We start from the raw sequence: 115,343 nt of genomic DNA on the forward strand, positions 1-115,343 counted from the left end.
TGCCCGTCGCCGCCCTCTCCCCCCGCGCGGTCTGGGCCACCGGCCTGGCCGGCGCCCTCGTCCTCGCGGGCTTCGTCTCCTTCTACGCCTCCGCCAGCCCCGACGGCCTGGAGAAGGTCGCCGCCGACAAGGGCATCGACAAGCACGTCGAGGAGCACGCGGCCAAGGACTCCCCGCTCTCCGACTACGGCGTGAGGGACATCGCTGACGCCCGGCTCTCCGGCGGCCTGGCGGGCGTGATCGGCGTCGGCGTCACCGTCGTCGCGGGCACCGGCATCTTCTGGTCGCTGCGCCGCCGCCGTACGCCGGACGCCGAGCCCACCCGCGTACCGGAAGCCGTCTGACATGGGCGCGGGCCACACCCACAAGCTCTACCGGCACGGCCACTCACCGGTCCACGCGCTGCCCCCGCACTGCAAGCTCGCCGCCGTCTTCGGCTTCGTCCTGGTCGTGGTCTCCACGCCGCGCGAGGCGGTCTGGGCCTTCGCCCTGTACGCGGTGCTGCTCGCGGCGGTCGCGGCCCTGGCTCGTATCCCCGCCGGATTTCTGCTGCGGCGCCTGCTGATCGAGATCCCGTTCGTGGCCTTCGCGGTCCTCATGCCCTTCGTCGTCCCGGGCGAGCAGGTGCGGGTGCTCGGCCTGTCGGTGAGTGTCCCCGGCCTCTGGGGCGCCTGGAACGTCCTGGCCAAGGGCACGCTCGGCGTCGCCGCCTCCGTGATCCTCGCCTCGACGACCGAGCTGCGCTCCCTGCTGCTCGGTCTGCAACGGCTCAAACTGCCGCCGATGCTCGTCCAGATCGCCTCCTTCATGATCCGTTACGGGGATGTCATCACCGACGAGATGCGCCGTATGTCGATCGCCCGCAGGTCGCGCGGCTTCGAGGCGCGGGGCATCCGTCACTGGGGCGTCCTCGGCAAGTCCGCCGGTGCCCTGTTCATCCGCTCCTACGAGCGCGGCGAGCGCGTGCATCTGGCGATGGTGAGCCGGGGATACACCGGCACGATGCCGGTCATCGACGAGGTGACCGCGAGCCGCGCGCAGTGGACCTACGCCGCCGCACTCCCGCTCACCGCCCTCGCGGTCTGTCTGCTTGGCTGGACCCTATGACCACCGCATCGCTTGAGGTCAGCGGCCTCGCCTACGCCTACCCCGACGGCCACCAGGCCCTGTTCGGGGTGGACCTGACCGTGGACCGCGGCGAGCGGGTCGCCCTGCTCGGGCCCAACGGCGCGGGCAAGACCACGCTCGTCCTGCACCTCAACGGCATCCTGACCGGCGGCGTCGGCTCGGTGACGGTCGCGGGCCTGCCGGTCGCCCGGGCGAACCTCGCGGAGATCCGCCGCCGGGTCGGCATCGTCTTCCAGGACCCGGACGACCAGCTGTTCATGCCGACGGTCCGCGAGGACGTGGCCTTCGGCCCCGCGGCGGCGGGCATGCGCGGACCGGAGCTGGAGGCGCGCGTCGTCTCGGCGCTCAGCCAGGTCGGCATGGCGGAGTTCGCGGACCGGCCCCCGCACCATCTCTCCTTCGGGCAGCGGCGCCGGGTCGCGGTCGCCACGGTGCTCGCGATGGAGCCGGAGATCCTCGTACTGGACGAGCCCTCATCCAATCTCGACCCGGCGTCCCGGCGCGAACTGGCCGACATCCTGCGGTCGTTGGACGTCACGGTACTGATGGTCACGCACGACCTTCCGTACGCGCTGGAGCTGTGCCCGCGCGCGGTGATCCTCAGCGAGGGCGTGATCGCGGCGGACGGGCCCACGCAGGAGCTGCTGAGCGACGAGGAGCTGATGCGCGCGCACCGCCTGGAGCTGCCGTTCGGCTTCAACCCGCAGTCCGTGTCCCTCTGACGCCACCCCGGCACTGCTCGGCGCGGTCTCGTTCCGTTGAGCTGACCCGCCAGTCACCTCGTGGGGACCGCGTTGCACCATGGGGGACATGAGCGGGAGCGGCAGAACAGGTGCGGTGGACGTCCGGGGCACGGTGGCGGAAGGCTTCGAGCCGGTCAGGGACGCCTTCGTGCGCAACTTCGAGCAGCGCGGCGAGCGCGGCGCGGCCGTCGCCGTCTACCGGGACGGGCGCAAGGTCGTCGACCTGTGGGCGGGAACCAGGAACGTCGACGATGCAGCCGGGCACGAACCCTGGGCCCTGGACACCGCCCAGATCGTCCGCTCCGTGACCAAGGGCGTCGCCGCGGCCGTCGTACTCCTGCTCCACCAGCGCGGGCAGATCGACCTGGACGCCCCGGTCGGCACGTACTGGCCCGAGTTCAAGGCGGCGGGCAAGGAACGCGTCGTCGTACGCCAGCTGCTCTCGCACCGTGCCGGGCTGCCCGTCCTCGACCGCCCGCTCACCCCGGACCAGGCGGCCGACGGGGTGAGCGGACCGGCCGCGCTCACCGCGCAGCGCCCCGCCTGGGAGCCCGGCACCGACCACGGCTACCACGCCCAGACCTACAGCTGGCTGCTCGGCGAACTGGTCCGCCGCGTCACCGGCCGCACCATCGGCCGCTGGGTCGCCGAGGAGATCGCCCGCCCGCTCGGCCTGGACTTCTGGATCGGCCTGCCGCAGGACGAGGCACACCGGGTGGGCCGGATCGGCCCCGTCGACGAGCCGGCGGCGGCGGACGGAGGCGGGCTCAAACTGCGCGCCAAGCCGGCCGTCTCCGAGGCCTACCGCAACCCCGAATCCCTCACCCGGCGCGCCTTCGGGGCGATCGACCCGCTGCCCGACGAGAACGACCCCGCCTACCGCGCCGCCGAACTCCCCGCCTCCAACGGCATATCCACCGCACGCGCCCTCGCCCGCTTCTACGCCGCCACGATCGGCGAGGTCGAAGGCGGCGTTCCCCGGCTCTTCGCCCCCGCCACCCTCACCCTCGCCCGCACCGAGGAGTCGGCCGGCCCCGACCGCGTCCTGATCGTCCCCACCCGCCTCGGCCTCGGCTTCATGCTCCACGGCCCCGCCTGTCCGCTGCTCGGCCCCGGCTCCTTCGGCCACCCCGGCCGCGGCGGCTCGCTCGGCTTCGCCGACCCCGAGTCGGGCGTCTCGCTCGGCTACGTAACCAACGGGCTGCGCAAGGGGGTTACGGCCGATCCGCGCTCCCAGGCACTGATCAGGGCGGTACGTTCGGCGCTATGAGCAGCGCGATGAGGCGTTTCGAGGGGTACGGGGTACTGATCACGGGCGCGGCGCGCGGCATCGGAGAGGCGACCGCGCGACGGCTCGCCGCCGAAGGAGCCCGTGTCCTGGTCACCGACGTCGACGCGGAACGCGCCGCGACGACCGCGGACGGCATCGCGGGGGCCGAGTCCTGCGGCTGCGACGTCGGGGACCGTACGGCGGTCGAGGCGGCAGTCGCGTACGCCGTCGAACGCTTCGGCACGCTCGACGTGCTCGTCAACAACGCGTTCTCCTGCGGGGCGGACGCCCCGCTCTTCGAGGACGAGCCGGACGACGTCTGGCTTCGGGACCTGGACATCACCCTGACCGGCGCCTTCCGGTGCGCCCGGGCCGCGCTGCCGCATCTGGCGGCGTCCGGCCGCGGCGCGATCGTCAACATCGGCTCGGTCAATGCCGAGCAGGACTTCGGCAACCACGCCTACAGCGCTGCCAAGGCGGGCCTCGCCTCCCTGACCCGCACCCTGGCGGGTGACGCGGCACCCCGCGGCGTCCGGGTCAACCAGGTCAATCCCGGCACGATCCGTACGCCTGCCTGGTCCGGTCGCGAGGCCCAGCTCGACGCCCTGAGCCGCGTCTACCCGCTGGGCCGGGTGGGCGAGCCGGACGACATCGCGGCGGCGGTGGTGTTTCTCGCTTCGCGGGACGCGGGCTGGATCACCGGGACGACACTGCGGGTCGACGGGGGGCTGCTGGCCGTGAACACGGGGTTCGGCGGGGTGGTGGAGGGCGCGTGAGCGGGCGCGCGGGTTACGCCGAACCGGCCGCGACGCAGAACTCGTTGCCCTCCGGATCGGCCATCACGATGTGATGCTCGTCGGCCTCCTCCAGAACAGTCCCGCCCGCCTTCACCAGCCGCTCGGACTCCGCCCGGATTCTGGCCCACTTCTCCTCCGGGCTGCCATGACCCGGCACCCTGATGTCGATATGGAGCCGGTTCTTCGCGGACTTCGGCTCGGGGACCTTGAGGATGGAGAGCCGGGGGCCCACGCCGTCGGGATCGCACAGCCACGCCCCGTCGTCCTCGGAGTCGTCCTCGGGCAGGTCGAACTGCGCGAGCCACTCCTCACGGGTCTTGAAGGGAGCGGGCGGGGGCTCGTCGATGTACCCCAGCGCCTGCTTCCAGAACTCCGCGAGCAGCTGGGCGTCCGTGCAGTCGAGCGTCAAATCGATTCTGGCTGCCATGGTTCGACCGTACGCCCCGCCTCTGACAGTCGGCCTACGCCCGTTGAGGCGTCCGGCGGCGCTGCCCGGCCGCCAGAACGAAGGTGACGCTGATCAGCAGCGCCCACGCGCCGAACTTGGCCACCGACACCGGCTGCCAGCCGCCGAGCTGGTCCGGATAGCTCCATGCGCCCGCGTACGTCGAGATGTTCTCCGCGACCCAGAGGAAGAACCCGATGAGCACGAACGACAGGGCGAGAGGCATGCGGTAGCCGTGTGCCCCCACGCGGTAGCGCACCCATGTCCCGGCGGTGGCGCAGAGCAGCAGCGCGGCCAGCGCCCAGCGGAGATCGGGCAGCCAGTGGTGGCTGAAGAAGTTCAGATAGACCGCACCGGCGAGGGCGGCCATGATCCGCGGCCGGTAGCCGTCCAGGCGCAGGTCGAACAGGTGCCAGGCACGGCAGACGTAACTGCCCACGGCCGCGTACAGAAACCCGCCGTACAGCGGCACGCCCGCGACCTTCGTCAGGGCCTCCTCCGGGTAACTCCAGGAGCCCATCCGTACCTTGACCAGCTCGAAGAGCAGCCCGATCAGATGGCAACCGGCGATGACCGCGGTGTCGCGGGCGCTGTCCCAGCCGAGCTTCCTGGCCAGCACCGCGAGCAGGACCCCGTACACCAGCACCAGGTCGTAGCGGGCGACCGGCAGGTCGCCTGGCAGCAGGCCCGAGAGCGCTATGCCGCCGACGAGCGCGACCGCGAAGGCGCAACTGCGGGCATTGAGCCAGCCGAAGCGGAGCAGCTGATGTGCCCGGTGCGAGATCCCCATGCCGAAAGGGACGCCTCGAACGCCCCGCGCGGTTCAGTGATCGTCAGCTCGCCCGCAGCATCAGCCCGATGCCCACCACCATCAGCCCGGCCGCCGCGATCCTCGGCCCGCCGAAGCGTTCCTTGAAGAACAGCGCCCCGATCGCCGCGCCCACGATGATCGACGACTCGCGCAGCGCCGCGATCGGCGCCAGCGGCGCCTTGGTCTGGGCCCACAGGACCAGCCCGTACGCCGCGATCGACAGGGCCGCGCCGAGCAGCCCGCGGGCCGCGTACGGGCGCAGCTGGGCGAGCAGCGCGCCCCGGTGGACGTAGAACGTGTAGGCGGGGATCAGCGTCCCCTCCAGGATCATCAGCCAGGCGATATAGCCGAGCGGCGTCCCCGAGGCGCGTACGCCGACACCGTCCACAACGGTGTACGCGGCGATGGACAGACCGGTCGCCAGCGCGGCCAGCAGCGCCGGCCAGTGCGGATGGGCGCCGGAGCCCTTGATGCCCCACAGGGCGACGCCCACCAGACCCGCCGACGCGATGACGACGCCCGCCAGCTGCCAGGCGTTCAGGCTCTCGCCGACGAACAGCGCCGCCAGCACGGTCACCACCAGCGGCGCCGTACCGCGTGCGATCGGATACATCTGGCCGAAGTCGCCGAGGCTGAACGAGCGCATCAGCAGCGCCTGATAGCCGATGTGGAGCAGCGCGGAGGCGACGAGATACGGCCAGGCGGCAGCCTCGGGCAGCGGCGTGAAGCAGGCGAGCGCGGCCCCGATCACCGTGCCGCCGCCGGCGATCAGCGTGAACGCGACCATCTGGTCCTTGATGGTGTGTGCGATGGCGTTCCAACTGGCGTGCGTGACGGCGGCGATGAGGACCGCGACGGCAACGAGAAGAGTCACGCTGTACGCTCGCGGACGTCCACCGGCGTGCCGCCCGCGTGCGCGATCAGTGTCCTGGGGTCGAGCGGGAAGACCGTGTGCGGGGTCCCGGCGGCCGCCCACACCACGTCGTGGTCCAGCAGTCCCCGGTCGGCCAGCACGCGGGTCCTGGTGGCATGCCCGAAGGGCGGGACGCCACCGATCGCGTAACCGGTCGTCTCCCGGACCAGATCGGCGTTCGCGCGCTTGACGGACTCGGCGCCCAGCTCGTGGCGTACGCGCTCGACGTCGACCCGCGACGAGCCGTCCATCAGCACCAGCACCGGCACCCCGTCCGCCTCGAAGATCAGCGACTTGACGATCTCGCTGACATCGCAGCCGATCGCGGCGGCGGCCTCGGCGGCGGTGCGGGTGGCGTCGGGGAAACGGCGGACCGGGACATCGAGCCCCAGTTCGCGCAGCGCCTCGGCGAAGCGGGGATGGGCGTCGGTGTCGTGTGTGCTCATGGCCCGCACGCTAGCGGTCGTTGTACGGGCCATGCGAGCCGCTTTCCGCCGGGGCCCTGCCACAGGCCCGGCACCGCGCCGCGCCTCAGCGGGCCCGCAGCACCTGCGCGACCACCGGGCCCGCCGCATCGCCGCCGTGCCCGCCCGACTGCACGACTGCCGCGGCCGCGAGATCGTCGGCGTACCCGGTGAACCAGCTGTTGGACTTGCCCTGTCCGTCGACCTCCGCCGAGCCGGTCTTCGCGCCCTTGTCGCCGCCGACGCCGGACATGGCGGGCGCGCCCGTGCCGTACTGCGCGGTGGCCCGCATCATCTCGCGCAGCGCCTGCGCTATGGAGCCCGGAAGCGGCTGGGCCGTGGCCAGTTCGCGGTCGTCGAGGGACTGCGGGACGATCACGGGCTGGCGGAACGCGCCGCTCTTGGCGGTGGCGGTGATGGAGGCCATGTTGAGCGCGTTCATCGCGACCTTGCCCTGCCCGATGTACGAGGCGGCGGTCTCCGCGCCGGAGGACTCCGGCACGCTGCCGTCGACGGAGACGACGCCCGTCTGCCAGTCGAGGCCGATACCGAAGTACTTGCGGGCGGTCTCGCCCAGTGCGCGGCCGGCGATGCCGCTCTTGTTCAGCGGCTTGACGGCTTTGATGAAGGCGGTGTTGCAGGACCGGCGGAAGCTGTCCTTGAACGTGCCGCCCGGAATCTTGAAGTCGTCGAGGTTGTGGAAGGTGACGCCCTCCCACGTGACGGTCGGGGGACACTCCACCTTCGTACCCGGTCCGTCGACGACACCGTTGTCCATCATCATCGTCGCGGACACGATCTTCATCGTGGAGCCGGGCGCCTGGGCACCCATCATCGCGGTGTTGTAGCCGTCGGCGGGGCTGTTGGCGACGGCCCGGATCTCGCCCGTACTGGGCTTGACCGCCACGACCGACGCATGCCCGTACTGCTTGACGGCCTTCTCCGCGGCGGCCTGCACATCCGCGTCCAGAGTGGTCGTCAGTGTGCCCTCCTTGCCCTTGGTGAGGGTCAGCAGGGTCTGGTCGGGCGCGGAGTCGTTGCCGGACGCGATGACCAGCTCGACACCGGCCGTCCCGCCCGCGGTCTCGCCGTACTTCTTGCGAAGCGAGTCCAGGACGGTCCCGAGCGAGGGGTACTTCTCCTTCGTGAGCTCCCGCCCCTTGTGGTCCACGGCCTTGATCGGCGGGGCCGCGGCCTTGTCCGTCTTGAGCGCGGTGTCCTTGGTCAGCTTGGGGTGCACGACGGCAGGCACCCAGTCGACCAGCGCCCGCCCGGTGGTCAGCCCGCGCACGACGGTCAGTTCGGAGGCGTACGACCAGGGCTTGCTCTGCCCCTCGTACGTCACCGTCGCCCTGACCGTGAACGGCACCTTCGCGCCGACGGCCGCGCCCGGCGTGATCACTGCCGCGGAGACATGCGCCTGTTCGCGATACCCGGCGATCAACGGCTCTGCCTCGGCGGCGTTGTTGGTCAGTTGCGCGGCCTCGGGCGCTTTCCCGCCGGCCCAGGCCGCGAGGAAGTCCTTCGCGGCCGTCTCGATCTCTTCGGCACTGAGCGGCCCGCTCTTCTTGGTTGTGGCCGCGGACTTGGTGTCGGTCCCGCCACCGTCGTGGCCGGTCAGCCCGTTGTACAGGTTGTAGCCGCCGTAGCCCACGCCACTGGCGACCACCAGGAATACGCCGCCGACGACGGCGAGTTTCGCTCCACTGCGCATTGCTGCAGTCCCCTCCCCAGGAGTCCACGCACTCTACGGGACAGGTGTGACAGAGGGGTTGGCCGTTATCGGACCGCGACGCTCAGGTCCGGGCGGCCGGCCGCCGACCGCGATTCAGCGTCGTCCGGGACGCCAAGGACGAGCACGATGCCCGGCAGCGCGCGGCACGGCTGGCCGATTCCCTCCCCGAGCGTGAAGCGCGCGAGCACGCGCCGCTCGACGAGACCTGGAGCGAGGTTCTCTTCCTCCACCGCGACGCCCTGGGGAACTGGCGCCCGTCCGCCCACCGCCCCAGGGCCGGGAGCAACGGCTCGATCCGCGCCCACCGGGCGTCGGTCAACGGCACACCCGGACCAGCCGCCGGCTGATCCGGACGAAGCCGCACAGCCGTGGTCAGATGTCTTCGGGATCCAGCTCGAAGGTGAAATAGATGCTCAGGCAGTAGGGCTCGTCCTCGTCGTGGAAGAAATCCCACGACACGTCCGACAGGCGGATTCTTTGTTCCCGCACCCACTCATGGGCCTTCTTGAAGGCTTCCGCGGCAGTTGTGGCGGGGAACAGCTTCCTGGCAATGGGATGCACCCCGGTCTCGGCGTCCGAGTCGTCGAAACCCTCCGGAACGTCCAGACAGAAGGTGGGATCGAGCTCCATGGAGTGCGCCCTTTCCAGTCGGCTTCACGACGCCTGGTAGGACGGCCGCACATCCGGAAGGGTTGCTTCGGCCGACCTCAACCTGTCAGGCGTCGAACTGTCAGGCGTCGAAGCGGTGGCGGGAGGCCTCGATGTGGCCGAGGTACTGGTGGGTCCAGTCGCACAGCCCGTTGATCGTCACCCGCAGGGCCTGACCCGGCTCGGTGAGGGTGTACTCGACCCGCGGCGGTACGACGGGGTGCACCGTCCGCTCGATCAGACCGTTGCGCTCCAGCATGCGCAGGTTCTGGGTGAGCATCTTGTGGCTGACGCCCTCGATCTCGTTCCGCAACTCGCTGAAGCGCAGGGTGTGTTCACCGAGAGTCTCGATGATCAGGAGCGCCCATTTGTTGGCGACGTCCGAGAAGATCTCCCGCCCCAGAGAGTCCGCACGCCGCACGTCCGCTTCGTCGGGCGAGCCGCTGAACTGCTTGGTCACCATCAGGTTCCCCAGTCACCGAAAAGTGCGTTCTTCCATGTCAGCGGCCACTCTCCTACGGTTCCCGAGTAACCGCAAGAGAGCGGTGCTTATGGCAATGGAGGCAGGCACCATGGCCATCACCCTGGTAAACCCCAACGGACTGCCGGAAATCGACGCCTACCGGCAGGTGTCGATCGCGACCGGGTCGAAGCTGGTCTTCATCGCCGGGCAGGTCGCCTGGGATGCCGATGGGGTCAACGTCGGCGAAGGCGACCTCGCCGCTCAGGTCGAGCAGTGCTACGTCAACATCGGCACCGCGCTCGCCGCGGCAGGCGCCTCATTCGACGACGTGGCGAAACTGACCCTCTATGTCGTCGACTGGACCCCCGACAAGATGCCCCTGCTCATGGAGGGGCTCGGTCGGGCGGCCGCGAAGCTGGGGGTCACCGCGACACCCCCTGCCTCGCTGCTCGGCGTTGCGGCACTGGACGTACCCGACCACCTGGTCGAGATCGAAGCCACCGCCGTCATCGACTGAACAGGCACTCTTCGCCCCGGGGCCGCCTGAGCCCCGCGTCCGCCGCGGCGCGGGGGGCCGGGCACGACGGGCAGCGAGGCCCGGGAACTGAGGTCGGCGGCAGGGCTGTTGATACCGGCTGGGAGACTCCCCCCATGGACAGCACACCCGAGCAGATGAGCTCCCGGACAGCGGCCGGATGGACCGTCGCGCTCGCGGCCCTCGGAGCGATCACCGGCTTCGTCTGGGACGGGCCCTTCCTCGCCGTCGCCTGCGCCCTTTCCCTGGGAGGTGGCGCAGCCATGGGTTCGGTCCTGTCGCGCCGCCGAATGATCGCAACCATTCGGGAAGGACAGGGGAAGGCCGCCGCGCTCGGCTACGCCGACGGAATCGCGGACATGGTGGTGCTGGAGATATCCGCCTACCGGATCGCCGTCTTTCCGCTGTCCGGCCCCCTCGCAGTCGACCCCGCCGAGCGCATGGCGCGCCGTAAGGCCGCTTACCGCCTCACGGCCGCCGAGGGGCTTCCCCACCCCATTCGTGAGGCTGCTGCCGCCGCTCTCGAAGCGATCGATGACGCGCGTGAGCGCGACACCCAGTCCGCCGTCGAGGACCTCATGAAAGCCGTCCAGGAGCAGCGCCGCGGCGCGTGAGCGCGGCCACCGCCCGTCGGCCGGGGCGCCGGTGGCCCGGCGGGCGCATGCTGGGGACATGGCCAGGCGAGCCGCCCGGAGCTGTGCTCGGTGTCGTCGAGCTGCCGCAGGGATGGTGAGCCCCGATGTCAGTGTGCGGGAATAAGGTCCCCTCTCAAGGTCCGCACATCAAGATCCTCAAGGGGGAGATCTGTCATGAGCGGCACGGGAAGCGGTAAGCACGAGGGATTCACGGCCGAGGAGCGGGCCGCGATGAAGGACCACGCCCAGGAGCTGAAGAAGGAAGCGCGCCGCAGCTCGCGCGCGGACAAGGCGGCGGAGGCGGAGCGGGACGTGCTCGCGAAGATCGCCGAGATGCAGGACTCGGACCGGATCATGGCCGAGCGCGTCCATGCCGTCGTCACAGCCGGCGCTCCTGTCCTCGCGCCGAAGCTCTGGTACGGGATGCCCGCCTACGCGCTGGACGGCAAGGTCGTCTGCTTCTTCCAGAGCGCGGAGAAGTTCAAGTCGCGCTACGCGACGCTCGGGTTCAGCGACCAGGCGAAGCTGGACGAGGGCACGATGTGGGCGGTCGCTTTCGCCCTGACCGAGCTGACGGCCGAGGTGGAGGCGCGGATCGGTGCGCTCGTGAAGCAGGCGGTGAGCTGAGGCGCGTGCCCGGGGGACGGGCTTGGCCTGCGGCATGTGCTCCGGTCCGTGGAGCCCTCCGCCTGAGGCGGGCAGCAGCGGGGCGCCCCGGAGCTCCAGCCTCATCGGCCGCCGGGCCTCCGGCTACGTCTGCGCGTGCTGATGCTTCTGAGGCGTCTTAGGCTGGGGTTCCGGTTCTGGAGGAGGTCGCTCATGCCGAGGCCCGTATGGAGCGGCGCCATCTCGTTTGGCCTGGTCACGATCCCCATCAAGGTGCTGCCCGCCACCGAGAACCGCTCCATCAGCTTCCACCAGTTCCACCTGGAGGACGGCGGCCGGATCCGTACCCGCAAGGTGTGCGAGATCGACGGCAAGCGGCTGCGCGGCGACGAGATCGGCAGGGGGTACGAGGTCGCGAAGGACACCATCGTCGAGATCACCGATGAGGACCTGGACAGCATGCCGCTGCCGACGGCCAAGGCGATCGAGATCGTGGCGTTCGTGCCCGCCGAGAGCATCGACCCGGTGCGCATCGGCGACTCGTACTACCTGGCCGCGGACGGGGCTGTCGCCGCCAAGCCCTACGTGCTGCTGCGCCGGGCCCTGGAACGCAGTGCGAAGGTCGCCATCGCCAAGTTCGCCTGGCACAACCGGGAGCGCCTCGGCCTGCTGCGGGTCAAGGAGAACGCGCTCGTCCTGCACGCGATGCGCTGGCCCGACGAGATCCGCGACCCCGCAGAGCTGACGCCGAAGACGGTCGACCTGGACGACTCCGAGATCGACGCCGCGATCCAGCTGATGGAGACGATGGCGACCGACGACATCTCCGGGTACACCGACCGCTACCGCGAAGCCCTCGAAGAGGTCATCGCCGCGAAGGCCGCCGGGAAGCAGCCGCCCAAGCCGGAAGGCGAGCCGGAGCCGGCAGGCCAGGTCGTGGACCTGATGGCCGCGCTGAACGCCTCCGTACAGGCGGCGAAACAATCGCGGGGCGAGAGCGACGAGCACGCCACCGTGCACGACATGCCGAAGAAACGAGCGGCGAAGAAGACGGCCGCGGCCAAGAAGACCACGGCGGCAGCCAAGAAGACCACGACCAAGAAGGCGGCCGCGAAGAAGGCCACCGGCCGGAAGCCGAAGAGCGCGTAGGTCTGTCCGGCGGATCTTGTGACGGCCCGAGTGGCATCACGTGGTGCCACTCGAGGTGCCAGATAGGCCCAGACTCCACGTGGCGCCGCATTGACGCAACTTGATGTCAGAACATTTTCGCAGGTCAGAGCGGTTGGATTGGCGCTTGCTCACGGCTTCTCCCCTTGAAGGCTTGCGCATGGTGCCATGGTGGTGCCACTATGGCGTCATGGACCTCACGCCGTATGTCGACAACCTCCGCCGCGAACTCGCGGTGGCCGCCGAAGCCGGCGGCGAAGAAGCCCGCGAGCTCGCCGAGCGGCTCACCGCTCCCCTGGAGTCGGCGACCCGCCTGACGATGCTCAATGTGCTCTCCGCCGCGATGGACGAGATCACCCGTGAACTCGCACCCGGATCGGTCGACGTACGGCTGCGCGGGCTCGACCCCGACTTCGTGGTGACACGGCCGGCGGGCGACGAGGCGTACGAGGACAACAGCGGGCCCGCCGAGCCGCTCAAGGCACCTGCCCCGGCACTCGCCGAAGGCGACGACGGCGGCACCGCCCGCGTCAATCTGCGCCTGCCCGCCCACCTCAAGGCGCGCGCCGAGGAGGCCGCGAGCCGCGAGGGCCTGTCGGTCAACGCGTGGCTGGTACGCGCCGTGTCGGCCGCGGTCGACGGCGGAACTCAGTCACGTACGACGGAGAAGACCCGCACCACCCGCACCGTCGGACAGAGCTTCACGGGCTGGGTGCGCTAGCCGCGCCCCGCCCACCCCACTTCACCCACACCACGTCCCACCAGCAGGGACGCCACCAAGACCCACGAGGACGGGACAGCCATGCCTTCTTTCGACACTCCCGCAACCATCTCGGCCACCGCTCACGTGGAAGCCGGATCCATCTGGTTCATCGCCGCCGACCGGCTCGACACCCTCGTCGAGGTGCAGCCCCGCGACCCGAAGAAGGACCAGGACGTGCGGGCGGCCGAGCAGACCGAGGTCACGTACGCGAGCGGCCAGTTGACCATCAGGACGCCCAAGCAGCGCCATCTCATCGGGCGCACCGGCACCGTCGACGTGACGGTCGAACTGCCCACGGGCTCGCAGGTGGAGATGACCGGCGCCTGGGCCCAGGTGCACGGCGAGGGCCGGCTCGGCGAGGTCCGTGTGAAGACCTCGTCGGGCGACGTCCGCCTCGACACCACCGGTCCGCTGTACCTGACCGCGTCCCACGGGAGCATCACCGTGGACCGCGTCGAGGGTCCCGCCGAGATCACCACCAGCTCCGGCAGCCTGCGCGTCGGTGCCGTCGACGGCGCCGCCGTCCTGAAGAACTCGCACGGCACCACGACCGTCGGCGACGCCCTGGGCGATCTGCGGGTGAGTGGCGCCAACGGCGACATCTTCATCGAACGCGCCGAGGGCTCGGTCGCCGCCACCACCGCGCACGGCACCCTGCGCGTCGCCGACGTCGCCCGCGGCACCGTCCAGCTGGAGACCTCGTACGGCGCCATCGAGGTCGGCATCCGCGAGGGCGCGGCCGCCTGGCTGGACGTCAGCTCGGGCTCCGGCCAGGTGCACAACGCGCTCACCGCGTCCGAGGGTCCCGAGAAGACCGAGGACACGGTCGAGGTCAGGGCCCGTACCCGCTTCGGCAACATCGACATCCGCCGCGCCCGGGCCTGACCCGCCCCATCTCCTTACAGCCAAGGCCACTTCACCGCTCACCACACCTTCGAATGGGAGGGCCCCGTGCCTTCTTCTGTCATGCCCATGCCTAGGCAGCCCGACGGCCAGCAGCCGCCCGCCGCCGTCTCCACAGCCGATCTGCGCAAGTCGTACGGCGACAAGACCGTCCTCGACGGCATCGATCTGCGGATCCCGTCCGGCACCGTGTTCGCGCTGCTGGGGCCGAACGGCGCCGGCAAGACCACCACCGTGCAGATCCTGTCCACGCTCATCTCCGCCGACAGCGGGCATGCCCAGGTCGCGGGCCACGACGTCGCCACAGCGCCGGACGGCGTGCGCGCCGCGATCGGCGTCACCGGGCAGTTCGCAGCGCTCGACGACCTGCTCACCGCCGAGGAGAACCTGCTCCTCATGGCCGACCTGCTGCGCCTCGGCAAGCGTGAAGGACGCAAGCGAGCCAAGGAGTTGCTGGAGCGGTTCGAGATCGCGGACGTCGCGCACAAGCGCGCCGCGTTCTTCTCCGGAGGTATGCGGCGCCGGCTCGACCTCGCCATGACGCTGGTCGGCGACCCGCAGGTGATCTTCCTCGACGAGCCGACGACCGGGCTGGACCCGCGCAGCCGCCGCACCATGTGGGAGACCGTGCGTTCCCTGGTCGCCGGCGGCGTCACCGTCTTCCTCACCACGCAATACCTGGAGGAGGCCGACCAGTTGGCGGACCGGATCGCCGTGCTCGACGGCGGGCGGATCGTCGCGGAGGGCACCGCCGACGAGCTCAAGGCGCAGATCCCCGGCAGCCATGTACGCCTGCGGTTCACCGACCCCGACGAGTACGAGCGCGCCGCCGCCGCCTTCCCCGGCGCGGCCCGCGACGACGAGGAACTCGCCCTGCGCGTGGCGGGCGACGGCGGGCTCGACGCACTGCGCGCCCTGCTCGACCGGCTCGACGCCGGCGGTATCCGCGCCGCCGACTTCTCCGTGCACACCCCCGACCTCGACGACGTGTTCCTCGCCCTGACCGGCGAAGGCACCGCCGCCACCCCCCTCCGCGTGAAGGAGACCCTGCGATGAGCGCCCTCACCTACGCCGTGCACGACTCGATGACGATGCTGCGGCGGAATCTGAAGCACGCGATCCGCTATCCGTCCGTGGGATTCGGCAGCGCCATGACGCCGATCCTGATGCTGCTGCTGTTCGTGTACGCCTTCGGCGACTCGATCGGCGCCGGGATGGGCGGCGGCCGGGACGCGTATCTGAACTATCTGACGCCCGGCATCATCATCATGGGGGTGGCCGCGGGCTCGATGTCGACCTCGATCGCGGTCTGCTCCGACATGACCGAGGGCATCATCAACCGCTTCCGCACCATGAACATCACGCGCTCGTCGTTCATGACGGGGCATGTCATCGGCAGCGTCATCCAGACGATGGTGAGCGCCGTGCTGGTCGTCGGCGTCGCGCTCGCCGTCGGCTTCCGGTCCGGGGCGACCCCGCTGGAGTGGCTGGCCGCGGCCGGCCTCCTCGTCGCCATCGCCTTCGCGGTGACTTGGCTGTCCACGGCGCTCGGCCTGATCTCCAAGACCGTCGAGTCGGCGAGCAACAAGCCACTGCTCGTCCAGTTCCTGCCGTTCCTCGGCTCGGCGTTCGTGCCGGCCGAGTCGATGTCGCCGGGCCTGCGGTGGTTCGCCGAGTACCAGCCGTTCACGCCGATGACCGAGACACTGCGCGGCCTGCTCTCCGGGTCGGAGATCGGCAACGCCGGCTGGATCTCGCTCGCTTGGTGTGCCGGTATCGCCCTGGTCGGCTACGTCTGGTCGCGGTCGCTCTTCAACGGCGGCACCACGCGCTGAGCAGCGGAACACACAAGGGCGGGGTGCTCACTCACCGGCAGGGAGTGAGCACCCCGCCCTTGCGATACCGGGCTCTGCCTGGTGGTGGGACGGCGGAGCGGTCACAACAGGTACAGGAAGGTCCCGGGCGCCGCGTCGCTGCCACCGGTGGTGGTGACGGTGATAGTGACTGTCCCTGACGCATGGGCCGGCGCCGTGGCCGCGATCTGGGTGTCGGAGAGCACGGCGAAGGTGGCCGGGACGGCGCCGAAGGTCACCTCGGTGGTGGTCAGCAGGTTCGTTCCTGTTATGCCGACCAGGGTGCCGCCGGCCGGCAGCCCGGTCAGCGGGCTGAACCCGGTCGCGGTCGGCGGGTCGACGAAGCTGAACGCGGTGCTTGCCGTACCCCCTAGCGTGACCACGGCCAACGCCACCTCGCCGGCCGCACCGGCCGGCGAGACGACCGTCAGTTCCTGGTCGGACACCACCGTCGGGGAGACTGTCGACCCACCGAACTGCACGGAAGTCGCCGAGGCCAAGCTCCGCCCGGAGATGGTGATGGTGCTGCCGCCTGCCACCGGCCCCGAGCCCGGCGACACGGAAAGGATCACCGGCGGCGGGAGATAGAAGAAGGGCTCCGGACCGCCGACGCCGCCGGGGGTGACGACCGTGACCCCCGTCATGCCGGCTCCCGCCGGCGTGATGACGGAGACCGAGCCGGCCGTGTTGCCGGTGATGGTGGCCGGCTGCGTTCCGAAGTTCACCGCCGTGGCACCGCCGAGGTCGGTGCCGGTCACGGTCACTGCCTCGCCCCCCGCAGTGGAACCCTGGTTCTGAGTGATCGGCATGTTCTTCCTCCGTGTCTGTCCTGCATACGGCCGGTACGCCGCTGGAACACGCGTACTCGGGACGGTGATGCAGCACTTCCCGTGGATATGAACGTCAGATCAGCACTTTTCACCCTTATGGGGGATCAGTTGGCCCTGGGTCGACCCACGACGGGCGCCGCACCAACCTGTGCCGCGCCCGCCGTTGCCCCTGCTAGACCCAGCTGTCCAGCCACATCCTGTTCCGCCAGTCCTCCACCGGGATCGGCGTCCCCGTGTACAGCGGATAGAAGTAGATGAAGTCTCGCCTCTTGGTGTGGCCGTAGCCCTGACCAGTGGCTTCTCGGTCGGTCGCGGCCGTCAAGTTGCTACTGGGCCGTCTCGGGGCCGTGATCATGCCTTGGGGACGCCGACAGGCTTCCCTATCTATGGATCGCGGTCTCGCCTGTTGGCATGATCACCTGGTTGGATCAACGGCATGCTTCTTGCCGCAGGTCCCTTCTACACGTCGGGCACCTTCTGGGCCGCCACGGCCGTCATCGTTGCAATGTGCGCAGGAGCCGGTGCGATGTGGGCCACGCTGCGTGCCAGCAACCCGAAGCGCCAGCTGACTTATGCATGGAGCGACACTGCTCTGCTGCGATCCCGTCAGCGCTTGAACGGTGAGCTGGAGATTCGACTCAACGGCGCGCCGCTGATGGACCCACGTGTGGTGCGGGTGAGCCTGGCGAACACTAGCCGCCGCGATATCGGCAGCACTCACTTCGACAGAGCCGAACCCATCCGGTTTAGATTCGGCACGCCGATTCTTAAGCTCCTTGGTACGGAGGTCTACCCCTCCACCTCCGCCCCGCCGCCAGCAACAGCCGACGGCGCCGAGCTCTTGATCGGCCCAGGCCGACTCGGCCGGGGCGAGACGGTCATCTACCACTCGCTCATCGATGGAGTGCCCGACTACGAATTTCAGCAGCAGCTGATTGACGTCACAGTGTTGGAGAACCCAGGTGCCAATTCGAACTTTCTAAGGCTGTACTTGAGGGCCCTACGTCAGACCTGGTGGGTTCCGGCGATTATGCTCCCGATTGCCGCGCTCCTAGCTTGGCTTGAAGTCATTTAGAGTCGTATAGATTTTCCACGGCCTTCCGAGTTCGACCCTCACTACTGGGCATCAGGTGCGTGTACGTCCGCAGGGTGAACCCCGGATCGGCGTGACCGAGGTACTGACTGAGGGCTCGGATGTTCTCGCCTGCGTCCAGCAGCACCGACGCGTAGAAGTGCCGCAGCGCGTGCATTCCGTGCTCCCGCGCTGCCGTGTACCGTGCGCCCTGCTCGGGCTCGGGGATGATGCCTGCCGCCGCAAGGGCGGGCTTCCACATAAAGTCATCGAAGTAGCTCACCCGCACGAAGTCCTCAGTACGGCCGCTGAAGAGAAGCGACTTGGTGACCGGTGGACCGTCCGGCGTGCGCCAGGGAAGCGTGACCTTGATCGGAGGGTGCGCCTTCGAGTGCGCGCTGAGAGCGTCTGCCACGGCCTGCGGGAGTGGAACATCCCGTACCTTGCCGCCCTTCGGCGGTGCGAAGACGAACGTTCCCCGAATCCGCTTTAGCTGGTGCCGCACTGCGACCCATCCGCCGGCATAGTCCAGCTCGTCATCGGAAAGGCCGAACACCTCGCCTTGGCGGAGCCCGCATCCTCCGGCGGCATCGACGGTGGCGCGCAGATGCTGGGGCAGAGCAGCACGTACGGCGAACACCTGCTTTGACGTCCAGGGAACGACTCGGGGCGGGGTCGCCTTCGGGGTCTGCACCGACCGCGCAAGACACGGATTCTTGGCCAGCAGAGCGTCATCAACCGCCGCACTGAGCGCGGCGGAGACAGTTCCGAAGATGATGCGCCGATGCGAGGACGCCGGGACTTTGGTCTCCAGCTCTCCGAGCCACGTGCGGATGTGCCCCGGCTGGAACGACGCGAGCGGACGCGTCCCGATGTAGGGGTAGGCGTGCAGCCTCAATCGACGCTCAGCCGCTTCACGGCTGTTGATCTCGGTCGTGTGCGTCGCCACCCACTTCTCGGCGAACTGCTGGAACGTGATGCGTGCAGCGCGAGGATCGATGTACTGCCCGCGCGACATGTCGGCAGCAGTCTCCGTGAGCCATTGCTCTGCGAGCCGCTTCTGACGGTCTGGGAATGACTTGCTCTTCTCGGTGCCGTCCGGGCCGACGTAGCGGGCGCGGTAGCGCATTCCGGTGCCGTGGCGATCGGACTTTACCCTGCGGGCTTTGCCGTCTGGGCCGGGCTCGCTCTTGTACCAGCGGTCTTGGATGTGGCCTGCCACTGTGGGCTCCTTGGGCATGACGGTGCAGGGGCACGGCCCGTTCGGGCCGTGCCCCTGCGGCTGGGAAGTTGGGTTAGGCGGCGTTCTTCTTTGCTTCGACCCATGCGCGAACTGCGGCAGGGTCGTAGCGCAGGTGCTTGCCGACACGGAATCCGGGCGGGCCGATCCGCTTCTTGCGCCAGGCGTAGACGGTTTCCACGCTCGGCAAGCGGAACATGTCCGCGAGATCTTCAGGGGTGAGGTACCGGTCAGGCAGTCCGGCGCGCAGCGTTGCGCGAGGGTCGGACGCAGTGGCTCGGTTGGTGGTCACCGTGACTCCTCGGCTCGGTACTGCTTCGAGGGCGGGGCTGTGGCCCCTTCTCTCAGGTCCGCTACATCCGCTTCGCCGCTACGTCGCAGGTCAGCAGCGGGTTTTGTGTAGCGGGATGTTCGGGTGTAGCGGCTACGGCGCGTTCCGGTCCGGCTCGCGCAGGGCGTGCCGGACCCGGGTCGGGCGCGTGTGTAGCCGCTACATCGGTGATTTCCGCTACGCGGCCGTGCCCTCTGAGCTGGGCAGTAGCGGCTGGAGCGCATGTAGCGGACTTCCAGGCAAGCCCTCCGGAGGGGGTGCGCAGTAGCGCTGCCAGGCGTCGTAGAGGTCGGTGCTGTAGTAGCCCTTGAGGACTCCACCGGCCGTACGGATGTTGCGGGAGGCGATGGGCTCCCCGTCGGCGGTGACGTACTCCCCGAGCATCCGCGACAGACGGCGGGAGTCGAGCGGCTTGCCGTGCAGGTCCGCCCATGGCGCGTCGTCCAGGGCGTTGAGGCGGTCCAGAACGGCGACGGTCGGCAGGCGGTCGATGCCCACCATGACGTGATCGCGCAGGTCGGCCAGCAGCCGCACACCCAAGCTGCCCTTGTCGTTGGCCTGAGCCGCTTTCACCAGGATTACGCAGGCTTCACGCGCCCGCCGGGGCCACTCCCCACCGACCGCGTCCGCGACAGCGAGGAGAGGTTCCCACACGTCGGCGGGCCGGTCGGTGACGCCATCGGGCATCTCCGGCCACGCCCCCATGACCCGCTCTCGGATCTGTTCGGCCCATGCGGCGAGCCGGTCGCGCAAGGCGTTGCCCTGCTGTTCGTGCAGGCGCGCACGGAAGGGTTCGACCTTCTCGTTCCTGGCCCGCCGTCGCATGCGGATGATGACGGAGCGGGTCAGGATCGTGTCGGGCAGCGAGCCGAGTCCGGCGACGGCCACGGCGGTGTAGGAGGGGAATTCCTGCACGGTCTGGTTGCCGCCGTCGCCGATGCACCGGTAGGTGACCCCGGAGCGGCGGTGTCCGGCGTTGAGAAAGCCGCGCAGTTCCTCGTTGTCTCCGGCCTTGGGGCCGAACACGGTGTCGATCTCGTCGAAGAGGATCGTGGGGCGTCCGGCAGGGTCGGAGACGGACCGGAACAGGGCGGCTGCCCGGGCGTTCACCGCGAGCATGGGGCGCGGCACGAGCGTTTCGACCACTTCCAGCGCGCGGGACTTCCCGGACCCCGGCTCGGGGGACAGGAACGCGACACGGGGGGTGGAGTCGAAGCAGTCGAGCAGATGCGCGTGCGCGTCCCACAGCGCGACGGCGACGTAGGCGGCCTCGGTGGGGAAGACGTTGAACCGGCGGTGGAAGCCTTCGACTTCATCGAGCAGGGCGGCCCCGTCGATGGTGGCTGGGGCGCTTGTCTGTGCGGTCATGCTGCGGCCCTCCCTTCCTGGTGGGTGCGGATCTGCGGGTCAGGACGAACAGCACTTCGGACGCCTTTGGCGACGCCCTTCGGGGCGCCCAACGCCAGCTCGGCGCGGGCCTGTTGGGCGGTGTGCGGCCCGTTCGCGCGGGTGTGGCCTTCCAAGGGGGGATGGGGTTGGGTGCTCATGCCGCATCCCGGGGGCGGGCTTTGCGGATGGAGCCGTCCAGGGCGCTGCGGATCGTGGCGCGGCACTCGGCAGCGGTGAGTCCCTGCGCCTCCCCAGCCGCTTGGAAAGCCTCCTCCACCACGTGCCGGGGGATGTCGCCCCATGCGACGAAGCGACCCACCTTGAAGGCGCACCGGTTGAGGGTGATGTTGCGCTGCTTGTCCGGGGCCGCAGAGAGCACAGCGCATTCCTGCTCCAGCGCGGCCAGTGCCGCACGGTCGCCGCTGACCGCCGGGAGCCTGAGCGGTACGGCAGGCCGTGCGGGCGCCGGTAGGAGCAGCCGCAGCAGCCACGCGGGCAGCGGGGCAGCTACAGAGCCGTCGGCGGCCTCATACGCCCCGGCGGGGGTGATACTGCCCGCCGCGACGACGTAGCCGCCCCACGCGCGGGTGTCGACCAACGGTGCGATCGTGCCTGCCGTGTTGGCCAGCTGCACACCTGACGGTGCGGTGAAGTAGAGGTGCTGTCCGCCGCTCGCAGTCCGCGTCCGGCAGGTGTCGGGGACGGCGTTGCCGGTGCGCTCGCAGAGCGCCTTAAAGGTCGCCACGCCGCAAGGCGTGTCCGCACTGCTGTTGGGCTTGGGCATGTCGAGGTCGACGACCAGCAGCCCGGACGGGCCGGTGGCAATGCCGACGTTGAACGGGCCGCGCGACCAGGTGGCGCGGATGCGGTCCGGGTCGGTCGTGGCCCGTTGCTCCCACTTTCGGTGTCCTGCCTCGCACGCTCCGGTGCCCGGGCAGGATGCCTCCCCGTGCAGAGCTGGGCGCTTGGTGCCGGGGCGGAGGGGGAAGACATGCCAGCCTCGCTCTCCGGCCCTCAGGGCAGCGTCCAGTAACGACGCTCGCGTCTTGTCGATGGGTTGGGTCATGCTGGATATCTCCAGTTCCTGAGTTGGGCACTGGCTGGCAAGGGCGGCCCCGGTTCATTGGCGTGAGAGGGGGTCGCCCTTGGCGTAGTTAGTGGTGGAAGTGGTTGCGCTTGATCACGGCCTTGCGGATGTTGACCGTGGTCCCGCCGCTGTGGCCGCTAGCGTTGAGGACCTGCACGGCGATCCAGCCGCCGAAGATGACGGCTGCCAGGATGATGAGTTGCTGGATGAGCGCCGCGAGTGCGGCGATGAATGTGGTGAGCAGGAGAAGCCCGCCGCAGATGGCGCCGAACCCGATCCCGCCGAGGGCGATGTTGACCGCCGTGCGGGAGGCGAGCGGTTTGGCGGCGACGGGTTCGGGCTTGCCGGGCTCGATGGCGTAGCCGGTGACGACTCGTCCGTCGGGCAGGACGATGCTTGCCACGGCCGGGATGGTGCCCGGCTGCACTGGCACGAGCGGCGCCGTCGGGATGGGCGTCATGGGAGTGGGCTGGTGGACGGTCACGGCCTGCTCGGCGGGCAGGTGGCCGAGGTTCTCGGGATACATCCGGAATCCCTTCTCGGGGCGGGTCAGGGAGGCTGAGACACCCCCTTGGGTGAGCGCGTGGAGCGGCCCTCAGGGGGTGCTGAGCTGGGCGCTTCCCTGCATCCCTGAGAGATCATTGGTGCAGGTCAGGGTGAGGGAGGCGAGCCAGGGAGGGGTTCAGGGAGTTCTCCCTGTCTCCCTGGCCCGCCGGGATGCGGTTCCCTCTCAGTGAGCGGCAGAAGTGGAATCCGCCTCGGGCCGGTTGGCGAGAGCGCGCGCCACGCGGTCACGGCCGACGACCATGCGCCCGTCCGACTTGTACGGCTCGGCACCAGTGCCGTCCAGGACCCGCTTCAGGTCAGCGAACGTCCACCCGCCGTAGGCGTCCTCGTTCAGGGCGCGCAGGCGCTGAAGTACGTCTTGCGTGACCAGTCGCGGGGCGTCGCCGATGACGGTGGCGATGTCCGCGAGCGGGTCCCGCTCCTCCCCGCGCTCGATGAACTGGAGGGTGGTCACGCCGTCGCGCAGGGCCCGCGCCCGCGCGGTGATCTGCGCGGCCGTCTCGGTGTCGATGTAGTGAGTGCGCACCGTGATGGACGCCTGTCCGGCCGGGATGTCGATACCGTCGCTGGCCACGACGACCGTTCCCTTGTCGAGTCCGGGGCGCAGCAGGTTCGGGGCGGCACCGCCGTCGACGGCCTTGTCCCCGAGCGCCATGCGGGCCTGGGACTCGGTGCCGAGTGCGAGGGATGCACGGGTGTGGGCGCCCTCGCGCACGAGCTTGGGAAGGTTCTGGTCGGTCGGGTCCTGGGTGCCCTGCCACAGCGTCACGTTGACCGCGCGGCCCTGGTTGTGGATCTTCCGGGCGGCCATGAAGTACCGAGAGGTGGCCTTGGACCCGCCATACAGCCGCTTGTCCTCGTCCTTGAGCGGGCACATGAACGCCACCTGCGCTTCGTCCACGATGCCGACCAGCGGCGGGAACACGGTGCCGGGCGGTGCCTGGAGACGGCGCTCCATCTCGGCAACGAGACCTTCCAGCATCTCGGTTGCCTGGATGACGTGGTCATCGGTCGGGCCCTGGATGAGCACGGTGGCCAGACCGAGGAACATGGCCCAGTCCCCTGCGCCCTTGAGGTCAGCGATGCGGAACTGGACCGTGCGGTCCAGCGCCAGCCACAGCGCCAGGGCCCGCAGTGCTGCGGTCTTGCCCTGGTTGGACAGACCCGTGATGAGCAGGTGGCGCTGATACAGGCTGATCGCGGCGGCGTCGCCGCGCAGGTCCTGGCCCCACGGGGCGCGTCCGGTCTTGTAGTTGGCGCGCAGTGTCTCGTCTGTGGTCAGCGGGGACGGGCCGATCGGCTCGTCCAGAGCGCCGCTGTCGGCGACCCACAGGCGGACTGTGCGGGCTGCCTCGGGGATCGTGATGAACACCTCGTGTTCGTGCCGGGCAAGGTTCTCGGCGAGCTTGCGCCGGCGCTTTTGCACCTCGTCCGTCGAGACGCCCGAGGGCAGGGTGACGTCGACTTCGACACCGCATCCGGCGATCCGGATCGGGCCGAGCATGCTCGCGCCAGCGTCGCCCATGTCCTTGATGGCGTTGCGGAGTGGGGCGATGCCGAGGTTGCGCAGCGCGAGCACGACGATCGAGGGGGTGATGGGTTCGCCGTCGGTGTCGCGGTCGCGAACCGGGAGCGCCCACTGGGGTGCTGCCTGCTGGTGCCTGCCCACTGCCCACAGCCCGATCAGTGCAGCCCACGGGCCGATGGTGACCAGCGGTCCCCAGGTCACGGAGATGATGAACACGATCCACGTAATGAGCTGGATCACGGCCATCGTCGGGGCGGCGACGTCGGCGAAGTTCTTGTTGGCGACGGCCAGGGCGATGCCGAGCAGGAGCAGGACACCGGCGCCCATCCCGGCACCGGCCGCAACGCCCTTGGCGGCGTCCAAGGGTGCGGTGAGCAGGTCCATGCGGCGCTGGTGACGCTGCTGCCGGAAGCGCTGCCCGCGCTCCTCCCATTCCGCGGCGACCTCGTAGTTGCCTGCTGCTTCGGCGGCGCGGAGCATGCGTTCGTAGCGGGAGGCGGTGCGGCCCTCCCAGGTGCGGCGGGCCACGATCCGCGTTCCGCCGACGATGTAGAGGCCGTGGCGGGCTACTGCGCGGCACGCGGTGGTGGTGTTCTCGTGGGTGGCCATCGTGCGGATGGCCCGTGCGGAGCGCGCCCAGAGGGGCACGGGCGGCGTTTCGGCGGCGGGCGCTGCTACAGCAGCCGCCGGGGGCGCAACGGGCGTCTCGGGGGTGCTGGGCGGGTCCTTGAAGAGGCGAACGACGTTGTCGCTCATGATGGGGAGTCTCCTGACTGCCCCCTGAGCCAGGGGGCGGGAATGGGGAGTTGCCGGGGTGGCCTGCTTCCTTGGCCGGTGCGGCCACCCCGGCGATCACGCTTGTGGGTGCCGCTCAGGCAGCGGCGGCGGGAACGAGCTGGTTGGCGAGGTACTCGACGCCGTACGCCTCGCGCTCCTCCTGCTCCAGCAGGCGCAGGTGTTCGCGGGCCTGTCGGCGGGATTGCTTCTCGACCCCGAGGGCGTCGCGCAGGTCGGTCACGATCCGCTCGCGCACGCCCTTGCGGCTGAACTGCATGGCGTGGACCAGCTCATGCACGAGGGTGACGGCGAACTCGGCGGGGTTGGCATGGTGGTTGACGTTGACCAGGACCAGCACGTCGCCGCCTGCGAGCGGGATGGCGCGGGCGGCGGCGTCGCGGGCGTGCCGGTTGGCCTCCCGCAGTGCGCGGGCCTGTATCCGCTTGTCGACCTCACCGCCGGTCAACTCGACCTCGGCGGCGGTGGCCAGCTCAGCCATGCCCCGGGGTGCGGTGAGGGTGATCTGAACGTCCGGCATGCGGCCGGGTACGGATCGGTCCACGACCGTGACGGCCTGCTCTGCGAGGCGCTTGGCCGTGCGCAGGGTCCCGCCGTAGCCGAACAGCTTGTGTGTGCTGACGGTGAGTTTCACTACGTCTCCTTCATCGCCGCAGGTCAGATGGTCGGGCGGGGCAGGGCGCGGCAGGTCTCGCAGTGGGTCTGCGCCCATTCCATGAGGTCGTGGCTCACGCCGATGGCGTTGGTGTGCCGGGCGTCGCAGCCTCGGCAGACGGCCGCGTGGCGGTCCGGCGCGGCCGTGATCGGCAGCGGTACGACATCGACGGTGGCCCCCACGATGGTCAGGAACCGGTACAGCACGTCGGCGGGCCACGTGGTGGCGGTCTGGCTGGTCACAGCGGATCTCCTTGATCGGATGGGGTGTTCAGGCGGCGCGCTGGTCAGAGGGGTAGGCGCAGGTCACGCACATGCCGAGCGAGGTCGGGATGCAGTACCCAGCGTCGGTGCGGCACTTGGGGCAGGTGCGGCGGGCGAGCATCGCCAGGGCGAGTGCGCCCCACTTCCGCGAGGTCATCGGCCGCACAGGCTTGGCGCGGTCGACGCGGTAGAGGTAGGCGACCAGGGCCCCGGACTTGCGGCCCCGGCAGTGGCGCATGACCTGCGCGGCGACGGGCTGCCCGCCGGGCCGTAACCCTCGGGCCCGAAGCTGACGGCGGGTGGCGTAGCCCTCCGGGGCGTATCGCCATGGGTACGTCGGGATCCCGTAGCGGGCGCCGCTCGGATCGAAGCACTTGCCGAACGTCGGCGACATCAGGCCGCCACCTCATCCGGCTGCTCCGACTCGCGCCTGACGCGCTCGGTCTTGAGCGCATCGCGGAGCGTGCGGCCGTTGGCGGACGACGTACGGACCGCCTTACGGATCGCCTCAGCCGTCAGCGCCTCAACCGGCCAGTCGGCCGTGACCGTGCGGGCCTCATCGAGCAGTTGGCCCGCCGTGCGGTTCGGCCGCGGGGTGCGGGCCGACTGCGGCACGGGGCCAGTCGACCGACGGGGCGCATGCCCGACCGGATCGGTCGGATCGGTCGGCAGGCCAGGCTGTTCGAGCAGTCGCTCACGGGCGGCTGTCTCGGGGGCGGCTGCCCCGACGGCGGGCAGTTCGGTGACCGGCGCGAGCGGTGTCGGAGTCGACTTCCCCAGGTCAGAGGTAGACCGTTCTGCCTCGATCTGAGTCGATTTCTCCGCGTCTGTGGCGGTGTCGGGTCGGTGGTGCAGCACCTTCGCCACCAGGTCCGAGCCGAAGTAGATCGACCCGACCGGAAGCGACGTCGCCAGCAGCACGAGCGCCCAGTTCGCCGGGTCCCAGTCGGCCAGTCGGCCCCACTCGACCGTGCTGCCGTGCAGCTCCGGTACTAAGCCGTGGACGTAGTTGAGGACCAGCGAGGCGAGCGTGTAGGTGCCCAGCACCCGCAGGGCGAACGTCCGATCCCGTCCGGCCAGCACGAGGGTGGCGACCAGGGCCAGGGCCATCAGGCCGTCGACCACGATTGGGTAAAGCGTGGCAGCGGTGCGGTCCGCGCCGACTGCGTTGGCGATGTCGCGCAGAGCGTTCCAGGAGACCCGGAAGGCCATACCGACGACGGCGACCAGCGCCAGCACCAGCAGCGCCTTACCGCGCCGGTTCACGCCGCACCCCCCGCCGTGGCCGTGTCGGCGGACCGGTTCGCAAGCTCCCGCCGCGCGGCCAGCACCCGACGGCGGGCCCGGCGGATACGGCGCTCGTCCACCTCGGTCGGAATGCGGTCGAGGGTGATGATCTGCGCGTCCAGCAGCTCGATGTCCGCCGTGATGACGGGCATCTCGCGGTCGATCGCGTCCAGCTCCGAGGTCGTCGGCTCGCGGTCGCTCTCAAAGGCGGTAACAACCGCCTGAACAGTGCCGATGTACCTCATGGGTCGTGCTCCTCTCAGACAGGAACGGCCCAAAACGGCGCCCCCGGAGTAGCCGCTCCGGGGGCGCCTGCCGTTAGAACCAGGGGATTCCGGCTCCCCTCAGCCCCGCCCGTACGAGACGGGCGGAGGAGGCAACCGGCCGCAGCACTCAGAGCGCAGCGAATGGGTTGAGCAGTGCGATGTCTCCTTCGGGAACACGAGCTCCCGTCTTAGGCAGAGACGTGACCTTTCGGTCTGTGCCCTCCGGTTGACCAGGGATCCGGGTCCCTCGGCCCCCTCTGTCCGGGGCCCCTTTGTTGTGCGTTTCGGAGCAGCACAAAAAAGGCCCTCCGAGCGAGTCCGCTCCGCTGTCCTAGGACTGCGAGCGGCCTATGGAGACCATGCACCCGCAGTCCCAGGACTGTCAACAGTCCTGGGACTGTGTTTCACTGGTCGGGTTGAGAGGAGTCGTGCATGGCACCGAAGTGGCGAGAGCTGGCGGACAAGCTGGCCGCACGCATCAGGGACGGCGAGTACGCGCCAGGCCAGCAACTGCCGCATATCCGCGATCTCGTCGAGGCTGGAGAGGGCTCAAAGTCCACGGTCCACGCGGCCTACAAGGCGCTGGAGGGAGAAGGGTTGGTCACCTCGTCCCGCGGGCACGGCACGGTCGTACGACAGCAGTCCCCGCTCAAGCGGCTGGGGATCGCGCGGTACGACAAGGCGAAATGGCGTGACGGTGACGAGGTGGCGTTCATCGCGGACCGCGTGGCGTCGGGCCGGGCCTATCGCCGCGGAGAGCAGACGCAGACGATCTCTCGCGTCGAAGCCCCGCCGGTTGTCGCTGAGGCGCATGGCCTGCCAGCCGGTGCCGAGGTGTACGCACGCGCCCGCCTGGTGAAGGAGGGCGACCAGCCGACGCATACCCTGACCAGCTACTACCGTCCCGAACACGTCGAGGGGACGCGCATCGTCGACCCAAGCCCCGGTCCGGCCGGCCGCGGTGGAGGCTTCCGTGTTCTGTACGACGCGGGATACGAGATCGACCACATGAAGGAACAGCTCTTCGCCCGAGTCCCCACGGCAGAGGAGGCGAAGCTCCTTCAACTGACGCCCGGCGAATGGGTCGTCGAGCTGCACCGCACGACGTTCACCGCCGACGGCACGGTGGTTGAGTTCGCCATCGGACTCCACGCGGCCTCGCGCTTCGCGTGGGAGTACGACTTCAAGGTGCCCGACTCGGTGCAGGATCAGGAGGCGGGGCAGTGATCTCGGAGCAGTCGTGGGCGGATGCGCAGCTCCTCTGGGACTACCACCAGATGCACCACCAGCTGCGGCCGTGCTCGGTCGCGATCGGCCTCGGTAGCCACGACCTCGGCGTCGCCGACACAACGGTGGACCTCTACAAGCGAGGCTTGGCGCCGCTCATCGTCTTCACGGGAGCCACGAGCCGCACGACGCAGGACCGCATGCCACGCGGCGAGGCAGTCCACTACCGCGAGCGCGCGCTGGAGTTGGGCGTTCCCGGCGACGCGGTGCTGGTCGAGCCGCGCGCCCGCAACACCGGCGAGAACATCCGCTTCTCTCGGGAGATCCTGGAGACGGCTGGCCTCGAGGTCTCGTCTGTACTGCTGATCAGCAAGCCGTACGAGGAACGGCGCGCATACGCCACGGCGCGCAAGCTATGGGCCGAGGTCGAGATCGTTAGCGCCTCAACTCCGATGACCCTTGAGGAGTATGTGGACTCCATCCAGGATGCGCGCCTGGTGATCGACATGCTTGTCGGTGCTCTACAGCGTCTACTGATCTATCCCGCCCAGGGATTCATGATCAGTCAGACAGTGCCCGATGACGTGACGGCGGCCTACGACAGGCTGTGCCGAGGCGGCTTCACGAGTCGACTCATGCTGCACGGCACAGACGCGAGTCGCTGAGCCAAGGGGGTGCGTAGCTCCGCGGCTTGAGTAGAAACCCTACGCCCGAATTAGCTTCATCGCCTGGAACGACTTTCCACGCCTGCCTTAACAAAGGGTTCCAACCCACTACGCTGGCGCAAATAGACGTACCTATTCGCCGCGAGAACCTGCACGGCATTGAGCTGGTCCACTAGGGCCTTGGGAACCTGAACAGACCGGTTCTGCGGACCTAGGGCCAGCAGATGACGCGGACCCAGGGGCAACACAACCGTGTGCGCATCCCCGAAGGCCATACCGTATTTCACGTCCGTCTCGCCCCAGTGGAGAGTGATCGCGGGATTGTCGCCGATGAGGAATTGCCCCTCCTGAGGCGTGAGGACCTCTAGCTGCCAGCTGGCCGCCTTATCCTGGACCTTCTGAAACATCTCCTCGATGCTGACCCGAAACATCTTTCCGCTGTCGTGGTCCTGAGCGGGATCGGAGCTCTCGATCATCCGATCAGCGAAAACGCCTAGAGCCTGCACCCCTTCCAAGTGGAGTCCGGTCTCACGGAGAGCCACTGTGCGCAGCTGTTCCCCGTAATTCTGCAACAGCCCCCGGCGCACGTTTTCGCGGGCCTTTACGAAGGCATCACGGTACACGTCACGGTAACGGTGAGAACGCACGAGGTGCAGCGATACGAGGTCCCGCAGAATTTGAGCGTGTTCAGGGTCGTCAAAGGGCGTTCCCGCGTCTACGGCAGCGAACGCCTCCGGCGCCCGCTGCTCCACCTGTCGCCACAGATCCTCAGCGGAGGCCGAATCGTACGGCACGAAATCTTCGATCCAGCCACACTCGCGTGGACCCTTCAGCTTGTGGTGGCGCTCCGGGTGTTCAAGATCAAACTGAACGAGCTGCCAACCGCTGCCCTTAGCTCCGGGCAGGGTGAACCGCTTGAGTAGCACCTGAGAAATCAAGTGCTGTCGCGACACACGCTGAACTTCACTCATGAGCTAATAGTGCCAACGGTCACCGTGCCAAGCACAGCATTTATCGGCCTGCAAGAATATGAACGAATAGGACTGAGCTGGACCACCGTCTCCTCGTCGGGGGCGCGCCCCCCAACACTGGTCGGAGGGCGTGACTGGCCGAACGTAGCCACACCCAGCGGACACGCATGGCATGTGCGGAAGCTCGCCGCCGGTAGTCGGGCGGTCCGCGCCGGCAGACCTGGGCCGTCTGTGGGCCGTCTGACGGCCACTCGGGACGACCGTCGCCGACCACCAACAACTAAGGCGGAGCCGACACCCACAGGCGCCGACCCCGCCGTCGTTCCTGCTAGACCCAGCTGTCCAGCCACATCCTGTTGCGCCAGTCCTCCACCGGGATCGGCGTCCCCGTGTACAGCGGATAGAAGTAGATGAAGTTCCAGATGATCAGCAGCACCAGCACCCCCGCGCCGATCGCCCCGATCGCCCGTCTGCGTTCGTCCGAGCCCGGTGGGCCCAGCATCGCGCCGATCATCATCGCCACCGCCAGGCACAGGAACGGCACGAACACGACCGCGTAGAACAGGAAGATCGTGCGCTCCTGGTAGAAGAACCAGGGCACCCAGCCCGCCGCGATCCCGCAGGCGATGGCGCCCGCGCGCCAGTCGCGGCGGAAGAACCAGCGCCACAGGATGTAGCAGATCGCGAAGCAGGCTGCCCACCACAACAGCGGTGTGCCCAGCGCCAGGACCTCAGCTGCGCACTTGTCCGCCGCGTCCGCCGGGCAGCCCTGCGCGCCCGCCTTCGGGTCCTCGTAGTAGTACGAGACCGGGCGGCCCAGCACGATCCAGCTCCAGGGGTTGGACTGGTAGGTGTGGCCGGAGGTCAGATTGACGTGGAACTCGTAGACCTCGGTCTCGTAATGCCACAGGCTGCGCAGCCAGTCGGGCAGCCACGTCCAGTTGCCGCCCCTCCCGTCCTTCTGGGCCCAGTCCCTGAAGTAGCCCTTGTCGGTGACGATCCAGCCGGTCCAGGTCGCGATGTACGTGACGATCGCGACCGGCACCGTCGAGACGAAGGCCGGTACGACGTCCTTCTTGAGCACCGCCTTGTACGGCTGCACCGCGCCCGCCGTCCGGCGTGCGCCCACGTCCCACAGGACGGTCATCAGGCAGAACGCGACCATCACGTACAGGCCGTTCCACTTGGTGCCCGCGGCCAGGCCGAGCATCAGGCCCGCCGCCAGGCGCCAGGGGCGCCAGCCCAGGCGCAGGGTCTCCGCGACCGTGGCGTCCGGCCGCAGGATCCCCTCCTCGTCCGTCGGCAGCGCCGCCGCCAGCTTTCTGCGCGCCCAGTCCCGGTCGATGACAAGACACCCGAAGGCCGCCAGCACGAAGAACATCAGCACCAGGTCGAGCAGCGCCGTGCGGCTCATCACGAAGTGCAGCCCGTCCACGGCGAGCAGCGTGCCGGCCAGGCAACCCAGGAACGTCGAGCGGAACAGGCGCCTGCCGATCCGGCAGAGCATCAGCACCGACAGCGTGCCGAGCACGGCGACCATGAACCGCCAGCCGAAGGGCGTGAAGTCGATGATCTTCTCGCCGAGGCCGATGACCCACTTGCCGACCGGCGGATGCACCACATAGCCGGGGTTCGCCGGGATCGTCACCGCGTCCGGGTCGGCCAGGATCGCCTTGTCGATGTCCTTGGGCCAACTGCCCTCGTATCCCTGGTTGATCAGGGCCCAGGCGTCCTTGGCGTAGTACGTCTCGTCGAATATCACGGCATCGGGCTTGCCCAGGTTCCAGAACCGCAGCACGCCCGCGAAGAGGGCCACCATCAGGGGGCCGAGCCAGGCGGTGATCTGCAGCAGCCGCGTCACGTCTCCCGGGCGGACGGCGAACACCTGCCACAGCCGCTCGGAGGGGCGGGTGTACGGCGGCACCAGGCGCTCGCGCAGCCCGATCACCGGCCTGGGCGCGTAGCCGAATCTGCGCAGCCGCTGCTGCCAGCCGGGGGGCTGCTGATCGGCGTCCTTGCCCTGAAGGGTCTGTGGCGCGGTACTGGTCACCGCGCCATCGTAGGGAACGCGACTGTGCGAGTCGTGCGTACGGTCCTGCGAGGATGGCCTATGTGACAGGAACGCTGGTACTCGCAGGGACCCCCATCGGTGATGTAGCGGACGCGCCGCCCCGGCTCGCCGCCGAGCTGGAGGGCGCCGACATCGTCGCCGCCGAGGACACCAGGCGGCTGCGCAGGCTGACCCAGGCGCTCGGTGTGCACACCAAGGGGCGGGTCGTTTCGTACTTCGAGGGCAACGAGTCCGCCCGTACGCCGGAGCTCGTCGAAGCGCTCGCGGGCGGCGCCCGGGTGCTGCTGGTCACCGACGCCGGGATGCCGTCCGTCTCGGACCCCGGCTACCGGCTGGTGGCCGCCGCGGTCGAGAAGGACATCAAGGTGACGGCCGTACCGGGACCGTCCGCCGTGCTGACCGCGCTCGCCCTGTCGGGGCTGCCCGTGGACCGTTTCTGCTTCGAGGGCTTTCTGCCGCGCAAGGCCGGCGAACGGCTCGGCAGGCTGCGCGAGGTCGCGGACGAGCGGCGCACCCTGGTCTATTTCGAGGCCCCGCACAGGCTCGACGACACCCTCGCCGCGATGGCCGACGTATTCGGCGCCGAGCGCCGGGCAGCCGTGTGCCGCGAGCTGACCAAGACGTACGAGGAGGTCAAGCGCGGCGGCCTCGGGGAGCTCGCGGCCTGGGCGGCCGAGGGCGTACGCGGCGAGATCACCGTCGTCGTCGAGGGAGCGCCACCGGCGGGTCCGGGCGAGCTCGACCCCGCTGAGCTGGTGCGCAGGGTGCAGGTGCGCGAGGAGGCGGGGGAGCGGCGCAAGGAGGCCATCGCAGCGGTCGCGACCGAAGCGGGACTGCCCAAACGGGAGGTGTTCGATGCCGTGGTGGCGGCAAAGAACGCGGATCGAACGGTCCCCGCGGACGGTAAAGGACTATCGTAAAAGGCAAAGCGCAGACCGCGTCCTGACCTTTACTGCATGGGAATACCAAAGACCACACCATTAATCGACAGGCGTTGATGCGCTCCCGCCGTAATAGGCGTCCACTGGATCGGTGGAGAGGAGCTGGCATGAGTGAGATCACGGGCACCCCCAGGGTCCACGAGGCATACGCCTTCGCCTGTATGCGCTGCGGGCACGGCTGGGAGCAGGAATACGAGATAGAGCATCACATGGACGGCGCGGGCCAGGAATACGTCGTCTACAAGGCCAACGGTCTGCGGGTGCCGTCTCCGCTCTCGAGTCCGACCTGCATGAACTGCGGCGGGCATGTCGTACGGATCATGCGGGCGGGACAGGTCTCGTCGATGCACAACTTGATCGGGTCGTCCGTCTCGATCTCCGGGCCTCTGCCGAGTGCGCCGCACGGAGAGCCCGAGAAGGCCAAGAAGCCCAGGAAGCCGGAGAAGGCCGAGCCGGCCGGGACCGCGCAGTCCGGCGCCGAGCCGTCCGGGGCGGGGCAGTCCGGGCCGGGCGAGCCCCATCACTGGCATCTCTCCGATCTCCTGCACCCCTTCCACCGCAAGTGAGGTCCCGGGCGCGAGCCTCGTAGGATCGCGCCCATGAGTTCGAAGTCAAGCCCGCCGCCGCTGCCCGAACCTCTCGGGATTCCGGTCGCCGATTCGCACACCCACCTGGACATGCAGGAGGGCACGGTCGAAGAGGCCCTGGCCAGGGCCGCGGCAGTCGGTGTGAGCACCGTCGTGCAGGTGGGCTGCGACATTAAGGGCTCGCGCTGGGCGGCTCAGACCGCCGCGACGCACGACAGCGTGCATGCCGCGGTCGCGCTGCACCCCAACGAGGCCCCGCGGATCGTGCTCGGGGACCCCGATGGCTGGTCCCGCCAGGGCGCCCGCGAGGGCGGCGGCGACAGCGCCCTCGACGACGCACTCGCCGAGATCGACCGGCTCGCCTCCCTGGACGAGGTGAAGGCCGTCGGTGAGACCGGCCTGGACTACTTCCGTACGGGAGCCGACGGAATCGCCGCCCAGGAGCGCTCGTTCCGGGCTCATATCGAGATCGCGAAGCGGCACGGCAAAGCCCTCGTCATCCACGATCGCGACGCGCACGCCGATGTGCTACGGATCCTCGCCGAGGAGGGCGCCCCCGAGCGGACCGTTTTCCACTGCTATTCCGGTGACGCGGAAATGGCCGAACTGTGCGCGGCCGCAGGCTATTTCATGTCCTTCGCGGGCAATGTGACCTTCAAGAACGCCCAGCCGCTGCGTGACGCGCTCGCCGTCGCCCCGCTCGAACTCGTGCTCGTCGAGACGGACGCGCCCTTCCTCACGCCCGCGCCGTACCGCGGACGGCCTAACGCGCCGTATCTCATTCCGGTCACGCTGCGTGCGATGGCGGCCGTCAGGGGGCTCGACGAGGACACGCTGGCCGCGGCGATCGCGGCCAACACGGCCCGCGCCTTTGATTACTGAGGGATAACGACGCGCAGGGTAGCGTCGCGACACTGCGTAGTCGAATCGCTTGGGAGAGTGACCGGACTCCGCTATCGTCCCGGCCCGCAACGCCATCGGGCGGACCGGACCGGACCTTACGGAGCGTCGTGAACAATTCGCAGGGCAGTCATCGTGCCGCGCGTGGCGCCCGCCACGCTCTCTCGTCGTACGAGAGCGACATCGACACCTACGCGGAGGGCTACACGCCGACCTACGTCTCGCTTCCGGCGCCGCCGTCCCCGACACTGCCGCGTCAGAGCCCCGCCCCGGGCGCCGAGGGAGCGGGCGGACGCGCCGAGGCCCGGCGGGCCGCACGCCGCCGCAGGGCGGAAGACAAGCCCGACACCCTGCGCCGCCTAGTCCCGCAGGCCCTCGTCGTCGCCTTCCTGGCGGGCGGCACCTCCGCCTTCGTCGCCAACGACAAGGCCGTGCGGCTCACCGTCGACGGCGTGCCGCGCACCATGCACACCTTCGCCGACGACGTGGATGAACTCCTGGAGGACGAGGGGGTCCAGGTGGGCGCGCACGACATCGTCGCCCCCGCCCCCGGCTCGGCTCTCGCCAGCGGCGACGACATCGTCGTCCGCTACGGCCGGCCCGTCATGCTCACCCTGGACGGGCAGCCCCGCCGCGTGTGGACCACCGCCCGCACCGTCGACGGCGCGCTGCGCCAGCTCGGGGTGCGGGCCGAGGGCGCGTATCTGTCCGCGTCCCGCTCCCAGGTGATCTCCCGCACCGGCCTCGTCCTGGACGTACGGACCGAGCGGACCGTGACCTTCATGGCCGACGGGCGCGAGCGGACCATCCGTACGAACGCGGCGACCGTGCGCGAGGCACTGGGCGAGGCCGGGATCGCGCTGCACGGCCTGGACACCACCTCCGTGCCGCCCGGAAGCTTCCCGCGCGACGGCCAGACCGTCACCGTCATGCGGATCACCTCCACCCGGGAGGTGCGCGAGGAGCCGATCGCGTACGACACCGAGAAGACCTGGGACTCCTCGCTGTTCACGGGCACGGAGGTCGTCGTGCAGCAGGGCAGCCCGGGCGCCCGGCGCGTCACCTACGCGCTGCGCACGGTCAACGGGGTGCGGCAGAGGCCGAGGAAGGTCGCCGAGGAGGTCGTACGGGAGCCGGTCACCCAGCTGGTGATGGTGGGCACCAGGCCGCTGCCCAGCTCCGTGCGGGGCGCGGACGGCCTGGACTGGGGCTCGCTCGCGCTCTGCGAGTCGGGCGGGCGGGCCGCAGCGGTCGATCCGTCGGGGAACTACGGCGGGCTGTACCAGTTCGACATCGAGACCTGGCACGCGCTCGGCGGCACCGGGCGGCCGCAGGACGCGTCCGCGGCGGAACAGACCTACCGGGCGAAGAAGCTCTTCGTGCAACGGGGGGCGAGTCCGTGGCCGCACTGCGGCCGTAGGCTGTATCGGTGAGCACCACTGAGCCCGACGCACTCCTCGGCCCCGCCGACATCCGTGAACTGGCCGCAGCGCTGGGCGTACGCCCCACCAAGCAGCGCGGCCAGAACTTCGTCATCGACGCCAATACGGTCCGCAGGATCGTCCGCACCGCCGAGGTGCGCGAGGACGACGTGGTCGTCGAGGTCGGCCCGGGGCTCGGGTCGCTGACCCTCGCGCTGCTGGAGGCGGCGGACCGGGTCGTCGCCGTCGAGATCGACGATGTGCTCGCGGGCGCGCTGCCCTCGACGATCCTGGCCCGTATGCCGGAGCGCGCGACGCGCTTCTCGCTCGTCCACTCCGACGCGATGCTCGTCGACGAGCTGCCGGGGCTCGAGCCGACGGCGCTGGTCGCCAACCTCCCGTACAACGTCGCCGTGCCCGTCCTCCTGCACATGCTGGACCGCTTCCCGACGATCGAGCGGACGCTGGTGATGGTCCAGGCGGAGGTCGCGGACCGGCTCGCGGCATCGCCCGGCAACAAGGTCTACGGCGTCCCCTCGGTGAAGGCGAACTGGTACGCGCAGGTGAAGCGGGCGGGGTCGATCGGCCGGAACGTCTTCTGGCCGGCGCCGAACGTGGACAGCGGCCTGGTGTCCCTGGTGCGCCGCTCCGAGCCGGTGGACACCACCGCCACCAAGGCGGAGGTCTTCGCGGTGGTCGACGCGGCCTTCGCACAGCGGCGCAAGACGCTGCGCGCGGCGCTCGCGGGCTGGGCCGGATCGCCCGCGGCGGCGGAGAAGGCCCTGGTGGCCGCCGGTGTCTCCCCGCAGGCCCGGGGCGAGTCCCTGACGGTCGAGGAGTTCGCACGGATCGCGGAGGCGAAGGCGTGAGCGTCACGGTACGAGTCCCTGCCAAGGTCAACGTCCAGCTGGCGGTGGGGAGCGCGCGGCCCGACGGATTCCACGACCTCGCCAATGTCTTCCTCGCCGTCTCGCTGTACGACGAGGTGACGGTGAGCCCGGCGTCGTCCCTGACGATCACCTGCGCGGGTCCCGACGCGGGCCAGGTCCCCCTGGACCGTACGAACCTGGCGGCGCGGGCGGCCGAACTGCTCGCCGCGCGGCACGGACTGTCCCCCGACGTCCACATCCACATCGCGAAGGACATCCCGGTCGCGGGAGGCATGGCGGGCGGCAGCGCGGACGGCGCGGCGGCCCTGCTGGCCTGCGACACCCTGTGGGGCCTTCGCTCCACCCGCGCCGAACTGCTCTCCATCTGCGCCGAGTTGGGCAGCGACGTCCCCTTCAGCCTGGTGGGCGGGGCGGCACTGGGCACGGGCCGCGGCGAGCGGCTGACCGAGCTGGAGGTCGGGGGAGAGTTCCACTGGGTGTTCGCGGTCGCGGACGGCGGCCTGTCGACACCGGCGGTCTACGGCGAGTTCGACCGCCTGACCGAGGGCCTCGCGGTCCCGGCCCCGGCGGCGTCCCCGGCCCTGCTCGACGCTCTGCGCACGGGCGACGCGCCGTCCCTGGCGGGCGCCCTCGCCAACGACCTGCAGCCCGCGGCACTCTCCCTGCGGCCGTCCCTGGCGGACACGCTGCAGACGGGCACATCGGCGGGCGCACTGGCGGCACTGGTGTCCGGCTCGGGCCCGACGACGGCGTTCCTGACGAAGGACGAGGAGTCGGCGGGGTCGGTGGCGGCGGCGCTGCTCGCGTCGGGGACGTGCCGCGAGGCGAGGGTGGCGTCGTCGCCGACGGCCGGCGCGAGGGTGGTCGGGGCCTGAGGTACTCAGATCCCGTCTGAGTACGTGAGCCCTCACGTCGCCCCCTACTCCCGCGGCACCGTACCCCCATGGGATCAAGCGTTCGTGAGCTCGCCGCCGCCACACCCTCGGCGCGGGACCGGTATGTGGACCTGTTGCGGGTCGCCTCGCTCGGGACGGTCGTGCTCGGGCACTGGCTGATGGCCGTCGTCACCGGGGACGAGGTCGGCAATCTCCTCGCCGTCGTGCCCGGGCTGCAGATCCTGACCTGGGTGCTGCAGGTCATGCCGGTGTTCTTCTTCGTCGGCGGCTTCTCGCACGCGCTCTCCTACCGCTCCCTGCGCCGCAAGCAGCCCGACGGATCCGTCTACTCCGTCTTTCTGCGGGCCCGCCTGCAGAGGCTCCTGAGGCCCACGATCGTGTTCATCCTCGTCTGGGGCACGGCCGCCCTGCTGCTGCAACTGCTCGGCGGTGACGGCGGGTTGACCGGGGTGGCCCTGCGGCTCGTCGCGCAGCCCCTGTGGTTCATCGGGATCTATCTCGCCATGGTCGCCTTCACCCCGCCGCTGCTGAAGCTGCACGAGCGCTACGGATGGGGGGCCTTCGGCGCCCTCGTCGCGGGCGCGGTCGCCGTCGACGTGGCGCGGTTCGCCGGGCACGTGCCCTTCGTGGAGTTCCTGAACTTCGCCTTCGTCTGGCTCGCCGTCCACCAGCTCGGCTTCCTCCGCGCCGACGGCCGCATACGGATGCCTGCGGCTCTCGCCGCGGCCGGGCTGACCGGGGCCGCCGCGCTCGTCGCGGTCGGGCCGTACCCGCTGTCCATGGTCGGGATGCCCGGCGAGAAGGTCTCCAACATGGCCCCGCCCACCCTCGCGCTCCTGTGCCACGGGCTGTGGCTCGTCGGCGCGGTGGAGCTGCTGCGTACGCCCGGCGCACGGCTGGTCGCCCGCCCGCGGATCTGGCGCGGCGTCGTCACCGCCAACGGGATCGCGATGACCGCGTTCCTGTGGCACCTCACGGCCATGCTCGGGGTGTACGGCGCGCTGCTCGCCCTCGACGTCACGCTGCCCGCGCCCGCCTCCGCGGCCTGGTGGACGCAGGTGCCGCTGCGCATCGTGGCCGCACTCGTCCTCACGGCAGTCCTCGTCGCCGCCTTCCGCTCCTTCGAACGCCCCGCATCCGCGAGGCCCGGCTCAGGCTCCGGCGGACCTGTCGCCGCGCTCGGCATCACGCTCTGCCTCTTCGGCGTCCTCGGCCTGTCGATGGTCGGCTTCGGCGGGCTGCTGGAGGGCAGGACCGCGATGCTCGTCGCCGTACGCGTCACCGCGCCTGCCGCCGTCGCCACGGCCCTCGTCGGCTGGCTGCTCGTCGAGCGCGCGGGCCGGCGCCGGGTGGACGCCGCGGTGTGATTCTGCGTGCCCCCGCTCCCGACAGACCTCGGCACGTCGGCGCACCCCCGCGGCGACTAGGCTGGGACGTCGACCCATCCCCCGGTACAGGAGTGAAATGGCCGTTAACTTGGTCAATGTCGAGGCAGTCAGCAAGGTGTACGGAACCCGTGCCCTGCTCGACGGAGTCTCCCTCGGCGTCTCCGAAGGGGACCGCATCGGTGTCGTCGGCCGTAACGGCGACGGCAAGACGACCCTCATCCGCATGCTCGCCAAGCTGGAGGAACCCGACACCGGGCGGGTCACGCAGAGCGGCGGTCTGCGGCTCGGCGTGCTCACGCAGCACGATTCCCTCGATCCCGAGGCGACCGTCCGGCACGAGGTCATCGGCGACATGGCCGACCACGAGTGGGCCGGCAACGCACGGATCCGCGACATCATCACCGGGCTGTTCGGCGATCTGCATCTGCCGGGCTTCGAGCAGGGCCTGGACACCGTCATCGGCCCGCTCTCCGGCGGTGAGCGCCGCCGGATCGCGCTCGCCAAGCTGCTCATCGCCGACCAGGACCTGATCGTTCTCGACGAGCCCACCAACCACCTCGACGTGGAAGGCATCGCCTGGCTGGCGAAGCATCTGCAGGCCCGCCGCTCGGCGCTCGTCTGCGTCACCCACGACCGCTGGTTCCTCGACCAGGTCTGCACCCGGATGTGGGACGTCCAGCGCGGCTCGGTCTTCGAGTACGAGGGCGGCTACAGCGACTACGTCTTCGCGCGCGCCGAGCGCGAGCGCATCGCGGCCACCGAAGAGGCCAAGCGGCAGAACCTGATGCGCAAGGAGCTGGCCTGGCTGCGGCGCGGCGCCCCCGCCCGTACGTCCAAGCCGCGCTACCGCATCGAGGCCGCCAACGAACTGATCGCCGATGTGCCGCCGCCGCGGGACACCAGCGAGCTCATGAAGTTCGCCAACGCCCGCCTCGGCAAGACCGTCTTCGACCTGGAGGACGTGACCGTCACCGCCGGACCGAAGGTGCTGCTGAAGCATCTGACCTGGCAGCTCGGCCCCGGCGACCGACTCGGCCTGGTCGGCGTGAACGGCGCGGGCAAGACCTCGCTGCTGCGCGCGCTCACCGAGGCCGCGCGTACACAGGGCGAGCAGCAGCCCGCGGCCGGGAAGATCACCGTCGGCAGGACCGTGAAGCTGGCGTATCTCTCGCAGGAGGTCGCCGAGCTCGACCCGAACCTGCGGGTGCTGGAGGCCGTGCAGCGGGTGCGCGACCGGGTCGACCTCGGCAAGGGCCGGGAGATGACAGCGGGTCAGCTGTGCGAGCAGTTCGGCTTCACCAAGGAGAAGCAGTGGACTCCGGTCGGCGATCTGTCCGGCGGTGAGCGCCGCCGGCTCCAGATCCTGCGCCTGCTGATGGACGAGCCGAACGTCCTCTTCCTCGACGAGCCCACCAACGACCTCGACATCGAGACGCTGACCCAGCTGGAGGACCTGCTCGACGGCTGGCCGGGCTCGATGGTCGTCATCTCCCACGACCGCTTCTTCATCGAGCGGACGACGGACAAGACGTACGCGCTGCTGGGCGACGCGGCCCTGCGGATGCTGCCGCGCGGCATCGACGAGTACCTGGAGCGCAGGCAGCGGATGATCGAGACCGCGGCTCCGGCGGTGGCCGCGGCGCCCTCCGCCCCGACGACCGAGAAGTCGGCGGCGGACGTGCGGGCGGCGAAGAAGGAACTGCAGAAGATCGAGCGGCAGCTGAACAAGATCTCCGACCGGGAGACCAACCTGCACGCCCAAATCGCCGATAACGCCACGGACTTCGAGAAGGTGGCGAAGCTGGACACGGAGTTGCGTGAACTGATCGGCGAGCGGGACGAGTTGGAGATGCGCTGGCTCGAGCTGGCCGAGGAGGCGTAGCCAACCCGGCGTGACGGCCGCGGCGTAGAGAAGCCGTGGAGAGCACGTAACAACCCCATCACGGGCCGGTTCTCCCTTGGGAACAGGGGAGACCGGCCCCTCGTTCGCGGGTCCCCGGGTGATAGAAAGAAGCCCCGCTCGACTGACGTGAAACAGCGGGAGCCGTGTCCGAATCGCTCCCTTCCGGAGCGAAGGCTCGGCGGATCAGCGGGGGAGACCGGCTCGGACAGCGGGCCGCACCAGGGGGAGGTGCCGATGACTCAGCCGCCCGGCCAACAGCAGCCGCCGCGGGGTGTGTTCGGCGTTTCTCAGGGTTCGCAGCAGGGGTTTTTTCCGCCGCCCGCCCAGCCGCCCGGACCGTACGGCGGCGACGGCCTTCGGCAAGTGACCGTGCAGCGAGGCACTCGGACGTCCCGACTCCTTCTCCCATCTCCCCATTTCCAGAGGTAATCACCCCATGACACAGCCGCCGAACCAGCCCCCGCAGCCGCCGAACCAGCCCCCGCAGGGAGGTTTCGGCGCTCCTCAGCCGCCAGCGCAGCCGCCGCAGATGCCGCCCGCCCCGCCGCAGGGGGCGCCGCCCGGCGCGCCCGGTTACGGCTATCCGCAGCAGCCCGCCCATCCCGGTTACGGCTACCCGCCCCAGGCTCCCGGCCAGCCGGGTCCGTACAACCAGCAGCCCGGACCGTACAACCAGCAGCCCGGTCCCTACGGCGGCTACCCCACGCAGCCGCAGTACCCGGGAGCGCCCACTCCCCCCGGCAGCGGCGGCGGCTTCTTCAAGGGCAAGCCCGGCGTCATCATCGGCGCGGCCGTGGCCGGTCTGCTGGTGATCGGCGGCGGAACCTACCTCGCCCTCAGCGGTGGTGACGACAAGAAGGACGGGAAGAACGTCAGCAAGAGCGACGACCCCAAGCCCACCGGCTCGGAGTCCGTCGACCAGGGCGACGGCAGCGGCGACGGCCGCGGTGGCAACGACGACCTCAACGCCGGGCGCAAGCCGGGCGAGGCGAAGGTTCTCTTCCTGTCGAAGAACGATGTCGACCTGCCGCGCAACGGCGCCGAGGTCTTCGGCCCCTGGGTGGCCGGCGACACCGTCGCCAAGGCCATGTACAAGGAGGTCGTCGGCTACTCGGTGACCGACGGCAAGAAGAAGTGGAGCGTCCCGCTCAGCGCCGAGGTGTGCTCCGCAGCCGTGCAGACCACCACCGACGGCAAGATCGTCGTGGGCGTCAAGAACGGCCTCACCGAGAAGGCCAAGTGCCTCGATCTGCAGATGATCGACCTGAAGACGGGCAAGGCAGGCTGGAAGAAGTCGATTCCGAAGAACACCGGCCTCTTCTCCCTCTCCGACTTCACCCTGTCGATCAGCGGCAACACCCTCGCCGCGGGCGGCAGCGGCAACTCGTACGGCTTCTCGATGACCGACGGAAAGCAGATCTTCAAGGGCCCGAGCGAGGGCTGCAAGCCCGAGGCTTTCGCGGGCGGCCCCAAGCTGCTCGCCGTCGCGGCCTGCCCCACCTCGGACTACAACAAGCCCAAACAGCAGCTGTCGGAGGTCGATCCGGCAACCGGCAAGGCCAAGTGGACGTACAACGCACCCGAAGGCTGGGAGATCGACAAGGTCTACTCGGCCAGCCCGGTCGTCATCTCGCTGACCCAGCGTGAGCCGAAGAAGTGGTCGATCGTCGCGCTGACCGACAACGGCAGGCCGCGCTCGCAGATCCAGGGCGGCAAGGACAAGTTCGCGCCGCGCTGCGGCGGGGCGTTCGTGGTCTTCGGTCACAACCTGGAGGGCTGCACCGGCGTGGCCGCCGATGCCTCCACCTTCTACATGGCGACGGAGACCGCCTACGGCACCGCCAACGACGTCGTCGCGTTCAGCCTCGACACCGGCAAGGAGAAGTGGCGTTCGCCCGCCGGCGGCAAGCACAAGATGACGCCGCTGCGCATGGAGAACGGAAGCGTCCTCGTCTACATGGACGCGTCGTACGACGCGGGCGGCGCGGTCGCCACGATCGCGCCGACGGGTGGCGCGCCGAAGGTGCTGCTGCAGCACCCGGCATCGACCGCCGAGATCGAGAGCTCCTTCTTCTCCTCGAAGATGGCGTACGCGGACGGCCGGTTCTTCCTCGCCAGCGGCCGCGTCAGCGCCAGTAACGACGCGGAGGAGAAGGAGACGAAGACCATGATCGCCTTCGGCAAGTGACCGCGTCCTGAGCCCTTTTGACCCACGTCCCCTCTCCAGCATCCTTCCGAGGTAGTACGCCATGACGCAGCCGCCCCCGCCGCCCAACCAGCCACCGGGCCAGCCACCACAGGGTGGCTTCGGCGCGCCCCAGGACCCTGTCCCGGGAGGCTTCGGAGCGCCGACGCCGCCCCCGCAGGATCCTTCGTACGGCTATCCGCAGACCCCGCCGCCCGCCCAGCCGCCGCAGGGGCAGCCCGGTTACGCCTACCCGCAGGCGCCGGGGCAGGTGCCGGGCTACGGATATCCGCAGGGCCAGCCCCAGCCCCAGCCCCAGGGCCAGCCCGGCTACGGGTACCCGACGCAGCCCATGCAGCCGCAGTACATGCCGCCCCAGCCGGGCGGCGGCAGCGGCGGCAAGAAGCTGAGCACCCAGATGCAGATCATCATCGCGGCGTCCGTCGCCGTCGTGCTGATCGTCGCCGGCGGTATCTGGTTCGCCTCCAAGGACGACGGGGGTGAGGGCAAGAAGGACGAGGCCAAGAACAGCGCCGGCGGCTCAACCAGCGGCTCCGACGGCGGCGGCAGCGGTGGCGGCAAGGCCGCCGACGGCCCCGGCAAGGAGAAGGCACCCGCGAACATCCACTCCAAGGTGGCCTTCCAGCTGCCGGAGCCCGCGATTACCGACATCACCAGCGTCAAGGGCTCCTGGGTCACCGACAAGGCCTACGTCAAGCCGGGCGTCAACTCCCTTGTCGCTTACGACGCGGCCAAGGGCAGCCCGGTGTGGACCCTTCCGCTCCCCGGCCAGATCTGCGCGGCTTCCCGCCACCTCTCCGAGGACAACAAGGCCGCGATCGTCTTCGAGGCCGCCAAGCGGAAGCCCCCGAAGAACTACCAGTCCTGCACCGAGGTCGGCGTCGTCGACCTGGGCACCGGCAAGCTGCTGTGGAGCAAGTCCGTCACCGGCACCTCCAGCGGTGACGGCAAGATCAAGTTCAGCGAGGTCACCCAGAGCGGCACCACGGTCGCCGCGGGCGGCACCGACGGCGGCGCGGCCTTCGACCTCAACAGCGGCGCCGTCCGCTGGAAGCCCAAGACCGACGCCGAGGGCTGCTACGACATGGGCTACGGCGGCGGCCCGGCGCTCGTCGCCGTCCGCAAGTGCGGTACGTACGACAGCCCGCAGGTCGTCATCCAGAGCCTGAACCCGGACAACGGCACCCCCGCCTTCTCCTACAAGCTGCCGCCCGGCGTCGAATACGCGAGCATCGTCTCGACCAAGCCGCTGGTCGTCGCCGCCGATGTCGGCGACACCGGCTCGCGCGGCATCTCGGACTTCTTCTCGATCGACGACAAGGGCGCCCTGCGCAGCAAGATCTCGGCGACGGGCGACAAGTTCACGGCCAGGTGCGGCTCCACCGAGGTGGAGACCTGCCAGAAGGTCCTCGTCGGCAACGGCAGGCTGTATCTGCCGACGGCCGAGCACGAGGGCACCGGGGAGTACGGCCAGACCAACGAGATCGTCTCCTACGACCTCGCCACCGGAAAGCCCACCAGCGACCGCGCGGACGCGGGCGACCGGTTCACGATGTTCCCGATCCGGATGGACGGCGGCAACGTCATCGCGTACAAGTGGCCCCCCTACGACAAGGGCGGCCAGATCGTCAGCATCGACGGTGCCACCTTCAAGCAGACGGTGCTGATGGACAATCCGGCCGACAAGGCGGTACGGGAGGCGGAGACCAGCTATTCCACCGACGGCGCCGAGTACCGGTATACGAACGGGCGGCTGTATATCGGAGCCACCCTGATGAGCAAGCGGACTTCGTCCTCGTTCGGGAAGAAGTACCTGACGGTCGCCTTCAGCACGGCGGACTGACACCCCACAGGCGGCGCGATTCGGCCCCCGGCCCGGCACATTGGATCACCGATGTGCCGGGCCTCGGTCATAAGTAGCCCTGTTTGGCGAAGAATTCGGCACTCTGTGGGGCTTCTGCCGAGTTAGGGGCGCGCGATCTCGAACAAGCGTGTAGCTTGCCGGGTCAGAGGGCCGGGGGGCCAGCTCGCGGGGATGGGGGTTGCTCGATGGGCGTGCGGCTCATGGTGCTCGATGATCACCGACTGCTCGCCGAGGCGCTCGCCTCGGCCCTGAAGCTGCGCGGGCACCGGGTGCTCGCGGCGGCGGCCCCCGCGGCCGGCGCGGCCGACCTGGTGGTCAGCAGGGCGCCGGAGGTGTGCCTGCTGGGCACAGCGACGCCCGCGGAACCGGGCGCCTTCGACCCCATCGTCAAGATCAAGCGGGAACGCCCGCAGGTGGCCGTTGTGGTGCTCGGCCCAGTGCCCAGCCCGCGCGGGATCGCCGCGGCCTTCGCGGCCGGCGCCTCCGGTTATGTACGCCACGACGAGCGCATCGAGGGTGTCGAACGCGCCATGGTCAAGGCGCGGGCGGGCGAGGCGGTGGTGGCTCCGCAGCTGCTGCAGGGCGCGTTCGCCGAACTGCTCAACCCGGCCGCCCAGCCGGACGACGAGGGGCAGCGGCTGCTCCAGCTGCTCACCCCGCGCGAGGTCGAGGTGCTGGTGCGGGTCACGGAGGGCGAGGACACCCGGCTGATCGCGGCGGGCATGGGGATCGCGCCGAGCACGGCCCGTACGCATGTACAGCGGGTACTGATGAAGCTGGGGGTCGGCTCCCGCCTGGAGGCGGCGGCCCTGGCCGCCCGCACCGGGCTCCTCGACCGGGCGTCGATCGTCTCGCCGCCGTTGCCCGGACCGGGCGTGGATCTCAGCTGACCCTGCCTGCTACGGCTGGCGCAGCCGCGCCCGGTGACGTTCCCCCGCTTTCCGTGCGGCTGCCCCGGGCCAACACGTAGCTGAGCTGTCATCCGAAACGTATGCACATACCTGCGTGCAAGCGCTCTCTGCTGCCTGCACCACCCATTGACGTGGCCTGTTGGCTTGTGATTTGTTATGTTCGTTTCTGTGTGTTGGGAGGCTGAGGGAGCCCAGGTGAAGAAGACGTCGACCCGGCTCGCCGACGGTCGTGAGCTGCTCTACTACGACTCCCGCGACGACGCCGTACGCGATGCCGTCGACCGGCGGCCGCTCGATCCCATCTCCACCACCTCCGAGATCCGCCACGACCCGCTGCTCGGCGACTGTGTCGCCATCGCCTCGCACCGCCAGGCCCGCACCTACCACCCGCCGGCCGACGAATGCCCCCTCTGTCCGTCCCGGGACGGCCGCCTCAGCGAGATCCCCGCCGCCGACTACGACGTCGCCGTCTTCGAGAACCGCTTTCCGTCCCTGGCCGGCGACTCGGGCCGCTGCGAGGTCGTCTGCTTCACCTCCGACCATGACGCCTCCTTCGCCGACCTCAGCGAAGCGCAGGCCGCCCTCGTCCTCGACGCCTGGACCGACCGCACCGCCGACCTGGCCGAACTCCCGCAGGTGGAGCAGGTCTTCTGCTTCGAGAACCGGGGCGCGGAGATCGGCGTCACGCTGGGGCATCCGCACGGGCAGATCTACGCGTACCCCTTTGTGACGCCCCGGACCGCGCTCATGCTGCACTCTGCCGCCGAGCACCGGGCCAGAACCGGGCGCAATCTCTTCGACGAGGTCGTGGAGCGGGAGCGCGCGCACGGCGTACGGGTGGTGCTGGAGGGCGGGCACTGGGTCGCCTTCGTGCCGTACGCGGCGCACTGGCCCTACGAGGTGCATCTCTACCCGCGCCGGCGGGTCCCGGACCTGCGGGCGCTGGACGAGGCGGCGCGCACAGAGTTCCCACAGGTCTATCTGGAACTGTTGAGGCGCTTCGACCGGATCTTCGGGGATGCCGAGCCGCCGACGCCGTACATCGCGGCCTGGCACCAGGCGCCCTTCCGTGACGTCAACCGGAGTGACTTCGGGCTGCATCTCGAGCTTTTCACCATCCGCCGCACTTCCGGCAAGCTGAAGTTCCTCGCGGGTTCCGAGTCCGGTATGAGCGTGTTCATCAACGATGTGCCGCCGGAGACCGCGGCCGAGCGACTGCGAGAGGTAGCGAGCGAGTGAGCAAGACTGTATCCACCCGGGGGGCGACCCCCGGACCCCCGAAATACCTGGTCACAGGCGGTGCGGGATATGTCGGCAGCGTGGTGGCGCAGCACCTGCTGGAGGCCGGGCACGAGGTCACCGTCCTCGACAACCTCTCGACCGGCTTCCGCGAGGGCGTCCCCGCGGGCGCGGACTTCGTCGAGGGCGACATCCGCGATGCGGCCAGGTGGCTGAACTCTTCGTACGACGCGGTGCTGCACTTCGCGGCCTGCTCGCAGGTCGGCGAGTCCGTGATCAAGCCCGAGAAGTACTGGGCGAACAACGTCGGCGGGACGATGGAACTGCTCGCGGCCATGCGGTCCGCGGGAGTGCGCAAGCTGGTCTTCTCCTCCACCGCGGCGACGTACGGCGAACCCGTCTCCACGCCCATCACGGAGACCGACCCGACGGCCCCCACCAGCCCGTACGGCGCGTCCAAGCTGGCCGTCGACCACATGATCACGGGGGAGGCGGTGGCGCACGGCCTCGCGGCGGTGTCGCTGAGGTACTTCAACGTGGCAGGCGCGTACGGCACGCCTTCACATGTCATGGTCGGCGAGCGCCACGACCCCGAGTCGCACCTCATCCCGCTCGTGCTGCAGGTCGCGCTCGGAAAGCGGCAGTCGATCTCCGTCTTCGGGGACGACTACCCGACGCCGGACGGCACGTGCGTACGCGACTACATCCATGTCGCGGACCTCGCCGACGCCCATCTGCTCGCGCTGGACGCGGCGAAGCCCGGCGAGCACCTGATCTGCAACCTCGGCAACGGCAACGGCTTCTCGGTCCGCGAGGTCATCGAGACCGTACGGAAGGTCACCGGGCACCCCGTCCCGGAGGTCGTTGCGGCACGCCGCGGCGGCGACCCGGCGGTGCTCGTCGCCTCCGCGGCCACCGCGCAGGAACGCCTGGGCTGGCAGCCGAGCCGTTCGGATCTGGCGGGAATCGTGTCGGACGCCTGGGACTTCGCCCAAGGGAGGAACAACGGGGCATGAGCGACGGTGTGTGGGCGGCGCCAGGACGGGTGAATCTGATCGGTGAACACACCGATTACAACGACGGTTTCGTGATGCCTTTCGCGCTGCCCCACACCACCGTCGCGACTCTTTCGCGACGCGACGACGGGGTGCTGCGGCTGCACTCGGCGGACGTCGGGGGCGGGGCGGTGGAACTGCGCGTCGACGACCTGGAGCCCGGGCGCGGCCCCGGCGGCTGGACCGACTACCCGGCGGGCGTGGTCTGGGCGCTGCGGGACGCGGGCCACGCGGTGGGCGGTGCGGACATCCACTACGAGTCGACGGTCCCGACCGGCGCGGGCCTGTCCTCGTCGGCGGCGCTCGAGGTCGTCACGGCGCTGGCCCTGAACGACCTGTACGAACTGGGCCTGGAGCGGCGGCGCATGGCCCGGCTGTGCCGGCGCGCCGAGAACGTCTACGTCGGCGCGCCCACCGGAATCATGGACCAGACGGCCTCGGCCTGCTGCACCGCGGGCCACGCCCTGCACCTGGACACCCGGGACCTCTCCCAGCGCCAGATCCCCCTCGACCTGGCGGCGCTCGGCCTCGAACTCCTGGTGGTCGACACCCGCGTGAAGCACGCCCACAGCGAGGGCGAGTACGGCAATCGCCGCGCGGGCTGCGAATCGGCCGCGGCGGCGCTCGGCGTCCCCGCGCTGCGGGACGTCCCGTACACCGGTCTGGAGGCGGCACTGGCCCGGCTGGAGGACCCCGAAGTACGCCCGCTGGTGCGGCACATCGTGACGGAGAACCACCGGGTCGAGCGGGTGATCGCGCTCCTGGAGTCCGGCGATGTCCGCGCGATCGGCCCTGTCCTGACCGAGGGCCATGCCTCGCTGCGGGACGACTTCCGCGTCTCCTGCCCGGAGCTGGACCTGGTGGTCGACACGGCCCTCGCGTCGGGCGCGCTGGGCGCGCGGATGACGGGGGGCGGCTTCGGGGGGTCGGCGATCGTCCTCACGGAGACGTCGATGGCGGCGACCGTGCGCACGTCGCTCCTGAAGTCCTTCGCGGCGCAGGGCCGCACGGAGCCGCGGATCTTCACGGCGATCCCGTCCGCGGGCGCGACGCGCGTGTCCTGAGCGGGACGTGCCGCGCCGGACGGGCCGGATGTGCGGCTCTGCCGTATGTGTCACAGCCGGGAAGGGGCGGGGGAACGACCCCGTCTGCGCCGATCTTTGTCGACTTCTGTCTCAATACGAAACAGGAGGCACACCCTGAACAGCCTGGCCAATCAGTTCTGCAAATAGCCTTCCGCTCCGGCCACCCAGCCGTACGCTGATGCTCAGCACCGGTGGGGGCCGGTGTTGATCAGGGGGCGAGACAGTCGGGTACGACGCCCGGGGCGGGGTATCAGTCACAGCACGGCGGCGGCCGAGCGACCGCTGCAGTACCCCATTTCTCCGGGCGCCGTACCCGCGCCGGTCCGTCCTCCGACACTGGGGGTGTCTGTGGTTCGTATCCGGGTCCTGGTGGTGGACGACCACCGCATCTTCGCCGAGTCGCTCGCTGCCGCGCTCGCCGCCGAGCCCGACGTCGACGTCGCCGCGGCCGGCAGCGGTCCGGCCGCGCTGCGGTGTCTGGAGCGTGCGGCCGTCGAGGGGCGCAGATTCGATGTCATGCTCGTCGACGCCGACCTCGGCACCCAGCCGGTGCCCGGCGCCCGCGCCGTGGTCGCCCGCGCCGTGCCGGACAACGGCGAGGAGAGCCTCGTCGACGGAATCTCCCTGGTCGCCGGGGTGCGTTCCGGCCAGCCAGCGGTCCGTACCGTCGTGCTCGCCGAGAAGGACGACCCGCGCCGCGCCGCCCTCGCGCTCCAGGCCGGTGCCTCCGGCTGGGTCGCCAAGGACTGCTCGTTGCAGCGGCTGCTCGCGGTGATACGGGGCGTGCTGCGGGACGAGACGCATCTGCCGCCCGCCCTGCTCACGGGCGTACTAAGGGAGTTGACCGCGGCCCGCAAGCACCGCACCGAGAGCGAACGGCTCGTGGAGTCGCTGACCCCGCGCGAGCGTGAGGTACTGCGCTGTATGGTCGCGGGCCTGGGGCGCAAGGCCGTCGCCGAGCGCCTGTTTCTGTCTCCGCACACCGTCCGCACGCATATGCAGAACGTTTTGGGGAAGCTCGGCGTCCATTCCACCCTCGCCGCGGTCGCTCTCGCGCGCCGCGCAGGCGTCGGTCCGGTCGACCTAGCCGGGGACGTTGTCGAACGGGGCGGTCAACTGGCGTAGCAAGGCGGCCAGTTCGGCCCGCTGCGCCCGCGACAGTTCGGAGAGGATCGCGCGCTCCTGCGCGAGCAGCCCGGCCAGAGCCTGGTCCGCGCGGTCCCGCCCCTCGGGGGTGAGGCGCACCAGCACCCCCCGCCGGTCACTGGGGTCGGGCAGTCGCTCCACCAGGTCCTTCTTGGCGAGCCGGTCGATACGATTGGTCATCGTGCCGGAGGTGACCAGGGTCTGGGTCAGCAGCTGGCCGGGCGAGAGCTGATACGGAGCCCCCGCGCGCCGCAGCGAGGTGAGCACGTCGAACTCCCACGGCTCCAGATTGTGCTCGGAGAAGGCGAGCCTGCGGGCCCGGTCGAGATGGCGGGCGAGCCGGGAGACGCGGCTGAGCACCTCGAGCGGTTCCACGTCGAGGTCGGGGCGCTCACGGCGCCATGCTGCGACCAGTCGATCGACCTCGTCCTCCATGTCGATCAGTGTAGAGGGTCTGTCGACGTGAAGTCTCTTGACATCAAGATATACTAGGGCTCAACCTTGGGCATGGTCGGGCCGGAACCTCGTTCCGCTTCGGCACACCGTTCCACTCAAGGGGGCTCGAACATGCATTCCGGCCAACCAACCTGGGATCCACATCAGTACCTGCGCCATGCAGGGCACCGGACCCGGCCGTTCCTGGACCTGCTCAACCGAATACCGCAGCTGCCGGACCACGGCAGGCCCGCCCGTATCGCGGACATCGGCTGCGGCCCCGGCAATGTCACCGCACTGCTCGCCGACCGCTGGCCCCAGGCCCACATCACCGGCTTCGACCTCTCTCCCGAGATGCTCGCGATCGCGGAGAAGGAACACGCGGGCACCACGGCCGGCGGCGGCTGGCTCGACTTCAGGCTCGCCGACGCCGCGCACTGGACCCCCGAGGCACCGTACGACCTGATCGTCTCCAACGCCGCACTGCAATGGGTGCCCAACCATCCCGAGTCCTTTCCCCTCTGGGTCGACGGCCTCAACCCCGGCGGCACCCTCGCCTTCCAGGTACCCGGCAACTTCACCTCCCCCAGCCACGCCCTGCTCGCCGAACTCTGCGGCACCCCGCAGTGGCGCGAGCGCCTGGGCGACCACGGCCGCCACTACGTGCACATCCTGGAACCGGCCGACTACCTCGGCCGCCTGGTGAATCTCGGCTGCGAGAGCGACACCTGGGAAACCACCTATCTCCAACTCCTCACCGGTGAGGACCCGGTGCTCGACTGGGTCAAGGGCACGGCCCTGCGCCCGGTCCTGACCGAACTCGCGGACGATCCCGACGCGGAGCACGAATTCCTCGGCCAGTACCGCGACCTGCTCCGCAAGGCCTACCCGCCGGGCCCGCACGGCACGGTGTTCCCGTTCCGCCGCGTTTTCGCCGTCGCACGAAAGGGGTCGTGATGCTGGCCGCTGTTGACCATGTCCAACTCGCCGCGCCCGCAGGGGCGGAGGACGCCCTGCGCGCGTACTACACCGATGTGCTCGGCATGACGGAGATCCCCAAGCCCCCGGTCCTCGCCGCCCGCGGCGGCGTCTGGTTCCTGGGGGCACCTCCCACGCCGAAGGCTGTGGGGGAAGGAGCCGTCCAGCTCCATCTGGGCATCGAGACTGACTTCCGGCCGGCGAAGAAGGCGCACCCGGGCCTGCGGGTCACCCGGATCGAGGCGTATGCCGCGCGGCTTCAGGAGCACGGCGCGAAGGTGATCTGGGACGACAGCCGCCCCGGCCACCGTCGCTTCTACTCCGAGGACCCGGTCGGCAACCGGCTGGAGTTCCTGGAGCCGACGGGGACGGGGGCCCTCTGAGCACGCGGGAGCGCCCCGCCCACCGGCGATCCGGCGTGACGGGGCGCTGCGCGAACGGGATCCGGGAACATCGGATACACCGCGAGCCCGGTCAGCTCTTGCGGTGCCCGATCAGCCGCGGCTTCTGCTCCAGACCGTCCAGGCCGTGCCACGCCAGATTCACCAGATGCGCCGCGACCTCGGCCTTCTTGGGGCGGCGGGCGTCCACCCACCACTGGCCCGTCAGCGCGACCATGCCGACCAGCGCCTGGGCGTACAGCGGAGCCAGCTTCGGATCGAAGCCCCGGGCCTTGAACTCCAGGCCGAGGATGTCCTCGACCTGGGTCGCGATATCACTGATCAGCGAGGCGAACGTGCCCGTCGACTGGGCGACGGGCGAGTCACGGACGAGGATGCGGAAACCGTCCGTGTACATCTCGATGTAGTCGAGCAGCGCGAACGCCGCCTGTTCGAGCAGCTCCCGCGGGTGCCCCGCGGTCAGCGCGCCGGTCACCATGTCGAGCAACTGGCGCATCTCGCGGTCGACCACGACGGCGTACAGCCCCTCCTTGCCGCCGAAGTGCTCGTACACCACCGGCTTGGAGACACCCGCCTTCGCGGCGATCTCCTCGACCGACGTGCCCTCGAAGCCCTTCTCGGCGAACAGGGTGCGGCCGATGTCCAGCAGCTGCTCCCGGCGCTCCGCCCCGGTCATCCGGACACGACGGGCCCGCCGGCTTCCGGAGGGCCGCTTCTTGTCCGTACCGCTGCTACTGCCGTCGATCGCCACGTCCTCAATCATGCCGGGTCGGCTGCCTCGCCCTGGCGCCGGGCTTCGATACGGGACGCGCTCGGCCAGCGCACGTCGTACGCCCAGCCCAGCTTTTCGAACCAGCGGATCAGCCGGGCACTGGAGTCGACCTGGCCGCGCAGCACGCCGTGGCGCGCGCTCGTCGGCTCGGCGTGGTGGAGGTTGTGCCAGGACTCGCCGCAGGACAGCACCGCCAGCCACCAGACATTGCCCGAACGGTCGCGGGACTTGAAGGGGCGCTTGCCGACCGCGTGGCAGATCGAATTGATCGACCAGGTGACGTGGTGCAGCAGCGCGACCCGCACGAGCGAGCCCCAGAAGAAGGCGGTGAAGGCGCCCCACCACGACATCGTCACCAGGCCGCCGACCAGTGGCGGGATCGCGAGCGAGAGGATCGTCCAGTAGATGAAGTCACGGGAGATCCGGACCAGCGCCGGGTCCTTGATCAGGTCCGGTGCGTACTTGTGCTGCGGCGTGCGCTCCTCGTCGAACATCCAGGCGATGTGCGCCCACCACAGGCCCTTCATCAGCGCGGGGACACTCTCGCCGAAACGCCAGGGCGAGTGCGGGTCGCCCTCGGCGTCGGAGAACTTGTGGTGCTTGCGGTGGTCGGCCACCCAGCGCACCAACGGGCCCTCGACGGCCAGCGAGCCCATGACCGCGAGCGCGATCCGCAGCGGGCGCTTCGCCTTGAAGGAGCCGTGGGTGAAATAGCGGTGGAAACCGATCGTGATGCCGTGGCAGCCGATGTAGTACATGGCCACGAGCAGGCCAAGATCCAGCCAGCTCACCCCCCATCCCCAGGCCAGCGGCACGGCCGCGAGCAGGGCGACGAAGGGCACCGTGATGAAGAGCAGCAGGGCGATCTGCTCGATCGACCGCTTGCTGTCCCCGCTGAGCGTGGCATACGGGAGGTCGGCCGACGGGGTCTCGGGGGCGTCGTTCAGCAGATCGGGGCTTGTCGTCATGGGGGTTCCCCTGTGGGGTGAGAGATCACAACAGATACCGCGTTACGGATGCGTAACCTACGGCAACGTAAGTATGGCAGTGCCCAGCCTCGCGGCAAGAGACCTGTGGAGAACGGCGGCGAACGGCAAAGAAAAGGCCACCTATCCTGGGTGTCGTCGGACAGCGCGGTCCGCAGCCTCCAGACCCCTCCAGACGTGCTCAAACACTGCAAGGAGCCGCACCTGTGAGCAGTGCCGACCAGACCCCCACCGCCAGTGCCGAGCTGCGCGCCGACATCCGCCGACTGGGCGACCTCCTGGGCGAGACCCTCGTCCGCCAGGAGGGCCCCGAGCTCCTGGAGCTCGTCGAGCGGGTCCGGGCCCTGACGCGCAGCGACGGCGAGGCCGCCGCCGAGCTGCTGGGCGACACCGACCTGGAGACCGCAGCGAAGCTGGTGCGGGCCTTCTCCACGTACTTCCACCTGGCCAATGTCACCGAGCAGGTGCACCGCGGCCACGAGATGCGCGAGCGGCGCGCGGCCGAGGGCGGACTGCTGTCCCGCACCGCGGACCGGCTCAAGGACGCCGACCCCGAGCATCTGCGCGAGACGGTCAGAAACCTGAACGTCCGGCCCGTGTTCACCGCCCACCCGACCGAGGCCGCCCGGCGCTCCGTACTGAACAAGCTGCGCCGGATCGCCGAACTGCTGGAGACCCCCGTCAGCCCCGCCGACCGGCGCCGGCACGATCTGCGGCTCGCCGAGAGCATCGATCTCATCTGGCAGACCGACGAGCTGCGGGTGGTACGGCCCGAGCCGGCCGACGAGGCGCGCAACGCGATCTACTACCTGGACGAGCTGCACGCCGGTGCCGTCGGCGACGTCCTGGAGGACCTCGCCGCCGAGCTGGAGCGGGTCGGCGTCGAACTGCCCCCGGGCACCCGGCCGCTGACCTTCGGCACCTGGATCGGCGGCGACCGCGACGGCAACCCCAATGTCACCCCCGCGGTGACCTGGGAGGTGCTGATCCTCCAGCACGAGCACGGCATCACCGACGCGCTCGACGCCATCGACGGCCTGCGCGCACTGCTCTCCAACTCCATCCGCTACACCGGCGCGACCGAAGAACTGCTGGGCTCGCTCCAGCGGGACCTGGAGCTGCTGCCGGAGATCAGCCCCCGCTACAAGCGCCTCAACGCCGAGGAGCCGTACCGCCTCAAGGCCACCTGCATCCGGCAGAAGCTCGTCAACACCCGCGAGCGCCTCGCCAAGGGCACACCCCACGCCGAGGGCCGCGACTACCTCGGCACGGCCGAGCTGCTGCACGATCTCACCCTGATTCAGACCTCGCTGCGCGCCCACCGCGGCGGACTCTTCGCCGACGGCCGCCTGGACCGCACGATCCGCACGCTCGCGGCCTTCGGACTGCAGCTGGCGACCATGGACGTACGTGAACACGCGGACGCCCACCACCACGCGCTCGGGCAGCTCTTCGACCGCCTCGGCGAGGAATCCTGGCGCTACGCCGACATGCCGCGCGACTACCGGCAGAAGCTGCTCGCCAAGGAACTGCGCTCGCGGCGGCCGCTGGCGCCCACACCCGCGCCGCTGGACGCGGCGGGAGACAAGACCCTGGGGGTCTTCCACACCGTCAAGGAAGCCTTCGAGCGCTTCGGGCCCGAGGTCATCGAGTCGTACATCATCTCGATGTGCCAGGGCGCGGACGACGTCTTCGCGGCGGCCGTCCTGGCGCGCGAGGCCGGACTGATCGATCTGCACGCGGGCTGGGCGAAGATCGGCATCGTGCCGCTCCTGGAGACGACGGACGAGCTGAAGGCCGCCGACGTCATCCTCGACGGCATGCTGGCGGACCCCTCCTACCGGCGTCTGGTGTCCCTGCGCGGAGACGTCCAGGAAGTCATGCTCGGGTACTCCGACTCGTCGAAGTTCGGCGGCATCACCACCTCGCAGTGGGAGATCCACCGTGCGCAGCGCAGGCTGCGCGACGTCGCGCACCGCCACGGCGTACGGCTGCGGCTCTTCCACGGCCGCGGCGGCACCGTCGGCCGCGGCGGCGGCCCCTCGCACGACGCGATCCTCGCGCAGCCGTGGGGCACGCTCGAGGGCGAGATCAAGGTGACCGAGCAGGGCGAGGTCATCTCCGACAAGTACCTGATCCCGTCGCTGGCCAGGGAGAACCTGGAGCTGACGGTCGCGGCGACGCTGCAGGCCTCGGCGCTGCACACCTCGCCGCGCCAGTCCGACGAGGCACTGGCGCGCTGGGACGCGGCGATGGACACCGTCTCGGACGCCGCGCACGACGCCTACCGGAAGCTGGTCGAGGACCCGGATCTGCCCGCGTACTTCTTCGCGGCAACCCCCGTGGACCAGCTCGCGGACCTCCACCTCGGCTCGCGCCCCTCACGCCGCCCGGACAGCGGGGCCGGGCTCGACGGTCTGCGGGCCATCCCCTGGGTCTTCGGCTGGACACAGTCGCGGCAGATCGTGCCCGGCTGGTTCGGCGTCGGCTCGGGCCTCAAGGCGCTGCGCGAGGCGGGCCTTGACACGGTCCTGGACGAGATGCGCGAACAGTGGCACTTCTTCCGGAACTTCATCGCGAACGTCGAGATGACGCTGGCCAAGACGGACCTGCGGATCGCCCGCCACTACGTCGACACGCTCGTCCCCGAGCACCTGCAGCATGTCTTCGGCGCGATCGAGGCGGAGCACGAGCTGACGGTGCGTGAGGTACTGCGGATCTCGGGCGGTGAGCGGCTGCTCGACTCCAACCCGGCGCTGCAGCAGACCTTCGCCATCCGGGACGCCTATCTGGACCCGATCTCCTACCTCCAGGTCTCACTGCTGGCGCGCCAGCGCCAGGCGGCGGAGAAGGGCGAGGAGCCGGACCCGCTGCTGGCGCGTGCGCTGCTGCTGACGGTCAACGGTGTGGCGGCGGGCCTGCGCAACACCGGCTGACGGCACGGCTCACAGCACCGCTCACGGCACGGCTCACGGCACGAGAATCGGCCCCTCCCCGCACGGGGAGGGGCCGATTCTCATACGGACGCGTCAGTGCTGCTGAGCCTTGCGGCGTCGCGCGAGAAGGTAGCCGCCGGCGCCGACCAGCGCCGCGGCGACCGCCGAGATGGCCCCGACCGGGGCGCTCGAACCGGTCTCCGCCAGGTCACCGCCGCCGTTGGCGGACGGGGACGGGGCGGCCGTCGGGGCCGCGGAGTCGGACGAGGTGGGCTCGGTCGTCGGCTCCTCGGAGGGCTTCCCCGAAGGCTCCTCGGAAGGGCTGCCGGAAGGCTGCTCGCTCGGCTCGCTGTCGTCCTCGCAGTCGGTCCAGAAGACCTTGTGCTTGGCCTTGCCGTGCTCGCCGTCGAAGTTCCAGATGAGCTTGTAGTGCCCGTCGGGCAGGGTCTTGTCGTCCGTACGGCCGTGACCCTCGCCGTCGAGCGTCAGCGAACCGCTGTCCGCGAGCTTGCCCTTGGTGCCCGTGGGCGGCATCTCGACGATCTTCCAGTCGACTTCCTGGGCGCCGTCGAAGCCAAAGGCGTCGAGATAGAACGAGCAGACGTGCGGCTCGTTCTTACGGAGTTCTTCGCCGGTCTTGGCGTCGTGGATTTTCACGGTGCCGTTGTCGCCGGGAGGGGTGGCGTGCGCGGCGGGAGCGGCCAGCAGCGAGAGCGCCGCTGCAGCCACCAGGGCGCCGGTTGACCTGAGGGTGCGCATGGGCAATCCAACGGGAGAAGGGACGGGTGCCGTGGGGGTGGCGGCTCAGCGTCCTGTGAACCCGCGCGTCCGTCAAGACACTTGGTGTCGCATCCGCACCATGAGTTGCTGATTGCCCCAATAGTCCTGGATAACGATCAGGTGAATGCGGCGTTCCGGTAAGGCGGTTCGGGCTTGCGGGCCGCGCGTCCGGTACGGACTCAGAGCGCGAGGAAGGCCCCCACCAGCAGCGCACCGCCCGTCGCAGCGGTCGCCCAGGCGATCCGGGTCAGCCGCAGCCCGCCCCCGATGACCAGACCCGCGAGCAACAGGGCACCCCCCATCGGGTGCCAGGCATAAAGCGCACCCGCCGTCCCCGTGCGGACCAACTCCTCACTGTCCGGCTTGAGAACCACCGGGAGCTCCGCGCCCTTCTTCACCGCGACCGACTTCTCGATCGTCATGCCCTCGCGGGGAGCGGCCGAGCCCTCCGGGTCGTACGGACCGGTACAGGTCTTCTCACCGCAGTCGGCCACCGTCAGCGTGCCGTGCTCGCGGCCCTTGGCGAGCAGTACGTGCTGTGCGTCGCCCCACGACGCCCAGAAGCCCGCGACAAGGAGCAGCAAGGCAACACCGGCCATCGCGGCACGACGACCGTAGAGGAGCATGTGAGTCCGGTTCGAGCTCATGGGGCGCGATCCTTGGCCATGGGCGCACGCCCGGTCAACCTGGGACCCCGGCTTATCAGGAGTTGTACGTACTTTGCGCCCGCTCCAGGCCGTCGATCACCAGACACTCCACCGCATCCGCCGCACGGTCCACGAAGTAGCCCAGCTCCTTGCGCTCCGCCGAGGAGAAATCCTTCAGCACAAAGTCCGCGACCTGCATCCGGCCCGGCGGACGGCCGATCCCGAACCGCACCCGGTGATAGTCCGGTCCCATCGCCTTCGTCATGGATTTGAGGCCGTTGTGCCCGTTGTCGCCGCCACCCAGCTTCAGCCGCAACATGCCGTAGTCGATGTCCAGTTCGTCATGGACAGCCACAATGTTGGCGAGCGGCACCTTGTAGAAATCGCGCAGCGAGGTGACCGGACCGCCGGAAAGATTCATGTACGACATCGGCTTGGCGAGAATCACCCGGCGGCTGCCGAGCCCGGCAGGACCGATCCGGCCCTCCAGGACCTGCGCCTGCGCCTTCTGCGCACGCTTGAACGTGCCGCCGATGCGCTCCGCGAGGAGGTCGGCGACCATGAACCCGACATTGTGCCGGTTCGCGGCATAGTCGGGCCCGGGATTGCCGAGGCCCACGACGAGCCAAGGGGCATTCGCGTCGGACATCTGCGCTGCGTCTCCTCGCGTGCGGTTGCGTACGTACAGACAGGGAAACGGGGTGGCGGGCCGCAGCCCGCCACCCCGTCAAGCCAAGCTCAGGCAGAGCCTACGGCTCAGGCCTCGGCGCCCGCTTCGCCCTCGGCCTCGGCCTCGGCGGACGGCTCCTCGGCCTGCGCGGCCAGGACCTGCAGGACGACGGTGTCGTCCTCGACGGCCAGGGTCGTGCCGGACGGCAGCGGCACGTCCTTGGCGAGGATGGAGTCGCCGGCCGCAAGGCCCGCGATGGAGACCGTGACGGACTCCGGGATGTGCGTGGCCTCGGCCTCGACCGGCAGGGCGTTCAGCACGTGCTCGACCAGGTACGCACCCGGGGCCAGCTCGCCCTCGGTGTGGACGGGGATCTCCACGTTGACCTTCTCGCCGCGCTTCACGATGAGCAGGTCGACGTGCTCCAGGTAGCCCCTGATCGCGTCACGCTGAACGGCCTTCGGGATGGCCAGCTCGGTCTTGCCCTCGACGTCCACGGCAAGCAGCACGTTGGAGGTACGCAGGGCGAGCAGCAGCGCGTGGCCCGGCAGCGTGATGTGGACCGGGTCGGAACCGTGACCGTACAGAACACCGGGAACCTTGTTCTCACGGCGGACGCGACGGGCCGCACCCTTGCCGAACTCGGTACGGATCTCGGCGGCGAGCTTCACCTCGGACATGTGCACTCCTCGTATGGCAGAAAAATCTGGTGGCGGTCACCCGGCCACGACAGGCCTGCTACGAAGAGCGCGTCGATAACGGACCGCCGTACCAGTGGGTACGGCCTCCCTCGCCGAGCAACTGCGCCAGTCTACCCGCAGCCCCCCGAGCCACCCAATCGATCAACGAGGAGGGGCCGCACCCACCGGGTGCGGCCCCTCCTCATACGTGACCGAGGCGCTTACGCCTGCTCCTCGAAGAGGCTCGTCACCGAACCGTCCTCGAACACCTCACGCACCGCGCGCGCGATCGTCGGCGCGATCGACAGCACCGTGATCTTGTCGAGCTCCAGATCGCCTGGGTCGGGCAGCGTGTTCGTGAAGACGAACTCGCTCACCTTCGAGTTCTTCAGACGGTCCGCCGCCGGGCCGGACAGGATGCCGTGCGTCGCTGTCACGATCACATCCTCCGCACCGTGCGCGAACAACGCGTCCGCCGCCGCGCAGATGGTGCCACCCGTGTCGATCATGTCGTCGACCAGGACACACACGCGGCCCTCGACCTCACCCACGACCTCGTGCACCGTCACCTGGTTGGCGACATCCTTGTCCCGGCGCTTGTGGACGATCGCCAGCGGAGCGTCCAGACGGTCGCACCAGCGGTCGGCCACGCGCACACGGCCCGCGTCGGGAGAGACGACAGTGAGCTTGTTGCGGTCGACCTTCGCGCCCACGTAGTCCGCAAGGACCGGCAGCGCCGACAGATGATCGACCGGGCCGTCGAAGAAGCCCTGGATCTGGTCGGTGTGCAGATCGACCGTAAGAATGCGGTCCGCACCCGCCGTCTTCAGCAGATCGGCGATCAGCCGGGCCGAGATCGGCTCGCGGCCGCGGTGCTTCTTGTCCTGCCGCGCATAGCCGTACGACGGGATGATCACGGTCGTGCTCCGGGCGGAGGCCCGCTTGAGAGCATCGATCATGATCAACTGCTCCATGATCCACTTATTGATCGGAGCCGTGTGGCTCTGGATCAGGAAGCAGTCCGCACCACGAGCCGACTCCTGGAAGCGGACATAGATCTCGCCGTTCGCGAAGTCGAAAGCCTTCGTCGGCACCAGGCCCACACCCAACTGGTGCGCGACCTCCTCGGCCAGCTCGGGGTGGGCGCGGCCGGAGAAGAGCATCAGCTTCTTCTCGCCGGTCGTCTTGATCCCGGTCACAGCACAGTCTCCTCAGACGTGTTCTCTGGCCGCGGGCGTACTGAGCGCGAGCCAGCCGAAATTGCGTGCACGTATCACGGTACGCCGAGATCGGCGCACCCGTTTCCGGTCAGTTCTCCTCGGCGACCGCTTCCGTTGCCGCCTGAGCCGCCTGCGCGGCCGCGCTGCCCGGGCGCTTACGAGCCACCCAGCCCTCGATATTCCGCTGCTGGCCCCGCGCGACAGCCAGCGAACCCGCGGGCACATCCTTCGTGATGACCGAGCCGGCCGCCGTGTAGGCACCGTCCCCGACCGTGACAGGCGCCACAAACATGTTGTCCGAGCCCGTCTTGCAGTGTGAGCCGATCGTCGTGTGGTGCTTCGCCTCGCCGTCGTAATTCACGAACACACTCGCCGCGCCGATGTTCGAGTACTCGCCGATCGTCGCGTCACCGACATAGGAAAGATGCGGCACCTTGGTGCCCTCGCCGATCGTGGCGTTCTTCATCTCCACATACGTACCGGCCTTGGCCTTGAAACCGAGGTTCGTACCCGGGCGCAGATACGCGTACGGACCGACCGAAGCCGACTCGCCGACCACCGCGGAGACCGCCACCGTGTTGTCCACACGGGCCCCCGCGCCCACCTGCGTGTCCTTGAGACGCGAGTTGGGGCCCACCTCAGCGCCCTCAGCCAGATGCGTCGCACCCAGCAGCTGAGTGCCCGGGTGCACGATCGAGTCCCGCTCGAACGTCACCGTCACATCGAGGAACACCGACGCCGGGTCGACAACCGTCACTCCGGCCATCATCGCCCGCTCCAGCAGACGCTCGTTGAGCAGCCTGCGCGCCTCGGCGAGCTGCACACGGTTGTTGATGCCGAGGATCTCGCGGTGGTCACCCGCGACCGAAGCGCCGACCCGGTGACCGGCCTCGCGCAGGATGCCGAGAACGTCGGTCAGGTACTCCTCGCCCTGGCTGTTGTCCGTACGCACCTTGCCGAGCGCGTCCGCGAGCAGCTGCCCGTCGAAGGCGAAGACACCGGAGTTGATCTCCCGGATGGCCCGCTGCTCGTCGGTGGCGTCCTTGTGCTCGACGATCGCGGTGACGGCACCCGTGACGCCGTCCCGCACGATCCGGCCGTAGCCGGTCGAGTCGGGCACCTCGGCGGTCAGCACGGTCACGGCGTTGCCGTCGGCCGAGTGCGTCGCGGCGAGCGCGGTCAGCGTCTCGCCGGACAGCAGGGGAGTGTCACCGCACACGACGACGACGGTCCCCTCGGGGGTCCGGCCGAGCTCTTCGAGCGCCATCCGCACGGCGTGGCCGGTGCCGTTCTGCTCGGCCTGGTAAGCGGTGCGGGTACCGGCGTAGTGCTCGGCGAGATGCTCCTTGACCTGCTCACTCGCGTGGCCGACAACGACGACGAGGTGCTCGGGGTCCAGCTCGCGTGCCGCGGAGACGACATGTCCGACGAGCGAGCGCCCGCAGATTTCGTGCAGGACCTTGGGGGTCTTCGACTTCATGCGGGTGCCCTCACCCGCTGCGAGGACGACGACGGCTGCCGGGCGGTTGGCGCTCACGAGAATGCCCTTCGGCTTCGGGTGGTGGACATCCGAAGGATACCGGGGGGTTTCGGGGGGCAAATAAGGGCGGGTCCTGACCGTGGAGGTCAGGACCCGAACTGAGAAGCTCCCCCGCCAGGACTTGAACCCGGACAGATGGCACCAAAAGCCACAGTGCTGCCAATTACACCACGGGGGATGAAATGCGACGAAACCGGACATTAGGTCAGGCCGCCGGATCGGCACCCAACACTATGCCGTACCAAGCGCCTTCCATGCGACGGTAGAGATCGGCGCTCTTCGTGACGTAGATGACCAGGCAGCCTCTGTAGGCGTCGGTGGTGTTCTTCCGTGTGGTCCTCGGGTTGTGCTTCTTGAGCGTTGCCCTCTGGAAGGCGGAAGTGTCGACGCCCGCCAGGTTCGCCCAGAATCGTTCGGCCTCGGGGACATCCGCCGACTCGTGGATGCTGACCCGGAAGTGCATGCGCTCGCGCGCGACTGCGAGGAGTTCGAGCCAGCGCAAGAACAGCTTGATCACATTGGGGTCGCTGTTGATGAACTGGAGAACCTCGCACCTGCGGTACGGCTTGTCCTTGGCGCCCTCGGCCCAGTAGAGCCCGACGCCGATCAGGAACAGTTCCCTGTCGGACAGGCTGCCGATCTCCTGATGGGCTGCGAGCTTGGCGGCCTTGCGTTCCTCGTCCTGCGCGTCTCTGAGTTTCTTGAGTCCTGCGTTCATGAGCGCCCGGTGCTCTTCGGGCGTGTAACGCGGCTGCGGCTTCGGCAGGTCCCGTACCCACAGCGAGATCGAACTCTTCGAGCAGCCCAGCTCCGCCTGTATCTGGTCGTAGGTCATGCCCTGGAGCCGCAGCTCGCGGGCTTTCTCCCGAAGGTCGTCCTTCGCGTTCGGGCGCTTCGTCCACTCCGGTGGGGGCTCGCCCTTCACCAGGCGGTTCAGGATGTCGTTGTTGTGGACGTTCAGGCGGTCGCGGATCTGGCGCAGGCTGAGCCCCTCCCGTCGCAGCGCGATCGCCTGCTCGCGGAGCCCCTCGAAGTCGGCGTACTTGCCGTGGATCGCTGTCATACGGCGAGCGTCGTCCGGAATACGGACGTCCGGGTCGAAAGTCCGCTCGATTCACCGGATCGTGCGATCTACGTCTGTTTCGTTCCTGTTCGAACTCGTTCCGTGCTGTCCCACTCCCCGGAAATTGACTCGCGCCCGCCCGTAGGCTGGATGCATGACCACAACGGGGGCACAGCAGGACGCCACGGGCAGGCCCGCCCGTACCTGGCTGTGGTGGGGACGACGGCGCAGTGTCGCACTGGATGTGGGGCTCGGGCTCGTCTCCGCCTTCGAGTGCGCTCTGGAGGGTGTGGGCTTCGCGGACAAGGCCGCGATTCCCGTGCCCGTCGGGGTGCTCTTCGGGCTGATCGTCGGATCCGTGCTGGTGCTGCGGCGGCGATGGCCGATCGCCGTGGTGCTGGTGTCGATCGCGACCACGCCGGCCGAGATGGGCTATCTCATGGCCGTCGTCGGGCTGTACACACTCGCGGCTTCCGATGTGCCGCGCAGGATCACGGCGACGCTCGCGGGGATGTCGCTGGCCGCGACGCTGATCGTGACATTTGTACGGGTGCACCAGGACGTGGCGTCGGCGGATTTCGATCCCGGCGCCTGGTACGTGCCGACGATGGCCGGCTTCATGGCGCTCGGCCTGACCGCGCCGCCGGTGCTGTTCGGTCTCTACATAGGGGCGAGACGCCGGCTCATGGAGAGCTTGCGGGAGCGCGCGGACTCGCTGGAGCAGGAGTTGTCGCTGCTGGCGGACCGGGCCGAGCAGCGGGCTGAGTGGGCGCGGACGGAGGAGCGGACCCGGATCGCGCGGGAGATGCACGACGTCGTGGCGCACCGGGTGTCTTTGATGGTGGTGCATGCGGCGGCGCTGCAGGCGGTCGCGTTGAAGGATCCGCAGAAGGCTGTGAAGAATGCCGCGCTGGTGGGGGACATGGGCCGGCAGGCGTTGACCGAGTTGCGGGAGATGCTCGGGGTGCTGCGCGCGGGGGAGAAGGAGCGCGCGGTGTCTCCGGTGCCGCTGGCCGCTGTCCGGGTGGCGGCTGCTGCGGCTGCTGCCGCGGCGGCCGACGACGGGCCGAGTCTGGCGGATCTTGAGGGTCTGGTGGGCGAGTCGCGGCAGGCGGGGATGGTGGTCGAACTTGCGGTGCAGGGTGAGGTGCGGGAGTACGCGCCGGAGGTTGAGCAGACCGCGTACCGCGTGGTGCAGGAAGCTCTGACGAATGTCCATAAGCATGCGGCGGGGGCCAAGGTCTTGGTGCGTCTCGCGCATCGTGACGCCGAGGTGGCCATGCAGGTGGAGAACGGCGCTCCGGACGCCAGCGGCACGGCGGCGGTCGCGGGGTTGCCCAGTGGCGGCAACGGTTTGGTGGGGATGAGGGAGCGGGTGCTGGCGCTGGGCGGTGTGTTTGTGTCGGGGCCGACGGATGCTGGTGGTTTCCGGGTGTCGGCGGTGCTGCCGGACCGGGAGGGGTTTTCCGAGTCCGCTTGAGGGGTGTTTCAGCTCAGGGTCAGGCGGGTTGGCTGGATGCCGGTGATCAGGGTGGCGAGTGCCCGGTCGATGTCCGGGCCGAGGTACCAGTCGCCGGTGTGGTCGAGGCTGTAGACGCGGCCTTCGGTGTCGATGGCGAGCACGGCCTGGTGGTCGCCTTCGTCGCCGAGGGGTGCGACTTCGGTGTCGAGTGCTCGTCCCAGGTCGGCGAGCGTACGGGCCAGGTGCAGCCCGGCCAGGGGGTCGAAGCGTACGGGCGTGGGAGCCGTTTGCCGTCCCGGGCCGGGTGCTGTGACCCGCAGTCCGCCGAACTCGGCCCAGGCTTCGACGGCTGCCGGGAAGACCGTGTGCCGGTGGCCGCCCGGTGAGACGTGCGAGCGCAGCGTGTCCGCCCAGTGTTCGGCGAGCTTGATGTCCCAGCGGCCGGGCTGCCATCCGGCTTCGCGCAGGGCGGCGTCGACGGCGACGGGGAACCGGGTGGTGCTCAGGTGGTCGGGCATCGGTGGGGGATCAGCCGTTCTCGGGTGCGGTCGGATCGACGGGGCGTACTCCGAAGTGGTCGAGCATGGCCGTACAGGAGCGGCAGGGTGGTGCGTAGCTGCCGTGCAGCGGGTCGCCGTCCTCCCGGATCCTACGTGCCGTCAACTTCGCCTGTTTCAAGGATCGTTTGGCTTCGCTGTGGGTGAGTGGCTTGCGTTGTGCCCGTTTTGAGCGCTGCGATTCGGCTGCTGTGAGGTGGCGGGAGAGCAGGATCGCCTCGGGGCAGCGGCCGGTGAAGCGTTCGCGCTGGCCGCTGGTGAGGGTGTCGAGGAAGTCCTGTACGAGTGGGTGGAGTGCGGGTGGTTGGTCGGCCTTTCCGGCGGTGCTGGTGAGGGTCTCGCCGCGTACGGAGAGTGCGGCGGCGACGGCCGGCAGGATGCCGTCGCGACGGTGGCCAAGGGCGGGCGGCTGGAGGGCCTCGGTGCTGCTCCAACTGAGGCGTGGATCACCCGATGTGTTTGGTTGCGCTGTGTGCATGGTGTGTTCGTCCCCTCCCTGCACTCCCCCGAGTTGATGGCACAGCCTGCCAAATGGGGCTGGTGGTGCGGAAGCGGGGGCACTGAAACGTGTCGACCCGTCGGCATTCGGTCACACGATTGTGACTGTTGGTGATGGAGGTGGAGCGTCGGATCTCCCTGTTGCACCACCGCATAGGCTGTCCTGAACCAGCCGGAACGCAGCAGGGGGCAACCGCCATGACGACAGGTCGGCTCGGGCACAAGGCCGCGCCACCGAACGCCGCCTATGCCGGGCAGCTCGTGAACTTCCCGGACCCGGTCCGGGCCTCTCGCCACCCTAGGGGTGTGCGGATGGACGAGAACGGCTATCCGGACTTTTCGCCGTACGCGCGTGCCGCCGCGGAGATCGCCGAGCCCCCGGAGGGTTTCGGGGTCGACGAACTGCGGCTCACCGACTACGTATCGGCGAACGCGGCTCTGCACGCCGATGGCCATGCGCTGTGGGACACGGTTCCCGCGGTCGCGACGCCGCACGGCTGGACCTGGCACCACGTGCCGGGTACGCGCCGTCTTGAGCTGGTGCCGGTCGAGGTGAAGGCGCTGCTGCGGCACCACGGCGGTCTGGCGACGGCGGCCGTGGACCACGGCAAGCGGGGCACGCGGCCGCTTCAGGAGACCCGGCCCGCGCATTTCGGGCTGCCCAAGGGTGTGGTCTCGGTGAGTGAGCAGCAGTTGCTGGGCGTGGAGGAGGACCTGGGTTACCGGCTTCCCGGCGCGTACCGCACCTTCCTGAAGGCGGCGGGCGGCTGTGCCCCGGTGGGGGCGGCGCTCGACGCCGAGTTGGGGCTCCTTGTCGACCAGCCGTTCTTCACGGTGCGGGACGAGGCGGCGGTCAATGACCTGGTGTACGTGAACAAGTGCCTGCGGGACCATCTGACGAAGGACTATCTGGGTGTCGCGTTCGTGCAGGGCGGCATCCTGGCCGTGAAGGTGAGGGGCTCGGCGATCGGCTCGGTGTGGTTCTGCGCGTACGACGACGCCCGGGACCAGGACGGCTTGAGCGTGCAGCAGCGTGTGGAGCGGCTGCTGTTGCCGTGCGGCGACGACTTCGACGGTTTTCTGCGCCGCCTGGCGGGAAATCCGCCGGAGCTGGAGACGGTGGCGAACCTGATGGTGGACGGCGGCTTCGCGCGCGTCGTCCCGATCCCGGACGAGGGGTGACGGTCCGATGGTGACCTTCGCGCAGGCGCAGGAGCGCGCGGAAGAGTGGGTCAACGGCGATGTGCCCGCGTATCAGCACCGCGAGGTGCGGGTGCGGGAGTTCGAGCTGGGCTTCGTGGTGTGGGCGGAGGACCGCGAGGGCGGGGCGCGCTCGGACGGCGGGGAGCAGCGGCTGGTGATCGCGCGGGACAGCGGTGAGGCGACGCTGTGGCCCGGGCTGCCGGTGGGTGAGGTGATCCGCCGGTACGAGGAGGAGTACGGGGTTCAGGAGGCGGCCGCGGCCGCGCCTGAGCCGCCGCAGCGGATCGACCTGAACCAGACGTCGTTTCTGTTGAGTCCGCCGGAGTGGCTCCAGGAGGCGGCGAACAAGATCGGGATCCCGGACCGGCGGTCGCCGGAGCGGGCTGAGGTTTCGGGGTCGGCGGCGGCTTCCGGTGGGGCCGAGCCTGCGGGTGCGGGTGCGTCGCCTTCGGGCGCGGCCGATCTGGCGGGTGCGGGTGGGCCGTCGTCGGGGGCGGACTGGTCTGCGCCCGACGCGGCTTCGGCTGCGACGGGCCCCAACGCTTCGCAGGCGGGCGGGAGTTCGTCGTCCGCGTCCGGTTCGGCGTGGCCCGCGGCCGGGTCCTCGGCCGGGGCTTCGGCCGGTTCGCAGGCGTCTGCGGTCGGGTCGTCGGGTGCCAACGCCTCGCAGGGCGGGGCCGGTTGGCCCAGTGCCGGTGGCGGTGGCTACGAGCCCACGGCCTCCGAGGGTGTGCCCGCCACGCCGCCCGGGGCCACCCCGTGGACGGAGACCGGCGGGGCCGGGTCGGACGACGCGTCCGTACCGCTGCCCGCCACCGTTTTCGCGCCGCCGATCTCCGGGTCGGACGACGACGACATTTCGCCTGCGGCTTCGGGCGCCGAGGCGCCGACCGCGCTGATGTCGGGCGGCAGTCAGCTTCCGCGGACCACGGTCGCCCCGGCCCTCGACCAGCCGGGAGCCGGTGCGCCTGCCGGACCCGCGGTACCCGCCGCACCTGCCGGACCCGCCGCACCCGCCGGACCCGGCGCCGCCGACATCGCGGACGCGGCGACGAGCAAGGCGGTCCTGCCGCCGCGTGCCGCCCGTGGCGCGGGGCGCGGCAGCGGTTCGACGACTCCGCCGCCGCCCGGCGCGCCCGGCACTCCGGGTGCGCGGCCCGGCGCGACGCCGCCGCCGTCGGGGCCGGGTGCTCCCGGTGCTCCGGCGGGCGGTTACCTGCCGACGCAGCTTGTCTCGCAGGTGGGCCCTGAGGGGCCCCAGCCTCCCGGTCCTCCCGGTCCCCCTGCTCCTCCTGGTTCGACTCCGCCGCCGGGTGGTGGCGTTCACCATGCCGCGACGATGCTGGCGGACCCGAGCCAGATGGGTCCCGGCGCGCCGCAGCCGCCCGGTCCGCCCGGTCCGCCCGGACCTCCCGGTTCGACTCCGCCGCCGGGTGGCGGAGTCCACCATGCCGCGACGATGCTCGCCGGTCCTGCCCCGGCGGGCCCTGGCGCTCCGCAGCCGCCCGGCCCGCCGGGTGCTCCTCCCGGCCCGCCGCCCGGTGCCGTACCGCATGCGCCCCAGCCGCCGCACGGCGGTCAGCCGCCCGCGTACGGCTATCCGCCGCAGCCGACCGGCATGCCCACCGTCGGCCCCGGCTATCAGGCCGTGCTGCGCTACCGCGCGCCCGACGGCTCCGAGGCCCAGCTGATCCGCCGCTCGGCGCCCGGCACTCCGCACCCGGAGTGGCAGATCCTGCACGAGCTGCGGGCCATGAACGTGCCGCCGCAGCAGGTGCTTGAGCTGCACACCGAGCTGGAGTCGTGCGAGCTGCCCGGTGCGTACTGCGCGCGGATGATCCGGGAGACGTGGCCGCAGGCGCGTATCACCTCGATCGCCCCGTACGGCAGGGATCACGCGTCCCGCCAGCAGGGCATGCGGCAACTGCTGGCGCACCAGGGCGAGTTGCATCAGGTCGCCGACGGTCCGGCGCGCCCCGCGCCGGTGCGTGCCCCGCTGCCGCAGATGCCGCCGGCCCCGCCGATCCCTCCGGAGGGCATCGCGCAGGAGCTGGTGGCGGCGTTCGGGCCGCAGGGCATCTGCCGGTTCGACCAGCGGGGCGTCTCGCGTCAGGGTGTGCCGGACATCGTTGCGGCCACGCTGGTGTGGGCGGGTCTGCCGGGCGACTTCAACCCGTTCTTCTGGGCCCAGCCCGCCCAGCCGGTCGTCCCGACGCTTGCCGAGCTGGCGGCCCAGCGTCAGGTGCAGCCCGCGGCGGACGCGGGTTCGTATCTGGTGGTGGGCAGCGACTTCGGCCGGGCGATCTGCGTCCAGTACGGCACGGCGCACATTGTCGCTGTCCCGGTGGAGGCGGGCCCGGGCGGTCAGCCGGTGGCGCCGCAGTTCGTGAACAGCGGCCTGCCGGAGTTCGTCCGCTGTCTGGCCCTGCTCGGCCGGATGTGGCGCCTGCGCTTCAACCTCAACCCGGAACAGGCGGGCCGCTGGACGGTCGACTTCCAGGCCCAGCTCGCCGCCCTCGACCCGGCGGCACTCGCGTCACCGGAGAGCTGGTGGTCGGTGCTGCTTGAGCAGATGTGGGACGGACTGCTGTAGCGCTGTCCGTACGACCGGGGCGCCCGGCCTGCCACGGCAGGCCGGGCGCCCCGTTTCATGTGTGACAAACCATCCACCGTTATGTGTGGAGTGTCGCATTATGGGCGTATCGCTCTGATCCAGCAGGATGGCGGCAATGTCGCATTGTGGGTCGGAGAGGGGCTTGAAGGATGAGTGCTGCATCGGTGTCACCTCACGGCTTCGTCGCCGTACGCGGCCGTGGCTACCCGGCGGCGGAGACCGACGCCTATGTCACCGCCCTCTCCCAGGACCGCGACCACGCCTGGGAACGGGCCGCGCGGCTCACCGTGCTCGCCAAGGAGATGGAGGCGGAGGCGGCCGGGCTGCGCGAGGTGGTGTCGGGTCTTGCCCCGCAGACGTACGAGGCGCTCGGCAGTCGCGCCCAGTACCTTTTCGCCCTCGCCGTCGAGGAGTCCGACGAGCTGGTGACAGGCATCCGCAACGAGGCGCAGGCGCAGGTCGACGCGGCCGAAGAGGCGGCCCGGCAGAAGCGTGACTCGGCGCGCGAGCAGGCCGATTCCCTGCGCACGGATGCCGACTCTCGCGCCCAGCAGATTCTGCGCGCCGCGCAGGCGGAGGCCGACGAGATGCGCGTGGAGGCCCGCCGCGAGGTGAAGGAGCAGCGCGGGGAGGCCTTGGCCGCGTGGAAGGAGATGCGCCGGAGGGCCGACTCCCTGCTGGCCGACCTGGAGCGGGAGCAGGCCGAGCGCTGGGAGGCGCTGGAGCGTGAACTCGCTGACCGGCAGGGAGAGTTGGACACCGGCCTTGCCGAGCTCAGCACCTACGCCGAGTCCGCCCTCGCGGAGGCCGAGCGTGCCTTCGCCGAGGCCCAGCAGTACGCCCGCCACGGCCAGGAGGACGCGGAGGCGCGGGCAGCGGAAGTGATCGCCGAGGCGGAGGGTCGCGTGGAGCGGATCGCGCGGGAGACGGAGCGGATGCTGCGGGAGCACGAGGAGTCCCGCGAGGGGATGCAGGCGCACATGGCGCACGTCCGCAACAGCCTGACGACGCTCACGGGGCGAGCGGCGGCGGAGGGCTGACGGGGGCACGGGCCGATTCATCCATTGCCCGGCATTGGCCGTCGCTTGACCCGACTGTGAAGACGATCTTCTAGAGTCGGGATTCGCACTCAGTAACGGGGGAGGCTTCGCATGGGCGAGGGCAAGGGTGACGGCAAGGTCCTGGAGATCCATACGGCCGACATCAAGGTGACGGCGCCTGTGTTTCACACGCAGGCGCAGAATCTGAGCACGGCACTGACCACGCTCGTCACCACACTGGACGGTCTCGGTGCACCCTGGGGCGATGACGAGCAGGGCAAGAAGTTCTACGACGCCTACCACCCCCAGCAGAAGGTCATCGAGCGGGCCGCCGGCACCCTCGTCCTCGGACTGACCAGCATCCATGAGGCGATGGCGGACATGGCGGACGGGCATGTCGACAATGATGAGCTGATCGCCGGGATCTTCACCAAGGTGAAGGCGAAGATCGACGGCGAGGATGCCCGGTGAGCGTCGAGGACGAGGCCAAGGACCTCCTGCTCAAGCTGGGGATGTGGTGGCCGGACGCCAACTCGGGGACCCTGCGGAGCGCCGCCACGGCCTGGCGGACGTTCGCCGATGCCGTCGACGACGTGCGTACACCCGTCAACAACGCGGCCACGTCGCTCATCCACAACAACAAGGGTGAGGCGATTGATGCGTTCAAGGTGTTCTGGGAGCGTTACGCCAAGGGCAAGGACGCGGGCTGGCTGAGTGATCTCGCCAAGGCGTCCCGCAAGATGGCGGAGGCGCTGGACAAGTTCGCCGAAGCCGTCGATGACGCGATCAACAAGCTGTGGACGCAGATCGGCATCGACGCAGCGATCATCGTGGGCGGTATCGCGCTGGCCTTCTTCACCGCGGGTGCTGCCGCGGGTGCTGCTGCCGTGGCCACCGAGGCCCTCATCGAGTTCGGCGCCACGATGGGCATCGCCGTCTCCACCACCGTCGCGGAAATCGCCGCGGGCGCCCTGGTCGCCGCGGCCTTCGGGGGCGTGGAGTCGGTGACCATCGACCTGGCCGTCGCCCAGCCGCTGAAGATCGCCACTGGCATGCAGACGGGCTTCAGCCTGGACGAGATCAATCAGGCGGCCAAGGACGGCATGATCTACGGCGGGGCGTTCGGCGCGGGCAGCGGTGTGCTCAAGGCCGGCGTCGAGGGCAGCCTGTTCGGGAAGTTCAACGAGACGCCGCTGATGCTGCGGCCGCCGACTCTCCGCCCCGACCTGGTCGAACTCGGGCCTGCCGCCCGCCCGGCCAGGAGGACCCCGTGCGTGGGGGAGCCGATCGACGTGGCGACCGGCGCCATGCTGATGACGCAGAACGATCTCACGCTGCCCGCCTCCCTCCCGCTCGTCTTCGAGCGCACCCATCTGTCCACGTACCGCGCGGGAATGTGCTTCGGCCCTTCCTGGGTCTCCACCCTCGACGAGTGCATCCAACTCGACGCCGACGGCGTGGTGTTCGCCGCGGCCGACGGCATGCGCCTGGTCTATCCGGTGCCGCAGGCGGGCGAGCCGGTCCTGCCGGTGAAGGGCGCCTGCTGGCCGCTGGAGTGGGACGGCAAACCCGACGGTGTCATGACCATCACCGATCCCGCATCCGGGGTCGTACGCAGCTTCAGCAGTCCCGTTCCCTCGGAGGCGCTCGGGACTGTCCACCTCCCTGTGGACAGCTGGCAGGACCGCAACGGCGCCCGCATCGACGTCGAACGCACCACGGACGGCATACCCACCGGGCTGCGGCACTCGGGCGGCTACTACCTCGCCATCGACACCCAGGGCCCGCGCATCACCGCCCTGCGTCTGCTCGACGAGACCCCCTCCCGGTATGAGCCGGCGCAGCACGACGGCGGCACGGTCGTGATGCGGTACGGGTACGACGAGGCGGGCAACCTCGCCGAGGTCATCAACTCCAGCGGTGCGCCACTGCGTTTCACCTACGACGCCGACGGCCGGGTCACTTCCTGGGCGGACCGCAACGGCACCTCGTTCGCGTACTTCTACGACACGCGGGGCCGCGTCGAGCGCACCGAAGGCAGCGACGGCTTCCTCTCCGGCGCCCTCGCCTACGACGACTCGTCGCGCACCACCACGTACACCGACGCCCTCGGGCGCACGTCCACGCATCGCTACAACTCCGAGGGCCAGGTCGTCGAGGAGACCGACCCACTCGGCCACACCACCCGCACCCAGTGGCACGAGCGTGGCGACAAGCCCCTCTCGGTCACGGATCCGCTGGGACGCACGACGCGCTACGGCTACGACGACACCGGCAACCTCACCGCACTCACCCGCCCCGACGGCTCCGTCGCCCGGGCCACTTACAACACGCTCGGGCAGCCCACGGAGATTGTCGAGCCCGGCGGTGCGACCTGGCACCACAGGTACGAGGAACTCGGAAATCGCCTCGTCACAGTCGACCCTGTTGGCAACGAAACCCGCTATTCCTATGACGAGTTGGGGCATCTGTCCGCCATCACGGACGCCCTCGGCCATACGCGCACCGTCACGCCGAACGCTGCCGGACTGCCCGTTGCCCTGACCGACGAGCTCGGGCATGTGACGGCGGTACGCCGGGACACCTTCGGCAGGGTCGTGGAGGTGACCGACCCGCTGGGGCATGCCACCCGCATGGGCTGGACCACCGAAGGCAAGCCGAAGTGGCGCCAGTACGCGGACGGCACGCGGGAGTCCTGGACCTGGGACGGAGAGGGCAACCTCCGCTCCCACACCGATCCCGCGGGTAATGTCACCCGCCACACAGCCACGCACTTCGACGTCCCGGCCACTCGGACCGACCCGGACGGCACGACGTACGCCTTCGCCTACGACACCGAGCTACGGCTGACCGGGGTCACCAACCCGCAGGGCCTGACCTGGTCGTATGCGTACGACGAGGCGGGCCGTCTGATCACGGAGACCGACTTCAACGGCCGGACGCTCGCGTACACGCACGATGCGGCGGGCGGCCTGATATCCCGCACGAATGGCGCGGGCGAGACGCTGCGCTTCACACGGGACGTGCTCGGCCGCGTGACGGAACAGCGGGGCGACGCGGGCGAGACCACCACGTACGCATACGCCCCGGCGGGGCATCTGGCGCTGGTGGCACATGCCGAAGCCGAGGTGGTCATAGAACGCGACGCGCTGGGCCGTACGCTCACGGAAACCGTCAACGGCCGTACGACCGCCTATGAGTACGACGCCTTGGGCCGCCGGACTCGTCGGGTCACTCCGTCCGGCCTGAGCTCGGAGTGGACCTACGACCCCGCAGGCTGCCCCACCGAACTCCGCTCGGACGCAGGTTCCCTGTCCTTCACGTACGACGCGGCCGGCCGCGAGACGGAACGACGCCTCGGGGCGGCCGTCACCCTCAGCCAGACCTGGGATGTGACCGACCGCCTCGCCACCCAGTCCCTGACGGCATCTTCGGAGGACGCCGACCGGCTCCTCCAGCACCGCGCCTATGCCTACCGCGAGGACGGCTACCTCACCGAGATCCGCGAACTGACCTCCGGCACCCGCCGCTTCGACCTCGACCGCATGGGCCGCGCTACCGGTGTCCGGGCCCATGGCTGGACCGAGACGTACGCCTACGACGTGGCGGGCAACCTCGCCCACGCCACGGCCCCCGCGCACGAGACCCCTGGCGACCGTGAATTCGAGGGCACCCTTGTCCGTCACGCGGGCCGCACCTCCTACGAACACGACGCGCAGGGCCGCCTGGTCCGCAAGACCCGCAAGCTCCTCAACGGGCAGCAGCGGACGTGGACGTACGCGTGGAACGCGGAGGACCGGCTGGTCGAGGTGGTGACTCCGGGCGGCGAGCGCTGGCGGTACACCTACGACCCACTCGGCCGCCGAATGGCCAAGGAGCACCTGGCGGACGACGGCTCGCCCGTCGAGCGCACCGACTTCAGCTGGGACGACACCCGCCTGGCCGAGCAGAAGGCCCCCGACGGCAGGGTCACGACCTGGGACTACGCCCCCGGCACCCATCGCCCTCTCACCCAGACCGATCACAAGCCACTGGTCCGCGAGCCGGGCGGATCCCTTCTCTCCAAACTGGCCGAGGACACCTCGGCCGACTACGGCACCCGTTTCCACGCGGTCATCACGGACGCCGTCGGCACGCCGACCGAACTGGTCGGGCCGGACGGGGACTTGGCATGGCAGCGGCGCACGACCCTCTGGGGCACGGATCTCCCCGCTCCGACGGACGCGGCGTCCATGGACTGTCCTCTGCGCTTCCCGGGCCAGTACGCCGACGCTGAAACCGGCCTGAACTACAACCACTTCCGTTACTACGACCCGGAGACCGGCCGATACCTGACGCCGGATCCTCTCGGCCTCGCCCCCGCCCCCAACCCCACCACTTATGCCCATAACCCTCACTCATGGTCTGATCCACTCGGTCTTGCTCCCTACGACAATCGCGTTCTCCAGGGAGTTGACCACCAGCTCAGGGAGGCTGAGGCAGGCAAGGACAATCACTACCTTGCCGGTATCGGGGACGATGACCTGAAGCTGGAGAAATACCTGATGGGGAAGAAGGACACGCCGGCCGACTACATCGACACAAGAACCCAGAAGGAGATCATCATCGACAGGAGCCTTCGTGACGCGAACGGAGATCCTGTGGTCATTATTCGCGGTCCGAATATGATTCACTCGTACCATATTCCCGAGACCGACATTTTCAAGTATTCAAGCGGCGATACACCCAACTGGAGGCGCGCACCGTGACGTCGGGAAGATATCCAGGGTACGAATCCGTATCGCGCGTCGACGGTGAGCTGATCATCTACCCGAATTCGGTCCCGTCGGAGTTGAGGTCTTACGGAGCGGAGGTGCGAGCCGCCGAATGGCCGGTAAGGTACGGTGCTCGCAATTCCGTTATTTCCCGCGTCGACCTCATGTGTAGATGGCAATCGCTCCGCGGATTGGCCTATATTCAAGCGGTATCGGCTTCTTGTGCACCGCAAGGACTGTTGCAGGACATCGATGTGCGTCCGAGTGGTTCGGGTATCGGCGCGGAGAGCTTTTCAGGATTGCTCGGGAGGCTGGAGCGGCACGCGAAGCAAGTCCCCGACGAGCTGCTTGAAATCATCTTGCGCGCCTGCACTCCGCTACTCGTGGGCGACCCGTATTCTGGATTTGCGGTGTCCGCAGGATTGGCGTCGAGTTCCAGACCCTCCTTGGAGGACGGCATTGAACGGGCCGCCGCGATCAGCGGGTTCTGGTCCAGCGTGCCACAACTCCGTCCCGCATTGGCCATGGCGTGGAGTGTCAGCTCATTCATTGCGGAATGGCTGAGTTGGCCCGGTGGCGGCGAGTACGTCGACTCGGAGAAAAGTCTCGGGATCGGGATTCATCCGGCCCCGGAACGGCCCAGTCCCGAAGACTTGCCCAGCTGGCTCATGGGATTCATCCCAGGGCCCGGCGTCGCCTGATCAGACGTGACCTGATCGTTCGTGGGGCGGGCGTCCCGCGTACTGACGGGGCGCGAGGCGGCGGAGGGCAGAGCCTCCGCCGCCGGGTGGGTCACCTCACCGACGCGGGCGGCTCGGCCGGGACGACGGGCTTGTTCTGGCAGTCCATGGTGTCGGCCATCACCTTGGCGGAGTGCAGCAGGTGGGTGAGGTGGACGCGGGCACTGGTGTCGCCGGTGAGCGTGTCGGTCAGCAGTCCCTCGATCGGGATCTCGTTCTCCTGCTTGGCCGAGGTGCCCGGAATTTTGCACTTGACGTACACGCGGTAGCGGACCGCGCCATCGCGGTCCTTCCCGTGGACAAGCTTGACGGCGGAATTGACCGGAGTCACAGTCTGCGCGGGGCTGACTTCCGAGGCTTTGTCGAAAGGAGCGTCGAAGGGGAAGTACGAGGGCCCGTACCGGATTTCAAGCTGCTTTGCGGCATTCGCGACGTCCGTCCTTGCCAAGCAGGCATCGGCTCGCTGGAAGGTGCGGGCACCGCTGTCGTCCGGGCCCCAGTTCTTCACCTGCTGGTAGAACAGCGAGCGCGCCCTCTTGAGATCGTCGACGACCTTCAGACGTGCTTTGTCTCCCGTGTGCTCCCTGAGCCATTTCAGTCCGGCGTCGCCCAGGAGTTCGTTGCAGGTGGCGTCGTCGGCAACGGCGTCCTTGGACGTCTCTCCGGCCTTCTCCTTGGGCTCCTTGTCCGCCGTGCAGGCGGACGCACCCAGCAGGAGGACAGCCACAGCGGTGAGCGTGAGCGTGTTTCTCATGGTTACCATCCTCGGGAGGCGCCGGTATCGCCGAGATGCCCGCCGTTGTTGTACTGGCCCTCAGCGCGTTCGGCCAGATCGCCGACTTGCTTTTCGCTCATTCCGTGCGCCTCTGCGTAGTTCAGGAGAGGAGTCATAGCATTTCTGCGGCCGTCGTCCCTGGCCTTGTCGATGCCCGCGACCGAATCGTCGAAGTTGTCGAACTCATGGTCCTTGAGATACTGCATCGTCTCCGTGGAGACATGGGTGTTGATTGCGCCGCCGATCGTCTCAATGGCGAGAGGCACGGCGACCACCGCCACCGGACCGGTGGGGACGATCAGGGCAGTGGCTGCGGCGACGCCGACGCCGGTCGCAGCCTCGGCAGCGAAATTACGCCACTCGCCCTGCTTCTCGAGCTCCAGGTTCCGCCGGTCCTTGTCGTCGGCGAATTCGTGGCCGATGGCCTCGGCCCGCGCCTGGTCCAGCAGTCCGTGCATCCTGACACTCTTCACACCGGCGTCCAGCGCGGCCTCCTGATCGGCGCCCTGTGCGGACATCGAGCTGGCCCCGTACACCTGCTGAGCTGTTGAAACCGTCTCGTAGGAACCCTCGTCGGAGGCCAGAGACCGCAGGAAGTTCTTGCTGCTCATCTCTCCGAAGTCGCGCAGGTGCGAGTCCTTGGCATGGAACAGGTCGTCCCGTCCGGAAGCCTCTCCCGTGCCTCCCCAGTCGGCCATCGTGTAGTTGAGGCTGTCGATATGGCCGGCCGCCATGTTCGCCAGGCTGTCGCGGATTCCGTCCTGCTTGTCGATCGTGTCGGCGCTCTGGTAATGGTCCACGACCTTGTCCATGAGCAGGGTGCGCTGATCCCGTGCCGCTATTTCGGCGTCGGTGTGGACCGGCGGGATGGTCGGGGGCTTGTCGTCGTACGCGTACCCGAGCGTCCCCGACTCCAGGGCGTGGCCGAGGTTCTTGAACCCCGTCGTCTTCCCGTCATCGTCGGTCGGCCACTCGCGCGCGCCCTCGCCGTCCTTGTTGACCAGGTAGTCCCAGTTGCTCATCGCGTCGTCGCCCTTGCCGGACGAGCCGTTGAAGAACTGCAGGGAGGCTTCCGGGTTGTGGCCGAGCGCCTCCATCAGGTTGGCGACCGGGTCGCTGTCCGGCTTGGTTCCGCCGGGCGGGTAGGAGAGCTGGGCCGGATTGAAGCGGTTCTCCCACAGCTCCTTCGGGCCGCCCAGCACCGGGTCGTCGCTCTTGCGCTCGAACTCGAGCATCTTCTCGCCGTACTTGTTGAGGAAGGCCGTGTCCCACTTGCCCTCCGTCATCAGAGGGCCGAGGACCTGGAAGCCGTACGGTGCGCTGGGGATGCCGCTCTTGGACTTGATGGGATCGTCGCCCAGCTCGATCATCCGGTCCTTCCACGCCTGCATCTCAGGGGTGTCGACACGGGTGGCGTTGGCGAGGGTGATGCCCAGGTTGTCCTGCACCTTAGCGAGGAGCTTCGCGCGATCGCCGTCGGGGTCCGGCGTACGACCCCTGCCGGGGTCGGCGAGACTGCGCCAGAACTCCAGCGTGCCCTCGGGACCCAGCTTGGTCGCGAACCGCTCGGCGAAGGCGGGGTTGTCGCGGTGGTACTTGGAGATCTCGTTGAAGCGCTTCAGCTCGTCGTCGGTCATCCCGTCGCCCTTGGACGCGAGCTTGACCATCGCGTCGGCGTCCTCGATGCCCTGCTGCCGGTCGGCGTCCTTGAGGCCCTTGTAGCCCGTCTCGTCGAAGTCGTACTTGCTCTGGGCGTGCTTGCGCAGCGCACGCGCGGCGATCCGGTCGGTCTCGTTGGCCGCCTCCAGGATCCTGCCGACCTCGCGCGCCGCCTGGTCGACCTCTTCCTGGCTGGTCTGCTCTTTGGGGCCGCCCGGGACCTCGCGTTGCGGGCCGGAGTACATCGCGGTGCCTTTTTCGTCGATGTAGACGTACTTCTTGGCCCACGTGTCGATCGTGGTCTTCAAGTCTTCCTGGTGCTTCTTCAGGTTGGTGTGGGCTTCCTCAAGGATCTTGTGGATGCTGCGCGCCTCGGTGACCATGTCGTCGAACTGGCGCGCCGTGGTGGTGGTGAACGCCTTGGTGACGGTGGCGTTGTCGCCTTTCCAGTCCGCGGCGTTGGCCTTGCGCTCCAGATCGGCGGCGTTGATGCCGCCGTCGCCCCCGTCGGCGAGGATGACCAGCTTGTCGAGCATCTGCTTCCACTGCGTGACCGCGGTGTTCAGCTTGCTGAGGTTGAGATCCTGCAGTTCCTGGCACGTCACCATGTCGAGTTCCCCGTTGCCTTACTTGAACTGGTCGTAGATGCGCGACACGGTCATCGTTTTGCCGTCGAGGGACTGCATCCCCGTCACGATCTTCTGCTCCTGCTTGGTGTGCGTGGAGCGCGAGTAATCAAGGTGGTTGGAGATGTGCGCGCAAGCCTCCTTGAGGGTGGCCAGCTTGGTGCTCCAGGCATCGTGCACTTCAAGGAGTCCGGATCCCATGTCCAGACCGTCGTTGAAGAGCTGGTTCGAAGCCTCGAACGTGGCCACGCGCGCGTGGTCGCCGTCGGTGGACAGCTGCTCCCGCAGGGAGCGCGCAAGATCGCCGAGTTTCCCCAGCTCGTCGTCGTGGACCGTAAGGTCGTCCTTGCCGCCGCCCGATCCGCCGCCCTCCGCGGGCAGTTGATTCAGCCGGGTCTGCGTCGAACCGGACTTGGCCTGCTCCCACTCGTCCCATGCCACGTGGCTGCCCCCGTTGTGTTCCTTGCAATGTGCATGACTTCATTCCGCTCCACCGTAAACCGGCGTCATGCGCGATCGCCAAGAGGGTGAGCCCCAGCGGTGAAAACTTCACGGAGATCGCACAATCCCCTACGGAACAGGGCCGTCCGCGTTCGGTTCGTCGAGTACGGGAAAGCGGCGCGGGGCCACGAAGAGGAGGACGAGCAGAGACAACGCCGCAGCCGCTGCCGCGCCCACGTATACGTAGTCGACCGCCGCCGCGACCGCTCGGCGCAGTTCGTCCGCCGATTCGTCCCTCGTCAGGGCCTGGGCCACCGAGTCGAGGTCGCCGCCGCCGAGGCGTGCTGACAGGACGCCGTTCGCCAGCGCGCCGAACAGGGCCGCGCCGATGCTCTGGCCCACCTGGCGGCAGAAGAGCACGGACGCCGTCGTCGTGCCCCGCTCCGACCAGCCGACCGTCGACTGGACGCCGACGATCAGCGGGAGTTGGAAGAGGCCGAGCGCCCCGCCGAGCAGCAGCATGATCAGGGCCGGCTGCCAGGGTTCGCCGGGGTACGGGAGGAGGGGGAAGGCGAGCAGGATCAGACCCGCGAGCGTGATGCCGATGATCGCGGTCTGCCGGAAGCCGATCCGGGTGTAGACCCGGTTCGACAGTGCGGCGCTGACCGGCCAGCTCAGGGTCATCACGGAGAGCACGAAGCCCGCGGCGATCGGGCCGAGGCCGAGGACCGACTGGGCGTAGGTGGGGAGGAAGACGGTGGGGGCGACCATGAGCAGGCCCAGCGCGCCGAGTGCCAGATTGACGGCGGCGATGGTGCGGCGGCGCCAGACCCAGCCGGGGATGATCGGCTCGGCGGCCCGTCGTTCGACGGCCACGACCACGGCGAGAAGGACCGCGCTGCCGCCGAACAGGCCGAGCGAGGGCGCGGACAGCCAGGGCCAGGCGATGCCGCCCTGGACGAGCGCGGTGAGCAGGAGCGTGCCCGCGGCGAAGATGGCCAGCGCGCCGGGCCAGTCGACGCTGGCGGGGGCGGCCGGGCGGGTACGGGACGGCTCGCGCAGATGACGGGCGATCAGCCAGAGGGCGACCACGCCGACCGGCAGGTTGATGAGGAAGATCCAGCGCCAGTGCGCGTATGAGGCGAGCAGCCCGCCGATCGCGGGCCCGGCCACCGCCGAGACCGCCCACACGGTGGACAACCGGGCCTGGATCCTGGGGCGTTCCTTGAGTGGGTAGAGGTCGGCGGCGATGGTCTGCACGGTGCCCTGGAGGGCTCCGCCGCCCAGTCCCTGCACCACCCGGAAGGCGATCAGCGCGGCCATGTTCCAGGCGCCCGCGCACAGCAGTGAGCCGGCGAGGAAGAGCACGATGCCGGCGAGCAGGACCGGCTTGCGGCCGAAGGTGTCGGAGAGCTTCCCGTACACGGGAAGGGTGACGGTGACGGCGAGCAGATAGCCGGCGAAGAGCCAGGAGAAGACGGAGAAGCCGCCGAGGTCGCCGACGATCTGGGGTACGGCGGTGGAGACGATGGTGCCGTCGAGCGCGGCGAGTGCCATCCCGAGCATGAGCGCGGCCACGACCGGCCCGCGCCCCCGTTCCCCGGGCGCGCCGACCCCGCTCCCCTTCACTCGAATGGCCGTGCCAGGGGCGGCGGCCCGCCCCGCAGGCTCCGCGGACCCCGCCGCTCCCGCGGCCGCCGGTATCCCTTCCGGATCGTCGACGCGTTCCTCGCTCACCCAGAATCCTTTCCCCCTGCATCTATTTCCTGGAACACCTTCTCACTTGAGCCTCACGCAGGGGGAGGGTGCAGGCTCGGGCCGTGCGGGTCCACCCGGGGGTGTAGTGCCCCTAGGGGCTCCTCCTTACTGATGGCGAGGGGACGTTCGTCCCGGGGGACGACGAGGAGGACGCGGCCGACTCCTTAACTTGGTCTTACGGCCGCAGCGGGGGGCCCGCACCACCGGGGGGTGGGGAAAACCCCCGGTTCAAGACTGCGCTGCGCACCAGCGCGCCGGACGGCTTGTACCGACAGACTCATATCCGTACGCGGCGACACCCACTGATCACCGATATAGGAGAAATACCGTGACAACGGCTTTGACCACTTCCCGGCACGGGGACACCGCAGGGCGTACGGCCGTCGCCGCACGAGGGCGGCAGGTCGTCAAGGCCTACGGCTCCGGGGAGACCCGTGTCGTCGCGCTCGACCATGTCGACGTCGACATCGCCCGCGGCCAGTTCACCGCGATCATGGGTCCCTCGGGGTCCGGCAAGTCGACGCTCATGCACTGCCTGGCCGGTCTCGACACCGTCACCTCGGGCGAGATCTACCTCGACGCGACCGAGATAACCAAGCTCAAGGACAAGAAGCTCACGCAGCTGCGCCGGGACCGGATCGGCTTCATCTTCCAGGCCTTCAACCTGCTGCCCACGCTCAACGCCCTGGAGAACATCACGCTCCCCATGGACATCGCCGGCCGTAAGCCGGACGCGGGGTGGCTGAACCGGGTCGTCGAGACGGTGGGACTGTCCGACAGGCTGAAGCACCGGCCCACCCAGCTCTCCGGCGGACAGCAGCAGCGTGTCGCCGTGGCCCGTGCGCTCGCCGCCCGCCCCGAGATCATCTTCGGTGACGAGCCGACCGGAAACCTCGACTCCCGTGCGGGGGCTGAGGTGCTGGGCTTCCTGAGGAGGTCCGTGGACGAACTCGGCCAGACCATCGTGATGGTCACGCACGACCCGGTGGCCGCCTCCTACGCGGACCGTGTCCTGTATCTGGCCGACGGCCGCATCGTGGACGAGATGTTCCGGCCCACCGCCGAGGCCGTACTGGACCGCATGAAGGACTTCGACGCTCGCGGGCGGACGTCATGACCGTACTCAAGACCTCCCTGCGCAACTTCTTCGCGCACAAGGGGCGAATGGCGCTCTCGGCGGTGGCCGTGCTGCTGTCGGTGGCCTTCGTCTCGGGCACGCTCGTGTTCACCGACACGATGAACACCACCTTCGACAAGCTCTTCGCCGCTACCGCGTCCGATGTCTCCGTCAGCCCCAAGGGCTCCGACGACGAGGAGAACCCGCGGACCGGCAAGCCGGAGTCGCTGCCCGCCTCGCTGGTCGAGAGGGTGGCGAAGGCGGAGGGAGTGAAGTCCGCCGAGGGCGGCGTCTCCTCCATGAGCGTGACCGTCGTCAACTCCGCGAACAAGGACATGGGTTCCAGCAACGGCGCTCCCACGATCGCCGCCAACTGGACCTCGAACGCCCTCAAGTCGATGGAGATCACCTCCGGCCACGCACCGCGCGGCCCCACCGAGGTGATGGTCGACGCCGACACCGCCGACAAGCACCACCTGAAGCTCGGCGACGAACTGCGCACCATCGCCGTCACCGGCGACTTCACCGCCAAGATCTCCGGCATCGCCTCCTTCAAGGTCACCAACCCCGGTGCGGCCGTCGTCTACTTCGACACCGCCACCGCCCAGCGTGAACTGCTCGGCAAGGAAGGCCTGTTCACACAGATCTCCGTCACCGCCGCCGACGGTGTCAGCGACGAACAGCTCAAGCAGAACGTCGCCAAGACGCTGGACGCCCCCTTCAAGCTGCAGACGGCCAAGGAAGCCGCGGACGCCGGCCGCGAGGACGTCGGTTCCTTCCTCGACGTGATGAAGTACGCGATGCTCGGCTTCGCCGGGATCGCCCTCCTCGTCGGCATCTTCCTGATCGTCAACACCTTCTCGATGCTGGTCGCCCAGCGCACCCGCGAGATCGGCCTGATGCGGGCCATCGGCTCCAGCCGTCGCCAGGTCAACCGCTCCGTGCTGGTCGAGGCGCTGCTGCTCGGCGTCGTCGGTTCCCTCGCGGGTGTCGCCGCCGGAGTCGGCCTGGCCGTCGGGCTGATGAAACTGATGGGCTCCCTGGGTATGGAGCTGTCCACCAGGGACCTGACCGTGAAGTGGACGACTCCGGTCGTCGGGCTCGTCCTCGGCATCGTCGTGACCGTCGTGGCCGCCTATGTCCCGGCGAGGCGGGCCGGCAAGGTCTCCCCGATGGCCGCCCTGCGCGACGCCGGTACGCCGGCCGACGGCAAGGCGGGCCTTCTCCGGGCCGCGATCGGCCTGCTGCTCACCGGCGGCGGCGCGGCCGCGCTCCTGGTCGCCACCCGGGCCGACAAGGCGAGCGAGGGCTCGATGTTCCTCGGCCTGGGCGTGGTCCTCTCGCTCATCGGCTTCGTGGTCATCGGCCCGCTGCTCGCGGGAGTCGTGGTGCGGGTGATCAGCGCGCTCGTCCTGCGGATGTTCGGCCCGGTCGGCCGCCTCGCGGAACGCAACGCCCTGCGCAACCCGCGCCGCACCGGAGCGACGGGTGCCGCCCTGATGATCGGCCTCGCGCTGGTGGCATGCCTGTCGGTGGTCGGCTCCTCGATGGTCGCATCGGCCACCAGCGAGCTCGACAAGTCGGTCGGCGCGGACTTCATCATCCAGTCCGGCAAGGGCCAGCTGATCATTCCGCAGGTCGAGCAGGCCCTGAAGAAGGCCCCGCACATCGATCACGTCACCGACTACAAGGGTGTGGAGGCGAAGCTGACCGCGCCCGACGGCAGGACGGAGGACGAGGAGCTCGTCGCCGCCGACCCGACGTACGCACAGGATCTGCGCCGCGAGACCGTCGCGGGCGAGCTCTCGGCGGCGTACGGCAAGGACGCGATGTCGGTCGGCGACCGCTATGCCAAGCGCCACGGCATCAAGGTCGGCGACACGATCAAGGTCGCGTTCAAGGACGGGCGGAGTGCCGGGCTGAAGATCGCGGCGATCACCTCCGACGACTCGAACATCGACAAGGGCGTGATGTACACCAACATCACGACCGCCGCGCAGTACATCCCCGCTGCCAAGATGCCGAAGAACGTGATCATGTTCGCGGTGGCGGAGGACGGCAAGGAGAAGGAGGCCTACGCCGCCCTGAAGGCGTCGATGGCCAAGTACCCGCAGTACAAGGTGCAGAACCAGACCGACTTCAAGCAGGACCTGAAGGACCAGATCGGTCAGCTGCTGAACATCGTCTACGGCCTGCTGGCGCTCGCGATCATCGTCGCGGTGCTGGGTGTGGTGAACACCCTGGCCCTGTCGGTGGTCGAGCGGACCCGGGAGATCGGCCTGATGCGCGCCATCGGTCTCTCCCGCCGCCAGCTGCGCCGCATGATCCGCCTGGAATCGGTGGTCATCGCCCTCTTCGGCGCCCTGCTGGGCCTCGGCCTGGGCATGGGCTGGGGCACGGCGGCCCAGAAGCTGCTGGCGCTGGAGGGCCTGGGAGTCCTGGAGATTCCCTGGCCGACGATCATCACAGTCTTCGTGGCGTCGGCGTTCGTCGGCCTGTTCGCGGCCCTGGTGCCGGCGTTCCGGGCGGGCCGGATGAATGTGCTGAACGCGATCGCCACGGAGTAGCGGGGGATAACGGGGGAGTAGCGACGGGGGCGCTACGGTAAGGGGGCCCGGCCCCGGGGTGTTCCTCCAAACACCCCGGGGCCGGACCTTTGCGCTCCGGTGGGTCCTTTGCCCCGCAGGCCCTGTCCGGTCGATCAGGCCGGATCAGGGCCTGACGGAACCGGACGGCGGGCGGCGCGCGGCCGACGTAGGCTGGAGACCCCCGGCCCGTTCGACGTGTCGGGCGGTTCGCGTTGCCCACCCCCGCCCAGTCTCGCCCCGGATGGAAGCCCTTCATGAGCCTGCACGGTCTGCTCGATGCCGTCGTACGTGACCCGGCGCTCGCCGAAGCGGTGAAGGCTGCCGGCGACGGCCACCGTATGCATGTCGACCTGGTCGGCCCGCCCGCCGCGCGGCCCTTCGCCGTGGCCGCGCTCGCCCGCGAGAGCGGGCGTACGGTGCTGGCCGTCACCGCGACCGGGCGGGAGGCCGAGGACCTCGCGGCGGCGCTGCGTTCGCTGCTGCCCGAGGAGGGCATCGCCGAGTACCCGTCCTGGGAGACCCTGCCGCACGAGCGGCTCTCGCCCCGCTCGGACACCGTGGGGCGCAGGCTCGCGGTGCTGCGCAGGCTGGCCCATCCCTCGACGGACGACCCGAGCGCCGGGCCGGTCTCCGTCGTGGTCGCGCCGATCCGTTCCGTACTGCAGCCGCAGGTCAAGGGGCTCGGCGACCTGGAGCCGGTGGCCCTGCGCACCGGGCAGCAGGCCGACCTGAACGAGATCGTGGACGGCCTCGCGGCAGCCGCGTACTCCCGGGTCGAACTGGTCGAGAAGCGCGGCGAGTTCGCCGTGCGCGGCGGCATCCTCGATGTCTTCCCGCCGACCGAGGAGCACCCCCTGCGGGTGGAGTTCTGGGGCGACGACGTCGAGGAGATCCGGTACTTCAAGGTCGCCGACCAGCGCTCGCTGGAGGTGGCGGAGCACGGGCTGTGGGCGCCGCCCTGCCGTGAGCTGCTGCTGACCACCGACGTACGGCAGCGGGCGGCGGCCCTCGCCGAGGAGCACCCCGAGCTGGGCGAACTGCTCGGCAAGATCGCCGAGGGCATCGCGGTCGAGGGCATGGAGTCCCTCGCTCCCGTCCTGGTCGACGACATGGAACTGCTGCTCGACGTACTGCCGAAGGGCTCGATGGCCGTGGTCTGCGACCCCGAGCGGGTACGCACCCGGGCCGCGGACCTCGTGGCGACCAGCCAGGAGTTCCTGCAGGCGTCCTGGGCGGCGACCGCGGGTGGCGGCGAGGCGCCGATCGACGTCGACGCGGCCTCGCTGTGGGGGATCGCGGACGTACGGGACCGGGCGCGCGAGCTCGGGCTGATGTGGTGGTCCGTATCGCCCTTCGCCGCCGACGAAGATCTGTCGGACGACACTGTGAAGCTGGGCATGCACGCCCCGGAGAGCTACCGCGGCGACACCGCCCGCGCGCTCGCCGACACCAAGGGGTGGCTGGCGGACGGCTGGCGCACGGTGTTCGTGACCGAGGCCCACGGCCCCGCGGCCCGCACCGTCGAGGTGCTGGGCGGCGAGGGCGTCGCCGCCCGTCTCGACGCCGACCTCGCCGAGATCTCCCCGTCCCTGGTGCATGTGGCGTGCGGCTCGATCGACTACGGCTTCGTCGACCCCGGCCTCAGGATCGCCGTCCTCACCGAGACCGATCTGTCCGGCCAGAAGGCGGCCGGCAAGGACGGCCAGCGGATGCCCGCCAAGCGCCGCAAGACGATCGACCCGCTCACCCTGGAGGCGGGCGACTACATCGTCCACGAGCAGCACGGCGTGGGCCGCTACATCGAGATGGTGCAGCGTACGGTGCAGAACGCGACCCGCGAGTATCTGCTCGTCGAGTACGCCCCCGCCAAGCGCGGCCAGCCCGGCGACCGGCTGTACATCCCCACCGACCAGCTGGAGCAGGTCACCAAGTACGTCGGCGGCGAGGCCCCGACTCTGCACCGGCTCGGCGGCGCGGACTGGACGAAGACGAAGGCGCGCGCCAAGAAGGCCGTGAAGGAGATCGCGGCCGACCTCATCAAGCTCTACTCGGCCCGTATGGCGGCCCCCGGCCACGCCTTCGGCGCGGACACCCCCTGGCAGCGCGAGCTGGAGGACGCCTTCCCCTATGTGGAGACCCCCGACCAGCTGAGCACCATCGCCGAGGTCAAGGAGGACATGGAGAAGACGGTCCCGATGGACCGGCTGATCTGCGGCGACGTCGGCTACGGCAAGACGGAGATCGCGGTACGGGCCGCCTTCAAGGCCGTCCAGGACGGCAAGCAGGTCGCGGTCCTGGTCCCGACGACCCTGCTCGTACAGCAGCACTTCGGCACCTTCTCCGAGCGCTACTCCCAATTCCCCGTGAACGTACGGGCGTTGAGCCGCTTCCAGTCGGACACGGAGTCGAAGGCGACTCTGGAGGGGCTGCGGGACGGCGCGGTGGACATCGTGATCGGAACGCACCGGCTGTTCTCGTCCGACACGAAGTTCAAGGACCTGGGACTGGTCGTTGTCGACGAGGAGCAGCGCTTCGGCGTCGAGCACAAGGAGCAGCTGAAGAAGCTCCGCGCCAACGTCGACGTCCTGACGATGTCGGCCACCCCCATCCCCCGTACGCTCGAAATGGCGGTCACAGGCATCCGTGAGATGTCGACGATCACCACCCCGCCGGAGGAGCGGCACCCGGTGCTGACCTTCGTCGGCCCGTACGAGGAGAAGCAGCTCGGCGCGGCCATTCGCCGTGAACTGCTGCGCGAGGGCCAGGTCTTCTACATCCACAACCGCGTGGAGTCGATCGACCGTGCGGCGGCCCGGCTGCGCGACATCGTGCCCGAGGCCCGTATCGCGACCGCCCACGGCCAGATGCCCGAGTCGGCGCTCGAGCAGGTCGTGGTGGACTTCTGGGAGAAGAAGTTCGACGTGCTGGTCTCCACGACGATTGTCGAGTCCGGCATCGACATCTCCAACGCGAACACTCTGATCGTCGAGCGCGGCGACAACTTCGGTCTCTCGCAGCTGCATCAGCTGCGCGGCCGCGTGGGCCGGGGCCGCGAGCGCGGCTACGCCTACTTCCTCTACCCGCCGGAGAAGCCGCTCACCGAGACCGCCCACGAGCGCCTGGCGACGATCGCCCAGCACACCGAGATGGGCGCGGGCATGTATGTCGCGATGAAGGACCTGGAGATCCGCGGCGCGGGCAACCTCCTCGGCGGCGAACAGTCCGGCCATATCGCGGGCGTCGGCTTCGACCTGTACATCCGCATGGTGGGCGAGGCGGTGGCGGACTACCGCGCCGCGGTCGACGGCGGCGTGGAGGAGGAGCCCGCGCTCGAGGTCAAGATCGAGCTCCCGGTCGACGCGCATGTCCCGCACGACTACGCGCCGGGCGAGCGGCTGCGTCTCCAGGCCTACCGCGCGATCGCCTCGGCGAACACCGAGGAGGACATCAAGTCGGTCCGCGAAGAACTCACCGACCGCTACGGCAAACTCCCCGAGCCGGTCGAGAACCTGCTCCTGGTGGCGGGCCTGCGCATGCTGGCGCGGGCCTGCGGGGTCGGCGAGATCGTGCTCCAGGGCACGAACATCCGCTTCGCGCCGGTGGAGTTGCGCGAGTCGCAGGAACTGCGCCTCAAGCGCCTCCACCCGCGGACGGTCATCAAGGCCCCGACCCGCCAGATCCTGGTGCCCCGCCCGACGGCGGGCAAGATCGGCGGGAAGCCGGTGGTGGGGCGGGAACTGCTGGGGTGGACGGGAGAGTTCCTGACGACGATTCTCGGTTCGTGACCTGGACCCTGCGGACGTATGATCCCGGCCGCCGGGCGCAGGCGCGTAGGCCGGCGAAGGCGGCATGAACCGGGTCGGCCCGGCGTCGATCGCCGGCATCGACGCGGTGCAGGTCGCCTGAGGTCGTCGGGTGGCGATTCGGCTGCTCGCTTCGCGGCATTCGTGGATGGCTCACGTCCGGCCGCACCGCGTCGTCCTCACGCCGCGGGCAGTGGCTCGGCTTGCGATCTTCAGTGGTTCGTTCTTCGCTGGAGGTGTCCGTTTGGCACCTGGAGAGGATCGCTTGACCTCCGTCCGCACCCATGGCTCGTGGGTGTGAAGACGTCAGATGGTGGCCGGTTGGGTGCCGGTCACCCGCACCGGCTGCGGTGATCGTCACCCGGGTGGACGTCTGCTCCCGTTTCCCACCCGGTGCGCACAGTGCCGGTCCCGGCAACCGCTGCGTGGATGCGCGGCCCCGGTGTCCGAGGTGGCGCCCCGCGGCCGGACGCCGCCGATCACCCGTCGTTCGAAGACACGCGCCGCACCCCAAGCCGTCGCGGGCGGTCAGTCGGCAGGCCCGGCCGCGCCCCGTGGCCGTACATGACATGTGGAGGCGGAATGGAACGGGAGCCCACACCACCGCCCAGGCAGTACGCGGCGGACGACGAGGAGCGGTTCCGGCTGCTGGTGAAGAACTCTCCGGACATGGTCTTCCGCCGGACGGTCGACGGCGTCTACCAGGAGGTGTCCCCGCCGGCGCAGGCTTTGCTCGGGCGCCCGGTCGAGGAGATCGAGGGGACGTCGATGGTCTCCTGGGTGCACCCGGGGGATGTGGAGGAGTACGAGTGGGCGGAGCGGGATCTGCTCCGCGAGGGCCGGGTGGCGGTCTGTCTGCGTCTGCGGCACGCCGACAGGCACTCGGTATGGATCGAGGCGACACTCTGGGTGGTACGGGACGACGCGGGCGACCCCCTCGAAGTGCGCGGGTTCATCCGCGAGGCGGAGGGCCAGCGGCGCAGGGAGGAGGCGCTGCTCCTGTTGCAGGGGCAGGCACGTTCGGTCATCGAGACCGCCCGGGACGCCTTCGTCTCCATCGACGAGGACGGCCTGGTCATCGACTGGAACGCGAGCGCCGAGCGGTTGTTCGGCTTCAGCCACCACGAGGTGATGGGCCGTCCGCTGACGGAGACGATCATTCCTGAGCGGTACCGCGCCGCGCACACGGCCGGTCTGGAGCGGATTCTGTCCGGCGGGGAGGCTCATGTACTGGGAAGTCAGCGGGAGCTCACCGCGCTGCACCGCGACGGCCACGAGATACCGGTCGAACTGGCTTTGTGGCGGCTGAAGTCGGCGAAGGCTCGCTGCTTCAACGCCTTCATCCGCGACATCACCGAGCGCAAGCTGGCCGAAGCCGCCCTGGCAGAGGCCCGCGACGAGGCGATTGCCGCATCCCAGGCGAAGTCGCAGTTCGTCGCCTCCATGAGCCATGAGATCCGTACCCCCATGAACGGCGTCATCGGGCTGAGCAACCTGCTGCTGGGCACTGAGCTCGACACCGAACAGCGGCGCTACGCGGAGGGCATCCAGGCCGCCGGCACGGCACTGCTGTCACTGATCAACGACATCCTGGACTTCTCCAAACTGGAGGCGGGCAGGCTCGAACTGGACGAGGTCGCCTTCAGTCCCCAGCTGCTGGTGGAGGAGGTCGTCTCGCTGGTGGCGCAGACCGACCAGGCCGAGGGCCTGGAACTGCTCAGCGACTGCCATCCCGACCTGCCCGCGATGGTGCTCGGGGACGCCGGCCGGCTGCGGCAGATCCTGCTCAACCTGGCCTCCAACGCGGTGAAGTTCACCAAAGCCGGCGAGGTCGTGCTGCGCGCCCGCCCGGCGCCGTCCGAGGCGCCCGCACCGCAAGTGCCGTGGCTGCACTTCGAGGTGGCCGACACCGGCATCGGCATCGCCGAGGCCGACCAGGAGCGGATGTTCGACGCCTTCTCCCAGGCGGACGCCTCCTCCACCCGCCATTACGGAGGCACCGGCCTCGGCCTGGCCATCTGCCGCAGGCTCACCGAGGCCATGGGCGGCTCCATCGGCGTCACCAGCCGGACCGGCCAGGGCAGCACCTTCTTCTTCACCGTGCCCGTGCGCGCCCCCGACACCCCCGAACAGCCCCCGGCCCCACCCCACCCCGACGCCCTTCGCGGACGGCGGGTCCTGGTCGTCGACGACAACGAGACCAACCGGCTGATCCTCGACGCTCAGCTGCACAGGTGGCACATGCAGCCGACCTCGGTCGCCAGTGGCCCCCACGCCCTGGTGGCCCTCCACGAGGCGGCGGCCGCGGGCCGCCCGTACGACCTGGCTCTCCTCGACATGCAGATGCCCGACATGGACGGCCTGGAACTCGCCCGCCGCATCACCACCGACCAGACCATCGGCCGGCTGGGGCTGCTGATGCTCACCTCCGGCACCACGCTGCCCGCGGCCGAGCTCCAGGCGGCCGGGATCCCGCGGAGCCTGTCCAAGCCCATCCAGCAGTCCCAGCTCATGGACGCCCTGGTCGAACTCGCCACCCAGACACCGCCGGTGGCCACGACATCGCCGGTCGCCACGGCGGCGGCAGCGGCGCCGGCACCCGCCCCGGTCCGGCACGCCCACCGCGGCCATCTCCTGCTGGTCGAGGACAACGAGATCAACCAGATGGTGGCTCTGGGCATTCTCACCCGGCTCGGCTACAGCGCCGATACCGCCGCCGACGGCATCCAGGCCCTGCGTATGACCGAGGAACACAGCTATCAGGCCGTGCTGATGGACTGCCAAATGCCCCAGATGGACGGCTACAGCGCCACCCAGGAACTACGCCGCCGGGAACGGGAGAACGGCCGTCGTCTGCCGGTGATCGCCATGACCGCCGGCGCCCTCGCCGAGGACCGGGACCGCTGCCGGGCCGCGGGCATGGACGACTACGTCTCCAAGCCCGTCACCGCCGACGAGCTCGAACACACCCTCGCCCGCTGGGTCCACCCCACCCAGCCACCGTCGGACAACGAGGGCCTGCGCGTCTCCATCGAGCAGCGGCTGAGCGAACTGCGCGGCGCCGGCACCCCGGCCGAGAACGAACTGGTGAGCCGGCTGGTCGACCACTTCCTCATCCGGGCCCCCGAGATGACCAGCGCCCTCTTCCACGCGCTGGACCGCCACGACACCTCGGAGATCGCGGTGCAGGCACACGGCCTCAAAGGCGCTGCCGGCAACCTGGGAGCCCACAGCCTCGCTGCCTGCTGCCTGGAGCTGGAGGAGTATGCCGAGGCCGGAGCCCCGGCCTCACTGGCCCAGATCGCTCCGCGCCTCCAGGACGAACTCGACCGCACCTGCCGCATCCTCGAGACGCTCCGCTCCCACCTCCCCGGCCAGGGATCTGGATGAGGACCCGCCCGCGGGCCGCCGCCCGGGCGCGTGCCGGCGGGAGCGGGGAAGGAGGACCTGTGGACAAGGCGCACGTCCCGTTGCCCTCCCGCCGTGAAGCGGCGGCCTGGGTGTATCTGGCAGCAGGAACCGCGGTGATCGTCACCTATCTGGTCATCTCCTCCGCCGCGCGTTACATGCTGCCCGTGGTGATTTCCGCGTCGGTCGTCTTCGCGATCGTGGTGGGAGTGATCAGGAACAAGCCGCCATCGGTCCTTCCGTGGTACCTGTTCGCGGCTGCCATGGCACCGTTCGCGGCGGCGGACACGATCTGGGGTCTCTATCAGGTCCGCGGGGTCGAGGTTCCCTTCCCGGGCGTGGCCGACATGCTCTACCTGGGCACCTACCTGTTGTTCATGGCGGGCCTGGTGACGCTGGCCAGGCAGCAGGCGGGCCGCCTGCACTGGGCGGGGCTGCTGGACGCGGGAATCGTCACGCTGGGGGCGGGCACTCTGTCATGGGCGTTCATCATCGCCCCCTACCTGCGCAGCGAGCTGTCCGCGTGGCCGCTCGCGATGACCATCGTCTATCCGGTCACCGACCTGGTGCTGTTGTCCATTGCCGCGCGGCTGATGTTCACCACGGGCACGCGGACACCGTCGCTTCTTCTGGTCATCGGATGGCTGCTGGTCCTGCTTGCCGCCGACGGCCTCTACTACGGAACGCTGGCCACCGAGACCGTGATCCCCGAGGACGTGGCCGAGGTGGGGTGGATGGTCTCATCCCTCCTGCTGGGGGCGGCGGCGCTGCACTCGTCCGTCGCCCGGTCGACACAGGTGGCGGAAGACCAGGAGAAGCTGCCCCGGCGGCGGCTGTCGATCCTGATCGCGCTCATCCTGATGGGGCCGTTGATCGTGCTGGCCAATGTCGACGGCATCCGGGACCAGCCGCTGAACATCACCGTGGTCGTCGGCCTGATGGCGAGCCTGTCGCTGCTGCTGTTGCTGCGTATCGCGTTTCTGGCCCAGTACGCCCAGGGCAGGGCCACCGAAGCACGGACGCACGCCGAGGCCCTGTCGGCATCACTGCAGGAGCAGGCAGAGCTCCAGAAGCAGCTGAGCTATCAGGCGACCCACGACCCGTTGACGGATCTGGCCAATCGATCACTGCTGAACGAGCGCCTGGAGGCCGTTCTCGGCCGGTGCTCCGAAACTTCCCCGAGCGGGCTGCTGATGCTCGACCTCGACGGCTTCAAGGACGTCAACGACACGCTGGGGCACCCGGCCGGTGACGAACTGCTGATCGACGTCGCACAGCGGCTGACGGCCAGGGTCCGCAAGCAGGACATGGTGGCCAGGCTCGGCGGAGACGAATTCGCGCTCCTCGTCGACGGCATGGACGCGAGCACACTGCACGACTACACCAGGCGGATCCTCGACGCCTTCAAGGACCCGTTCACCCTTGCTCATGGCCATGCGGCCCACGTGACAACAAGCATCGGAGCACGGAGCATCACCAGGCCGACCCCGCCCTCAGAGGCGCTGCGGGACGCCGACACGGCCCTGTACAAGGCCAAGACGGCGGGCAAGAACCAGGCCGCGTTCTTCGAATCCCCGGAGCGGGACATCTCGTGACGTGCCGGGATCGCGATCTGGCACTCAGGACGCCCTGAACGTCAGCCTCGTCAGCGCGCGGAAGACCTCTTCCGGGTCGCCGTCGCCCATCGTGCGTTCCAGGTTGTGGCTCAGCAGCAGCGTGGCGAAGCCATGGGCGATCGACCATGCGGCGACGCCCATCAGGTCGGCGTCCTCGGACGGGCTGCGGGCCTCGATGCCCGCACGCAGGGCGGCGGACGTGCGGGACTTGGCGGCAAGCAGGTCCGGGTCGTCGCGGTGGTAGAGGTCGGGCTGGAACATCACCTGGAAGTGCGCGGGGTGAGCGATGGCGAAGCGTACGTAGTGCACGCCCCGTTCACGCAGGTCGGGCGCCTCGGTGAGGGTGGTGGCAAGGAGGTCGTAGCCCTCGGCCGCGATCGCCGTGAGCAGGCCCGCGCGGTCCTTGAAGTGGTGGGCCGGGGCCGCGTGGGAGACGCCCGCGCGGCGGGCCAGGTCGCGCAGGCTCAGGGCGGAGGGGCCCTCGGTCGCGATGATGTCGAGGGCGGCGGTGAGGACGGCCCGTCGCAGGTCGCCGTGGTGGTAGGTGCGCTGACTGGTCATGGTCAGCAGATTACGCGGAATCTAGGCATTGACAAGTTTGCTGTCGGCGCGCAATCTAGTCAGCGTCAAGATGAGGCTGGATGCGATCTGGTTGCGATGGAGAGGAAGAGTCATGGCCGAGGAGTACGGACGCGTGCGGCAGATGTGGCACCTCCTGGAGCCGCTGCACGCAGTCGTCTACTACGCCCCCGAAGTCTTCGAGGAGTTCGCCGCGCTGGGTTACGAGACCGCTGAGCGCTGGCCGAGCTACTTCCCCCTGCGCTCCGCGCCACTCGGGGCGCCCGGGGCCCGGCAGGTGGCGTCCGCCTTCTACAGCTTCAGCCCGCACAAGGTCGCCGAGCACATCCCCGCCGCGTGGGACATCGCCGCGCCGGACGAGGTGCTCGCCGCGCGGATGCGCGGGATCGACCGGGCGTACCGGACGATCCTCGGTGACAGGGCCGACAGTCCCGAACTCGCCGAGGCCGCCGCGCTCGTCCGTCGCGCGGCCGAGGCCGTGAACACGGCGGGGCGGCCGCTCGCCGCCGCCAACGCTGCGCTCGCATGGCCCGGCGAGCCGCATCTGGTGCTCTGGCAGGCCGCGACGATCCTGCGCGAGCACCGCGGGGACGGGCATCTCACCGCCCTGCTGACCGCCGGGCTCGACCCGGTCGAGTCGCTGGTTTCCTTCGCGGCCGTCGGCGCGGCCTCGGAGAAGACCTTCACGAGCCGCGGCTGGAGCGAGGAGGAGTGGGAGGCGGCGCGTGAACGGCTCGTGGCGCGCGGGCTGTTGGGCGCGGACGGCGTCAACGAGGCCGGGCGGGCACTGCGGGCCGAGGTCGAGCGGCGTACCGACGAACTGGCGTCCTCCCCCTGGGCCGCGCTCGGCGACGAGGGCCGGGACCGGCTCGCCGATCTGCTCGGGCCGTTCTGGGTGGAGGTGCTGGGCACGGGCATGATGCCCGGCGAGACCACCCTCGGTATCGGCAAGGTGTGAGGGGCTGCGCTGCCCGGATACGCCACACCGCCCGCGGGGGCCGGCTCGGCTCCGCGGGCGGTGCGTATGTGTCTGTGTCTTTGATCTATCGCTGTGTCGGCGTCCCCATATGTACGTCCTTCCGCAGAGGACCAGGGTGCTCTCGACGCTACGCGCCCCCACCGCCTTCCGCGAGCCGGAACCTCCGGCTCCTTCGGTGCGGGCGATAGCATCACGAAAGCGCCTATTTCGCACAGGACTTGGGGCCGGTGTCAGTAACCTACGGGCGTGAACAGACTCGGGGTCCGAATATCGCGCGCACTCACCGGCGGCCTGGCGGCCGTCGCCGCCACCGCGCTGCTCTCCTCCTGCGACGGGACCGGGCTGCCCGGCGCCGCCGAACCCACGAACGCCACGGCCGCCACCGGCGCCGGTACCAGCCCCCTCGCCAACCCCGACGGCACCAGGCCCGGCCTCGCCCCCCTCACCTCCGAACAGGACCGGACGGCTGCCCGCGCCCTGATCGGGAAGGTGACCACCAAGGGCCGGGGCCCCAAGACGGGGTACGCCCGTGACCGCTTCGGCCACGCCTGGATGGACACGGCCGACGGCGTCCCGCTGGCACGCAACGGCTGCGACACCAGGAACGACTTGCTCGCCCGCGACGGCAAGCATCTGCGCTACCGCTCCGGCTCCGACTGTGTCGTCATCGCGATGACCCTCGACGACCCGTACACCGGCACGGTCATCGACTGGCGCAAGCAGAAGGCCGCCGCCGTGCAGATCGACCACGTCATTCCGCTCTCGTACGGCTGGCAGATGGGCGCGGCCCGCTGGGACAGGTCGAAGCGTCAGCAGCTCGCGAACGACCCGCTGAATCTCCTGCCGGTGGAGGGCCGCGCCAACAGCTCGAAGAGCGACTCGGGCCCGGCGTCCTGGCTGCCCCCGAACAAGCGGATCCGCTGCGCGTATGCCGTACGGGTCGCGCAGGTGGCGATCAAGTACGAACTGCCGGTGACCGCCGCGGACAAGAGGACGATGCTCACGCAGTGCGGCGGATGACAGCGGCATGGGGCTTCCGTGGCTGACGCTCCCTGCCGCACTCACCTCAGGCCGGGAAGCCGCCGCAACTCGCTGATGTTCATGAGCCGGGCAAGGACGAGATACACCAGCGCCATAGCGACCGCTCCCGCGGCAAGAGTGATCGCGGTGGGCCAGGTGCCGGTGCCCGCCGACGCGGCACAAGCACGGGCGGCAGCCCAGCCGGCTGCCGCGGCGAAACCTGCGGCACAGAGCAGTTTCGCGTAGGTGCTGCGCAGGCTCCCGTCGCCGATGCGGCCGCCTAGCTTCCTGCGCAGCAGCCGTGCGGTGATGGCGAGACCGGCCAGGTAGGACAGGGTGTACGCGGCTGCCATGCCGGTCACCGCCCAGCGCGCGGGCAGCAGCACGTGGCAGCCGGTAGCCAGGGCGATGTTCACCAAGGCGATCCAGGCGGCCATGAAGAAGGGCGTCCGGGTGTCCTCGAAGGCGTAGAAGCCGCGCAGGAGCAGGTACTGGGCGGAGAACGGGAGAAGTCCGAGGCCGAAGGCCTGCAGCATGTGCCCGAGCGGCTGGGCGGAAGCGGTGTCCGCCGCGCCGTGGGCGAACAGCAGCGTGGAGATCTGGGGGCCCAGCGCGAGGAAGAGGAAGCCGGCGGGCACGATGACGAGGCCGGTGATGCGCAGAGCCCGCGAGAGGTCGGCGCGCAGATCCGGGATGCGGCCCTCGGCCGCTGCCCTGCTCATGCGCGGCAGCAGAGCGGTCACCAGGGAGACGGTGACGATGGACTGGGGCAGCAGCCAGATGGTCTGCGCGTACGTGTAGGCCGAGTAACCCGCGCCGGCCTGCGGGAGTTCCTGGTCGGCGGCGTTCGCGTAGTTGGTGACCACTGTCAGCGCGACCTGGTTGGCCAGCACGAACAGCAGGGTCCACTTCGCGGCATGGATGCTCTTGCCCAAGCCTGTGCCCCGCCAGTCGAACCGCGGCCGGAAGCGGAAGCCGGCCGCACGCACGAAGGGGATCAGAGCGAGGGCCTGCAGAGCGATGCCGGCCGTGGTGCCGATCCCCAGCAGCCGCACCTGTGTTGTGGTGATCTCCTCCACCCGGTCGGGGACTGTCATCAGTCCCAGATAGGCGCAGAACATGCCGATGAGAACGACGTTGTTCAGCACTGGCGTCCACATCATCGCGCCGAACTTCTCGCGGGCGTTGAGGACTTGGCCCAAGATGCTGAACAGGCCGTAGAAGAAGACCTGCGGCAGCAGGAACCGGGCGAACACCACGGTCAGCGCGAACGCCTCGTGATTGTCCGGGGTGTCGCGCATGTACAGGCCCACGATCTCGGGGGCAGCCCACACAGCAAGTGCTGTTCCCACGCCCAGAACACACAGGACGAGCGTGACCAGCCGCTGCTCGTAGGCCCGGCCTCCGTCGGGTTGCGTCGCCCTGGCCCGCACCAACTGGGGTACGAGCACGGCATTGAGCGCTCCGCCGATCAGTAGCGTGTACAGACTCGTCGGCACGGTGTTCGCCGTGTTGTACGTACTGGCGAGCAGGCCCGTGCCCAGCGCCGCGGCCTGCAGCACCTGGCGGATCAGCCCCGTCGCCCGTGACACGAGCGTGCCCAGTGCCATCAGGAGAGACGAACGAGCCAGCCCTCCCCCGGCTGCCTGCTCCCGTCCAGCGGCGTGCCGCTCCTGCGCCCTCGCACCTGTCGGTGTGCTTTCCGTAGCGGTTTTCGCCCCCTCCACCATGCCGCCAACCTACGCCGCCAAGATCCCTCGGCCCCAATCGGCGGCAGATGTCCGTCAGTTGGGAAGGTCGGTGTACGGCGTCGGCTCGGCCACCCAGCCGGCCGTCAGGAGCACCAGTTCGGTGTCCTGTCGAGGAGGGTCGGCATCGATCTGATCAGTCCGCCCGTGCGCTTCTCGACCCATGCGTCCAGGGCTGAGCGGTCGGCCGTCCTGTCCCCGCTGAGCACGCCCCTGGTGTCGGTGGGCAGGCGCGACACCCAGGCCTCGTGCAGGGGGAGTGACGCCTTTGTCCACAGGCCGACCGCCGAAGCTGGCGCCCGGTACGGCCGCCGGCGCGGCAGCAGTTGGCGGGCGGCCCAGTGACTGATGAGCACCGCTTTACTGGGCCGCGCCCTCCTCGTCGAGGTCCACGATGTCCTTGGCCGCGGGCTTCTTCGCGCCCACCGGCTTGTTGAAGGCCGAGAAGGTGATCGTGCCCGGCTCCTCGCCGCCCTTCTGCTCCACCTTCAGCACATAGGGCTCGCCCTTCGTCGCGACGTACACCTTGTAGCTCGTGTCGCCGTCCTTCTCCGTCAGGGTCAGCACCTTCTGGCCGTTCACGGTTGTCTCCTCGCCCCGGCGCAACAGGTTGAAGCCTTCCTCGAACTGCCCGAGGAACGTCTTCAGTTCGCAGAACTCCAGCTGCTCCTTGTCCTCCGGCGACGACGCGTCCGACTTCACCCAGCGCCCCTTGAGCATCTTCAGCACCACCGCGGTCTCCTCGGCCGAGCTGCCCTCGTTCTGGCTGCGCAGGAACGCCTCGTCGAAGCGCATGTAGGCGTTGTCGCCGACCCGCATGAGCTCTGCCGTGCCGGTGTCGCCCGTGGAGAGCGTCCCCTTGCAGTCGCCCTTGGAGTCGATGGACATGTACGCCTTCATGTTGCCGTCCGTCGTCCGGGCGGCGAAGTCGACGGTCACCGAGGTGGCCGCCTTGGTCGCCTTGAAGGCCTTGTTGGCGATCTGCGGGCCGGACAGGCCCCCGAATGCGCCTTCCTCGGCCTTCGTGCTCTTGGCCGGCGCGCCCTTGGTGTCGCGGCTGTCGCCGTCGGAGGGACCGCACGCCGCGGCGGCGAGCGTGAGGGTGGTGCACAGGGTGGCCAGAGCGATGCGCCTGTGGCGGCGCGGAGCGGTGACAGACATGTGGGTTCTCCGAGAAGGAAGAGTTGGGGAGGGGGATCGAGGGGCAGGGGTCGGGCCGGGGTCCTGGCGGTCAGGGGCCGCCAGGAGCGCTGGACCCGCGGGTCAGAGCGTGAGCTCCCAGTGGGAGGGCTCGTCGAGAGAGCTCCGTGTGGCGACAGGTCACATCACAGCAGAGCCTGTGAACCGAGTCAACCAGCAATCTGTGAACAACTCGACTGTCAGGTGTGAAGTGGGCTCTTCGGTTCACCCGCTAGGATCGGCGTCTCAGCAGCGGTGTAGGGACGAGGGGAGTCAGCCGGGTGCCGGAGAACGCAGCAGAGGTGACCGCTGCCGGAATCGCACGGCTCGCGGGGGTCGGCCGGGCCGCCGTCAGCAACTGGCGGCGCAGACACGCCGACTTCCCCAAGCCCGTCGGCGGTAGCGAGACCAGCCCGTCCTTCGCGCTCGCCGACGTCGAGCGCTGGCTGCGCGACCAGGGCAAACTGGCCGAAGTCCCGCTGCGCGAAAGGGTCTGGCAGCAGATCGCCGACCATCCCGCGGGCTCGGTGCGCGCACTGGTCCACGTCGGGTGCGCGCTGCTGCTCGTACAGGAGCGGCCGACGATGTGGCAGGAGCTGACCGCCGTCACGGACGAGCGGATGGCCGAGCTGCTGCCGACGGCGCTGGAGCAGGTCCTGGCGGCGCGCTTCGGTGATGCCCGGGCGGGTCTGTTCCCCACCCCGCCCCCGACCCCGCCGGGGCTGCCCGCCGAACCCCCCGCCTCGTACGCCCGCGGAGCTGACATCCGCCTCCTGCGCTCCGTCGGGGAGCTCGCCGCCGGGACCGGGGCCCGTCAGACGTTCGAGTTTCTGCTGGGCCGTCACCTCGACGCCAACCCGCGCCAGTACACCCTCACGCCGCCCGGGCCCGCCGCGCTGATGGCGGCCCTCACCGGACCGGCAGGCACCGTGCTCGACCCGGCATCGGGCACAGGCACCCTGCTGCGTGCCGTCGGCCGCCCGGTCACGCTGTACGCGCAGGAGGCCGACCCCGATCTCGCCGCCCTGACCGCGCTCCGGCTGGCCCTGCACACCGACGCCGACGTGCGGGCCGCGGCCGGCGACTCCCTGCGCGCCGACGCGTACCCCGAGCTGGCCGCCGACGCCGTGCTGTGCCACCCGCCCTTCAACGAGCGCAACTGGGGCCACGAAGAACTCGGCTACGACCCGCGCTGGGAGTACGGCTTCCCGGCGCGCACCGAGTCCGAACTGGCCTGGGTCCAGCACGCGCTGGCCCGGCTGCGCCCCGGCGGCACGGCCGTCCTGCTGATGCCCCCGGCCGCCGCGTCCCGCCGCTCCGGCCGCCGGATCCGCGCCGGGCTGCTGCGCCGCGGCGCCCTGCGTGCCGTCGTCGCACTGCCCGCCGGTGCCGCGCCGCCGTACGGCATCCCGCTCCACCTCTGGGTGCTGCGCAAGCCCGACGCGGGCCAGGCCCCGGCCCCGGAGCTGCTGTTCGTCGACACCGCCGAGCCGGCCGGGGCGGGCGCCGGCCGCGACAAGCTCGACTGGCAGGCCGTCCAGAGTGCGGTGCTCGACGCCTGGGAGCCGTTCGAACGGGACGGCACGGCCGAGGAGCGGCCGGGCGTCAGCCGCTCGGTGCCGGTCATCGAACTCCTCGACGACGACGTGGATCTGGCCCCGGCCCGGCATCTGCCGCCCCCCGCCGCCGGTGGCGGCGCGGACGAGCTGCGGCGCGTACGGGACCGGCTCACCGACACCCTCCGGCTGACCGGCGAGCTCACCCCGGCGCCCGCCGAGCCCACGGAGCCCGCGCCCTGGCCCGCCACCACCGTCGGCGAACTGTCCCGCGCGGGCGCGCTCGTGCTGAGCGCGGGCGGCTCCGGCACCGCTGCGGCAGGCCATGCGCCCGTGCCCGTACTCACCGAACATGACGTCCTCGCCGGGACGGCGCCGTCCGGCAGGCTCCCGGAGGGGCCGTACGAGGAGCCCGTACGCGTCGAGGAGGGCGATGTCGTCGTGCCCGTGCTGGGCGGCGGATCCGTCGTACGCGTCGTGGACGAGGCCACGGCGGGCGCGGCTCTCGGCCGCAACCTCCAGCTGCTGCACCCCGATCCGGCCGCGCTCGACCCGTGGTTCCTCGCCGGTTTCCTGCGCGGCACCGCCAACAACCGCCAGGCCAGCAGTTACGCCTCCACCGCGACGCGGCTCGACGTACGCCGGCTCCAGCTGCCCCGGCTTCCGCTCGCCGACCAGCAGCGTTACGGGGAACGCTTCCGCGCGCTCGCCGAGTTCGAGGACGCGCTGCGCACGGCCGGCCGGCTCGGCGAGCAACTGGTCCAAGGGCTGTACGACGGACTGACGGACGGCACGGTCACCGCCTGATCGGTTCCACTACGGTTCGGTACAACCCCGGAGCCGATGTCGGAGTCGGTGTATACGCTCGTCCTCTCAGACCGCCTCGTCCCCAGGCATTCAGGAGCACCCATGCATGGCCACGGCTACGTGCCGACGCAGCCTCCGCGCGACATACCGGCGTCGGTGATCGTGCTGCGGGTGCTCTTCGCGATCCTGCCGATCTTCAGCTGCGGAATGCTTTCGTGGGGCACCATGCTGCGGCTCGCGCTGGTCACCAAGCGCCCCCGGGACTGGGTGCTGTTCGTTGTCGTGCTGGCCTCCTTCATCGCCTGCTTCGGCACGGTCCTGTCGGACCCCACCGAAGACCTGCGGATGCTCCGGTCGGACATCGCGATCGGCATCATGCTGGCTGTGGCCCTGCTCGTCGTGGGCTGGTTCCTGTACGCGGACACCAGGCACGACGCGATCCGCCGGATGCCGCTGTCGCCGTCAGCGTCGCCGTACTACGGGACGACCGTGCCGTACGGACCGCCGGTAGCGGCACAGCAGATCCCGCAGGCACCGCACACGCCGACGCCGGGGTACGGCTTCCCTCCCGCCCAGCCCGTGCCTCCGCAGCCGCTGCAGACACCCGCCTCGCGGTCGTCGTCCGACAAGCCGCGCATCGACCAGGTCCGCGCCGAGCTCGACGAACTCAGCGACTACCTCCGTAAGGACCGCAAGGAGCCCGGCCCGTGAACGGACGTGTCATCGCGAGCCGTTACGAGCTCTCGGCCGTCATAGGCCAGGGCGGTATGGGCCAGGTCTGGACGGCGTACGACCAGCGTCTGGACCGTCGCGTCGCCGTCAAGCTGCTGCGCCCCGACCGGATGGCCGCCGCCTCCGGCGCCGACGAGATGCGCCGCCGCTTCGTGCGCGAGTGCCGGGTCACCGCCCAGGTCTCGCACCCGGGCCTGGTGACCGTCCATGACGCGGGCAGCGACGAGGACGACCTCTTTCTCGTCATGCAGTACGTCGAGGGCGCGGACCTCGCCGACCATCTCGCCGAGCACGAGCCCTATCCCTGGCCCTGGGCCGTCTCCGTGGCCGCGCAGCTGTGCGCCGTGCTCGCCGCCGTGCACGCCGTGCCGATCGTCCACCGCGACCTCAAGCCGCGCAATGTGATGGTGAAGCCCGACGGCACCGTCACCGTGCTCGACCTCGGCGTCGCCTCGGTCATCGACGTGGACACCACGCGCCTGACCCACACCGGTTCGCCCATCGGCAGCCCCGCCTATATGGCGCCCGAGCAGGCGATGGGCGGCGCGGTCGGCCCGTACACCGATCTCTACGCCCTCGGTGTGCTGCTCCACGAACTGCTCAGCGGGAACGTCCCGTTCGCCGGCTCCACCGCGCTGGGCGTACTGCACCGCCATCTCTACGAGCCGCCGCTCCCGGTCCGCCGGCTCCGCCCCGAGATACCCGAGCCGCTCGAAGCGCTCGTCCTGCGGCTGCTCGCCAAGGACCCGCAGCACCGGCCCGCCGGCGCGCACGACGTGTACGAGGCGCTGATGCCGCTGCTGCCCGGCCGGGGCACGCCCCAGGGGCCGCTCGATCCGACCCGCCCCTTCCTGCGCCCGCACGCCCCCTGGCCCGACCGCGTCGCGCCCCCGCCGCCGGTCGCACCACCGGTGCCACAGGCGCCCCGGCCCGATGTCGCCGCAGCCGTCGACGAGGTCAAGCGGCTGCTCGGCGAGGGCAGCATCACCCGGGCCGTCGACATCCTCGGCGGGATCCTCCCGGCGGCCGCCGCCGAGCACGGCGAGCACTCCCCGGTCGTGCGGATCCTGCGCAAGCAATACGCCACGACGCTGATGGACGACGGCCAGTACCGCCGTGCGCTGCCGGAGCTGCGCCGCCTCGCGGAGGACCGGGCCGCCGAGGCGGGCCCGGCCGATCCGCAGACGCTGCAGTTCCGCTACGACGCGGCGCAGTGCCTGGAGCAGCTGGGCGACGCGGCAGCCGCGCTCGCGGAGTACCGCGCCGTCCTGCCGTACTACGAGAACCACCGGTCGGGCGGCGCCGATCCGGCCCGCGCCTTCGACGTGCGCCACCGCATCGGGAATCTGCTGCTCGCGGTGGGCGACCACACGGCGGCGCGGCTGCAGCTGCAGGGACTGCTCTACGACACGGAGCGCGCGTACGGGCCGTACCACGCCCTGCCGGTCGAGCTGCGTCGGGCGCTCGACCGGCAGGGCCAGTTCCACCGGGGCTGACCCGGGGACGGCCGGGTCAGCTCGCGCGCAGAAACGCCGAGGTGGCCACCTGCCCCAGCAGCGTCAGCCGCGATGTCCCGCTCGCCAGATGCTTGTCGAGCGCGTCCTGGACCCCGGGCCAGGCCTTGTCGCCGCAGTCGTCGAGCACCACGATCCCGCCCGGAGCCACGATCTGCTCGACCCATTCCAGATCGGCCCGCACCCCCTCCATGGAGTGATCGCCGTCCACCACGATCACCCCGTACTCCCGGTCACCGACGGCGGCCCGCACATCCGGATCCCCCGAGAAGCCCTGCTGGATCCGCGCGTCGATGACCGAACCGACGCCGCCGAGTGCCAGGTTGGCCCGTACGACGTCCTCGCGCACCGGCGTGCCGGTGGGATCCGCGCCCTGCGGGGCGGCGCCAGGCTGCAGCTGCGCGCCCGCCAGCGGATCGACGATCGTCAGATGAGGCTGCACCCCGGACCGGTGCAGCATCCGCATCAGGCCTGCGGCGAACATCCCGTACAGGGTGCCGATCTCGAGGACATTGCCGTTCGGCGGGGAGAGCAGCGGCACCGTGGCGAGCTTTCCGCACACATTGGAGGTGGAGCCGGCCAGCCTGCCGACGCCGAGTGACTCCAGGGCGATCACCGTGCGGTAGGCCACGGTCACATTGCGGAGAGCGTGCTGACTGCCGTCCGCCACGCCCTGGATCTGGCGCACGAGGGTGTCGATCTGGGCGGCGGTGGGCGTCCGGTGGCCGCTTCGACCGGTCCCGTCGACGAGCAGGCTCAGTCCGTACTGCGGACTCTGCAGCGCGGCCACTTGTGCGGTCAGGGCGTCCACATCGGTCCGCAGAGCATGCGTGGCACGCTTCACCTGCTGTTCGATGCGCCGGTCGATCACGGTGAGGGCTGGGCTCAGGACGCGCTTCGCCAGCCGGTTGCGAAGGAGAGGGGGCATGCGGGGACGCTACGCCGCAGCACGACCGCGCGGGCCAAGGCCGGATGCTTTGCAGATGAAGTCCTGATGACTGCGTGGGGGCGGAACCATGAAGGAGTCGCGACGGAATGTCGCGTCCCCCTTGTGGAGGTGTGCACGGGTTTCTCGCGCCCTCGCGGGGCAGGACGGGCTGGATTTCCGGGGCCCCTGAGCTACGGCTGCGTGAGTGTCCCCGGGTCTTCGACGCCCACGAGTTGACGAACAGTCAGCGCACCTGCTGAGGGTCCGCTGTTGCTCGCCGTCCCGGCCGTGGGACGCGTCCGCCGCCGGATCATTGGCAGCAGGGCGATCACGAGGAGCGTCAGCAGCCCCGCGGCCCCGATCGCCGCACCGGCCCTCAGCCCGGGCGGGCGGAAGGAACAGTCCACCGTCGTCGATGTGCCGTCCAGCTCCACGGAGACGAGCCCGAGGTAGGAGCCCGCCGGTTTGCCGTTGCAGCTCCAGCCCGCGATCCGGGGCGCGGCGAGAACCGCCGTCCCCTTGGTGCCGGGCGGCAGCTCGGCCCGTACACCGCTGTCTGTGACCTCGATCGACACCGCGCCGGTCGCTTTCAGCTTCGCCACGGCGGCGGTGAGCCCGGCCCGGTCCAGGCAGCCGAGCGTCGTGCGATGAGGATCCTTGCTGTAACCGACCTTCTCGCCAGGGGAGTTCACCGTGCCCAGCGAGGTGAGCGCGGCACGCCGCTTGGGCTGTCCGCCGCGCAGCGACACCCAAGCCGCATCGCCGAGCCGGGCCTTGCCGGTGTAGTTCGGCGCCCAGAGGAAGACCTCGGTGCCGACGGGGCAGGAGCCGTTCACGGGCGGGCCGTAGACCTGCGCGCCGAGGAGTTTCTCCTGGTTGCGGAACGGGTTCCAGTCGTAGCGGGGCTCGGGACCCGCAGGCCGCATGGTCAGCAGCGGCGGCGTCGCCGCGCGCGTCACCTCCGGATGCTGTCCCTGGCTGGTGCGTACCCGTGTGCCGACGGAGAAGATCGCGTCGGTGACCGGGTTGTCGAGCGACTGCACACTGCGGCCGTTGGAGGTCCAGCCCGCGCCGAGCGCGGCCATCGTGCGGGTGAAGACATCGGGCGTGTGGCTGCTGTAGTACCCGCCGCCCTGGCCGCCCAGCAGGATCGGATCGTTGCCGGTGATCTGCGTACGGCCCACGTCGGTGCGGTATTCCGGCCAGCCGTCGGCCTTCGCCGCGGCCGCCGCTCGCTCGCTGTGCGCCCGGCCCCAGGCCGGGTAGTCGTCCAGCCTGCCCAGCCGCTGCCGGTCGGAGTACGCGGTGGTGGCCGCGGCCTGCCCGACCAGCGCGCCGGAGAGCAGCAGTGCCGCGAGCGCGGCATACTTTCCGCGCCGGGCCAGGACCAGACCGGCGAGGACCGCTGCGGTCCCGGCCGCGAAGAGGGGGAAGGTCCAGCCGGTGACCAGCTCGCTGTTCGAGGCCGTGAGCGCGAGGGCAGCCACGACTGCGCCGCCGCCGAGCAGGGCGCGCCGCCCCGGCCAGTCGTACGAGAGGCCGGTCCAGGCGGCGATCACGAGTATCCCGGCGAAGACGAAGGTCTGCCGGTACGGGCTGCCGTTGGGCGTGGCGAAGACATGCCACACCAGATGGGTGGGCGCCCACTGCAAGGACACGAGGGTCGCCGCCGCGAGTCCCGTCCACAGCAGTCGCTCGCGCCGCGGCACCGCGCCGTTGAAGGCGAGCGTGCAGGCCAGCAGCAGGGCTCCGCCGCCCAGAAAGAGGGCGGGTGTGAAGAAGCTGTACGTCGCGGGCAGGGTGCGGGCGAACACATCGGCCCAGCCCGCGGGCGCGAACTCCTTCGTCCACCCCGGGTAGGCGTGCTTCGAGCCCTGGAAGACCGGGATCAGGACGGGGGTGGCCAGCGCGATCCCCAGCAGTACGGTCCAGGTGGCCCGCAACAGGGCTCGCATCCGCCGGCGCAGATCGGGCTCCTCAAGGGCCAGGCGCACCACGAGCACCAGCGCGGCCCCGATGGTCGCCATATAGGCGGTGTAGAAGTTGGCGATCCATGCCACCGCGACGACCAGCGGGCCGAGGACGGGCCTGCGGGCCGTGCGTGCCCACTCGCCGACCAGGCACAGCATCGGGAAGGCGACCAGGCCGTCCATCCACATCGGGTTGTACGAGGCCTCGACGACCGACCAGCCGCACAGCGCGTACGAGGCGCCGAGCACCCCCGCCATCCACCAGCGCCCGCCCTCGCCCTCACGCTCGCCCGCGCGCAGCGACAGCAGCAGCCAGGTCATCGCCGCGGCAGCCGTCGCCATCTTCAGCAGCGTGACCACATAGACGGCGAGATCGATCCGATCCCGCGGGAAGAGCCCGACGAGCACCGAGTACGGGCTGGTCAGATAGGTCCCGAGGTCCGGCAGAAAGCTGGTGCCGTATCCGGACTGCCAGTTCAGCAGCAGCCCGCCGCCGGCCCGGCCGTGCAGCAGATCCCACAGATGTGCGTGAAACGGCACGAACTGATTGCCGAGGTCGTTCACGCTGCGGGTGTGCGGGCCGAAGGGAAAACTGCGCGCGACGGCGTCACCGGCACACACGGCCGTCACGGTGATCAGCGCGGCGAGGGCGGCGGCGCGGCCTCGCACGGAATGCAGAGTCGACATGATTCCTCGAATATGCCAGCGCCGATCGTGAAATCATCGCGCGGGAAGCCCAGTTCACTGGATGGTCGCCCAGGCGTCATGTGAGGAATCCACCTGCGACATTCGGGTGGGATGTTGTTCTTCCGTGCTGATCTCGATAGTCGTTCCGTGCTTCAACGAAGAGGAGATCATCGGCCGCTTCCATGAACACGTGACCGCGGAACTCTCGCTGCTCGGGCAGGAATTCGAGCTGGTCTATGTGGACGACGGAAGCCAGGACCGGACGCTCCTTCTCCTCGAGGAGATCGCCGAGGCCGACCCTCGTACCCGCTATGTGTCCTTCAGCCGTAACTTCGGCAAGGAGGCGGCCATGCTGGCCGGCCTCCAGCATGCCGAGGGCGACGCCGTGGTGATCATGGACGCCGACCTCCAGCACCCTCCGGAGCTGGTCAGGCGCATGCTCCAACTCCACGACGAGGGCTTCGACCAGGTCATCGCCCGGCGCACCCGCAAGGGCGACCGGGTCACCCGCACCCTCACGGCCCGCGCCTACTACTGGCTGATCAACCGCCTTGTCGACGTGGAACTCGTCGACGGCGTGGGCGATTTCCGGCTGCTCTCACGGCGTACCGTCGACGCGATCCTCGAACTCACCGAGTACAACCGTTTCTCCAAGGGCCTGTTCGCCTGGGTCGGATTCCGCACCACGACGTTCGAGTACGAGAATGCGGTACGCGAGCAGGGCCGCTCCAAGTGGAGTTTCGGCAAACTGCTCAACTACGGTCTCGACGGGCTGCTCTCCTTCAACAACAAGCCGTTGCGGGCTGCGGTCTATCTCGGTCTTCTCCTGGTCACGCTCGCCATGGCGTATGCCGCCTGGATCGTCGGTGTCGCCTTGGTGAACGGCGTGGACACCCCCGGGTATGTCACCCTTCTCGTGGCGGTCACCGCACTCGCCGGCGTACAGATGCTGATGCTGGGGGTGGTCGGCGAGTATGTCGGCCGTATCTACTACGAGGTGAAGCGGCGACCGCACTTCCTGGTGAAGGCCACCAACGCCGGCCTTCCGCAGCAGCGGGAAGGAGAGCGGCGTGAACGCACGGGGGAGCTCGTAAGACGATGACAGTCCAGGTCCAGATGGTCAGGTTCGCCCTGGTGGGAGCGGTGAACACCGGGACGTACTTCGGTCTGTACCTGGCCCTGCTGACCTGGCTGCCGTATGTCGCCGCGCATGTCATCGCTTTCCTGCTCAGCATGGTCGGGTCCTTCTTCCTGACCTCGTACTTCACGTACCGGACCCGGCCGACCTGGCGGAAGTTCCTGCTCTTCCCGCTCACCAACGCCGCGAACTTCGTCGTCACCACGTGCGGCGTCTATCTGCTGGTGGATGTGCTGCACCTCAGCAGCCGCTACTCCCCGCTGATCGCGCAGGCCTCGGCGATCCCCATCACCTTCGTCGTCTCCCGGATGATCATGCTGCGGCCGGATCCGGTCGCGCGGATGCAGGAGCGGGAGCCGGAGCCGGTCCGGTCGGCCGGCTGACGCGCACCGCTCGCATCCGCACCCGCGGGCGAATCGTTGGTCGAATCAGTGGCCCAGACCCCCGGGACTGCCTACCATCGATCACCGCAGGGTCTTGTGCACCGAAGCACAATCACGCCGGGAGGCTCCTTTGCACCGCCGCCGTCGCACCGCGCTCACCGTCTCCGCCGCGCTTCTGATCGCCGCGCCCCTCCTCGCCGCCTGCGGCAATGACGCTCACCCGGGGGCCGCCGCCGTCGTCGGCGGGGAGCGGATCGAGGTGGCCACCGTGCAGGAGAAGGTGAAGGACGTGCGCGCCGCCCAGCAGCGTTCGCCCGAGTCCGCGCAGCTCATCAAGGACAGCGGTCAGCTCAGCCGGGCCAAGCTGTACGACCTCATCGTCGACCAGGTCGTCCAGCGCGCCGCCGACGACGCCGGGGTCAAGATCAGCCGCAAGGAGATCCAGGACGGCCGGGCCCAGTTGGTGCTGCAGTCCGGCGGTGAGGAGCAGCTCGCCGCCATGTATCTGCAGCAGCGCGGCGTGGCTCCCGACCAGCTCAACGATGTGGTGCGCCGCGACATCCTGGTCAGCAAGCTCGCCACCGCACTCGGCGCGACCAACACCCCCGAGGGCCAGCAGAAGCTGAACCAGGCCTTCACCGCAGCCGCCAAGTCGCTGCACATCGATGTGAACCCCCGCTTCGGCGCCTGGGACAACCAGAAGCTGGAGCTCGGCACGTACAAGGCCCCCTGGATCACCCAGGTCAGCAAGGAGCCGGAGACCGGCGCCTAGCGCGCGAGGTAGGTTCGACGGGTGACCACAGAAGCACCCGTCGCTCCCGGCCGAATCGTCCTGCTCACCGCGAGCCACCGCGTCGCGCCCGGGCTGCTGTCCTGGACCGCGTGGCAGACGCTGCACGCCGCCGACCAGGTGCTGTGCTCCGACGCCGCCCACCCGCAGCTGCCGTATCTGCGGGAGGCGGGCATCGGGGTCGAGATCGCCGCGCCCACCGCGCAGGAGCTTCTCGACGCCTGCGCCGGGGACCGCACCGTCGTGGTGCTGCCCTCAGGCGAGGGCGACCAGGCCCTGACCGACGGTCTTGCCCGCCTCGCCGGATCGGGACGGGTGCGGATGCCGGACCTGGAGCTGCTCCCCGGCTCCTACGATCTGCCCGGCGCGCGCCTTCTCGATCTCGTCCAGGTCATGGACCGGATCCGGCTCGAATGCCCGTGGTCCTCGCAGCAGACCCACAAGGGCCTGGCCAAGTACGGCATCGAGGAGGCGTACGAACTCGTCGAGGCGATCGAGGACGGCGACCGCGACGAGCTGCGCGAGGAGCTCGGTGACGTACTGCTCCAGGTCGTCTTCCACGCGCGTATCGCGCAGGAGGACGAGGACGAGCCGTTTTCCATCGACGATGTCGCCGCGACGATCGTCGAGAAGCTGATCCACCGCCACCCGCATGTCTTCGGCGACGAGAGCGCCGAGACTCCGGAGGAGGTGAAGGCGCACTGGCTGCGCACGAAGGCGATCGAGAAGCAGCGCGACTCGGTGACGGACGGTGTTCCGCTCGGTCAGCCCGGTCTCGCGCTGGCCGCGAAGCTTGCGAGCCGGGTCCGTACCGCCGGTCTCGATGTGGCGCTGCCCGCCGGCGACGGCATCGGCTACGAACTGCTCGGCCTCGCCATCCGCGCGGAGGCCGGCGGCGCCGACCCGGAGGCCGCGCTGCGGGCCGCCGCCCGCGCCTACCGGGACGCGATCCGTGCCGTCGAGGGCCAGGTGTGAGCACCCGGCCCGAGCTCTTCACCTGGGAGTTCGCCACCGATCCGTATCCCGCCTACGCCTGGCTGCGCGAGCACGAGCCCGTGCACCGCACGCGGCTCCCGAGCGGGGTCGAGGCATGGCTGGTGACGCGGTACGCCGATGCCCGCCAGGCCCTCGCCGACCAGCGGCTGTCGAAGAATCCCGCGCACCATGACGAGCCCGCGCACGCCAAGGGGAAGACGGGCATTCCCGGCGAGCGCAAGGCCGAGCTGATGACGCATCTGCTGAATATCGACCCGCCGGACCACACCCGGCTGCGGCGGCTGGTGTCGAAGGCGTTCACTCCGCGTGTCGTCGCCGAATTCGCCCCGCGGGTACAGGAGTTGACCGACCGGCTCATCGACGGCTTCGCGGAGAGGGGGGAGGCGGACCTGATTCACGAGTTCGCGTTCCCGCTGCCCATCTATGCCATCTGCGACATGCTCGGCGTCCCGCGCGAGGACCAGGACGACTTCCGTGACTGGGCGGGGATGATGATCCGCCACGGTGGCGGCCCGCGGGGCGGAGTCGCCCGCTCGGTGAAGAAGATGCGGAGCTATCTCGCCGAACTCATCCACCGCAAAAGGGAAGAACCCGGCGACGACCTGATCTCCGGGCTGATCCGCGCGAGCGACCACGGCGAGCACCTCACCGAGAACGAGGCCGCGGCGATGGCCTTCATCCTTCTCTTCGCGGGCTTCGAGACGACGGTCAATCTCATCGGCAACGGGGTGTACGCGCTGCTGCGCAACCCGGAACAGCGCGAGCGTCTGCAGAACTCGCTGGCTGCGGGGGAAACAGCGCTCCTGGAGACCGGAGTGGAAGAACTGCTGCGCTACGACGGGCCCGTGGAGCTCGCGACCTGGCGGTTCGCCACCGAGCCGCTGACCATCGGCGGGCAGCGGATCGCGGCGGGCGATCCCGTACTCGTCGTACTCGCGGCAGCCAACCGGGACCCGGAGCGCTTCGACGAGCCGGACACCCTCGATCTCACCCGGCGTGACAACCAGCATCTCGGGTACGGGCACGGCATCCACTACTGCCTCGGCGCTCCGCTCGCCCGGCTGGAGGGGCAGACCGCGCTCGCGACGCTGCTCAGGAGATTGCCGGACTTGCGGCTTGCGGGCGATCCAGCCGATTTGCGGTGGCGTGGGGGCCTGATTATGCGTGGATTGCGCACTCTGCCCGTTGAGTTCGCGCCTCGACAGATCTGACAGACTGTCAATTCTGTGACTTTCACGTGATCTCCGCTGCATCGACTTGTGATGTGCGTTCGAATGCGACTACTTTCACTGCCGTCTCAGCAGTCACGCGAAAGGCAAACGCATGCTCTCCGGCCATGGTCGCCACCGTCGTCCCCGCCAGGCTCCGGCCATCGTTGTCGCGGCAGGGGTGACGGGATCGGCCATTGCGATTCCCCTTCTCGGAGCCGGTTCGGCCTCCGCCGCCGACGCCTCCACCTGGGACCGCGTCGCCGAGTGCGAGAGCGGCGGCATGTGGAGCGCCGATCTCGGCAACGGGTACTACGGCGGACTCCAGATGTCCCAGGAGACATGGCAGGCCTTCGGCGGCGCGGACTACGCGCCCACCGCCGACCTCGCCAGCCGCTCGCAGCAGATCGCGGTCGCCGAGAAGGTCCTCGACGCGCAGGGTCCGGCCGCATGGGCCGGCTGTGCGGCGATCGCCGGGCTGCAGAACGACGGCGCCGCGGCCGGCGTCGACCCGGGCACCGCACCCTCGCCCTCGCAGAGCACGGCTCCGGCGCCGACCGCGTCCGCGAAGCCGACCCTCAAGCCCGCCGAGCCGTCCGACGAGCCGTCCACCGCGCCGCCCGCGGACGCGACCGGGTCGGCGACCGCCGCCCCCGATGCGGCGGCGGGCGACGGCAAGCACCGCGGCGAGGCCGCCCCCGAGGAGACCGAGCCGGACAATGCGGACAGCGACCGCGAAACCGGGCGCCACGCTTCCCGGGGTGACGGGTCGGCGCGCACCGAAGCGGACAAGTCGGACAAGGTCGACAGTGCGGACGCCGCGCCGGGCGAGTACACCGTCCTGCCGGGCGACAGCCTCTCGGCGATCGTCGACAAGGAGAAGCTCTCCGGTGGCTGGACCGCGCTCTACGAGAAGAATCGCGAGACCGTCGGCGACAATCCCGACCTCATCCTTCCTGGCCAGAGCCTCGATCTGGGCCTGAATCAGGAGTAGTTCGCGGCCGTATGTCCGGTTCTGTGCAAGTGAGACAAGGGTCTCTTTGTCCCAACTGACGCATCTGCCCCGGCGGAATCACCCATTCCGCCCGTCACCTGCGGAAACGTATATGTCCTACCCGGTGAAATGGGCGATTTCTCCCCGATGTTCGTCTTTGAACATCGGGGAGTCGTGTGTCTACGGTCTGAACCGCTCGCCACCGCGGGCACCACTGACCGTCACGCCGAATCCTGCCGTCGGTCGGGGGGAGTAGTCGTCGCGCAGAGCGCCGAAGGCAGGAGCGGGGGACCCAAGGTAAGCGCCGGGCCCGGCCGTTGAGAGATCGACGGCGGAGACCGGCTTGGGGTGAAGTCGCATGCAGGAGCGTGCGACCGGGCAACTCACTTGGCCCGAACCCGACAGCTCACCTCGTAGGCGTCGGTGAGGAGAAGCTCCATGCTGCGTTCCGGCAAAGCCAAGCACCGTCGCCCGTCCAAGCTCACCCGCATCGCCACGCTCGCCGGTGTCACCGGCGCCGCTGTCGCCGTCCCGCTGATGGGTGCCACCTCGGCCTCCGCCGCGACCGCGTCCGAGTGGGACGCCGTCGCCCAGTGCGAGTCCGGCGGCAACTGGTCCATCAACACGGGCAACGGCTTCTACGGCGGCCTGCAGTTCACCAACTCCACCTGGGCCGCCTACGGTGGCACCGCCTACGCCTCCCGCGCCGACCTGGCCTCCAAGGACCAGCAGATAGCCGTGGCCGAGAAGGTCCTCGCGGGTCAGGGCAAGGGCGCCTGGCCGAGCTGTGGCGTGAACCTGTCCAACACGCCGTACACCGGCGGCTCCGCCGCCACGCCGAAGGCGAAGCCGGCTGCCAAGCCGGCCGTGAAGCGCGCAGAGGCACCCACCACCCGCTCCGAGCGCCCCGCCGCCCCGAAGAAGGCAGTGAAGAAGGGCGACGGCGAGTACAAGGTCAAGGCCGGCGACACCCTCGGCAAGATCGCGAAGGCCGAGAAGGTCAAGGGTGGCTGGAAGAAGCTGTTCGAGCTGAACAAGGACATCATCAGCGACGCCGACGTCATCTTCCCGGGCCAGCAGCTCCACCTGAGCTGACCCGAGGAGCCCTGGGACTCCGGTGGACCCGGCGGACCACCGGACCCCGCGGGCCCTCATCCCCCAGAGCCACCCCGGCCCCGCGCGCTTCCCCCGAGCGTGCCGGGCCGGGGTTCTGTCTGTTACCCCCAGGTAGTTCACGCGCTGTTTGTCCTGCGTCGAGCCTCTTCATGCCCTTTTTCGTCCCAGCGGGCGGGCATCTGCCGACCGATGCTCCCGCGCCGGTTAGGCTCTTGCCGCAAGGCCAAAGAGACCCTGCACTTTTAGCGTCACATCCCAGAAGGAGATGCTCGTGCCGTCCATCGACGTCGTCGTAGCCCGGGAAATCCTGGACTCCCGAGGCAATCCCACGGTCGAGGTCGAGGTTGGCCTCGACGACGGCAGCACGGGCCGTGCTGCTGTTCCGTCCGGCGCCTCCACCGGTGCGTTCGAGGCTCTCGAGCTCCGCGACGGTGACCAGAACCGCTACCAGGGCAAGGGCGTCGAGAAGGCCGTCCTCGCCGTCATCGAGCAGATCGGCCCGGAGCTCGTCGGCTACGACGCCACCGAGCAGCGCCTGATCGACCAGGCGATGTTCGACCTGGACGCCACCCCGGACAAGTCCTCGCTCGGCGCCAACGCCATCCTCGGTGTCTCGCTCGCCGTGGCGCACGCCGCCTCCGAGGCCTCCGACCTGCCGCTCTTCCGCTACCTGGGCGGCCCGAACGCGCACCTGCTG

General features: G+C 69.6%; 104 protein-coding genes, 1 tRNA gene and 1 riboswitch (2 of these 106 only partly in view). Of the genes, 59 read left to right on the forward strand and 46 right to left on the reverse strand.

Annotated elements, in window-relative coordinates; translation table 11 throughout:
- From OHA61_RS22770 to OHA61_RS22790, 5 genes are all read left to right on the forward strand, one after another.
- On the forward strand, positions 1-344 hold the 3' end of the coding sequence (locus OHA61_RS22770) for an energy-coupling factor ABC transporter permease (RefSeq protein WP_406304590.1). The gene continues 709 nt to the left of window position 1, outside the view; the window shows 344 of its 1,053 coding nt (coding positions 710-1,053); its start codon lies beyond the left edge, outside the window; it ends in the stop codon at positions 342-344.
- A 1-nt stretch (position 345) separates the two neighbouring features.
- The gene (gene cbiQ, locus OHA61_RS22775; protein ID WP_361911450.1) at positions 346-1,107 is read left to right on the forward strand and encodes a cobalt ECF transporter T component CbiQ; all 762 of its coding nucleotides are present in this window, start codon (positions 346-348) and stop codon (positions 1,105-1,107) included.
- The gene (locus OHA61_RS22780; RefSeq protein WP_361911447.1) at positions 1,104-1,850 is read left to right on the forward strand and encodes an ABC transporter ATP-binding protein; all 747 of its coding nucleotides are present in this window, start codon (positions 1,104-1,106) and stop codon (positions 1,848-1,850) included. The genes cbiQ and OHA61_RS22780 overlap by 4 nt, the downstream gene beginning before the upstream one ends.
- A gap of 88 nt (positions 1,851-1,938) precedes the next feature.
- On the forward strand, positions 1,939-3,141 hold the full coding sequence (locus OHA61_RS22785) for a serine hydrolase domain-containing protein (protein ID WP_361911444.1): 1,203 nt from the start codon (positions 1,939-1,941) through the stop codon (positions 3,139-3,141).
- 8 nt (positions 3,142-3,149) lie between these two features.
- Positions 3,150-3,917 (forward strand): SDR family NAD(P)-dependent oxidoreductase, encoded by a 768-nt coding sequence (locus tag OHA61_RS22790; RefSeq protein ID WP_406307426.1) that lies wholly within the window; start codon positions 3,150-3,152, stop codon positions 3,915-3,917.
- Between the two features lie 13 nt (positions 3,918-3,930).
- On the opposite strand, the gene OHA61_RS22795 is transcribed toward OHA61_RS22790, so the two are convergent.
- From OHA61_RS22795 to OHA61_RS22830, 8 genes are all read right to left on the reverse strand, one after another.
- Positions 3,931-4,365, reverse strand: a complete 435-nt coding sequence (locus OHA61_RS22795) for a VOC family protein (RefSeq protein ID WP_324982419.1) — start codon at positions 4,363-4,365, stop codon at positions 3,931-3,933.
- A gap of 34 nt (positions 4,366-4,399) precedes the next feature.
- Positions 4,400-5,173: a DUF817 domain-containing protein gene (locus OHA61_RS22800; protein ID WP_406304591.1), complete on the reverse strand. Its 774-nt coding sequence runs from the start codon at positions 5,171-5,173 to the stop codon at positions 4,400-4,402.
- A 43-nt stretch (positions 5,174-5,216) separates the two neighbouring features.
- Positions 5,217-6,068 (reverse strand): EamA family transporter, encoded by an 852-nt coding sequence (locus OHA61_RS22805; protein ID WP_406304592.1) that lies wholly within the window; start codon positions 6,066-6,068, stop codon positions 5,217-5,219.
- Positions 6,065-6,553 carry a YbaK/EbsC family protein gene (locus OHA61_RS22810; RefSeq protein ID WP_361911430.1) on the reverse strand — a complete coding sequence of 163 codons (489 nt, stop codon included), beginning with the start codon at positions 6,551-6,553 and terminating at the stop codon, positions 6,065-6,067. Before OHA61_RS22810 ends, OHA61_RS22805 begins: the two co-directional genes overlap by 4 nt.
- An 85-nt stretch (positions 6,554-6,638) precedes the next feature.
- Positions 6,639-8,285 carry a penicillin-binding transpeptidase domain-containing protein gene (locus OHA61_RS22815; protein ID WP_406304593.1) on the reverse strand — a complete coding sequence of 549 codons (1,647 nt, stop codon included), beginning with the start codon at positions 8,283-8,285 and terminating at the stop codon, positions 6,639-6,641.
- Positions 8,286-8,350: 65 nt separating this feature from the next.
- Entirely contained in the window at positions 8,351-8,536 is a 186-nt protein-coding gene (locus OHA61_RS22820; RefSeq protein ID WP_406304594.1) for a hypothetical protein, read from the reverse strand.
- A gap of 142 nt (positions 8,537-8,678) precedes the next feature.
- Positions 8,679-8,936, reverse strand: coding sequence for a hypothetical protein (locus tag OHA61_RS22825; protein ID WP_406304595.1), 258 nt, complete (start codon positions 8,934-8,936; stop codon positions 8,679-8,681).
- A gap of 100 nt (positions 8,937-9,036) precedes the next feature.
- Entirely contained in the window at positions 9,037-9,417 is a 381-nt protein-coding gene (locus tag OHA61_RS22830; protein ID WP_406304596.1) for a winged helix-turn-helix transcriptional regulator, read from the reverse strand.
- Between the two features lie 109 nt (positions 9,418-9,526).
- Between OHA61_RS22830 and OHA61_RS22835 the strand changes: the two genes are divergently transcribed.
- From OHA61_RS22835 to OHA61_RS22870, 8 genes are all read left to right on the forward strand, one after another.
- Positions 9,527-9,934: a RidA family protein gene (locus tag OHA61_RS22835; RefSeq protein ID WP_324982398.1), complete on the forward strand. Its 408-nt coding sequence runs from the start codon at positions 9,527-9,529 to the stop codon at positions 9,932-9,934.
- Between the two features lie 134 nt (positions 9,935-10,068).
- A complete protein-coding gene (locus tag OHA61_RS22840; RefSeq protein WP_406304597.1) occupies positions 10,069-10,566 on the forward strand; it encodes a hypothetical protein in 498 nt (165 codons plus the stop codon).
- Between the two features lie 195 nt (positions 10,567-10,761).
- Positions 10,762-11,214 carry an iron chaperone gene (locus OHA61_RS22845; protein ID WP_406304598.1) on the forward strand — a complete coding sequence of 151 codons (453 nt, stop codon included), beginning with the start codon at positions 10,762-10,764 and terminating at the stop codon, positions 11,212-11,214.
- Positions 11,215-11,406: 192 nt separating this feature from the next.
- Complete coding sequence (locus OHA61_RS22850) at positions 11,407-12,342, forward strand: Ku protein (protein ID WP_406304599.1); 936 nt, start codon at positions 11,407-11,409, stop codon at positions 12,340-12,342.
- 208 nt (positions 12,343-12,550) lie between these two features.
- The gene (locus OHA61_RS22855) at positions 12,551-13,081 is read left to right on the forward strand and encodes a hypothetical protein (RefSeq protein ID WP_406304600.1); all 531 of its coding nucleotides are present in this window, start codon (positions 12,551-12,553) and stop codon (positions 13,079-13,081) included.
- An 81-nt stretch (positions 13,082-13,162) separates the two neighbouring features.
- Positions 13,163-14,008 (forward strand): DUF4097 family beta strand repeat-containing protein, encoded by an 846-nt coding sequence (locus OHA61_RS22860; protein WP_406304601.1) that lies wholly within the window; start codon positions 13,163-13,165, stop codon positions 14,006-14,008.
- Between the two features lie 81 nt (positions 14,009-14,089).
- On the forward strand, positions 14,090-15,082 hold the full coding sequence (locus OHA61_RS22865; protein ID WP_406304602.1) for an ATP-binding cassette domain-containing protein: 993 nt from the start codon (positions 14,090-14,092) through the stop codon (positions 15,080-15,082).
- Positions 15,079-15,861, forward strand: a complete 783-nt coding sequence (locus OHA61_RS22870) for an ABC transporter permease (protein ID WP_406304603.1) — start codon at positions 15,079-15,081, stop codon at positions 15,859-15,861. Before OHA61_RS22865 ends, OHA61_RS22870 begins: the two co-directional genes overlap by 4 nt.
- A 101-nt stretch (positions 15,862-15,962) precedes the next feature.
- On the opposite strand, the gene OHA61_RS22875 is transcribed toward OHA61_RS22870, so the two are convergent.
- Together OHA61_RS22875 and OHA61_RS22880 are read right to left on the reverse strand one after the other, a co-directional pair.
- Positions 15,963-16,688, reverse strand: coding sequence for an IPT/TIG domain-containing protein (locus tag OHA61_RS22875; protein ID WP_406304604.1), 726 nt, complete (start codon positions 16,686-16,688; stop codon positions 15,963-15,965).
- A 193-nt stretch (positions 16,689-16,881) separates the two neighbouring features.
- Positions 16,882-17,031 (reverse strand): hypothetical protein, encoded by a 150-nt coding sequence (locus OHA61_RS22880; RefSeq protein ID WP_406307635.1) that lies wholly within the window; start codon positions 17,029-17,031, stop codon positions 16,882-16,884.
- 114 nt (positions 17,032-17,145) lie between these two features.
- On the opposite strand from OHA61_RS22880, the gene OHA61_RS22885 reads away from it, so the two are divergent.
- Positions 17,146-17,784: a hypothetical protein gene (locus tag OHA61_RS22885; RefSeq protein ID WP_406304605.1), complete on the forward strand. Its 639-nt coding sequence runs from the start codon at positions 17,146-17,148 to the stop codon at positions 17,782-17,784.
- Here OHA61_RS22885 and OHA61_RS22890 read toward each other — a convergent pair.
- The 11 genes from OHA61_RS22890 to OHA61_RS22940 all read right to left on the reverse strand — a co-directional run bounded on the left by OHA61_RS22890 (position 17,777) and on the right by OHA61_RS22940 (position 27,168).
- The gene (locus OHA61_RS22890; protein ID WP_406304606.1) at positions 17,777-19,003 is read right to left on the reverse strand and encodes a tyrosine-type recombinase/integrase; all 1,227 of its coding nucleotides are present in this window, start codon (positions 19,001-19,003) and stop codon (positions 17,777-17,779) included. The genes OHA61_RS22885 and OHA61_RS22890 overlap by 8 nt on opposite strands.
- Positions 19,004-19,076: 73 nt before the next feature.
- Positions 19,077-19,313 (reverse strand): helix-turn-helix domain-containing protein, encoded by a 237-nt coding sequence (locus tag OHA61_RS22895; protein WP_406304607.1) that lies wholly within the window; start codon positions 19,311-19,313, stop codon positions 19,077-19,079.
- Between the two features lie 216 nt (positions 19,314-19,529).
- Positions 19,530-20,720 carry a DUF3631 domain-containing protein gene (locus OHA61_RS22900; protein ID WP_406304609.1) on the reverse strand — a complete coding sequence of 397 codons (1,191 nt, stop codon included), beginning with the start codon at positions 20,718-20,720 and terminating at the stop codon, positions 19,530-19,532.
- Between the two features lie 175 nt (positions 20,721-20,895).
- Positions 20,896-21,807 carry a bifunctional DNA primase/polymerase gene (locus tag OHA61_RS22905; RefSeq protein ID WP_406304610.1) on the reverse strand — a complete coding sequence of 304 codons (912 nt, stop codon included), beginning with the start codon at positions 21,805-21,807 and terminating at the stop codon, positions 20,896-20,898.
- A gap of 88 nt (positions 21,808-21,895) precedes the next feature.
- Complete coding sequence (locus OHA61_RS22910) at positions 21,896-22,354, reverse strand: hypothetical protein (RefSeq protein ID WP_406304611.1); 459 nt, start codon at positions 22,352-22,354, stop codon at positions 21,896-21,898.
- 204 nt (positions 22,355-22,558) lie between these two features.
- Entirely contained in the window at positions 22,559-24,679 is a 2,121-nt protein-coding gene (locus OHA61_RS22915) for an FtsK/SpoIIIE domain-containing protein (protein WP_406304612.1), read from the reverse strand.
- 115 nt (positions 24,680-24,794) lie between these two features.
- On the reverse strand, positions 24,795-25,352 hold the full coding sequence (locus OHA61_RS22920) for a hypothetical protein (RefSeq protein WP_406304613.1): 558 nt from the start codon (positions 25,350-25,352) through the stop codon (positions 24,795-24,797).
- Between the two features lie 23 nt (positions 25,353-25,375).
- Positions 25,376-25,615, reverse strand: a complete 240-nt coding sequence (locus OHA61_RS22925) for a hypothetical protein (RefSeq protein WP_406304614.1) — start codon at positions 25,613-25,615, stop codon at positions 25,376-25,378.
- A 28-nt stretch (positions 25,616-25,643) separates the two neighbouring features.
- On the reverse strand, positions 25,644-26,030 hold the full coding sequence (locus tag OHA61_RS22930) for an RRQRL motif-containing zinc-binding protein (protein WP_406304615.1): 387 nt from the start codon (positions 26,028-26,030) through the stop codon (positions 25,644-25,646).
- The gene (locus OHA61_RS22935; protein WP_406304616.1) at positions 26,030-26,902 is read right to left on the reverse strand and encodes a DUF2637 domain-containing protein; all 873 of its coding nucleotides are present in this window, start codon (positions 26,900-26,902) and stop codon (positions 26,030-26,032) included. The genes OHA61_RS22930 and OHA61_RS22935 overlap by 1 nt, the downstream gene beginning before the upstream one ends.
- Complete coding sequence (locus OHA61_RS22940; RefSeq protein WP_406304617.1) at positions 26,899-27,168, reverse strand: DUF6284 family protein; 270 nt, start codon at positions 27,166-27,168, stop codon at positions 26,899-26,901. Before OHA61_RS22940 ends, OHA61_RS22935 begins: the two co-directional genes overlap by 4 nt.
- A 453-nt stretch (positions 27,169-27,621) precedes the next feature.
- Here OHA61_RS22940 and OHA61_RS22945 point away from each other — a divergent pair, with 453 nt between their 5' ends.
- The gene (locus OHA61_RS22945) at positions 27,622-28,416 is read left to right on the forward strand and encodes a GntR family transcriptional regulator (protein WP_406304618.1); all 795 of its coding nucleotides are present in this window, start codon (positions 27,622-27,624) and stop codon (positions 28,414-28,416) included.
- Complete coding sequence (locus OHA61_RS22950; RefSeq protein ID WP_406304619.1) at positions 28,413-29,081, forward strand: YdcF family protein; 669 nt, start codon at positions 28,413-28,415, stop codon at positions 29,079-29,081. The genes OHA61_RS22945 and OHA61_RS22950 overlap by 4 nt, the downstream gene beginning before the upstream one ends.
- A 56-nt stretch (positions 29,082-29,137) precedes the next feature.
- On the opposite strand, the gene OHA61_RS22955 is transcribed toward OHA61_RS22950, so the two are convergent.
- Both OHA61_RS22955 and OHA61_RS22960 read right to left on the reverse strand, forming a co-directional pair.
- Positions 29,138-30,052, reverse strand: a complete 915-nt coding sequence (locus OHA61_RS22955) for a DUF4238 domain-containing protein (RefSeq protein ID WP_406304620.1) — start codon at positions 30,050-30,052, stop codon at positions 29,138-29,140.
- 328 nt (positions 30,053-30,380) lie between these two features.
- A complete protein-coding gene (locus OHA61_RS22960; protein ID WP_406304621.1) occupies positions 30,381-32,102 on the reverse strand; it encodes a dolichyl-phosphate-mannose--protein mannosyltransferase in 1,722 nt (573 codons plus the stop codon).
- 53 nt (positions 32,103-32,155) lie between these two features.
- Between OHA61_RS22960 and rsmI the strand changes: the two genes are divergently transcribed.
- The 15 genes from rsmI (at position 32,156) to OHA61_RS23035 (ending at position 50,534) form a co-directional block, all read left to right on the forward strand.
- On the forward strand, positions 32,156-33,043 hold the full coding sequence (rsmI, locus tag OHA61_RS22965) for a 16S rRNA (cytidine(1402)-2'-O)-methyltransferase (RefSeq protein WP_406304622.1): 888 nt from the start codon (positions 32,156-32,158) through the stop codon (positions 33,041-33,043).
- Between the two features lie 128 nt (positions 33,044-33,171).
- Positions 33,172-33,630 (forward strand): hypothetical protein, encoded by a 459-nt coding sequence (locus OHA61_RS22970; RefSeq protein ID WP_406304623.1) that lies wholly within the window; start codon positions 33,172-33,174, stop codon positions 33,628-33,630.
- Positions 33,631-33,663: 33 nt separating this feature from the next.
- Complete coding sequence (locus tag OHA61_RS22975) at positions 33,664-34,533, forward strand: TatD family hydrolase (RefSeq protein WP_406304624.1); 870 nt, start codon at positions 33,664-33,666, stop codon at positions 34,531-34,533.
- A 128-nt stretch (positions 34,534-34,661) separates the two neighbouring features.
- Entirely contained in the window at positions 34,662-35,984 is a 1,323-nt protein-coding gene (locus tag OHA61_RS22980) for a ubiquitin-like domain-containing protein (protein ID WP_406304625.1), read from the forward strand.
- Positions 35,981-36,841: a 16S rRNA (adenine(1518)-N(6)/adenine(1519)-N(6))-dimethyltransferase RsmA gene (gene rsmA / locus OHA61_RS22985; RefSeq protein ID WP_266475691.1), complete on the forward strand. Its 861-nt coding sequence runs from the start codon at positions 35,981-35,983 to the stop codon at positions 36,839-36,841. Before OHA61_RS22980 ends, rsmA begins: the two co-directional genes overlap by 4 nt.
- Entirely contained in the window at positions 36,838-37,737 is a 900-nt protein-coding gene (locus OHA61_RS22990) for a 4-(cytidine 5'-diphospho)-2-C-methyl-D-erythritol kinase (RefSeq protein WP_406304626.1), read from the forward strand. Before rsmA ends, OHA61_RS22990 begins: the two co-directional genes overlap by 4 nt.
- 68 nt (positions 37,738-37,805) lie before the next feature.
- The gene (locus tag OHA61_RS22995) at positions 37,806-39,125 is read left to right on the forward strand and encodes an acyltransferase (RefSeq protein WP_406304627.1); all 1,320 of its coding nucleotides are present in this window, start codon (positions 37,806-37,808) and stop codon (positions 39,123-39,125) included.
- 97 nt (positions 39,126-39,222) lie between these two features.
- Entirely contained in the window at positions 39,223-41,028 is a 1,806-nt protein-coding gene (locus OHA61_RS23000) for an ABC-F family ATP-binding cassette domain-containing protein (RefSeq protein ID WP_406304628.1), read from the forward strand.
- Positions 41,029-41,485: 457 nt separating this feature from the next.
- On the forward strand, positions 41,486-43,237 hold the full coding sequence (locus OHA61_RS23005; protein WP_406304629.1) for a PQQ-binding-like beta-propeller repeat protein: 1,752 nt from the start codon (positions 41,486-41,488) through the stop codon (positions 43,235-43,237).
- A gap of 61 nt (positions 43,238-43,298) precedes the next feature.
- Entirely contained in the window at positions 43,299-45,098 is a 1,800-nt protein-coding gene (locus OHA61_RS23010; protein WP_406304630.1) for a PQQ-binding-like beta-propeller repeat protein, read from the forward strand.
- A 206-nt stretch (positions 45,099-45,304) separates the two neighbouring features.
- Positions 45,305-46,009, forward strand: a complete 705-nt coding sequence (locus OHA61_RS23015; protein ID WP_406304631.1) for a LuxR C-terminal-related transcriptional regulator — start codon at positions 45,305-45,307, stop codon at positions 46,007-46,009.
- 216 nt (positions 46,010-46,225) lie between these two features.
- Complete coding sequence (galT, locus tag OHA61_RS23020; protein ID WP_406304632.1) at positions 46,226-47,269, forward strand: galactose-1-phosphate uridylyltransferase; 1,044 nt, start codon at positions 46,226-46,228, stop codon at positions 47,267-47,269.
- On the forward strand, positions 47,266-48,285 hold the full coding sequence (galE, locus tag OHA61_RS23025) for a UDP-glucose 4-epimerase GalE (protein ID WP_406304633.1): 1,020 nt from the start codon (positions 47,266-47,268) through the stop codon (positions 48,283-48,285). The genes galT and galE overlap by 4 nt, the downstream gene beginning before the upstream one ends.
- The gene (gene galK, locus OHA61_RS23030) at positions 48,282-49,388 is read left to right on the forward strand and encodes a galactokinase (protein ID WP_406304634.1); all 1,107 of its coding nucleotides are present in this window, start codon (positions 48,282-48,284) and stop codon (positions 49,386-49,388) included. The genes galE and galK overlap by 4 nt, the downstream gene beginning before the upstream one ends.
- A 369-nt stretch (positions 49,389-49,757) precedes the next feature.
- Positions 49,758-50,534: a response regulator transcription factor gene (locus OHA61_RS23035; protein ID WP_266478692.1), complete on the forward strand. Its 777-nt coding sequence runs from the start codon at positions 49,758-49,760 to the stop codon at positions 50,532-50,534.
- Here the strand turns inward: OHA61_RS23035 and tamR are convergent.
- The gene (gene tamR, locus OHA61_RS23040; RefSeq protein WP_324973496.1) at positions 50,493-50,990 is read right to left on the reverse strand and encodes a MarR family transcriptional regulator TamR; all 498 of its coding nucleotides are present in this window, start codon (positions 50,988-50,990) and stop codon (positions 50,493-50,495) included. The genes OHA61_RS23035 and tamR overlap by 42 nt on opposite strands.
- 132 nt (positions 50,991-51,122) lie before the next feature.
- Here tamR and OHA61_RS23045 point away from each other — a divergent pair, with 132 nt between their 5' ends.
- Together OHA61_RS23045 and OHA61_RS23050 are read left to right on the forward strand one after the other, a co-directional pair.
- A complete protein-coding gene (locus OHA61_RS23045; RefSeq protein ID WP_406304635.1) occupies positions 51,123-51,947 on the forward strand; it encodes a trans-aconitate 2-methyltransferase in 825 nt (274 codons plus the stop codon).
- Positions 51,947-52,351 carry a VOC family protein gene (locus OHA61_RS23050; protein ID WP_406304636.1) on the forward strand — a complete coding sequence of 135 codons (405 nt, stop codon included), beginning with the start codon at positions 51,947-51,949 and terminating at the stop codon, positions 52,349-52,351. The genes OHA61_RS23045 and OHA61_RS23050 overlap by 1 nt, the downstream gene beginning before the upstream one ends.
- 91 nt (positions 52,352-52,442) lie before the next feature.
- Here OHA61_RS23050 and OHA61_RS23055 read toward each other — a convergent pair whose 3' ends face one another.
- Positions 52,443-53,132 carry a TetR/AcrR family transcriptional regulator gene (locus tag OHA61_RS23055; RefSeq protein ID WP_324973505.1) on the reverse strand — a complete coding sequence of 230 codons (690 nt, stop codon included), beginning with the start codon at positions 53,130-53,132 and terminating at the stop codon, positions 52,443-52,445.
- Complete coding sequence (locus OHA61_RS23060) at positions 53,129-54,109, reverse strand: acyl-CoA desaturase (RefSeq protein ID WP_406304637.1); 981 nt, start codon at positions 54,107-54,109, stop codon at positions 53,129-53,131. Before OHA61_RS23060 ends, OHA61_RS23055 begins: the two co-directional genes overlap by 4 nt.
- A gap of 224 nt (positions 54,110-54,333) precedes the next feature.
- Here OHA61_RS23060 and ppc point away from each other — a divergent pair, with 224 nt between their 5' ends.
- Positions 54,334-57,063, forward strand: coding sequence for a phosphoenolpyruvate carboxylase (gene ppc / locus OHA61_RS23065; RefSeq protein ID WP_406304638.1), 2,730 nt, complete (start codon positions 54,334-54,336; stop codon positions 57,061-57,063).
- 93 nt (positions 57,064-57,156) lie between these two features.
- Here the strand turns inward: ppc and OHA61_RS23070 are convergent, their stop codons facing one another.
- The 8 genes from OHA61_RS23070 to OHA61_RS23105 form a co-directional block, all read right to left on the reverse strand.
- Complete coding sequence (locus OHA61_RS23070) at positions 57,157-57,822, reverse strand: PT domain-containing protein (protein WP_406304639.1); 666 nt, start codon at positions 57,820-57,822, stop codon at positions 57,157-57,159.
- 200 nt (positions 57,823-58,022) lie between these two features.
- Complete coding sequence (locus OHA61_RS23075; protein ID WP_406304640.1) at positions 58,023-58,490, reverse strand: hypothetical protein; 468 nt, start codon at positions 58,488-58,490, stop codon at positions 58,023-58,025.
- 55 nt (positions 58,491-58,545) lie between these two features.
- Positions 58,546-59,139 (reverse strand): aminoacyl-tRNA hydrolase, encoded by a 594-nt coding sequence (pth, locus tag OHA61_RS23080; protein ID WP_361918906.1) that lies wholly within the window; start codon positions 59,137-59,139, stop codon positions 58,546-58,548.
- Positions 59,140-59,246: 107 nt separating this feature from the next.
- Positions 59,247-59,840, reverse strand: coding sequence for a 50S ribosomal protein L25/general stress protein Ctc (locus OHA61_RS23085; protein WP_361906503.1), 594 nt, complete (start codon positions 59,838-59,840; stop codon positions 59,247-59,249).
- 221 nt (positions 59,841-60,061) lie between these two features.
- Complete coding sequence (locus OHA61_RS23090) at positions 60,062-61,039, reverse strand: ribose-phosphate diphosphokinase (protein WP_328676976.1); 978 nt, start codon at positions 61,037-61,039, stop codon at positions 60,062-60,064.
- 109 nt (positions 61,040-61,148) lie between these two features.
- Complete coding sequence (gene glmU, locus OHA61_RS23095; RefSeq protein ID WP_406304641.1) at positions 61,149-62,597, reverse strand: bifunctional UDP-N-acetylglucosamine diphosphorylase/glucosamine-1-phosphate N-acetyltransferase GlmU; 1,449 nt, start codon at positions 62,595-62,597, stop codon at positions 61,149-61,151.
- A 109-nt stretch (positions 62,598-62,706) separates the two neighbouring features.
- A tRNA-Gln gene (locus OHA61_RS23100) sits at positions 62,707-62,778 on the reverse strand.
- Between the two features lie 27 nt (positions 62,779-62,805).
- On the reverse strand, positions 62,806-63,663 hold the full coding sequence (locus OHA61_RS23105) for a hypothetical protein (RefSeq protein ID WP_406304642.1): 858 nt from the start codon (positions 63,661-63,663) through the stop codon (positions 62,806-62,808).
- A gap of 154 nt (positions 63,664-63,817) precedes the next feature.
- Here OHA61_RS23105 and OHA61_RS23110 point away from each other — a divergent pair, with 154 nt between their 5' ends.
- Complete coding sequence (locus OHA61_RS23110; RefSeq protein ID WP_406304643.1) at positions 63,818-65,143, forward strand: sensor histidine kinase; 1,326 nt, start codon at positions 63,818-63,820, stop codon at positions 65,141-65,143.
- 8 nt (positions 65,144-65,151) lie between these two features.
- On the opposite strand, the gene OHA61_RS23115 is transcribed toward OHA61_RS23110, so the two are convergent.
- Both OHA61_RS23115 and OHA61_RS23120 read right to left on the reverse strand, forming a co-directional pair.
- Positions 65,152-65,643 (reverse strand): SUKH-3 domain-containing protein, encoded by a 492-nt coding sequence (locus OHA61_RS23115; protein ID WP_406304644.1) that lies wholly within the window; start codon positions 65,641-65,643, stop codon positions 65,152-65,154.
- A 10-nt stretch (positions 65,644-65,653) separates the two neighbouring features.
- Entirely contained in the window at positions 65,654-66,160 is a 507-nt protein-coding gene (locus OHA61_RS23120) for a YwqJ-related putative deaminase (RefSeq protein ID WP_389371847.1), read from the reverse strand.
- Positions 66,161-66,378: 218 nt separating this feature from the next.
- Between OHA61_RS23120 and OHA61_RS23125 the strand changes: the two genes are divergently transcribed.
- The 6 genes from OHA61_RS23125 (at position 66,379) to OHA61_RS23150 (ending at position 76,492) form a co-directional block, all read left to right on the forward strand.
- Complete coding sequence (locus OHA61_RS23125; RefSeq protein ID WP_406304645.1) at positions 66,379-67,362, forward strand: SMI1/KNR4 family protein; 984 nt, start codon at positions 66,379-66,381, stop codon at positions 67,360-67,362.
- A 7-nt stretch (positions 67,363-67,369) separates the two neighbouring features.
- Positions 67,370-69,976, forward strand: coding sequence for an SUKH-4 family immunity protein (locus OHA61_RS23130; RefSeq protein WP_406304646.1), 2,607 nt, complete (start codon positions 67,370-67,372; stop codon positions 69,974-69,976).
- A 170-nt stretch (positions 69,977-70,146) separates the two neighbouring features.
- A complete protein-coding gene (locus OHA61_RS23135; RefSeq protein WP_406304647.1) occupies positions 70,147-71,037 on the forward strand; it encodes a cellulose-binding protein in 891 nt (296 codons plus the stop codon).
- A 111-nt stretch (positions 71,038-71,148) separates the two neighbouring features.
- On the forward strand, positions 71,149-71,508 hold the full coding sequence (locus OHA61_RS23140) for a hypothetical protein (RefSeq protein ID WP_406304648.1): 360 nt from the start codon (positions 71,149-71,151) through the stop codon (positions 71,506-71,508).
- Positions 71,505-75,785 carry an RHS repeat-associated core domain-containing protein gene (locus OHA61_RS23145; RefSeq protein WP_406304649.1) on the forward strand — a complete coding sequence of 1,427 codons (4,281 nt, stop codon included), beginning with the start codon at positions 71,505-71,507 and terminating at the stop codon, positions 75,783-75,785. Before OHA61_RS23140 ends, OHA61_RS23145 begins: the two co-directional genes overlap by 4 nt.
- 104 nt (positions 75,786-75,889) lie before the next feature.
- Positions 75,890-76,492 carry a hypothetical protein gene (locus tag OHA61_RS23150; protein WP_406304650.1) on the forward strand — a complete coding sequence of 201 codons (603 nt, stop codon included), beginning with the start codon at positions 75,890-75,892 and terminating at the stop codon, positions 76,490-76,492.
- 91 nt (positions 76,493-76,583) lie between these two features.
- Here OHA61_RS23150 and OHA61_RS23155 read toward each other — a convergent pair whose 3' ends face one another.
- The 4 genes from OHA61_RS23155 to OHA61_RS23170 all read right to left on the reverse strand — a co-directional run bounded on the left by OHA61_RS23155 (position 76,584) and on the right by OHA61_RS23170 (position 81,661).
- A complete protein-coding gene (locus tag OHA61_RS23155; protein WP_406304651.1) occupies positions 76,584-77,285 on the reverse strand; it encodes a hypothetical protein in 702 nt (233 codons plus the stop codon).
- A 2-nt stretch (positions 77,286-77,287) separates the two neighbouring features.
- The gene (locus tag OHA61_RS23160) at positions 77,288-79,573 is read right to left on the reverse strand and encodes a DUF6571 family protein (RefSeq protein ID WP_406304652.1); all 2,286 of its coding nucleotides are present in this window, start codon (positions 79,571-79,573) and stop codon (positions 77,288-77,290) included.
- Positions 79,574-79,591: 18 nt separating this feature from the next.
- Entirely contained in the window at positions 79,592-80,032 is a 441-nt protein-coding gene (locus OHA61_RS23165) for a hypothetical protein (RefSeq protein WP_406304653.1), read from the reverse strand.
- 129 nt (positions 80,033-80,161) lie between these two features.
- The gene (locus OHA61_RS23170) at positions 80,162-81,661 is read right to left on the reverse strand and encodes an MFS transporter (protein ID WP_406307427.1); all 1,500 of its coding nucleotides are present in this window, start codon (positions 81,659-81,661) and stop codon (positions 80,162-80,164) included.
- Positions 81,662-82,118: 457 nt separating this feature from the next.
- Here OHA61_RS23170 and OHA61_RS23175 point away from each other — a divergent pair, with 457 nt between their 5' ends.
- The 5 genes from OHA61_RS23175 to OHA61_RS23195 all read left to right on the forward strand — a co-directional run bounded on the left by OHA61_RS23175 (position 82,119) and on the right by OHA61_RS23195 (position 94,301).
- Positions 82,119-82,907, forward strand: coding sequence for an ABC transporter ATP-binding protein (locus OHA61_RS23175; protein ID WP_324985517.1), 789 nt, complete (start codon positions 82,119-82,121; stop codon positions 82,905-82,907).
- Complete coding sequence (locus OHA61_RS23180; RefSeq protein WP_406304654.1) at positions 82,904-85,474, forward strand: ABC transporter permease; 2,571 nt, start codon at positions 82,904-82,906, stop codon at positions 85,472-85,474. The genes OHA61_RS23175 and OHA61_RS23180 overlap by 4 nt, the downstream gene beginning before the upstream one ends.
- A gap of 275 nt (positions 85,475-85,749) precedes the next feature.
- A complete protein-coding gene (gene mfd / locus OHA61_RS23185; protein WP_406304655.1) occupies positions 85,750-89,280 on the forward strand; it encodes a transcription-repair coupling factor in 3,531 nt (1,176 codons plus the stop codon).
- A 600-nt stretch (positions 89,281-89,880) separates the two neighbouring features.
- A complete protein-coding gene (locus OHA61_RS23190; RefSeq protein ID WP_406304656.1) occupies positions 89,881-92,688 on the forward strand; it encodes a response regulator in 2,808 nt (935 codons plus the stop codon).
- A 59-nt stretch (positions 92,689-92,747) separates the two neighbouring features.
- The gene (locus OHA61_RS23195) at positions 92,748-94,301 is read left to right on the forward strand and encodes a diguanylate cyclase domain-containing protein (protein WP_406304657.1); all 1,554 of its coding nucleotides are present in this window, start codon (positions 92,748-92,750) and stop codon (positions 94,299-94,301) included.
- A gap of 24 nt (positions 94,302-94,325) precedes the next feature.
- Here OHA61_RS23195 and OHA61_RS23200 read toward each other — a convergent pair whose 3' ends face one another.
- Positions 94,326-94,883: a TetR/AcrR family transcriptional regulator gene (locus OHA61_RS23200; RefSeq protein ID WP_406304658.1), complete on the reverse strand. Its 558-nt coding sequence runs from the start codon at positions 94,881-94,883 to the stop codon at positions 94,326-94,328.
- A gap of 112 nt (positions 94,884-94,995) precedes the next feature.
- Here OHA61_RS23200 and OHA61_RS23205 point away from each other — a divergent pair, with 112 nt between their 5' ends.
- Complete coding sequence (locus OHA61_RS23205; protein ID WP_406304660.1) at positions 94,996-95,859, forward strand: SCO6745 family protein; 864 nt, start codon at positions 94,996-94,998, stop codon at positions 95,857-95,859.
- Positions 95,860-96,126: 267 nt separating this feature from the next.
- Positions 96,127-96,900, forward strand: a complete 774-nt coding sequence (locus OHA61_RS23210; protein WP_406304661.1) for an HNH endonuclease family protein — start codon at positions 96,127-96,129, stop codon at positions 96,898-96,900.
- Between the two features lie 41 nt (positions 96,901-96,941).
- Here the strand turns inward: OHA61_RS23210 and murJ are convergent, their stop codons facing one another.
- The 3 genes from murJ to OHA61_RS23225 all read right to left on the reverse strand — a co-directional run bounded on the left by murJ (position 96,942) and on the right by OHA61_RS23225 (position 99,809).
- Positions 96,942-98,630, reverse strand: a complete 1,689-nt coding sequence (gene murJ / locus OHA61_RS23215) for a murein biosynthesis integral membrane protein MurJ (protein WP_406304662.1) — start codon at positions 98,628-98,630, stop codon at positions 96,942-96,944.
- Between the two features lie 104 nt (positions 98,631-98,734).
- Positions 98,735-99,004 carry a hypothetical protein gene (locus tag OHA61_RS23220; protein WP_406304663.1) on the reverse strand — a complete coding sequence of 90 codons (270 nt, stop codon included), beginning with the start codon at positions 99,002-99,004 and terminating at the stop codon, positions 98,735-98,737.
- Between the two features lie 4 nt (positions 99,005-99,008).
- Entirely contained in the window at positions 99,009-99,809 is an 801-nt protein-coding gene (locus OHA61_RS23225) for a hypothetical protein (protein WP_406304664.1), read from the reverse strand.
- A gap of 299 nt (positions 99,810-100,108) precedes the next feature.
- Here OHA61_RS23225 and OHA61_RS23230 point away from each other — a divergent pair, with 299 nt between their 5' ends.
- The 3 genes from OHA61_RS23230 to OHA61_RS23240 all read left to right on the forward strand — a co-directional run bounded on the left by OHA61_RS23230 (position 100,109) and on the right by OHA61_RS23240 (position 104,418).
- Complete coding sequence (locus tag OHA61_RS23230) at positions 100,109-102,190, forward strand: N-6 DNA methylase (protein WP_406304665.1); 2,082 nt, start codon at positions 100,109-100,111, stop codon at positions 102,188-102,190.
- Positions 102,191-102,292: 102 nt separating this feature from the next.
- Positions 102,293-102,901 carry a hypothetical protein gene (locus OHA61_RS23235; RefSeq protein ID WP_406304666.1) on the forward strand — a complete coding sequence of 203 codons (609 nt, stop codon included), beginning with the start codon at positions 102,293-102,295 and terminating at the stop codon, positions 102,899-102,901.
- Positions 102,898-104,418 carry a serine/threonine-protein kinase gene (locus tag OHA61_RS23240; RefSeq protein ID WP_406304668.1) on the forward strand — a complete coding sequence of 507 codons (1,521 nt, stop codon included), beginning with the start codon at positions 102,898-102,900 and terminating at the stop codon, positions 104,416-104,418. Before OHA61_RS23235 ends, OHA61_RS23240 begins: the two co-directional genes overlap by 4 nt.
- Before the next feature lie 16 nt (positions 104,419-104,434).
- Here OHA61_RS23240 and OHA61_RS23245 read toward each other — a convergent pair whose 3' ends face one another.
- Together OHA61_RS23245 and OHA61_RS23250 are read right to left on the reverse strand one after the other, a co-directional pair.
- Complete coding sequence (locus OHA61_RS23245; protein WP_406304669.1) at positions 104,435-105,364, reverse strand: class I SAM-dependent methyltransferase; 930 nt, start codon at positions 105,362-105,364, stop codon at positions 104,435-104,437.
- 191 nt (positions 105,365-105,555) lie between these two features.
- A complete protein-coding gene (locus OHA61_RS23250) occupies positions 105,556-108,021 on the reverse strand; it encodes a YfhO family protein (protein ID WP_406304670.1) in 2,466 nt (821 codons plus the stop codon).
- A gap of 124 nt (positions 108,022-108,145) precedes the next feature.
- On the opposite strand from OHA61_RS23250, the gene OHA61_RS23255 reads away from it, so the two are divergent.
- The 8 genes from OHA61_RS23255 to eno form a co-directional block, all read left to right on the forward strand.
- Complete coding sequence (locus OHA61_RS23255; protein ID WP_406304671.1) at positions 108,146-109,123, forward strand: glycosyltransferase family 2 protein; 978 nt, start codon at positions 108,146-108,148, stop codon at positions 109,121-109,123.
- Positions 109,120-109,542 (forward strand): GtrA family protein, encoded by a 423-nt coding sequence (locus tag OHA61_RS23260; protein WP_406304672.1) that lies wholly within the window; start codon positions 109,120-109,122, stop codon positions 109,540-109,542. The genes OHA61_RS23255 and OHA61_RS23260 overlap by 4 nt, the downstream gene beginning before the upstream one ends.
- 130 nt (positions 109,543-109,672) lie before the next feature.
- On the forward strand, positions 109,673-110,314 hold the full coding sequence (locus tag OHA61_RS23265; protein ID WP_324990144.1) for a SurA N-terminal domain-containing protein: 642 nt from the start codon (positions 109,673-109,675) through the stop codon (positions 110,312-110,314).
- Positions 110,315-110,335: 21 nt separating this feature from the next.
- Positions 110,336-111,307, forward strand: coding sequence for a nucleoside triphosphate pyrophosphohydrolase (locus OHA61_RS23270; protein WP_406304673.1), 972 nt, complete (start codon positions 110,336-110,338; stop codon positions 111,305-111,307).
- Positions 111,304-112,539, forward strand: coding sequence for a cytochrome P450 (locus OHA61_RS23275; RefSeq protein ID WP_406304674.1), 1,236 nt, complete (start codon positions 111,304-111,306; stop codon positions 112,537-112,539). The genes OHA61_RS23270 and OHA61_RS23275 overlap by 4 nt, the downstream gene beginning before the upstream one ends.
- Positions 112,540-112,651: 112 nt before the next feature.
- Entirely contained in the window at positions 112,652-113,530 is an 879-nt protein-coding gene (locus tag OHA61_RS23280; RefSeq protein ID WP_406304675.1) for a transglycosylase family protein, read from the forward strand.
- 259 nt (positions 113,531-113,789) lie between these two features.
- Positions 113,790-113,965, forward strand: a riboswitch (cyclic di-AMP (ydaO/yuaA leader).
- A 3-nt stretch (positions 113,966-113,968) separates the two neighbouring features.
- Positions 113,969-114,625, forward strand: a complete 657-nt coding sequence (locus OHA61_RS23285; RefSeq protein WP_406304676.1) for a transglycosylase family protein — start codon at positions 113,969-113,971, stop codon at positions 114,623-114,625.
- 286 nt (positions 114,626-114,911) lie between these two features.
- Positions 114,912-115,343: the 5' portion of a phosphopyruvate hydratase gene (gene eno / locus OHA61_RS23290; RefSeq protein ID WP_324990154.1), read on the forward strand. It continues 855 nt past the right edge of the window; 432 of the gene's 1,287 nt are visible here — the first part of the coding sequence; the start codon lies at positions 114,912-114,914; the stop codon falls past the right edge of the window.

Source organism: Streptomyces sp. NBC_00885 (genome assembly GCF_045207475.1).
Taxonomy (GTDB): domain Bacteria; phylum Actinomycetota; class Actinomycetes; order Streptomycetales; family Streptomycetaceae; genus Streptomyces.

Coding starts and splice junctions, on each gene's coding strand:
- cbiQ (WP_361911450.1), top strand. CDS start 346: ATGGGCGCGGGCCACACCCACAAGCTCTACCGGCACGGCCACTCACCG.
- OHA61_RS22780 (WP_361911447.1), top strand. CDS start 1,104: ATGACCACCGCATCGCTTGAGGTCAGCGGCCTCGCCTACGCCTACCCC.
- OHA61_RS22785 (WP_361911444.1), top strand. CDS start 1,939: ATGAGCGGGAGCGGCAGAACAGGTGCGGTGGACGTCCGGGGCACGGTG.
- OHA61_RS22790 (WP_406307426.1), top strand. CDS start 3,150: ATGAGGCGTTTCGAGGGGTACGGGGTACTGATCACGGGCGCGGCGCGC.
- OHA61_RS22795 (WP_324982419.1), bottom strand. CDS start 4,365: ATGGCAGCCAGAATCGATTTGACGCTCGACTGCACGGACGCCCAGCTG.
- OHA61_RS22800 (WP_406304591.1), bottom strand. CDS start 5,173: ATGGGGATCTCGCACCGGGCACATCAGCTGCTCCGCTTCGGCTGGCTC.
- OHA61_RS22810 (WP_361911430.1), bottom strand. CDS start 6,553: ATGAGCACACACGACACCGACGCCCATCCCCGCTTCGCCGAGGCGCTG.
- OHA61_RS22815 (WP_406304593.1), bottom strand. CDS start 8,285: ATGCGCAGTGGAGCGAAACTCGCCGTCGTCGGCGGCGTATTCCTGGTG.
- OHA61_RS22825 (WP_406304595.1), bottom strand. CDS start 8,936: ATGGAGCTCGATCCCACCTTCTGTCTGGACGTTCCGGAGGGTTTCGAC.
- OHA61_RS22830 (WP_406304596.1), bottom strand. CDS start 9,417: ATGGTGACCAAGCAGTTCAGCGGCTCGCCCGACGAAGCGGACGTGCGG.
- OHA61_RS22835 (WP_324982398.1), top strand. CDS start 9,527: ATGGCCATCACCCTGGTAAACCCCAACGGACTGCCGGAAATCGACGCC.
- OHA61_RS22840 (WP_406304597.1), top strand. CDS start 10,069: ATGGACAGCACACCCGAGCAGATGAGCTCCCGGACAGCGGCCGGATGG.
- OHA61_RS22845 (WP_406304598.1), top strand. CDS start 10,762: ATGAGCGGCACGGGAAGCGGTAAGCACGAGGGATTCACGGCCGAGGAG.
- OHA61_RS22850 (WP_406304599.1), top strand. CDS start 11,407: ATGCCGAGGCCCGTATGGAGCGGCGCCATCTCGTTTGGCCTGGTCACG.
- OHA61_RS22855 (WP_406304600.1), top strand. CDS start 12,551: ATGGACCTCACGCCGTATGTCGACAACCTCCGCCGCGAACTCGCGGTG.
- OHA61_RS22860 (WP_406304601.1), top strand. CDS start 13,163: ATGCCTTCTTTCGACACTCCCGCAACCATCTCGGCCACCGCTCACGTG.
- OHA61_RS22865 (WP_406304602.1), top strand. CDS start 14,090: ATGCCCATGCCTAGGCAGCCCGACGGCCAGCAGCCGCCCGCCGCCGTC.
- OHA61_RS22870 (WP_406304603.1), top strand. CDS start 15,079: ATGAGCGCCCTCACCTACGCCGTGCACGACTCGATGACGATGCTGCGG.
- OHA61_RS22875 (WP_406304604.1), bottom strand. CDS start 16,688: ATGCCGATCACTCAGAACCAGGGTTCCACTGCGGGGGGCGAGGCAGTG.
- OHA61_RS22885 (WP_406304605.1), top strand. CDS start 17,146: ATGCTTCTTGCCGCAGGTCCCTTCTACACGTCGGGCACCTTCTGGGCC.
- OHA61_RS22900 (WP_406304609.1), bottom strand. CDS start 20,720: ATGACCGCACAGACAAGCGCCCCAGCCACCATCGACGGGGCCGCCCTG.
- OHA61_RS22905 (WP_406304610.1), bottom strand. CDS start 21,807: ATGACCCAACCCATCGACAAGACGCGAGCGTCGTTACTGGACGCTGCC.
- OHA61_RS22910 (WP_406304611.1), bottom strand. CDS start 22,354: ATGTATCCCGAGAACCTCGGCCACCTGCCCGCCGAGCAGGCCGTGACC.
- OHA61_RS22915 (WP_406304612.1), bottom strand. CDS start 24,679: ATGAGCGACAACGTCGTTCGCCTCTTCAAGGACCCGCCCAGCACCCCC.
- OHA61_RS22930 (WP_406304615.1), bottom strand. CDS start 26,030: ATGTCGCCGACGTTCGGCAAGTGCTTCGATCCGAGCGGCGCCCGCTAC.
- OHA61_RS22940 (WP_406304617.1), bottom strand. CDS start 27,168: ATGAGGTACATCGGCACTGTTCAGGCGGTTGTTACCGCCTTTGAGAGC.
- OHA61_RS22945 (WP_406304618.1), top strand. CDS start 27,622: ATGGCACCGAAGTGGCGAGAGCTGGCGGACAAGCTGGCCGCACGCATC.
- OHA61_RS22955 (WP_406304620.1), bottom strand. CDS start 30,052: ATGAGTGAAGTTCAGCGTGTGTCGCGACAGCACTTGATTTCTCAGGTG.
- rsmI (WP_406304622.1), top strand. CDS start 32,156: ATGGCCTATGTGACAGGAACGCTGGTACTCGCAGGGACCCCCATCGGT.
- OHA61_RS22970 (WP_406304623.1), top strand. CDS start 33,172: ATGAGTGAGATCACGGGCACCCCCAGGGTCCACGAGGCATACGCCTTC.
- OHA61_RS22975 (WP_406304624.1), top strand. CDS start 33,664: ATGAGTTCGAAGTCAAGCCCGCCGCCGCTGCCCGAACCTCTCGGGATT.
- OHA61_RS22995 (WP_406304627.1), top strand. CDS start 37,806: ATGGGATCAAGCGTTCGTGAGCTCGCCGCCGCCACACCCTCGGCGCGG.
- OHA61_RS23000 (WP_406304628.1), top strand. CDS start 39,223: ATGGCCGTTAACTTGGTCAATGTCGAGGCAGTCAGCAAGGTGTACGGA.
- OHA61_RS23005 (WP_406304629.1), top strand. CDS start 41,486: ATGACACAGCCGCCGAACCAGCCCCCGCAGCCGCCGAACCAGCCCCCG.
- OHA61_RS23010 (WP_406304630.1), top strand. CDS start 43,299: ATGACGCAGCCGCCCCCGCCGCCCAACCAGCCACCGGGCCAGCCACCA.
- OHA61_RS23015 (WP_406304631.1), top strand. CDS start 45,305: ATGGGCGTGCGGCTCATGGTGCTCGATGATCACCGACTGCTCGCCGAG.
- galK (WP_406304634.1), top strand. CDS start 48,282: ATGAGCGACGGTGTGTGGGCGGCGCCAGGACGGGTGAATCTGATCGGT.
- tamR (WP_324973496.1), bottom strand. CDS start 50,990: ATGGAGGACGAGGTCGATCGACTGGTCGCAGCATGGCGCCGTGAGCGC.
- OHA61_RS23045 (WP_406304635.1), top strand. CDS start 51,123: ATGCATTCCGGCCAACCAACCTGGGATCCACATCAGTACCTGCGCCAT.
- OHA61_RS23050 (WP_406304636.1), top strand. CDS start 51,947: ATGCTGGCCGCTGTTGACCATGTCCAACTCGCCGCGCCCGCAGGGGCG.
- OHA61_RS23055 (WP_324973505.1), bottom strand. CDS start 53,132: ATGATTGAGGACGTGGCGATCGACGGCAGTAGCAGCGGTACGGACAAG.
- OHA61_RS23060 (WP_406304637.1), bottom strand. CDS start 54,109: ATGACGACAAGCCCCGATCTGCTGAACGACGCCCCCGAGACCCCGTCG.
- OHA61_RS23070 (WP_406304639.1), bottom strand. CDS start 57,822: ATGCGCACCCTCAGGTCAACCGGCGCCCTGGTGGCTGCAGCGGCGCTC.
- OHA61_RS23075 (WP_406304640.1), bottom strand. CDS start 58,490: ATGAGCTCGAACCGGACTCACATGCTCCTCTACGGTCGTCGTGCCGCG.
- pth (WP_361918906.1), bottom strand. CDS start 59,139: ATGTCCGACGCGAATGCCCCTTGGCTCGTCGTGGGCCTCGGCAATCCC.
- OHA61_RS23085 (WP_361906503.1), bottom strand. CDS start 59,840: ATGTCCGAGGTGAAGCTCGCCGCCGAGATCCGTACCGAGTTCGGCAAG.
- OHA61_RS23105 (WP_406304642.1), bottom strand. CDS start 63,663: ATGACAGCGATCCACGGCAAGTACGCCGACTTCGAGGGGCTCCGCGAG.
- OHA61_RS23110 (WP_406304643.1), top strand. CDS start 63,818: ATGACCACAACGGGGGCACAGCAGGACGCCACGGGCAGGCCCGCCCGT.
- OHA61_RS23115 (WP_406304644.1), bottom strand. CDS start 65,643: ATGCCCGACCACCTGAGCACCACCCGGTTCCCCGTCGCCGTCGACGCC.
- OHA61_RS23120 (WP_389371847.1), bottom strand. CDS start 66,160: ATGCACACAGCGCAACCAAACACATCGGGTGATCCACGCCTCAGTTGG.
- OHA61_RS23125 (WP_406304645.1), top strand. CDS start 66,379: ATGACGACAGGTCGGCTCGGGCACAAGGCCGCGCCACCGAACGCCGCC.
- OHA61_RS23130 (WP_406304646.1), top strand. CDS start 67,370: ATGGTGACCTTCGCGCAGGCGCAGGAGCGCGCGGAAGAGTGGGTCAAC.
- OHA61_RS23135 (WP_406304647.1), top strand. CDS start 70,147: ATGAGTGCTGCATCGGTGTCACCTCACGGCTTCGTCGCCGTACGCGGC.
- OHA61_RS23140 (WP_406304648.1), top strand. CDS start 71,149: ATGGGCGAGGGCAAGGGTGACGGCAAGGTCCTGGAGATCCATACGGCC.
- OHA61_RS23155 (WP_406304651.1), bottom strand. CDS start 77,285: ATGAGAAACACGCTCACGCTCACCGCTGTGGCTGTCCTCCTGCTGGGT.
- OHA61_RS23160 (WP_406304652.1), bottom strand. CDS start 79,573: ATGGTGACGTGCCAGGAACTGCAGGATCTCAACCTCAGCAAGCTGAAC.
- OHA61_RS23180 (WP_406304654.1), top strand. CDS start 82,904: ATGACCGTACTCAAGACCTCCCTGCGCAACTTCTTCGCGCACAAGGGG.
- mfd (WP_406304655.1), top strand. CDS start 85,750: ATGAGCCTGCACGGTCTGCTCGATGCCGTCGTACGTGACCCGGCGCTC.
- OHA61_RS23190 (WP_406304656.1), top strand. CDS start 89,881: ATGGAACGGGAGCCCACACCACCGCCCAGGCAGTACGCGGCGGACGAC.
- OHA61_RS23200 (WP_406304658.1), bottom strand. CDS start 94,883: ATGACCAGTCAGCGCACCTACCACCACGGCGACCTGCGACGGGCCGTC.
- OHA61_RS23205 (WP_406304660.1), top strand. CDS start 94,996: ATGGCCGAGGAGTACGGACGCGTGCGGCAGATGTGGCACCTCCTGGAG.
- murJ (WP_406304662.1), bottom strand. CDS start 98,630: ATGGTGGAGGGGGCGAAAACCGCTACGGAAAGCACACCGACAGGTGCG.
- OHA61_RS23225 (WP_406304664.1), bottom strand. CDS start 99,809: ATGTCTGTCACCGCTCCGCGCCGCCACAGGCGCATCGCTCTGGCCACC.
- OHA61_RS23235 (WP_406304666.1), top strand. CDS start 102,293: ATGCATGGCCACGGCTACGTGCCGACGCAGCCTCCGCGCGACATACCG.
- OHA61_RS23245 (WP_406304669.1), bottom strand. CDS start 105,364: ATGCCCCCTCTCCTTCGCAACCGGCTGGCGAAGCGCGTCCTGAGCCCA.
- OHA61_RS23250 (WP_406304670.1), bottom strand. CDS start 108,021: ATGTCGACTCTGCATTCCGTGCGAGGCCGCGCCGCCGCCCTCGCCGCG.
- OHA61_RS23260 (WP_406304672.1), top strand. CDS start 109,120: ATGACAGTCCAGGTCCAGATGGTCAGGTTCGCCCTGGTGGGAGCGGTG.
- OHA61_RS23280 (WP_406304675.1), top strand. CDS start 112,652: ATGCTCTCCGGCCATGGTCGCCACCGTCGTCCCCGCCAGGCTCCGGCC.
- OHA61_RS23285 (WP_406304676.1), top strand. CDS start 113,969: ATGCTGCGTTCCGGCAAAGCCAAGCACCGTCGCCCGTCCAAGCTCACC.